Here is a 113,282-nt window from a genome sequence, read left to right on the forward strand (position 1 = left end):
GGGGACCGTTATCGGGATATTGGCGCCTTTGCTGAGTGTCGTCACGGCAGCCAGTGTGCCCGCCGACGGACCCGAAGTCTGCGGACTTCGCAGACTCCACCGCGCCGCCCGCGCCCCGCCGCAGTACCGTGGCGACATGGGTACATGTACAGATCTCGCCAACGCGACTACTGACGTGGCGCCCCTTTCGCCCACCGACGAATGCGTCGACTGCGTCGCCCTCGACCGTCGGGACTGGGTGCATCTGCGCCTCTGTCTCACCTGCGGCCACGTCGGATGCTGCGACAGCTCACCCCTGCGCCACGCGTCCGAGCACTTCGCACAGACCGGTCACCCCGTCATGCGCTCCCTGGAGCCGGGCGAGGACTGGCGCTGGTGCTTCACCCACCAACTGCTGGGCTGACCTGCTCGGACTCGGTCCTCTGCTCGGACTCGGTCTTCTACTCGGTCTCGGCCTTGTTGTCGGCCGCGGCCTGAGCCTCGGCGTCGCCCGCCGGCTCCGAGCCGGCCGCCTCCTCCTCGATCGGCAGACACACCTGGAAGCGGGTGTCACCGGGCTTCGACGTGACCCTGAGGTCACCGTGGTGCTTGTTGACCACGATGCGGTACGAGATGTCCAGGCCCAGCCCCGTGCCCTCACCGACCTGCTTGGTGGTGAAGAACGGCTCGAAGATCCGTGGCCGGACATCCTTCGCGATACCCACCCCCGTGTCCGCGATCTCGACCATCAGCCGCGCGTCCTCACGCCAGCTGCGCACCGTGAGCGTGCCACCGTCGGGCATCGCGTCCAAGGCGTTGACGATCAGATTCGTCCACACCTGGTTCAGCTCCGCGCCGTACGCCGGGATCGACGGCAGCTCCCGGTCGTACTCCCTGACCACCCGCACGTTCTGCGGGATCTTGGCCTGGAGCATGGTCAGCGTGGCGTCGAGCAACTCGTGCACGTCGACGATCTGCAGCGGCGTGCGGTCGAGCTGCGAGTACTGCCTGGCCGCCCCGACCAGCTCCGAGATCCGCTCCACGGAGTCGTCGATCTCGCCCATCATCAGCTCGGTGTCGATGTTGTACGTGATCCAGCGCACCGCCGCGTCGAAGTGCTCCGGGCCGATCGTCCGGGCCGCCCCGGCCAGCCACGGCACCCCGATGCCCCCGGCCACCAGCGACGGCGCCAGGTCCCACGCCCCGGTGACGCCCTGCTCGTCCAGCCAGTCGCTGACCGTGTCCTCGGCGTCGGCGGCCTCCATCGCGGTCATGTCGCCGGCACCCGCGGCCGCGTGCTTGACGGCGTCGTCCTGGAGCCCCACCAGACGGTGCAGATCCGCCCCGCCGAGCCGGCCGTCGGCGATCATGGCCAGCTTGTGCCGCATGCCCGTGACCCGCTCACGCAGCCCCGCCGTCGCCCGCAGAGCGGCCGCGGCCGGATTGTTCAGCTCGTGGGTGAGACCGGCGGACAGCGACGCCAGGGCCAGCAGCCGCTCCCGTTCGTTGACGATCGCGTTGGCCGCCCGCGTACCGAAGAACAGGCCCTCCAGCAGATGCAGCGCCATCGGGAACCAGGTGCGTACCGCGTACGCGAACTCGTCGGCCGGCAGCACGTAGAACTCCGCGTCACTGACCGCGCGCAGCGTGTGCGGATACAGCTGCTCGACCCGGTCGCCCAGATACGCGCGCGTGGCGCCGCTGTACACGCCCCGCTGGTCGGTCCTGTTGACCTCGACGTCGTCGCCGTGCAGGACCCGGTTGAGCGAGAGGGCGCCGCTGAGCAGGATGAAGAAGCAGGTGGCCGGCTCGCCCTCCTTGTAGACGACCTCACCGGCCTCCCGTCGCTCGACCCGGCCGCGCTCGGCCAGCCAGTCGAGCTGTTCGGGGCTGAGCGCCTCGAACAGGAAGAGTGTGCGCAGCTCGTCCGGTGTGAGCCGGTCCTCCGCGGGGATGGTCACTGTGCCTCCAGATAGCGGTGCACCAGGGAAACGGCCATGGCGCCCTCGCCGACGGCCGACGCGACGCGCTTGACCGAGGCCGCGCGCACGTCACCGGCGGCGAAGACGCCCGGGACGCTCGTCTCCAGGTGGTAAGGATCGCGTGGCAGCCGCCAGCCCGCCGGGCGCTGCCCGCTCGTCATCAGGTCCGTCCCGGTCAGGACGAATCCGCGGTCGTCGCGGGTGACGGCCCCGTCCAGCCAGTCCGTGTGCGGCTCGGCGCCGATGAAGACGAACAGCCACGACGTCGACACGTCTCTGCTCTCCCCGGACCGGCTGTCGCGCAGGGTCAGGCTCTGCAGATGCCCGTCGCCCTCCGCGCACGTCACCTCGGTCCACGGATGGATCTCGATGCCGGGGATGCCGTCGAGCTGGTCGATCAGATAGCTCGACATGGAACGCGACAGATCGCCCTGGCGGATCAGTACGTGGACGCGGCGGGCGTAGCGGGAGAAGTACACGGCCGCCTGCCCCGCGGAGTTGGCGCCGCCGACGATGTACACGTCCTGGTCGGAGCAGTTGACCGCTTCGGTGACGGTCGATCCGTAGAAGACACCCGTGCCGGTCAGTTCCTCCACGCCGACGGCGCCGAGGCGCCGGTAGTCGACCCCGGTGGCGAGGACCACGGTGTGAGCGGTGACGGAGTTCGCCTCGCCCAGGCGCAGCACCCGGCCGGAGCCCGCCGCGTCCAGGGCCACCGCCCGCTGGGTGCTGAGGATCTCCGCCCCGAACTTGAGCGCCTGGCGGCGGGCCCGCTCCGTCAGCTGCCGGCCCGAGACACCGTCGGGGAAGCCCAGATAGTTCTCGATCCTGCTGCTCTGGCCGGCCTGCCCGCCGGTGGCCTGCTGCTCCACCAGCAGCGTACGGAGCCCTTCGGACGCGCCGTAGACGGCAGCGCCGAGTCCGGCGGGGCCGCCGCCGACGACGATCAGGTCGTAGAAGTCGGCGGCCGGTACGGTGCTCAGCCCGACGTGCGCGGCCAGTTCCCGCTCGGAGGGGGACACCAGCGTCTTGCCGTCGGAAGTGACGACCATCGGCACGTCCGCCTGGGTGAGTCCGGCGGCGGTCAGCAGCCGGGTGCCCTCCGGTTCGTCGGAGAGCAGCCACCGGAACGGCACCAGGTTGCGGGCGAGGAAGTCCCGTACGGCGAAGGACGGCGCCGACCACCGGTGGCCGACCACACGGGTCTCGGTGGCGACCGGATCCGGGGTTTCCAGCCACAGCTCCAGGAGCGAGTCGATCACCGGGTAGAGGTTCTGCTCCGGGGGGCTCCACGGCTTGAGCAGATAGTGGTCGAGGTCCACGACGTTGATGGCGTCGATCGCGGCGTCGGTGTCCGCGTACGCGGTCAGCAGCACCCGGCGGGCGAGCGGGAAGAGATCCATCGCGGCCTCCAGGAACTCCAGGCCGTTCATACGGGGCATCCGGTAGTCCGCGAGCATGATCGCGAGCTGGTCCCCACGCAGCTTGATCTCCCGCAGGGCCTCCAGGGCCTCCTCGCCCGACACGGCGCGTACGACCCGGTAGCTCTCGCCGTAATGCCGCCGGATGTCACGGGCGACGGCCCGGGAGACGGCGGGGTCGTCGTCGACGGTCAGGATTGTCGGATTCGCCATACCTCCATCATCGCCCCGGACGGCGCGGGGTGCGGGGTCCTGTGGACAAGCGCGTGGTGGCGGGGAGAGCGGCGCCGGGCGGGCGGGTGCGGTGGACGGCGGTTGGGGGGCCGCCGTCCACCGCGGTCGGGAGGGCCCCGGGACACGCCCGGGGCCCGGTGACGGTCAGTGCGCGGTGTTGGTCTGCCAGACCACCGTGCCGTCGGCGGCGCGGATCACCACGTTCCCGTCCATGAGGATGATGAGCTTGGCGCGCGGATTCCCGGTCGTACGGGACTTCCACACCGGCCTGTCGCCGGCGTCGAGGATGACGACGTCGCCGTCCTCCTGGAAGACCGCCCTGAGTCCGCCGCTTCCCGTGGTGCCCGACTCCCAGACCTGCTGGTCGCGCTCGTTCAGGACGACCAGATTGCCGTCCTGCCGCATCACGAGCCGGGCCTTGGCCGTGCCGACGGACCCGTCCTCGGGGCGCAGGGTGTACGGAGCCTCGATGATCAGGTCACCGTCGGGGCCGCCGCCACCGTTCAGCTTCCCGTCCGCGAGGGCCTCGATCGTCGACAGCGAGGGGGAGAACGCGTACACCGCGCCCTCCGTCCTGACGAACTGCTCGAAGCGCACCTGACGGCCCTTGAAGCTGACATCCGTGGCGGTGGCGAGCAGCGGGTCCCGGCCGGGTGCCGGGTCGCGCTGCGGGAAGTTCGGCTCCTCGATCCAGTCCTTCTGGATGAACTCGAACTGCCTCACCAGGTCCGCCTGGTAGCAGACGAAGACCAGACCGCGCGGTGCGTCCGGGCCGTTGCCCGCACTGCCGGCGGGGTCGAACGGCTGGCCGTAGGGGATACCGCGCCGCATGATGCGCCGCCCGTCGAGGCCGCCCTTCTCCGGGATGGTCTGCGTGTCGCTCGGTCTGACCAGCAGGCCGTCGCGCGGGCTGGTCTTGCGCAGGTGCGAGAACAGCGGGGTGATCTCGCCCTCCAGGTCGTCGCGGTAGCTGATGTCGTTGTCCGACCAGGCCTCCGCGTCGCTCGGGCTGTCCGCGTGCGGGCACTTCGCCACCGGTGTCCCCGAGCGCCAGCGGCCGACCAGCCGGGCGGCCAGCCACTCCGTCGTGGCCTCGGGAGGCACCACCTCCTGGACCTTGAGCTCCTTCAGACGCGCCCCGACCTGGGCCCACCAGCCGGGGACGTCCTGCGCGAGGCGCCGCAGGACCTGGAAGGAACCGTTGCGTGCCCAGTCCGGGAGGTCGGTCTGCTTCCCGTCGTCCCGCTCGTAGCCGACGACGATCTCGCCTGCCGGGATGATCCGGGTGCCGGGGCTGCCCTTCTTGTGCTCGGGCCTGTTCGGGTCGGGCGCGTCGAAGCCCTTGACGGCCGGCTCGCTGATGCCGTCCTTGAAGCCGAAGTGCTCCTTGCCCCGGCGGCTTCCTTCGAGGGTCCCGCCGTCCTGCTCGAAGACGATCACGACCTTGTGCCGGGCGGCCTCCTCCCGCTCCTCGGTCAGCGCGACGCGCAGGTCCTGGGGACGGTCGGCGGCGACGGTGAGCACCGCGTGGACGGGCTGGCCCGTGCCGTTGCCGAACAGCCAGTGCTCCGGCGCGCACTGCCCGGTGTCGCCGAGCATCGCGGCGCGTGCGGCGGGGCCCTGCTTGAAGGCCTCCTGGGTGCTGCCCGGCGGGACGGACGGGAAGGGATCGCGCCCGGCCAGCAGCTTCAGCCCGGGGTAGGTGAAGCTGACGACCCGCCATACGGCGTTGAGCGCCTTGGGGTCGTCGCCGCCGGACTGCTTACGAGCCTTGCTGAACTCCGCGTTGAACGCCGCGACCTGCCGCGTCGTGGCGATCCGCGGCCGCAGCCGGCGCAGCCACATCCTGGCCTGGACGTCGTTCTCGAACTTCAGTAAGAGGAGCTGGACATGGTCCTTCTTGGCCCCGGCGATGATGTCGCCCTGGATCTCCCGGCTCCTGCGCAGCGGCAGATCGGCCTCGGCGGGCGGCTCGTACGTCTGCGGACGCTCCGTCGCGTAGGTCATGACCGCGCCCCGTCCGGTTCCAGGGAGATCCACTTGGCGATGCTCGGCACACCCTCCTCGTTGAGGAGGAAGAGCATGTACCAGCCGGGCGGGGCGGCCTCGGCGGTGGGCGGAGCCTGCAGCTCCAACTCCCCGTTGCCCTGCCGCTTGATCCGCAACTCCAGATGGCGCTGGCTGGTGTTGACCGAGTGGGTGGCGGTCGTGGGCGCGAGCAGCACGGCCCGCTTGACCTCGTCGGCGGTGGAGCTGGAGACGGTGAACCGCTGGTCGAACGCGAGCGGCCCGGACGGGGCGGAATCCAGCTCGGGACGCGGGCCGTTGTGGAGATACGGCGGCTCGTACATCTCGATGGTGCCGTCGATGTCGTCCTTGATGTCCCGGTCGTTGGCGATCTGCTGCGCCTCGTCGCCGGTGACCATGACGCGCCCGTCGGGCAGCACCACGGCGTTCGAGTGATACCCGCGCGGCAGCCGCTGGACGGGGCCGAGTCGCCAGTCGCCGTTCTCGTCCCGCAGCTCCGTGTGCCGGTACTTCAGGTCCGCGTTCGGGTTGTACTGCCCGTTGCCGTAGTCACGGATGTCGTAGGAGCCATTGACCGTGAGCAGATTCCCGGTGGGCAGCAGCAGGGTGTTGTCCTGCGTACGGCCGAAGGCCCGCGCCTCCTTCGTCTTCCACTTGCCCGCGGCGAGCTGATACGTGTTCGGGTCCGTACGGTCGCCGCCGAGGACCAGGACGGAGTCCGGGCCGCGGAAGCCGCCGGGGAGCGGAACGGCGGAGCCGTAACTACGGTCGACCGCGCCCGGCCGCTGCGCCAGATCGCTCCGGGTCTCTCTGACCGGGTCGAACAGCCACTGCTGGTCGTGGCTGCGGCCGAGGCCGTAGATCTTCCCGTCGCGCAGGCTGAACAGATGCGGATAGTCGAGCTTGTACGGGGCGTCCGCGCCGAAGCGGTCGACAGGCTGGAACCGGGGGATGTCGGTCTTGCGGTACGGAACGGGGTCCCGCAGCGCGGGGAAGCGCTCCACGATCGGGGTGGGCGTGCCCCAACCCAGCTCGGACTGGCCGGACATGATCAGCATCCGGCCGTCGGGGCCGGTGACGACGCTGGGATACCAGCGGCCCACGGACATGTCCTCGTTCATCGCCCAGGTCTCGCTCCACGGGTCGAAGACGAAGGACAGCTTGGCGCCGGAGCCGCCGTTGCCGCCGAGATTGCCGCCGAAGACACCGAGCATCCCGTTCGGCAGGAAGGCGTGGCCCGCGCAGAAGATGGGCGCGGGGCGGGAGACGCCCGTGCTGTCGGGCATCGTGACGGCGGGCGGGGTGACCTTCTTGAAGGCGTTGGCTCCGGTGCCCTTCTGGGGATCCCAGAGGAAGGCACGGCCCCGGTTGGCCGCCCCGACGACCTGGGTGGGGGCCGTCTCCTTGGTGGGGTCGGTCTCGATCCGCTCGAAGGAGAAGAGGAGCACCTTGCCGGTCGGCAACTGGGCGACGTGGACGCCGAAGTCCGGTGAGTCGAAGTACTCCTTGAAGGCGCCGAAGTCCGAGGCCTTGTACTCCCTGTTGGTCTTCTCCTGGCTCTCGGTCAGCGCCTTCAGCCGGGCGGTGCGGGTCGCCTGCGGATAGGTGCCGAGGTCAGCGGCGCCCTGCCGGGTGGTGGCGTGCTCCTCGGCGTGCTCACGGCCGAGCATCGCCACTTCGGCGGGATCGACCTCGGGAGCCTCCGTCTTCTTGGCGGGGTCGGCGCCCGCCCTGGTGGAGTGCTCGTGGTGGCCCTCGCCGCTGTGAGCGACAACGGGGGCGGCACCCACCAGAGTTGAGGCGGCGAGGGCGCTGACGACAGCACATGCCGCCAGTGTGTTGGACAGCCTCGTGCGGGAGCGGGGATTTCTCATGCGGCTCGGTCCAGGTCCTTTCCGGGGTGGTTGGAGCACGCGGTACGGCGATGCCGCACCCGGAGCGAATGACTACTCGCAGTAATCAATGCTGGCGGTGTTCGAGAGGAAAGGTCCAGAAAAACGAGCGATGTTGCCTCTATGGAGGTAACTGGCAGGTCATAAGGTTCGCTCTCGGCGTGCGCGCCCGGCGCGCGGCTCGATGCGCCGCCCGGCTGCGGCCCGGCCGTGGCGCAGCCGTGGCCCGGCCGTGGCGTGCCAAGTCGGCGTCTGACGCGAGCTGTTGACAAACCCGTGACATGCTTGAAAACTCTGACTGCCTGATCGCAGGACCTGAACGGTGAAGCTCAATTATTTGCGGTTCTCTTGCAAGATCGGGGCAGTCGTTCTGTCCCGTTTGATCGTGGTCCTGCCGTCCACCCCCACCACGGACCGGCATTGCTCACTCTGTCGACCCCACGGAAACAGAGGACACCATGAAGTCGAAGCACCTGAGGCGACGTCTGATCTCCGGTATGTCCATGACCGGCCTGCTCGTCGTCGGACTCCTGCCCGCCGCCTCCGCGTCGGCGGCCGGCGCGCCCACCAAGGCCGACGACACGTTGGCACGACCGGCCGCGGCCGAGCGCGGAGCCACCCTCCCGTACACCGAGTACGAGGCCGAAACCGCCGACTACGACGGCACGTTGCTGGAGGCGGACGCGAAGCGCACCTTCGGTCACACCAACTTCGCCAGCGAGTCGTCCGGCCGTAAATCGGTGCGGCTGGACAACTCCGGGGAGTTCGTGGAGTTCACCTCCACCAACGCGGCGAACTCGATCGTCGTACGCAACTCCATACCCGACGCGCCTGGCGGCGGCGGCATCGACGCCACCATCAGCCTCTACGCCGACGGCACCTTCGTACAGAAGCTGGATCTGTCGTCCAAGCACAGCTGGCTGTACGGCAACACCGACGACCCCGAGTCGCTGACCAACACGCCCCAGACGGACGCCCGCAGACTGTTCGACGAGTCGCACGCGCTGCTGGAGAAGAGCTATCCGGCGGGCACCAAGTTCAAGCTCCAGCGCGACGCGGACGACACCGCCCAGTTCTACATCGTCGACCTGGTCGACCTGGAGCAGGTGGCGCCCCCGGCGGCCAAGCCGGCGGAGTGCACCTCGATCACCGAGTACGGGGCCGTCCCCGACGACGGGAACGACGACACCAAGGCCATCCAGGACGCGGTGACCGCCGACCAGAACGGCGACATCGACTGCGTCTGGATCCCGGCCGGCCAGTGGCGTCAGGAGCAGAAGATCCTGACCGACGACCCGCAGAACCAGGGGCAGTACAACCAGATCGGGATCAGTGACGTCTCGGTCCGCGGCGCCGGTATGTGGCACTCGCAGCTCTACACGCTGACCGAGCCGCAGAACGCGGGCGGGATCAACCATCCGCACGAGGGCAACTTCGGCTTCGACATCGACGACAACACCCAGATCTCCGACATCGCGATCTTCGGCTCCGGCCGGATCCGCGGCGGCGGAGGTGCCGAGGGCGGAGTGGGCCTCAACGGCCGCTTCGGTCAGAACACCAAGATCTCCAACGTGTGGATCGAGCACGCCAACGTGGGTGTCTGGGTCGGCCGCGACTACGACAACATCCAGGCGCTCTGGGGCCCCGCCGACGGCCTCGAATTCAGCGGAATGCGGATTCGCAACACGTACGCCGACGGCATCAACTTCACCAACGGCACGCGGAATTCGCTGGTCGACAATTCGTCATTCCGCACCACGGGTGACGATTCGCTCGCCGTCTGGGCCAACCGGTACGTCAAGGACCCGGCGGTGGACATCGCGCACGACAACTCGTTCACCAACAACACCATTCAGCTGCCCTGGCGGGCGAACGGCGTCGCGATATACGGCGGTTACGGCAACAAGGTACAGAACAACCTGATCGCCGACACCGCCAACTATCCCGGCATCATGCTGGCGACCGACCATGACCCCCTGCCTTTCTCGGGCGAGACCCTGCTCACCGGAAACGCGCTCCACCGCACGGGTGGCGCCTTCTGGAACGAGGACCAGGAGTTCGGCGCGATCACCATCTTCCCGGCGAGCCGGGACATCACCGGAGTCAAGATCAGGGACACCGAGATCTCCGACTCCACCTATGACGGCATTCAGTTCAAGAACGGCGGCGGCAACGTACCCGACGTCGAGATCAGCAACGTCACGATCGACAAGTCCAACAACGGCTCCGGCATCCTGGCGATGGGCGGCGCCCGAGGCAACGCGACGCTCACGAACGTGACCATCTCGAACTCGGCCGAGGGCGATGTCCTCATCGAGCCGGGATCGAGCTTCGTGATCACCGGCGGCCCCGGCACGAAGCAGGCCGCCAACTAGAATCGGCCTACAAAAGGGTACTTTCCAGACAAATCCTCGGGGCGTGAGCCCGCTCGGCGCCTTCCGTGCCGCTCTGTGAGGGGAGCGACGGGAGGCGCCGAGTCGTTGACCGGACTCCCTGTAGTCGCGCCATGACGCCATGTGCCGAAGAGAACCCCCTTGGTGCGCATCCGCTGCCGACGTCGGCCGACCCACCCCCCGAACCCTCCGCCGGAGGGCGCCGCCGCATTCGCATGGCGAAGGGCCGGTTTCGAATTCAGGAGTGAACAAAGGCTGTTGGTATGCCGCCGACGGTGGATTCACCCAGGCGCGGGCCGCTCACCTCCACTTGGCTCCACTCGCCTCCCGGTCGCGGAAAGGAATCATTTGTCCGCTTTGCGGGTCTGGTCGTTATGGGTATTCCACGCCTAACTTGTCCGTTTCTGGGCGGTGTTGTGATTGCGTGGTTGCATGGAAAGCCCGTGATGTGTGTCACAGGGTCGACGGGCCGCGTGTTCCGCCCGCCCGCCCACCTCCCGCGCTGGAAAGGAAAGTTGAGACCTGAACCGCCGCGTGGGAATTCGAATTGATCGCCGCCCGATCCGCGAATGACCTGGCGCTGTGAATTCAGGACTTGTTCAGCCCGGACGTTCTCGCTTACGTTCTCGTCATTCCGGGCAGAACGCCGAATCCTGCCGCTGTCCGGAAACCGCATCCAACCATTCACGTACGGCAGGAGCGGGGGACCCAGGTAAGTCGCCGATCCGGTACACCGGACCGGCTTGGGGTGAAGCCGCGCCCACAGCGCGGCCGGGCATCTCCCGCCCGAACCCGACAGCTCACCTCGCAGGCGACGGAGAGGACCTCGTCATGCCCGCACAGGGTAAGCACCGCCGTTCCCGCACCATCCCGCTCGCCCACCGGCTCATCGCCGTCGGCACGGGCGGTGCCGCACTCGCCCTGCCCCTGCTGACCGCCACCACGGCCGGCGCCGCGCCCGCCCCGCAGCACGTCACGGCGGCCCCGTCGGCCGTCACCGCCGCCCAGAAGGTGACCCACACCGTCGTGAAGGGCGAGTCCCTCGCCAAGATCGCGGACGCCCGCTCCGTGAGCGGCGGCTGGAAGGCGCTCTACAAGACCAACCGCGACGCCATCGGCGACAACCCGTCGCTCATCCGCCCCGGCCTCAAGCTGAAGCTCTCCGGTGCGCCCAAGGCGGCGGCCGCCCCGACCGCCTCGACCGAGAACGCCTCGACGGCCAAGCCCGCCGAAGCCGTCCAGACCGCCGCCAAGTCCTACACCAACGACCTCGACGGCTGGATCCGGGAGGCGCTGGACGTCATGGCGCAGAACGGTATCCCCGGCTCGTACGACGGCATCCACCGCAACATCATGCGCGAGTCCGCAGGCAACCCCCAGGCCATCAACAACTGGGACTCCAACGCCGCGGCCGGCATACCGTCGAAGGGCCTGCTCCAGGTCATCGACCCGACGTTCGAGGCGTACCACGTGCCCGGCACGTCGACCGACAGCTACGACCCGGTCGCCAACATCACCGCGGCGTGCAACTACGCGGCCGACCGCTACGGCTCGATCGACAACGTCAACGGCCCCTACTGACAGACCCGACCACCACGTCGCGCGGCTCCCGAGCCGCGTCTGTCCGCCGATCGCCGGCCGGACCGCACCCGCGGCCCGCCCGGCGATCGGCCGTTGCCCGGCCGGGCGGGCGACGCCGGGCTCCTGCTGGCCAGCCCCGTTCGATCAGCTCGGGGGCTCCCGGCGGAGCCAGTGAGCTTCCGTGGTCCAGCCCAGGAGACGGCGTCCGCCGCCCGAGTCCGCCGTGCCGCCCGCCGCGACCTGGCGCAGGCCGGTCAGCGCCGGGGCGAGCCGGGCCGCGACATGGCCGGGATGACCGGCCGCCTCCTCGTCCAGCAGGGCGATCACCCGCGCCTGTGCGGCGGGATCGCAGAGCGACAGTTGGAACATCATCTGGCGCCACGCGTACGCCACGTCCTTGATGGTGGACAGCGGCCGCGGGTTGCCGTGTATCCGCGCCGTCAAGCGGCACACGACGGTGAAGCAGCGGCCCGCCAGATCCTCCCAGCCGGGCTCGGGGGCGATACCGACCCGGCTGACGAGGGTGGCCAGGTTGTGGGTGGTGAGGATCTGAGCCTGCTCGATGATCTTGCCGTTCGCGGCCACCGACCAGGATCCGCCCCGGACCTCGCCGGCCCGCTCGGCGCACAGCCTCGCGAACCCGGGAGACGCGTGCGTACGCGCTCCGTACGTGGAGGTCAGCGCCTCACCCACCTCGGTGATCGCGAGATTGCGGACCGCCGCGTAGTCGATGCCGTAGTAGCGCTCGTACAACGTGCCACGGAGAAGCTCGGCCGCGATCCGCGCGGCCGTCAGATACTTGGGCGTGAAAGTGCCCATGAAGATGTCCGACGCCAACTCCTCGACGAACGGCGCGCCGAGTTCGGCCTGCCTGCCCAGTACGCCGAACTCGCGCACCAGTGGGTTGGGCAGGAGCGTGCCGGGAAACGCCTGCACGGCCAGCTCGCCGAGTTGGCGCAGCGCGGTGAGCGTCGGCTCCTGGCTCGCCTTGTCGACGCGGTGCTCCACCGCCCGTACCCACGGCAGTTCCTCGACCCGCACCTGCCGCGCGAGATTGAGCAGGAGCAGCGAGCGGCGGTTGCGGAACGCGCGATAGTTCGCGGCCATCAGGGTGCGCAGCGCCTCGTCCGGGTAGCCGTGCGAGCCGGTCACCGCGACCAGTTGGGGCACCAGCTCGGCCAGTACCTCGGCCGACGGCACCACGCCACGCTCCACGAGCGTGCCGATCGGCGCGCTCAACGCACCCTCCACAACGCGCCGCACCCCCTCCGGGACCGCGACCCCCGCGTCCAGCCCCGTCTCGGCGGCCTCCCGCGCGGAGACGTCCGCGATGAGCGGTGCCACATCGGCGGCGCCCGCCTCCTGCGGGAGCACGGACAGTCGGCGCGCCACCAGTTGGGCCAGCGCGTGGTGCGAGGGTTGGGCCGCCTGCGCGGCCTGGCAGGCGCGCAGTTCCCTGTGCCGGGCGGACCCCGGCAGGCCCCGTCGGCGCACCATGGATTCCACCGCGTGCCGCAGGAGCCCGAGCCGCCGCGCGTCCAGCGGCCGGCCGGCGACCGTCTCCTCCAGGGCGCCGCGCAGGATGCCCAGGTTCTCCTTCGGGTCACGGTGCTTGGTGCAGCGTGTGTGGGCCTCGGCGAGATCCCGGTAGCGACGCAGAAGCACGGCGCCGCGCTCCCGCCAGGTGTCGTCGGGGACACGGTCCAGTACGCGGCCGAGGCCGGCGGTCTCCAGCCAGAGGGCGAGCAGTTCGTCGCCGAACGGCTGCCAGACGGTCAGCGCCTCACGCTGCGTCTCGACGGACGCGTTGGGCCGCCGACGGGCCAGGGAAGCACCGGCGTCACCGACCGTGCGCCGGTGGACCGCCCGTACGTCCGGCACGGGCAGGGCGGACGGGCGGGGCGTGAACCGCAGTTGGCCGGCGAACGGTTCCAGCACATCCACGAGCTCCAGCGCCCCGCCCACGTCGCCGGCCCGCACCAGCCAGGCCACGGTCAGCAGCGCGGCCTCCTCGGGCAGTGCGACGGTGTAGCGGCCACTGTCGAGCAGCGCGTACAGCAGGGCCAGGCCCAGTTCGGTGAGGCAGTACGCGAAGAGTGCCCGCCGATCGGCGGGCACGCCCGCCAGGCCGGCGGCCTCGGCCTCGTACGGCTGGAGCGGCCCCCCGGCGCTCGCGGCCGAGGTGGCGAATCCGCCCCGTACGACCTCCGGCGTCACCCAGGCGGGCAACCCGGCGACCGGGGTGCGCGAGCCGATGTCCAGCCGCCCGTCGGCCATCCCGTCGAGCACGGCCCGCCAGCGTTCGACACGGGTCGCGGCGCGGCGCCGGGTTTCGGCGTCACCATGGGTCAGCGAGGTCAGGAATGCCCGCGCCATCAGACCCTGCGGGTAGGACCCGGGTCCGCCGGACCCGGTGGAATGCTGCTGCTCAGCGTCGTCGTTCATAAGCCGACGTGGCAGGTACCGCCCCTGCGCCCTCCGGGTCCGAAGCCCGGCGCTCTACTACTGAGCTACACGTCGATGGACGCGACACTAGACGCCCGTTCGAAGCCGGACAACGCATTACCGCGCGGACGCGCCCCTTGGTCACGCGCCGAGTGGGCCGGCCGGACCACGTCGCGCAACTCGACTGTCAGTGGCGGTGGATACGGTCCAGGCATGACGGATCGATGGTGGGCGGGCGTACGCCAACGGGTCGAGGCGCTGGGTGCCCGGCCCACGGGCGGCGAGGTGTTCGGGGCGCCGAGCCACGGGTGGATCATGGAGGACCCTCTCACCCGGGGTGAACTGGCCGACCTCGAAGCGCAGATGGGCGTGCGGCTGCCGGAGGAGTACCGCACCTTCCTCCTCGACGTCGGCGCGGGTCGCGCGGGGCCCGCCCACGGTCTGTTCCCGGTACGGCGGGTGCAAGGGCGGTGGCGATGGGAGGGCGACGGCGCCGAACTGGCCGATCTGTCCAGACTCGCCGAGCCGTTTCCCGACCGGGGGCCGGACCCGAAGGTTCTCGCTGAACTGGTGGCCCAGCGTCCGGAGGAAGAGGACTTCGACGCCATCGAGGACTTCGATGACGCCATCGAGGCGTGGGACGAGCGCTGGGAGCCGGTGATGTTCGCCCCGGAGCGCACGGTCGGCGCCGTCGTGGTCTCTCACCAGGGCTGTGCCCAGAGGGAATGGCTGGTCATCAGCGGCATTCACCGCGGCACGATGTGGTCCGACGCGCGGGCGGACGACATCGACCTCGCCCCGCTTCTCGCCGACGACGGTACGCCGCTGACGTTCGCTCGCTGGTACACCGACTGGCTGGAGAAAGCCGAGCGCACAACACTGCCGGTGACGGTGCCCTGAGGGCCGTCCCGTGACCCGACCGACTGCGCGGGCACGCCCTGACTCCCGCTCCCGCCCCCGCCGTTGGCGCCGGGCGTCACCCCGTTGACGTGTCGAATGATGGCCGACTTCCGCGGCGAAGGGGAGGGCTCGCGTCAGGGAGGGCCCACGTTGGGGCTCACGTCAGGGAGGGCCGGATCATCGTGCCGTCGAAGCTCAGGCGTCGAGCAGCCCCGCCGCCAGTTCCGCCACCCGCACCCGCCACGCCGCCAGCGCGCCGTCCGTGTCGAAGTCGCCCGGCCCGGTCTGGGTGAGTACCAGGCGGGGTCCGTGGCCGGTCCCGGTGCGCAGTTCCCAGCGGACCTCGCCCTCGGGATGCCAGGTGTACGCGAGGAGTTCCGGCGCCCGCACGTCCGTCACCGGGCCCGCCGGGACCTTGTCCGCGGTGAAGCCCGCAGGTACCGGTGAGCCGACCAACGGCTCGACCCCGCGCGTCAGTTGGGCCCAGACCGTCTCGGCGGGCCGTACGAGCTGGCGCTCGAAGCGCACTCGTCGGCCGTCTCCTCGACCCGGCCCCGCGTCAGCTCGCCGAACCGCGCCAGATACGCCTCGTGCAGCGTGCCGCCCGTGTCCCGCTCGACATCGACGGGGCCGCCGGCCAGCAGTTGCCCCAGCGCGGTGACGCAGATCTGCCAGCCGGACGCGAAGCTCGCCGCCCCGAACCGGTCGCCGAAGGTGTGTACGAGGCTGAGCCGTGACCCGCCCTCCCCGTCCGGTGTGATCTCCCAGCGCAGATGGTCCTCGCCCCAGGTGAAGGCGAAGAGTCGCGGCTCGTCGGCGTCCGTCACCTTCCCGGTCATGCCGGGGCCGGGGCCGGGGTCGCCGGGGAAGTGGAAGCCGATCTCGCCGCCCGGCCGCAGGTCCACGCTCACCTCGGAGGGGAACCACCGTGCGAGGTGCGCGGGCTGCGTGATCGCGTCCCAGACCCGCTGCGGCGGATGCGCGAGCCGGCGCTCCATGCGCAGCGCCGTCCGTCCGCCGCTCTCGGGGGAGAGGGACGAGGAGAAGCCGTCGAAGTCGGGCTCGGGCTCGGGGTCGGGGTCAGGGCCAGGAGCAGAGTGCGGGTTCGGGTTCGGAGTCATGAGGAGTCGTCCTCCATCGCGTCGAGATGCCGTTCGAGCGCGTCGAGACTGCCGGTCCACAGATGCCGGTAGTGCGCGAGCCAGGCGTCGAGTTCGGCGAGCGGTTCCGGGTCCAGTTCGTACCAGCGGCGCTGGGCGTCCTGCCGGACCCGTACCAGTCCGGCGTCCCTGAGCACCCGCAGATGCTTGGAGGTTCCGGGCTGGCTCAGGCCGAGCCGGTCGGTCAGCTCTCCGACCAGGTGCGGGCGTTCCAGGAGCAGATCGAGGATTTTGCGCCTGCTCGGCTCCGCGAGCACGTCGAACGGTATGGGCATACCTCGACCATACCCACTCAGTTATATAACCGCAAAGCTATGTAAGAGTCTCGCCTCGCGTCTCACCCTGCGTCCCGCCCTGCGTCCCGCCCCTGCGTTTCGCCTTACTTCTCGTCCCGCGTCCCGCCCCGCGCCGCGAGCCAGTCCATCGCCGACGGACACACGTCGAGCACCGAGATGTGCCCGTCCTCGGGCCGTACCCACAGCTCCGCGTGGGGGAGCGCGGCGAGCATCCACCCGGCGTGCGCGGGTGGTACGACCCGGTCGAGACTGCCCTGCGCGAGCAGTACGGGCGCGGTCACCTCCGCCAGGTCGAAGCCCCACGCGGTGGCGAAGGCGACGTCGTCGTCGATCAGCCCGTCCGTCCCGGCCTGCCCCGCCTTCCCCGCGTCGGCCCCCAGCGACGCCCACTCGCCCGCCAGCGCCGCGAAGTCGGCGGAGGTGAAGCACGCGGGGTCGAACTCGTCCGTCGCCGCGAACAGTTCGCGCGCCTCGCGCCCGTCGGCGGCGGCCCGCAGGCCTCCGGGTGAGGTCATCCCCTCGTACCAGTCGAAGTCCTCCGTGTACGGCGCGATGCCCGCCAGACACACCACACCCGTCACCCGGTCCGGCAGCAGCGCGGCGCACGCCAGCGCGTGCGGCCCACCCCCGGACGCCCCCATCACCGCGAACGACCCGACGCCGAGAGCATCGGCGATCTGGGCCACGTCGTTCGCCGCCGCGGCCACGTTCCGGCCCGGCAGCGGGCTCGAACCCCCATAGCTGGGGCGGCCGTACGACACCAGCCGGATCCCGCGCGCCGCGGCGGCGGTGAGCAGCGGCTCCAGCGGGGCGCCCGTCTGCGGCGAGCCGTGATGCCACACGACGGTCAGCCCGTCCGTGTCGCGAGCCCCGCTGTCGTACGTCCGCAGTGTGCGCCCGTCGCTCAGCTTCACATCCTGTTCGATGACCATCGCCTCAGCGTACGGCGCGCCGGCCCGCCCGGTTCAGCAGATCCCGTCCCCCGGCTTGGGGTTGCCCAGCGCGAACAGCGGGCGCAGCCGTATCCCCGCCCATGTCCCGAGCAGCGCGGTCGCGCCCCAGATCCAGCCGTGCAGGCTGCCCGACGCGATGCCCGCGAGGTACGCGCCGATGTTGCAGCCGCCCGCCAGCCGCGCGCCGATCCCCATCAGTACGCCGCCGAGCACGGCGGCCACGGCGGTACGGCCGGGGATGCCCCGGTGCAGCGCCCAGGTCCCGCCCAGCGAGGCGGCGACCGCCGCGCCGATCATGATGCCGATGTCGGTCAGGCTGTTCTTGTCCTTCAGTACGGGCCCCGCGAACATCTCCGCGTTGCCCGGCTGCTGCCAGAACGACCAGTTCGCGGGATTGCCCCCGAGCGCGTCGACGACCCGCGAGCCCCACAGGCTGAACGCACTCGTGACACCCCAAGGCCCACCGGACACCAGCAGCACTCCGGCGCCGAGCACGGCCAGCGCCAGCGCGCCGGCGACCAGCGGCCACGAGCCGCGCAGCACGCGGGCCGCGCCCTTGGCACTGGGCGGGGTGCTGATCGGCGGCGGGTTACGGCGTGCCTGTACGCGGCGGCTCACCAGCACGATGAGTGCCAGTACGGCGATGGTCACCGCCCAGGAACCGAACCAGCCGACGTGGTCGGACAGCAGGACCGGGTCGAGCGCGGGCAGGTCCTTCCAGAGGTCGAACTGCCAGGCGGCGACGGTCGATCCGACGATGAAGCCGCCGAGTGTCAGCACGATGGACGACTGCCCGGACCCGACTGCGAACAGCGTGCCGGACGCACACGCGCCGCCGAGCTGCATACCGACGGCGAAGACGAACGCCCCGACGAGCAGCCCGACTCCGAGCGGCCCCGCCGACGGCGCGGGCACGGAGCCGAACAGTCCCGTGCCGCTGCCGATGATCAGCGCGAAGAGAGTGGCGGTGGTGCCGAGGAGCAGGGCGTGGGCGCGTAGCCCCTGCCCGTTGCCGACCGCCACCAACTGCCGCCAGGCGGAGGTGAATCCGAACCGCGAGTGGAAGAGCGCGACACCGAGCCCGAGCCCGAGGAGTAGGAGCGAGCCGGGCTTGCCGCCGTGCGTCGACCACACGTACGCGGTCAGCGCGACGGCCAGCAGCACGGATATGACGAGCGGTACACGCCGTACCGGAGGCGCCGGTTCTGCCTCGGGGGCGGGGGCGGGGGTGGAGGTCGGGGAGGGGACGAGCAGCGCGGCGGGGATTGTCCGGCGCGGGGGAGCGGTGGTGGTCACGACTGTTCTCCGAAGTCGGTGGTCGGTGGTCGCTGATCGGCGGGCGGTACTCGCCGGTCGGTGATCAGGGGGCGCTGATCGGGGGTGCTGATCAGCAGCGGGGCGCGGGGTCTCGACTCACGGACAACAGAGGTTGTCGTCGACGCACCACACCGAGTTCGCGAAGCACGCGAGACAGAGGAGGCGGGCGGGTGCGGACATGGCGGCGAGAATAGTGCCCATATTCGATTCAACGCACATGTATCTCACGGGCCGGACACCGGACACCTGAGACTGAGCGCTTCATCTGGCGGATGAGCGCTTGAGTTGGCGGGGCTGAGCATTTCAGTTGGCGGGTATCCGTCCGTCCGCCACGTCGCTTCGTCGCAGGTAAGCAGCTGCGGCGAAGGCCGCCCAGTCGTGGGCGGCCGATGTGATCCTTCCCGCGTTTGGGGGCGAGGTTCGGCCCCAACTCGCGCTTCTGGTCCGGCGGATGGGGGTCGGTGGGAGGTAACTGCCTTTACTCGCACATTACTTGCGCCTAGCGTCCTGTTCTCGTGACGTGCATTCGCACATGTGTCGCATTTCTCTGAAGGGAAGGAGACGCGCTTCCGTGTCTTTATACAGACCGCAAGTGCGACGGCGCCGGGCGCGCCTCGCGGCCGGGGCCGCTCTGCTCATGGTCGCCCAAGCCGTGCTCATAGCCGGGGCCTCGGTGCCGACCAGCGCGGCGCCCCCGACAGAACCCGGCGCCCCGAAGGCGGCTCAGCAGCCGTCCGAGGGCGAGATCCGCGCGTCGGACCTGTCCTGGGCGCAGAAGCACAGCAAGGGGGGTATTCCCTGGGCGCTCGCCGAGGTGGCCAAGTCAGGGAAGAGGGTGCTCGTCCCGGATGAGACCACGCCCACTAACCTCACCTACGCCAACACCGATGGCACGCTGACCTCCGAGTTCACCGCCGGGCCGGAGCGGATGGAGCGCGAGGGCAAGTGGGTCGATGTCGATGCCACCCTGGCGACCACTGCAGATGGCGGTGTGCGGGCCAAGGCGCATCCCGCGGGCCTGACCCTTGCCGCCGGTGGCGGGACCCCGGCCAAGTCTCTGAGGGCCGCGCAGGGCGACACGGGCCGTGACCTGGTCACCCTGGGTACGGGCGATGAGCAGGTGACGTTGCAGTGGAAGGGCGGCCTGCCCAAGCCTGTTCTCGACGGCACCATCGCAACGTACAAGGACGCCGTGCCCGGCGCCGATGTGATCGTCGAAGCCACCCGTACCGGCTTCGAGCAGTTCGTGGAAATCGGCGAGCGGCCCACCGGCGCCTACACCTACACGCTCCCGGTCAAGGCCAAGGGCCTCAAGGCGAAGGCGAACAAGGACGGTTCGGTCACCTTCACCGATGCCGGGACCGGCGCCGAGCGCGCCACGATGCCCGCCCCAGTGATGTGGGACTCGGCCGTCGACGAGCGCTCCGGAGAGCACACCAATCGCGCCCGCGTCGACATGAAGGTCCTCGACAGGGGCGCCGGCCAAGTGGACCTCGTCGTCACCCCGGACGCCGGCTTCCTCGCCGACCCGGACACCAAGTTCCCGGTCACGGTCGACCCTTCGACCTCCGCCCTGTCGAGCACCTTCGACACCTACGTGCAGCAGGGTGAGACGGTCGACTGGTCGAACGACGTCGAACTCGACCTCGGCAACCCCGGCACCACGAACCCCAACGGCACCCCGCGCACCGCGCGTTCCTTCATCACCTGGAACACCACCCCGATCCAGGACGCACTGATCGTCGACACCAACCTGGCGCTGTGGAACTTCCACTCCGGCAACACCGACTGCCTCAGCCAGGAGTGGACCGTCTGGGACACCACCGCGGCATCCACCGCCTCCCGCTGGACCGCCCAGCCCACCTGGAACCAGCAGTACCACTCCTCCACACAGACCAGGGGCAACACCGACTGCGCTGCCACCCAGCCCGACGGGTGGATCAACGCCGACGTCGACGCCCTCGTCCAGTCCTGGGCGTCCGCCAAGGCCACCCGCGGCCACATGGGCCTGCGCGCCGCCACCGACGACACCAAGGCGTGGAAGCGCGTCAACTCCGCCAACAACACGGCCAACCAGCCCAAGCTCAGCGTGACCTACAACTACCGTCCCGGCGACGGAACCGATCAGCAGGCCGGTGCTCCGTTCAAGTCCTATGCCGGTGTGTGGGGGGTCAATACACTCACCCCCACGCTGCGGGACAAGTTCACCGACGCCGACGGCGACAAGGTCAACGGCACCTTCCAGGTGTACGACGCCGCCACGAACACGCCCATCACCACCCCCGCCGGTGAAGGGCTGCTCGTGTCCGACTTCGTCAATCCCGGCGAGTGGGCGACCGTGCAGGTGCCGGCCGGGCAGCTCGTGGACGGCAAGACGTACAAATTCCGCACCAATGCGTACGACGGAACCCACTACAATCTGAATTTCTCACCGTGGCGCGAGTTCGTCGTCGAAACGGCTGCCGCCGGGCAGCCCACCTCGCTCCAGCCGGGCGATTCCTACACAATCACGGATCGTAAGATAATTTCCGACCCGGCCAAGGTGCAGGAAGTCTTCGCCAGGGACGGCAACCTCGAAGCCCTCGGCCTGAAGCCGAACCGCGGCCCCTCCGCCCCGGCGGCCAAGAACACCAGGGCTCCCTGGGAGCGCAGTTACACCACGCCCAGTACGAAGTTCATCGCAGGCAGGAAGCCTGCGGATCAGTATGAATACATCGCCGACGTCGACGAATGCTCCAACGCTGATGACTCGGACAACGCCGCCGGCTACATCAAGAACCGGTTCTCCTACTGCCAGGAGACGCTGACGCTCATGCCGGCCATCAAGTGCGGTCTGTGGCCGCCGGGCTGCTACCTGCAAGGAGAGTTCATCGCGACGAACACCCTGATCGGTAGGGGGAAGATCGGCAGTCTGGACGGCGGTGAATACACTCGCCACTCCGAATTCGATCTGAACATCGACGTCCACTGGTTGGGCGGGGAGTTCACGAAGCCCGGTGCCAAACTGAAGGCGACCTTGCCGTGCGAAGGGTCATGGAACGCCGGAAACGCGGACGCCAAAGAGGCCGAAGCCTGCTATTCCGGACTCTATGAGGAGCGTGAAGACTCTCCCGCTCAGTGGAAAATCAACGGTGACGCGCAATTCGACTTGTGGTCGTCAACGCCACACGTGCCCAGCGTGGAGGGCGGTGAGCAGGTAGCCGTAGGAAAGTTCACACCGACCTTCGAGTTCACCCTCCCCGGCTACGGCCAGTTCATTCCGACGGAGGGCGAAGAGGGAGAGATCCGCTTCGACAGCGCCGCCTACAACCCCTGGGCCAAGGTCGGTTCCGTCTTCCCCGACGCAACGCCTTCTCTCCGGTACGACAAGAGCGACACGAGCCACGCAGGTCCGCCGGTGGCATACACCGGAGTTGAGGCAGTGGCCAGGCATATCGACGAGGCACGCAAGGACCCGGACGCCAGCTACCCGACGAAGACCGGGAAGAACCTGCCTGGCGAGAGCCCGCTGCACCCGCTGCACCGAATCACCGAGTCCGCCGGAGCAGATTCCAAGGCGCGCTACGACGAGAACGAGAGGGTCCGCAAGCTCGACTGCAACGAGAGCACCCCCGGCGCCCCGGCGGCGGGCAAGGACTGCGACGAATACCCGTTCCGCTCATCCGCCGAAGGCGCCGCCCGCTACCTGTACGAAGGCACCGGCGACGAGTACAAGGACGACTTCTCCGTCCGCTACATCGACTCGGCGGAAAACCAGGAAGCAGGCCGCCGCCTGGGCGCCTGGTATCACAGTGACCGGATCCTCGACTGGGAAGCCTTCACCGTCAGCATCGGCGACTGACACTCCGGCAGTGATACTCCGGTAAACCAAAAGCGGGGCCGTCCCCATTCGGGGGCGGCCCTGCGATCCTTTCAACGCGGTTCAAGCGGTGGCGGTCCGCCAGATCTGCACCAGACAGAATTGATCCTCCCCGCCCAGAGCGGCTTCATGGCCGGCGGGCGTGGCCGGCACGTCGGAACAACCCTGGAGAGGAGAGGTGAAAGGCCCCTTGTCCGGGTTGAACACCCACTGCCACCGCATCCGGTACGTGCCCGGCGACGGCAGCACCAGCGGAATCTCCCTGAGCCCGCCGTCGACGGTCTGCAGACCGAGTTCGCCCTCGGGGAGGTCCACCTCGACCTCCTCATGTCCCGCCCACTGACCGGGCGGCAGCGCCGGTGAGGTGGTCCACGACTCCAGACGTATCGCCGTCCTACCCACCTCCGAGGGCACCTGCAGATACACCAGACCCGGGCCTGGAAGCAGCCACTTCGACCTGTCCGCATCGTCGTCGAACGTTTCCGCCCCCATGGTCGTGTCGACCAGTCCCAACAGGCGATAACTCGGGGAGACCGTCGTCTCGAAAACATCCAGCAACCTACTCAATGGGCACCTCTCTCACCGACAGCCGATAACGCGGGCCCATTGTGCCCCACTGATCATTCGAGGATGAGGTGGTGGAGGGCTCGGCTGTGAGGTCGGGCGGCTACCTCTTCGGACTGCTCGATCGAGTGGGTTGGCGGCCAACCCCATCTCCTCGACCGTGGATCGGGCTCCGATGCTGTCCACCCACCAACAAGTTCTCGCTTGGCCAACTCGGATGCCCACCCGCCAGTTGGAGCGCTCATTCTCAACACCTGAGACTGAGCGGTCGAGTCCGGCTGTTCGACGCGGCGTTGCGCGACTTCGACGCCTTGGGTTCCGGTCTTGCACGGTCTGGTGGAAGGCAGTTGGCGGACGGAGACTTGGGGGATGAACGCATCAGGGGCGGGCGAGGGGGGCGGGTCGGATCGTCGGACTGCCGGGAGGCCGGCCGGGCGGGCGCGGGGTGGACAGGCCAGTATCGACTGGGACCGCTGGTACCCCGAGCGGCCGGGCTACGACGAGTGGGCCCGCCAGTGGGTCCAGGAGATGCTTGACGAGGGCCGGATCGAGGAGCTGCGGTCGGCGGCCCGCACCGGCACTTCGCAGGCCCGCGTACGGCTGATGGAGCTCTACGCCGAGCAGGGCGATATCGAGGAGGTACGGGCACTTGTCCGCACCGAGAACAAGAACAGGAAGCTGGAACTCCTGCTGACCGACACACTGACCGACGCACTGGCCGGCACCACGGCCGGGCAGGACGGCCTGGAAGCGGCCGTCGCCGTGATGAAGGTGCGCCTGGACACGCTTGAGAAGGACGCCCGTGAGGAGCTGATCGAATTGCTCCGCGCACAGGACCGGATCGAGGAAACCATCGCCTTCCTCCAGGCGCGCCCACAGGAGACCGATTACATCGGATGGCACCTGCTGGCCCATCTGCTTCTCCTCCAGGGCCGTATCGAGGACGTGCGGACGATGGCGGCCGACAGCACGCGTCGCTACGCCCGCGACCTGGTGACGGGCGTATTCGTCGAGAAGGGCCGGATCGAGGAGCTGCGGGCACTCGGCGCTCATGGATTCGAGTTGTCCCGCGCGCTGGTCGTGCTGGGGCGCGTCGATGACGCAATCGTCGTGATGCAGGAATGCCTCGACGCCAACGAGCCGCACGCCTACGACTTCCTGATCAAACTGCTGGTGAAGTACGGGCGCGTCGATCAGGCCCTGGCCACCCTGGAGTCCGCGTCGCGCAACCCGTATGACGCGACCTCCACGGCCTCTGTCGAGGTGGCGCGGCTCCTGGACGAACACGGCCGCGCCGAGGACGCGATCAGAATCCTGCGGACCCGCGGCAGCGGCGCAGACGAGGAGCTTGCCGCGCTGCTGGCCGCGCAGGGCCGAATCGACGAAGCCGTCCGGGTCTTCGACCGCGCCATGGCCGACCACGATCGCCGCTTCGTCATCGGCAAATTGGCCGGCGCCCAGGCCGACCTGCTCATTGAATACGGCCGGATCGACGAGCTCCGCACCCGCGCCGAAACGGGACACCGCGAGTACGGCATCCGGCTGGCGGCGTATCTGGCGGAGCCCGACCGGACCAGCTGAACGCATGGCCGGCCGCCGAGGCGCTCGGCGGCCGTGACCCCTTGGCCTCGCCACGGGCCGGCCAATCCGCGCGCAGTACCGTCACCGGAAAGCGATCTCGGCCCGCGCGGAAGGCATGAACGGGCCTCGGCGCACGGCGACAAGCGCACGGAACGAGGTGTCGAGGCGTGACTGGGGTGGGCGAACGGCTGGAGCGGCAGAACGCCGCCGGCGATCCGTGGACCGGAGTGAACACGGACGCCCTGGCGCGAGCGACCCGAGAGCAGTCGGAACGGGCCGTACGCGGCGTGGCGGACATGGAGACGTACCTGGCGGCCCAGGTGTCCGACACCTCTCACCGTGAGGTCGTGGGCCCGCTGCTGGACGGCGGAGCCCCGAGCGGTGTCGCCCTGCGTCGCGGTGCGGTCATCGCCTCCTGGGGTGATCCGGCCCGCGTGGAGATGGCCTTCAGCGCGACCAAGAGCGTCCTGGCGCTGACCGCCGGACCGGCGTACGACGACGGACTGCTGCGACTCGACGAGCCGGTGCACCGCTCCGTGGACCTGCCGCAGTTCGCCGACTCCTACGGACGGGCCATCACCTGGCGGCACCTCCTGGACCAGACCAGCCGGTGGGAGGGCGAACTCTGGTCCAAACCCACCTCGGTCGACGCGCAGAGCACCCGGGAGGGCACCGAGTCGCCGGGCGGCGCGCCCGGCGAGGGCTGGGCGTACAACGACGTACGCGTGAACCTGGCCGCCCTGGCACTCACGGTGCTCCTCGGGGGCGCGCACTGGGGCGGCGGACTGTGGATCAACGCCCTCGACCTGGCCCGCATCGGCCAGCTCTGTCTGCGGGGCGGGAGTTGGGAAGGACGCCGGGTGGTCTCCCGGCGCTGGATCGAGGAACTGTGGACGCCCTGCCGGGTAAAGCCGAACTACGGCCTGTCCTGGTGGCTCAACGACGACCGCACCGTATGGCCCGACGACCCCTCGACCGGACGCTGCGCCCGGGGCAACGGCGGCGCCCACCTGCTCTGGGTCGACCCGGCCCGGGACCTGGTGATCAGCTCACGCTGGGGCGCCCGGCCCGAGGCACTGCTCCAAGCGGTGTCGGCGGCCGTGACGCCGAACGCCGGGTCGGCCGGGGGCTGAGGCGGGCCGACGGGCTACGGCCGGCGGGAGTCGCCGTCCCAGCAGTCCTAGGGGGTTACGGTCGGGGGAAGGTGCATGACCTGGTTCAGCCCGCCGTCGACCGTGATGGCCGCGCCGTTGACGTAGCTGGCTTCGGGGCTTGCCAGAAAGGCTACGACGGAGGCGATTTCCTCGGGTGTGCCCGTGCGGCGCATGGGCACGTGGGCCGAGTACGCGTCGAGGACGCCCGGGAAGTCAGCCAAGGCACCCGTCATGCCGGTCGGATAGATGACCCCGGGGTGCACCGTGTTCGAGCGGATACCATCCGCGCCGTATTCGATCGCGATGCTGGCGCTCAGGCTTTCCGCGGCGCTTTTGGCGGCACCGTAAGCGGGCTGGCCGTAGTTGTTGCGCAGCGCGTTGGACGAGCCGATGTTGACGATGTTGCCCTTGCTCTTCTTCAGGTGCGGGACAGCGGCCTTGGCAGCGTAGAAGATCGCGCTCGCGTTGACGGCGATGATGTCCTGCCAGGTCTGCGCATCCAGCCCTGCGAGCAGGCCGATGTCGCTGGCGCCCGCGCAGTTCACGAGGATGTCCAAGCGGTCGAACTCCGCGACGGTCCCGTCCACCAACTCGACAACAGCCGTCTCATCGCGGACGTCGACTGTTCGCTGGACGATCGTGCTGCCCTCAGGCGCCTGCTTGACGGTTCGGCTCAGCTTCTCCCCGTCGCGCCCGGCGATGACGACGGTCGCACCTTCCTCGGCGAATCGCAGAGCGATAGCGGCCCCCATACCGGACCCGCCCCCGGTGACCAGGGCGACGCGGCCGGAAAACCGATTGGATTCCATACTTGTATCTCCTTTGAGCATCTTCCACGTGGGACGTTGAGCCGACTACCGGCGCTCATCCCCGGAACGGTGATCGCCACTGGCGTCCGGGTTGTCAGGCGCGGTCGTGGAGGGTGATCTGGTAGCCGTCGGGGTCGGCGAAGGTGAATGTCCGGCCGAAGGGGCCGTCGATCGGTGCGGAGACGATGGTGTGACCGTCGGCGGCGAGAGCGTCGTGGATGGCCTGGACGTCGAAGGCGTGGAGCCAGATCGCGGCACCGATGCCGGGCTGGGCGACGGACGCGAGATCGGTGCCGGGAACGACGTCGCGGAGTGCGAACGCGATCGGCTTCGTCTCGAAGACGACGGCGTGCGGGGGTCCGGCCTGCGAGCGGACGAGGCCGAGGTACTGCTCGTAGAACGCCTGCGAAGCGTCGAGGTCGCGGGCCTGGAGCGAGATGAAGTCGGGGCCGGTGGCGGGCATGATGATGCTCCTTCTCTTCGTGTCAGATTCCTGACACAGACCAACGTATGTCAGAATACTGACATGAGTCAAAACGACACCGGCGTCGACCTGGACATATCACTGGGCTACCTGCTGAAACAGGCTTCGAGCGCCCTGCGCGCAGCCATGGAGGAGGTGCTACGGCCACTCGGGATGACCGTGACGCACTACTCCTGCCTCGAGCTGCTGGCCCAACGGCCGGGCCTGTCGAACTCCGAGCTCGCGCGGGGCGCGTTCGTGACACGGCAGTCGATGAACGTGCTGCTCCAGAACCTGGAACGGGACGGATACGTGACCAGGCCCGCGGAGGCACCCGTCGGGAAGGTCCTTCCCACGCGGCTCACACCTCGCGGCCGACGGAGCCTGGAGAAAGCGTCCGCGGCGGTCCGGTCCGTCGAGGTCAGAATGCTGGGAGGCATGACCGAGACCGAGCAGTCAGGCGCGTTCCGGATCCTGCAGAGCATGATCCAATCCCTGCGCGACGGCAACGACAGCACATAGCCCGCCCCTCGGCGCCCGCCTCGCCGCGCCCGGACAGGAGTGCGGCCGAGCGTGGAAATCCGTGCCGACGACCTCGAAAGCCGACATCACCCGACTACGCCCTCTTCTGCGATGAGCCCTCTTGGCTCCCAGAATTCGCCCAGCCGCCACCAGGAATACCGCTTCGGCACAGAAAGGCTCGTGCGGTACAAGGGTGCGGCGCAGTCGCTTCAGGGCTTTGACTGGCTTTGACGGTGCTGCGCGAATTACCGCTGTGGCCACAGGGGTTGTTGTGGCAGGGGCTGCGGCCACCTGTACCTGTCGCACGTAACGGAGTTCTCTCGCAGGTTCGCAGGTAGAGGCCGCCGAGGGCTGTTGTGGCACGTCGCGTACGAGCGCTGCCCTGCAGACAAACCGCCTCAATGTGCTGTGTGTCCAGATCGTGACAGGTGAAGCTCGCATTCATTATTCGTTTATCGCCGCCCAGGTATGTGCTGGCTACTGTCTGCTCTGCACAGCGCCCGCACGAATTCTCCATCACTCAACTCCACACTCACTCAAGGGAGTTTCATGTACTCACGTGTCAAGTACGGAGTCCTCGCGGCGGCGGCATTACTGGTGCTGCCGCTCGCCGCCCATCAGGCCTCGGCCGGCGAGTCCGGTGCCTACTCCGACAGCCGGATGGCCGCCATGACTCCCGAGGAGCAGGCGAAGATCCTCACCCCCCTCAGACAGGCGGCCCAGTCCGCGACCGCGGTCGGCCGTGAGCAGAGACAGGACGTCTTCACCGGCGCCGAGATAGCCCCCGGATACCAGGGCGTCAACGTGTACCTCACGGACCCGGCGGAAAAGGAATCGTTCCTTCAGGAGATGCGGCGAAGCGCCATAAAGCCCGGCTCGGCCCGCATCACCTTCAAGCAGGGGCTCCACACCCGCACCGAACTGCACAAAACGATCAAGTCTCTGCACAGCCAGACCTTGAAGCAGTCCTTCAGCATCGTCGGAGCCTCGGCGGCGGTGGACGGCAGCGGGATCACCGTACTCGCCGACGATCTCGGCGCCGCGGACACGTACTTCGGCGCCCGCAGGTCCGCCATCCCCGTAGAAGTGAAGCAGGGCTCCGCCGTCAAGCCCATGAGCAGAGAGGACGACTCCGCCCCGTACTACGCCGGAGCCGCCCTCAACGGATCGATCGGCGGACCGTCCTACTGCACCAGCGGGATTCCGGCGGTCAGTACGTGGGACGGCCGCCAGTGGCTGGTCACCGCCGGCCACTGCTACAACGTCAACGACGTCGTACGCACCAACGGCGGCAGAGTCGTGGGTTCGGTCTGGGCCAAGCTGCCCGAGTGGGACGCGGCGTTCATCGAAGCCCCGACCAACCGCAGGACCTGGGACGGCTACGACGCCACCGGCTACAGCCGCTACCTCAACGGCGTAGGCAGCACCGTCAACAACGACTGGACCTGCCAACTCGGCTACAACACCAAGGTCATGTGCAACCTGAAGGTGATCAACCACGAGCAGTTCTACACCCTCAGCGGGACGACCACCCAGATCAAGGGCGTCTACGCCCTCCAGCAGGACGGCGTGGACGCCGTCACACCGGGCGACAGCGGAGGCCCGGTGGTCACCATCAACAACCCCGATTCCCGGCAGATGAACGGCATCGTCAGCGCCGCGTCCTTCACCGACATACGAGCCATCTACTGGGTCGACGCGGTGGACATCTTCAACGCCTTCGCCATCAAGCTCAACCCGAGCTGACAGCCGGTCCGGCACCCGGTCCGACCCCCGGCGTACGCCTCGCCGTCCGCCGACTCGCAGACGTACGAGGGCGGGCCCGTCCTCGTACGTCTCGCGGCTCCTCCACGGCCTGGCCGGGAGTCAGGAGGACATCGCGGCACGGTCCGATTCGCTGCGCAGCACACAGAACTCGTTGCCTTCGGGATCGGCGAGGACGGCCCACCCCGCACCGTCAGCCTCCCGCAGGTCGGCGACCAAGGTGGCGCCCAGGCCCAGCAGCCGATCGACCTCCTCCTCACGGGAGGTCTCCGGACGCAGACACAGATGGATCCTGTTCTTGACGCTTTTCGATTCCGGCACCTGATTGAAGTACAGGATCGGACCGGTCGGCAGCATCACCGCGGTCTCCTCGGCGCCCGGCCCGTCCTCCGGATGGAGCGGACTGCCGGTCACCTCGCTCCAGAAGCGCGCCAGCGCATAGGCATCCGCACAATCGATCGCCACGTTCTGCAACACCGAGACCATGCGGCCCAGCCTGCCCGAGCACCCGCCCGCCCGCCAACCGATTCCCCCGGCCACGACCGCACAGTCACCGCCCCGGCCCACGGCGTGGGCGCAGCGACAGCCACCGCAGCGAGGCGAGGCCGAGCGCCGTCATCGCGTGCTCCAGCCTCGGATCCGTACGGGGGGCCGAGGCATCCATCGAACACGCCGCAGCCAGCAGAAACCCCGCCTGCGCCGAGATGAGCACATCCACCGCCACCGGATCGACACCCCGCAGGAGCGGATGCCGGGCGGCGTACGGCTCCGGGTCGATCCCGTCGAGCGCCACACTCCCGAGCAGCATCACCACATCCGCGTACGCGGGCCCCGTCCACGCGTGCGGCCAGTCCACGACCACGACGCGCTCGTCGGTGAGCAGGACGTTGAACGGATACAGATCCCCGTGCGCCAACGTCTCCCCGACGATCGCCTCCGGCAGCCGCGCCTCAAGCGCGAGATGCCGGTCCAACTCGCGCGCGGCACGCGGCGCGACCACGGCCAGCCTGGCGAGCGACCGGGGACTGTCCACCAGCCGCCCCCAACCGCCCAACCGGGGCGACGTGGCAGCGGAGTTGAGGCGCGGCGCCGGCGTCAGCCGCTCCGAAAGATCCGTCATCGCGTCCAGCACCCGCACCAACTCGCCCTCGCGCCATGGCTGTACGGGCAGAGCCCCGTCCACGTCCTCGAAGACGAGCGCCACCCAGCCGTTCGCGTCGTACGCCCCCAGAAGCCTCGGTACGGGAGCCCCGGGCGGCAGCCCGCCGTTCACCTCGACCTCACGCCGATGGTGCGCCGCGACGCCCGGCGCGGCGGCGGCGTCCACCGCCTTGGCGAACGCCCGTCGCCCATCGGCCAGTCGCAGCCGCGCCGCGAGCCCGTCGGAGAACCCGCCCTTCTGACTCGTGGCCCCCGCCACCGTCCCCCCGAGCACGTCCTCGATGCCCGTCCGTACGGACGACGGGAGTTCGTTCCACGGCCGTCGCCGGCTGCCGGTGAACGCGTCGTTGTCGGTCGTCATGTCTCTCCAGAGATCGAAAAGGAGCCGAGGCGGGAATTCCGTTTACCTGCCCGAAATTAAACTCGTGAAGTCGTGCAACCCTCGGGGAAGATCGCGTGTCTGCCTATGTGTTCGGATGAAATTCCAGCAGACAGCATCGGGCCCAATAGCCGAGCGGTAGCCGCCTTTGGCGGGCCCGTGGGTTTACTGCGCCCTTGTGCTCGGAGAAAGGTGTTCCTATGCGCTACACCAAGCGTGCGGTCGTGGCCACGGCCTGCGCATTCGCTCTGATCCCGGCGAGCGCGGCGTTCGCGGGCGACGGCCCGGCACCGGCCCCGTCGAAGTCCTCGAAGGCGCCCAAGTCGACCGCACCGACCGAGGCGGGAAACCCGTCGAGCGCGAAAGCGCGAGTGGCGGGAGTCTGTGCCGACGCGTACCAGGTCGGAAAGACAGCGTACATCGACAGGGCCGGCGCGCACGTCGCCTCGGTCAAGCAGTTCTACTCGAAGACGTGCAACGAGAATTACGGATATCTCTGGGTCTGGGATTCATTCCGTAAGACCAACAAGGATTACGACGTGAGCGTCGCCGTCTACAGCTACAGCCAGGACGACTTCTTCGGCGGGGTGGCGTGGACCGACCACAACGGCCAGGAGTTCTGGTCGGAGGGCGCGAACACGGTGAAGGACTGCACGTCGGCGGTCGGCGCCCTCCGCAGGGCGGGCGACCCGCTCGGGGGCGAGGCGGCCAGCGAGAAGGTGTGCTGACGCGGGACTGACGCGGGTGGGGTGGTCCGAGGGAACTCGGGCCACCCCGTCAGCGTGTCAGCGTTTCAGCGCGCTGCGAGGTGGGTGGTGAAGGCGGCCCAGGCGGCGGGGGTGAGGGTGAGCCGGCCGATGTGGGGGTCTTTGGAGTCCCGTACGAGGACGGTGTCTTCGCCTGCGGCGACCTCGACGCAGTTGTCGCCGGAGCTACCGCTGTAGGTGCTCTTCGACCAGGCGACTTCGATGCAGTTGTCGCCGCCGCTGCCGCTGTAGCTGCTCTTGAACCAGTTCAGTTCAGTGGTGCTCATTACGCTCCTCGCATCTGCTCCAGCAGGCTCGCGGTGGCCTGACAGCTCAGAGCCTGTGACCGCATCTTGCCATAGCGCTGGAGCATGGAACTCGCCAGTTTCGGACTCGTCAGCAGGGTGCTGCTGTCGTGTCCTTCGAAGTAGCCGATCCACTGGTGATCGGGTGTCTCGGCCAGGTACATCTGACCGTCTGAGCCGATGTGATCCTCCTGGCGCAGCGCCACGAGCTGGATCTCGATGTTGCGTTGTGCGCCCGCTTCCAGCAGTCGATCGACGACCGCTCTGGTCACGTGTTGTCCCCCCAATCCCCTTTCCAGGAGCGCCTGTTCGATGATGAAACTGAATGAGGTGTTGGGTCGCTCCGTCAGTAGTCGTTGACGCTCCAGCCGAGCGGCTACCTTCTGTTCAAGCTCGTCCTCAGCCAACGGCGGCAGCCTCCGCTCGAAGATCGCCCTGAGATAGGACTCCGGCTGCAACAACCCCGGAATCGCCCGGCACTCGTACGCGTACAACGAGATCGCCGTCTCCTCGATCAGCGCCCACTTGCGGAACCACGACGCCAGCCCCGCCCCCTTCGTGAGACTCCTCGCCCCCGCCGTCAGCACCCTCTCCGCGACCGGACCCAGCACCGCCCCCGCTCGCCCCGGCAGATCCTTCGGCGGGAACCGCTTCCCCTGCTCGATCTTGGCGATGTAGTGCACCGAGTACTGAACGCGTGGTGCGAACTCCTCCTGCGTGAGGCCCGCTTCCTCCCGCAGGGCCTTCAAGACCGCCCCAAAGGTCTTGAGACTGTCCGACGTCTCGGGTTCACTGCTCGTACTGCCGCCGCCACCACTGCCGTCCGCCGTCATCCCGTTCGCCTCTCCGTGGCCCTGCTCCGCTCGATGCGTAACCCGCACAACTGGTTAATCATCACTGGTAGTTACTCACCCAGTCCAGAGGGTGAACCAGTACAACGGCCAGGTGTACTGGCGTTGGCCCTGGTGACGCCCACAATCCGGCCCGGACGCTGGGCATATACCATCCCCTCAGGCCCAAGCGGCCGTCACCGTACGTGTGTTCACTCAGCGGTTCTCCGCCACCCGGCGCGGCGCGCGGCTCGCGCGGATGCTCGCCACTCAGCAGCTCGACGCGTGGGGCATTCCGTACGGCTCCGAGCCGTCCGACGGGGCCGCCCTCGTGGTCGCCGAGCTGGCCGCGAATGCTGTGCTCCACGGCCGGGTTCCGGGGCGGGACTTCGCGTTGCGGCTCGCGTACAACACCGGCAAGAACCTCGTACGGATCGAGGTGACCGACACCCACAACGCGATGCCCGCGCGTGCGCCGCGCGGCGCTGCCGCCGATGGCGAGACGGGCCGCGGGTTGGTGCTGGTGGACGCGATCGCCGTGCGGTGGGGGATCAGCGGGCGGTCGGGGCCGGGCAAGACCGTGTGGGCGTACGTGTCGACTTCACGCGAAGGGGTCTGAGGGCCGGCGTCAGTGCTGGTAGCGCAGACCGTCCAGCAGGAGATCGAGTGCGCGGCCCGCCTGCTCGCGCATGCCCGGCTCGCCCGCCGCGAGGCCGACGCCGCTGACGGCGATCAGGACGTCGTCGGCGTCGGCATCCTTACGGAAGACGCCGTCCGCCGCCCCGGCGTCGAGCAGCAGCTTGATCGCGGAGCCGAGCAGGTCGCGGCTCTGCGCGTAGGGGTTTCTGCCCGAGGCGATGACCGCGCGGAGTGCGTCGGCCATGCCGTACTTGGCGATCATGAAGTCTATGTAGCGGTCCATCCATGCCCGTGTCGCCCCGGCGGGGGCCAGTTCGGCGAGGAGCGCGGGCGCGGCGTCGCAGACGGCGGCCAGTTCGTTGCGGTAGACCGCCTCGACCAGGGCCTCGCGGGTGGGGAAGTGGCGGTAGAGCGTACCGATGCCGACCCCGGCGGCCTTGGCGATGGCGTCGAGGGTCGCGCTCCCGCCGGTTCCGTCGCCGTCGCCCTCGGAGAGCAGCCGCATCGCGGCGGCGAGGACGAGGTCGCGATTGCGCCGGGCGTCCGCGCGCAGCGGTCGGTCGCCGTTCGTTGCCACGCGCTCCTCCGTCCCTGGTGCTGGTCGTCGTCTTCGTGCTCCCGGCCAGAACGTAGCCCACGGCTGGACGTGCTTGCTAAACGGAGCCTCCTCCGATTAGCGTGGAGGCTGAGCGGAGGATCCTCCGTTTAAGTGTACGGCGGGGCCCGGCCCCGCCTCCTACGGAGCCGTACAGAAGAGGACCGTCATGAGCAGTCACGACCGGATCACCACCCCGTTCACCCGTGAATCCACCGCCGCCGAGGTCATCGACGGCATCGACCTGACCGGCAGGCGTGCAGTCGTCACCGGCGGCGCCTCCGGCATCGGCGTCGAGACCGCCCGCGCGCTGGCGTCGGCGGGGGCGGAGGTCACGCTCGCCGTACGCGACGTCGAGGCCGGGAAGCGTACGGCCGCCGACATCACCGCCACGACCGGCAACTCCCACATCTCGGTCGCCCCGATCGAACTGGCCGACCGCGCGTCGGTCGCGGCGTTCGTCGCGGCCTGGCAGGGGCCGCTGCACATCCTGGTCAACAACGCGGGTGTCATGGCGGAGCCGCTGAACCGTACGCAGGAGGGCTGGGAGCACCAGTTCGCCACGAACCACGTCGGTCACTTCGGGCTGGCGCTCGGCCTGCACGACGCGCTGGCCGAGGCGGGCAACGCCCGCGTCGTATCGGTGAGTTCGAGCGCGCACCTGCGCTCGCCCGTCGTCTTCGACGACATCCACTTCGAGAACAGGGAGTACGAGCCGTGGGCGGCGTACGGCCAGTCCAAGACGGCCAACGTCCTGTTCGCCGTCGAGGCGACCAAGCGGTGGGCCGCTGACGGGATCACCGCCAACGCGCTGATGCCGGGCGGCATCCGCACGAATCTGCAGCGCCACCAGAATGCGAACCCCGAGTTCCAGAAACTGATCGAGGGCGCCGCCTGGAAGACCACCGAGCAGGGCGCGGCCACCTCGATCCTGGTCGCCGTCTCACCGCTGCTGGAGGGCATCGGCGGCCGGTACTTCGAAGACGCCACGGAAGCCGGACCGAACGTGCCGCCGGCCGGCACCGGCGTCGCCGACTACGCGCTCGACCCCGAGGCGGCGGCCCGGCTGTGGGACGTGTCGCTGGAAATGCTCGCCCGCTGACCCGACCGCGCCGCCCCGCGTGCTGTCCAGGCCGATCAGGATCGGAGAAGCGTTGGCCACCTGGCCGCATTAGCGTGGCGGCCATGGACACCAGCGCCGGTCGGTCCGGACCGGGCGACCCGGCCGCACAGATGGAGACACGATGAGCAAGCCCACGAGAACGGGTACGAGGGCCGGAACGCGGGCGGGCTCGCAGGCGGGCGCGAAGCCGGGTACGTCGGCGGGGGACGGCGCCGGCATCCACGGCGTGATCCGGGTGCACGGCGCGCGCGTGAACAACCTCAGGGACGTCAGCGTCGAGATCCCGAAACGCCAGCTGACAGTCTTCACCGGCGTCTCCGGCTCGGGAAAAAGCTCACTGGTCTTCGGCACGGTCGCCGCCGAGTCGCAGCGCCTGATCAACGAGACGTACAGCACCTTCGTACAAGGCTTCATGCCGACGCTGGCGCGGCCCGAGGTCGACGTACTCGAAGGGCTGACCACCGCGATCATCGTCGACCAGCAGCGGATGGGCGCCGACCCCCGCTCCACGGTCGGCACCGCCACCGACGCCAACGCGATGCTGCGCATCCTCTTCAGCCGACTCGGCAAGCCGCACATCGGCTCGCCCGGCGCCTTCGCCTTCAACGTCGCGTCGGTGCGGGCGAGCGGTGCGATCACCGTCGAACGCGGCAACCGCAAGACCGTGAAGGCGACCTTCAGCCGTACCGGCGGCATGTGCACACGCTGCGAGGGCCGGGGCACGGTCTCCGACATCGACCTCACCCAGCTCTACGACGACTCCAAGTCGCTCGCCGACGGCGCGTTCACCATCCCCGGCTGGAAGTCGGACAGCTTCTTCACCGTGCGCGTCTACGCCGAGTCGGGCCTCCTCGACCCGCACAAGCCGATCCGCAGGTTCACGAAGAAGGAGATGGACGCCTTCCTCCACAGCGAGCCGACGAAAGTGAAGGTCGAGGGCGTGAACCTCACCTTCGAGGGACTGATCCCCAAGATCCAGAAGTCGTTCCTCTCCAAGGACCGGGAGGCGATGCAGCCGCACATCCGGGAGTTCGTGGACCGGGCGGTCACCTTCACCACCTGCCCCGAGTGCCACGGCACGCGGCTCAGCGAGGAGGCCAGATCCTCGAAGATCGGCGGCATCAGCATCGCCGACGCCTGCGCGATGCAGATCAGCGACCTCGCCGACTGGGTGCGCGCCCTGGACGAACCGTCGGTCGCGCCGCTGCTCCAAGCGCTGGGCGGGACCCTCGACTCCTTCGTGGAGATCGGACTCGGCTACCTCGGCCTCGACCGCGCGTCGGGCACGCTGTCGGGCGGCGAGGCGCAGCGCGTCAAGATGATCCGCCATCTCGGCTCCTCCCTCACCGACGTCACGTACGTCTTCGACGAGCCGACGATCGGCCTGCACCCCCACGACATCAGCCGCATGAACGACCTGCTGCTGAGGCTGCGCGACAAGGGCAACACGGTGCTCGTCGTGGAGCACAAGCCGGAGACGATCGCGATCGCCGACCACGTCGTCGACCTCGGCCCCGGCGCCGGTACGGCGGGCGGCACCGTCTGTTTCGAGGGCACCGTCGAGGGGCTGCGCACCGCCGGCACTGTCACCGGGCGGCACTTCGACGACCGGGCCGTTCTCAAGGAGACGGTGCGCGAACGCACCGGCACGCTGGAGATCCGCGGCGCGGCGACGCACAACCTGCGGGATGTCGACGTCGACATCCCGCTCGGCGTGCTCGCCGTCGTCACCGGGGTCGCGGGCTCCGGCAAGAGTTCGCTCGTGCACGGGTCGCTGGGCAAGGGTGCGGGCGGCGCCGGAGCGGATGTGGTGGCGATCGGACAGGGCGCGATCCGCGGCTCGCGCCGCAGCAACCCGGCGACGTACACCGGGCTCCTCGACCCGATCCGTAAGGCTTTCGCGAAGGCCAACGGCGTCAAGCCGGCGCTGTTCAGCTCCAACTCGGAGGGCGCCTGCCCCAACTGCAACGGCGCCGGCGTCATCTACACCGACCTGGCGATGATGGCCGGGGTCGCGACCGTCTGCGAGGAGTGCGAAGGCAAGCGGTTCCAGTCCTCGGTGCTGGACCACCACCTCGGCGGGCGCGACATCAGCGAGGTGCTCGCGATGTCGGTGGCCGAGGCCGAGGAGTTCTTCGGCGCGGGCGAGGCGCACACACCGGCCGCGCACCGCATCCTGCAACGGCTCGCCGACGTCGGGCTCGGCTACCTCACCATCGGCCAGCCCCTCACCACCCTGTCCGGCGGCGAGCGGCAGCGGCTCAAGCTGGCGACCCACATGGGGGAGAAGGGCGGCGTCTACGTCCTCGACGAGCCGACCGCCGGTCTGCACCTCGCCGATGTCGAGCAACTGCTCGGCCTGCTCGACCGGCTCGTCGATTCCGGCAAGTCGGTCATCGTGGTCGAGCACCACCAGGCGGTGATGGCGCATGCCGACTGGATCATCGACCTCGGCCCCGGCGCGGGACATGACGGCGGCCGGATCGTCTTCGAGGGGACACCCGCCGATCTCGTCGCGGACCGGTCCACGCTCACCGGCGAACACCTCGCGGCGTACGTGGGCGCCTGAGGCGGCCCCCCCCATCGAGTTCGGTCCGGACTGGCCCGTGTCGCTGTTGGGCCGAACGGGTGAGGAGCGGGAGGATGGCCGCATGCAGACACAGTGCGCGGGCGGGGTGATCCGGTGAGCAGGTACGGCGGTTACGACAGATACGACGCCACCGACGAGCAGTGGGAGGGCCTGGCTCAGGTCGTCCCGCTGCGGGGCCGCAACGAGTGGCCCTCGCGGGTCGACCACCGGGCGATCCCGGAGGACTACGCCGCCGAGCAGCGGCGATTCGTGGTCCTGCGGGTGCAGGTCTTCGCCGACGCGCGTGATGTCGCGGAGCATCTGATCGCGCAGATCCCGGTGCTGCTCGACCTGACCGGCGCCGACACGGACGTGGCCAAACGGATCCTGGACTTCAGCAGCGGCGTCGTCTTCGGGCTCGGCAGCGGCATGCACCGGGTCGACCGCAACGTCTTCCTCCTCGCGCCGGCCGGCACCGAGGTCGAGGGGATCGCCGCGGCGGCCGTCCAGCAGCCGTGACCTGGTACGGCCGCTACACCCGGCGTGCGCGACACTTCCGATGCAACTGATACATCTGGGTCCGTGACTGAACTTGATGTACAAGGATTGCAGCGCAGACTGGTGGAGTTCGCGGCGGCGCGGGAGTGGGAGCCGTACCACACACCGAAGAACCTGGCCGCGGCGCTGAGCGTCGAGGCGTCCGAACTGCTGGAGATCTTCCAGTGGTTGACGCCCGAGCAGTCGGCGCGGGTGATGGAAGCCCCCGGGTCGGCGCACCGCGTGCGGGACGAGGTCGCGGACGTGCTGGCGTATCTGCTGCAGTTCTGCGACGTGTTGGGGATCGACGCGCTGACCGCGCTCTCCGAGAAGATCGACCGGAACGAGCTGCGCTTCCCGCCGAGCGCCGACCGCTCCCAACCCCGGCAACCGCCGGCGCCGTCGGCGTCCACATCCGACTGATTCGTCACTCTGCGGAGTGAGCGAGTTATTCACAACCGGCTTCCTGTCCACAGATTTCCGAATTCCTCTGGTCTTTCTGTTGCCAACCCCTCACTCTGGGTAATGAGTAAGTGGGCAGGGTGTTCGACAGACGGGGACAGCCGGACAGATCGGACAGACGGAGACGGGGATGGCGAATGGACGCGGAAAGGCTCATCGGAGCCGGCCGGGTTGCCTTGGCCCGGAGCGGTGCGCCGCTGGAAATCGTGGCGGAGGCCTGGCAGGCGCAGGCGCTCGCCCAGGCGATCGGGGATCAACTGGCCCTGCACGGACCGCAGGAGCTGAGGACGGAGGCAAGAGGCCTCGCTGAGACGGGCGCGCGGGGCGGCGCGTCACCTGATCACCCTTCGCTGCGCGCCGGAGGGATACGGGCGGCACGGCTCTCGACGGTGATAGACCCGCGCAGTGCGTTGACCGGGCTCGGCGTGCTCCTCGGCGAGGTGGGGATCGCGCTGGTCTCGGTGGCCTGCGGGACGGACGAGGAAGGGCTGTACTGGCAGTGCATCGAGGCGATCGACGCGGCCGACGAATCGAACGACCGAGTGCTCGGCATGCTGCGCAAACTCACCGCGCAGGACGAGGTGCGGGAGCGGGATCGAGTGCGCGAGACGGAGAAGGAGAGGGGATGAGGCACCGGGCATGAACGGGCTGAGGATCGGCCCGACGATCGGGCTGACGTACGGGCCGACGATGGGGCCGACATTCGGCCCGGGGTGTGAAGGGCCGAGAGGGGAATGGGTGGGGCCCGGCGAGGAGGCGCGGCCGACGGGCGCTCGAAGGTGCAGGATGGATGCATGGATCTTCGAATCTTCACCGAGCCCCAGCAAGGGGCGAGCTACGAGACGCTGCTGATCGTCGCCAAGGCGACGGAAGACCTCGGCTTCGACGCCTTCTTCCGCTCCGACCACTATCTGCGGATGGGCTCCGCCGACGGCCTGCCCGGCCCCACCGACGCCTGGATCACACTGGCCGGTCTCGCGCGCGAGACCAAGCGGATCCGACTCGGCACCCTGATGACGGCAGGCACCTTCCGGCTGCCGGGCGTGCTCGCCATCCAGGTCGCGCAGGTCGACCAGATGTCGGGCGGCCGGGTCGAACTGGGCCTGGGCGCGGGCTGGTTCGAGGAGGAGCACAAGGCGTACGGAATCCCGTTCCCCAAGGAGAAGTTCGCCCGCCTCGAGGAGCAACTCGCCATCGTCACAGGGCTGTGGAGCACGCCGCCCGGCAAGACGTTCTCGTACGACGGGACGCACTACCAACTGGCCGACTCACCCGCGCTGCCCAAGCCGGCCCAGTCCAAGGTCCCGGTGCTGATCGGCGGCCACGGCGCGACGCGCACGCCGCGCCTCGCCGCGCAGTACGCGGACGAGTTCAACATCCCGTTCGCCTCGATCGAGGACAGCGAGAGGCAGTTCGGCCGCGTGCGGGACGCGGCGGTCAAGGCCGGACGGAAGGCCGACGACCTGGTGTATTCGACCGCGCTGGTCGCCTGCGTGGGCAGGACCGACGCGGAAGTGGCCCGCCGGGCCGCGTCCATCGGACGGGAGGTGGAGGAACTGAAGGCGAACGGACTCGCGGGCTCGCCCGCCGAGGTCGTCGACAAGATCGGTCGGTACGGAGCCATCGGCGCGTCCCGTATCTACTGCCAGATGCTGGACCTGGACGACCTCGACCACCTGGAACTGCTCTCCTCCCAGGTTCAGTCCCAGCTCGGCGCCGACCTGGTCGAGCAGTCCCCGCACTGAGCCGAGCTGTCCGCCGATCGAGGACAGGGAGGTGTCCGTGAAGCCCGTCCGCACACTCGCCGCCGCGCTCGCCCAGGGCAGCCTTGTCCTCGACGGCGGTCTCTCCGACCAACTGCGGGCGCAGGGCTGCGATCTGTCCGACGACCTGTGGTCGGCGCGGCTCCTGGACGACGGCCCGGAGCAGATCGAGGCGGCCCACGCCGCCTACGTACGGGCCGGCGCCCAGGTGCTGATCACCGCCAGCTATCAGGCGACGTACGAGGGCTTCGCCCGCCGGGGCGTCGGGCGGGACCGGGCGTCCGAGCTGCTGGCCGACAGCGTGGCTCTGGCCCGGCGGGCCGGGGCCGGGGTGGCGCGGGAGATCTGGGTCGCCGCGTCGGTCGGGCCGTACGGGGCGATGCTCGCGGACGGCGCCGAGTACCGGGGACGGTACGGGCTGTCGGTGCGGGAGTTGGAACGGTTCCACCGGCCGAGGATCGAGACGCTGGCCGCGGCCGGGCCGGACGTCCTGGCGCTGGAGACGGTGCCGGACACCGACGAGGCCGAGGCGCTGCTCAGGGCGGCCGAGGGATGCGGAGTGCCGGTCTGGCTCTCGTACACGATCGCGGGCGACCGTACGCGCGCCGGCCAGCCGCTGGCCGAAGCGTTCGCCCTGGCGGCGGAGGAGGATGACGTGATCGCGGTGGGCGTCAACTGCTGCGACCCGTCCGACGCGGACCGAGCCGTCCCGCTGGCGGCCTCGACCACACACAAACCGGTCGTGGTCTACCCGAACAGCGGCGAGACGTGGAACGCGACAACGAGGGGGTGGGTGGGGGAGGGGAGGGGGGAGGGGCCCCTCCCCTCGCCGTTCTCATCCGACCGCCTCCACGCCTGGCAGCGCGCCGGCGCCCGTCTCCTCGGCGGCTGCTGCCGCGTCGGCCCCACCCGGATCGCCGAGGTGGCGACCCTACTGGACGCGGAGAGGGCCGGTCCTTGACCGCCGTTGCCCGGGGGCGCTTCTCCGTTCGATCGGCCGGCTGTGGGATGACGGCCCGAACCACGCAGTCGTCTAGGTGCTTACAGAGTGCGCATGATGCGTAGCCACACTCCACAAGAACGACGGTCGGCCGGGATCACCCAGGGCACGGCGTGGCTGGCGTGACCCGTGAGGGTGTGGGTGCTGGTGTGAGCTGTGAGCCCGACCCCGCAGGCGCCCGACCCCGCAGGCGGCCGACCCCGCAGGCGGCCGAGCCCACGCCCGGCCGAGCCCACGCCCGGCCGGCCCCCACGCGCACCCCACCGAACACCGGGCGGTCCGCTGGGTGTGTCGCCGTAATCCGCTACCGGTACGGGCCGTCCGGCACACATACTCGGTCAGGTGTTCCTTACGATCAGTACGACCGGCACCCCTGAACGCCCCGCCACCGACCTCGGGTTTCTGCTGCACAAGCATCCCGACAAGGCGCAGACGTTCTCCACCTCCCACGGCACCGCGCATGTCCTCTACCCCGAGGCGTCCGCCGAGCGCTGTACGGCGGCGCTCCTGTTGGAGGTCGACGCGGTGGCCCTCGTCCGGCGCGGCAAGAACAAGGGGCGCGGGGGCGCGCCCGACGCGGCGCTCGCGCAGTACGTCAACGACCGTCCGTACGCCGCGTCGTCGCTGCTCGCCGTCGCCCTGAGCACCGTCTTCAAGAGCGCCCTGCGCGGTGTGTGCAAGGCGCTGCCCGAGCGTGCGGCCGAGCCGCTGCCGCTGCGGATCGAGGTGCCCGCCCTGCCCGCGCGCGGTGGCGCCGACCTGGTCCGCGGCCTGTTCGTGCCGCTGGGCTGGACGACGGTCGACGTGCGGCCGGTCGCGCTGGACGAGACGTTCCCCGCGTGGGGCGAGTCCCGCTACGTACAGCTCGTACTGGAGGGGGAGCTGCGACTCGCGGACGCGCTGCGGCAGTTGTACGTGCTCCTGCCGGTGCTCGACGACGCCAAGCACTACTGGGTCGCGCCCGACGAGGTGGAGAAACTGTTGCGGGCCGGTGAGGGCTGGCTGGCCGACCACCCGGAGCGGCAGCTCATCACCAGCCGTTATCTGAACCGCCGTTGGGGCCTGACCAGGGAGGCCACCGAACGGCTCGAACTGGTACGGCTCGCCGAGGCCGACGACATCGGCGTAGAGGCGATCGACAACGCCGTCGAGGACCCGGCACCGGAGGCCGATGACACCCCGGCGGAGAAGAAGACCGTCTCCCTCGCCGAGCAGCGCCGCGAGGCGATCCTCAGCGCCCTGCGCGACGCGGGCGCCGGCAGTGTGCTCGACCTCGGCTGCGGCCAGGGCCAGCTCGTTCAGGCGCTGTTGAAGGATGTGCGCTTCACAAAGGTGGTGGGTGTCGATGTGTCCGTACGCGCGCTCACCGTCGCCGCCCGCCGGCTCAAGGTGGAGCGGATGAGCGAGCGCCAGGCCGACCGCGTCGCGCTGATGCAGAGTTCGCTCACGTACACGGACAAGCGTCTCAAGGGGTACGACGCCGCCGTGCTCAGCGAGGTGATCGAGCATCTGGACCTGCCGAGGCTGCCCGCTCTGGAGTACGCGGTGTTCGGTACGGCGCGGCCCGCGACCGTCGTCGTGACGACGCCGAACGTCGAGTACAACGTCCGCTGGGAGACCCTGCCCGCCGGACATGTGCGCCACCGGGACCACCGCTTCGAGTGGACTCGCGCGCAGTTCCGCGCCTGGGCGGACAAGGTGGCGCTGCGCCACGGGTACGCCGTGCGGTATGTCCCGGTGGGGCCGGACGACCCCGAGGTGGGGCCGCCCACGCAGCTGGCCGTGTTCACCGTCGCCGCGACGGAGACGAAGAAGGAGGAGAAGGCCGCATGAGCAGCAACGAGACAGCGGACGAGACAGCGGACGAGACAGTGGAAGAGACCACTCCCGCCCGCGTCCTCCCCGTCACCGACCTCTCCCTCGTCGTCCTGATCGGCGCCACCGGCTCCGGCAAGTCGACCTTCGCGCGCACCCACTTCAAGCCCACCGAGGTCATCTCCTCGGACTTCTGCCGCGGCCTCGTCGCCGACGACGAGAACGACCAGGGCGCCAGCGGCGACGCCTTCGACGTGCTCCACTACATCGCGGGCAAGCGCCTCGCCGCCGGCCGGCGCACGGTCGTCGACGCCACCAACGTCCAGTTGGAGAGCCGCAGACAGCTCGTACGCCTCGCCCGGGAGCACGACGTGCTGCCCATCGCGATCGTCCTCGACCTGCCCGAGGCCGTCTGCGCCGAACGCAACGCCGCCCGCCCCGACCGGGCCGGCATGGCCCGCCATGTCATCAAACGCCACCAGCGGGAACTGCGCCGTTCGCTGCGCGGCCTCGAACGCGAGGGCTTCCGCAAGGTCCACGTCCTGCGAAGCGTCGAGGAGGTCGAGCGCGCCGAGGTCGTCACCGAGCGCCGCTACAACGACCTCACCCACCTCACCGGCCCGTTCGACATCATCGGCGACGTCCACGGCTGCCGCTCCGAGCTGGACACACTGCTGGCCGAGCTGGGTTACGCGGACGGCGACGGCGCCCACCCCGAGGGCCGCACGGCGGTCTTCGTCGGCGACCTCGTCGACCGCGGCCCCGACAGCCCCGGCGTGCTGCGCCGCGTGATGCGCATGGTCGGCGCGGGCAACGCGCTGTGCGTGCCGGGCAACCACGAGAACAAGCTCGGCCGCTGGCTCAAGGGCAGAAACGTCCAGGTCACCCATGGACTCGCGGAGACCGTCGAGCAGTTGGGGAAGGAGGACGACGCCTTCCGTGAGGAGGTGGGGACCTTCATCGACGGTCTCGTCAGCCACTACGTCCTGGACGGCGGCAAGCTTGTCGTCTGCCACGCCGGGCTGCCGGAGAAGTACCACGGCCGTACGTCGGGCCGGGTCCGTGCGCACGCGCTGTACGGCGACACGACGGGTGAGACCGACGAGTTCGGCCTGCCCGTCCGCTACCCGTGGGCCGAGGACTACCGGGGCCGGGCGGCCGTCGTGTACGGCCACACCCCCGTACCGAACACCTCCTGGATCAACAACACCATCTGCCTCGACACCGGCGCGGTCTTCGGCGGCAAGATGACGGCGCTGCGCTGGCCCGAGCGCGAGCTGGTCGACGTACCGGCGGAGCGTGTCTGGTACGAGCCGGCCAAGCCGCTCAACACGGAGGCGCCCGGCAGCCGCGAGGGCCGGCCGCTCGACCTCGCCGACGTGCACGGCCGGCGTGCCGTGGAGACCCGGCACATGGGCCGGCTCGCGGTGCGCGAGGAGAACGCGGCGGCGGCCCTGGAGGTCATGAGCCGCTTCGCGGTCGACCCGCGGCTCCTCGCGTATCTGCCGCCGACCATGGCACCGACCGCGACGTCCCGCGAGGAGGGCTATCTGGAGCACCCGGCCGAGGCCTTCGCGCAGTATCGCGACGACGGCGTGGCGCAGGTCGTGTGCGAGGAGAAGCACATGGGCTCGCGCGCGGTGGCGCTGGTCTGCCGCGACGCGTCCGTGGCGCGCGAGCGCTTCGGCATCGGCGACCCCGACGACCGCGGCGCACCGACGGGCGCGCTGCACACCCGTACCGGCCGCCCCTTCTTCGACGACCCGGCGGTCACCGAGGAGATCCTGGGCCGTCTCCGTACGGCCATCGGCGCCGCCGGTCTCTGGGACGAACTCGACACGGACTGGCTGCTGCTCGACGCCGAGCTGATGCCGTGGTCGCTGAAGGCCACCGGCCTTCTGCGCACCCAGTACGCGGCGGTCGGCGCGGCGGCGGGTGCCGTCTTCCCGGCCGTGACGGGCGCGCTCGAAGCGGCCGTCGGCCGGGGTGTCGACGTGGGCGCGCTGCTGGCCGTCCAGCGTGAACGGGCCACCGACGCGGCCGCGTTCACGGAGGCGTACCGCCGCTACTGCTGGGAGACGGACGGCCTTGAGGGCGTACGGCTCGCGCCGTTCCAGCTCCTCGCCGCGCGGGGCCGCAGCCTGGCCGCCGAACCGCACGACCGGCAGCTGGCCTGGATCGACCGGCTGACCGAGCACGACCCGACCGGTCTGCTCCAGGTCACCCGCCGCCTCGTCGTGGAGACGGGCGACGAGGAGTCGGTACGGGCCGGGGTCGACTGGTGGCTGGAGATGACCGGGCGCGGCGGCGAGGGCATGGTCGTCAAGCCGCTCCAGGCGCTCGTACGGAACGGCAGGAAGCTGGTCCAGCCGGGCATCAAGGTGCGCGGACGCGAGTACCTGCGGATCATCTACGGCCCCGAGTACACGCGGCCGGAGAATCTGGAGCGGCTGCGCGGCCGGTTCCTCGGTCACAAGCGGTCGTTGGCGCTGCGGGAGTACGCGCTGGGGCTCGAAGCGCTGGACCGGCTGGCGGACGACGAGCCGCTGTGGCGCGTGCACGAGGCGGTGTTCGCGGTGCTGGCGCTGGAGTCGGAGCCGGTGGACCCCCGGCTGTAGCCGCACGGGCGCCGGGGGTGGATCCGTGTTCGGTGCCTCGACGGGCGGTCAGTGGCTGCGCGCCGAGGCCCCGAACCGGGCCCGAAGATCCGCCGGCCAGGACCTGGCGTGCCGCCGGCCAGGACCTGGCATGCCGGCGGACACCCCCTAGCGTGCCAGGCCGGCCAGCTCCGTTCCCGCCAGGAGGAACGCCCCCACCCCGAAGTCCGCTGTCGAGTTGTACGTGATCGGCTGGCTCGACTCGGGCCGGTCTCCGACGTTCTGGACGTATCCGAGGAAACCGTCCGCGTGCACGGCCGTCGCCACCATCCCGTTCCAGGCGCGGGCGGCGACGGGCAGGTACGTCGCGGACGGTACGAGCCCTGCGGCAATCGCGTACGCGGCGCCGTAGGCGAAGAAGGACGTACCGCTGGTCTCCGGGCCGGGCAGATGCGCCGCGTCGCCGAGGTTGACGTTCCAGAAGCCGTCGGTGCGCTGGAGGGGCCCGAGTGTGGTGACGAGCCGGGTGAGGGTGTCGCGGTACTCGGGAACATTGGGCGCACCCGCGGGCAGTGCCTTGAGGACCTTGACATGGCCGGCCGCCACCCAGCCGTTGCCGCGTGACCACAGGACGGGCTTGCCGCTGGGGGAGAGGATCTTGCCGGGCAGGAAGCGGTCGTCGCGGTACCAGAGGCCACCGAGACCGGGGGCCCACAGTCCGGGGCCTCCTTGCACGCGCTTGGTGTGGTTGTAGAGGCGGTGGAGCTTGGTGGAGAAGGCGGTGTCGTTGCGCAGCTGGCCGAAACGGGCGAACGGCGGCATCGCCATGTGCAGCGCGTCGTCCCACCACCAGTCGTCGTTCTTGTTGGGCTGGTTGGTGATCATGCGGCGCAGCGTGTCCTCGGCCGCGGTGAGCTTGCGCGCCTCGGGCTCGACTTCGTGGAGGTCGAGATAGGTCTGGATGGCGTTGTGGTTGTCCGCGTGCCGGGTGGTGACGCCGCCGAGGATGCCGTAGTTGTGCTTCTCGGCCCAGGCGCGGGCGTAGTTGAGATAGCGGGCGTCGCGGGTGAGCCGGTACACGGCCATGAGCCCGCTGAAGAAGGTGGCACGGGCCCAGCCGTTGTTCCCCGAGTCGCCGTGCGTGCTGATCCAGTGATCGGTCACCCGGCGCAGCACAGCGATGATCTCGGCGCGGGAAGGCAACTGGGCGGAGGGCGGAGCGGCGTGCGCCGTGGGGGCGAGCAGGAGGGGCAGGGCGGGGGCGGCCAATGCCAGGGCGGCCCCCCGAACGATCAGTTGTCGTCTATCCATGTGAACAACCTCTCTCGGTCTTGGACTGAATATCGTGCAGGTCTAGACCTTGACGTGTCCATGGTGCGTAGTTGACTTTCCGAACGCGGCTCGGCATTCATATCCATACGAATCGTTCATTGGTATGAACTCGCCACCGGCCGAGAGGGACTTCCCTTTTCCCCGCGTGAACGGCGCCCGATCCGCGAGGATGGGGTCATGGGATTCCATGTCGACTCCGAGACCGGGCGGCTGCGCCGCGTCATACTGCACCGCCCAGACCTGGAGCTGAAGCGGCTCACCCCCAGCAACAAGGACGCGTTGCTCTTCGACGACGTGCTGTGGGTACGCCGCGCGCGCGAGGAGCACGACGGCTTCGCCGGCGTCCTGCGCGACCGGGGCGTGAAGGTCCATCTCTTCGGTGACCTGCTGCGCGAGTCGCTCGACATCCCGGTGGCGCGCGCGCTCGTCCTGGACCGTGTTTTCGACGAGAAGGAGTACGGCCCGCTCGCCACCGATCACCTCAGATCGGTCTTCGACGAGCTGCCGACCGGTGATCTGGTGGAGGCACTGGTCGGCGGGATGACCAAGCGGGAGTTCCTGGACAGCCACGCCGAGCCGACCTCCGTCCGCTTCCACGTCATGGACCTGGACGACTTCCTGCTCGACCCGCTGCCCAACCACCTCTTCACCCGCGACACCTCCGCCTGGATCTACGACGGCGTGTCCATCAACGCGATGCGCTGGCCGGCCCGGCAGCGCGAGACCGTCCACTTCGAGGCGATCTACCGGCACCACCCGCTCTTCACCGGCCCGGAGGCGGGGCCCTTCCATCACTGGTCGGAGGGGCAGGACGACTATCCCTCCACCATCGAGGGCGGTGACGTCCTGGTCATCGGTGAGGGCGCCGTGCTGATCGGGATGAGCGAGCGCACCACGCCGCAGGCCGTCGAGATGCTGGCGCGCGGAATGTTCGAGGCGGGCTCCGCCCGGACGATCGTGGCGCTCGACATGCCGAAGCGGCGCGCCTTCATGCACCTCGACACGGTGATGACGATGGTCGACCGCGACATCTTCACGCAGTACGCGGGCCTCGGCATGCTCCGCTCGTACACCATCGAGCCGGGCGCGGGCGGGAACGAGCTCAAGGTGACCGACCATCCGCCGGAGCACATGCACCGCGCGATCGCCGCCGCCCTGGGACTCGACGAGATCCGTGTCCTGACGGCGACGCAGGACGTGCACGCGGCCGCGCGTGAGCAGTGGGACGACGGCTGCAACGTGCTGGCCGTCGAGCCGGGGGTGGTCGTGGCGTACGAGCGCAACGCCACCACCAACACGTATCTGCGCAAGCAGGGGATCGAGGTGATCGAGATCCGGGGCAGTGAGCTGGGCCGGGGGCGGGGCGGGCCGCGCTGTATGAGCTGTCCGATCGAACGGGACGCGGTCTGACGGGAGTCGGTCTGACGGGACGCGGAGTCCTCCTTGGGCCGGGCCGCCCACGCCCCCTGTATATCAATACGGAAGGTCGTATATAGTTCCAAGGTCTCTGTATCGGTCCCCGTACAGGTCTCCGTATTCGCGACGCAGGAGCAGCCACATGGCGATACAACTCGCAGGCCGCCACTTCCTCAAGGAGCTCGACTTCACCGCCGAGGAGTTCCGGGGGCTGGTCGAGCTGGCCGCCGGGCTCAAGGCCGCGAAGAAGTCGGGCAACGAGGTGCAGCTCCTGCGCGGCAAGAACATCGCCCTGATCTTCGAGAAGGCGTCGACGCGTACGCGCTGCGCGTTCGAGGTGGCCGCCGCCGATCAGGGTGCCTCGACCACGTACATCGACCCGACCGGCTCGCACATCGGGAAGAAGGAGTCCGCCAAGGACACCGCGCGCGTGCTCGGCCGGATGTTCGACGGCATCGAGTTCCGTGGCGACGCGCAGGCGACCGTCGAGGAACTGGCCGCGTACGCCGGGGTGCCCGTCTTCAACGGGCTCACCGCCGACTGGCACCCGACGCAGATGCTCGCGGACGTGCTCACGATGACAGAGCACACCGACAAACAGCTGGAGCGGATCGCCTTCGCCTACCTCGGCGACGCCCGCTACAACATGGGCAACTCCTACCTGGTCACCGGTGCGCTGCTGGGCATGGACGTACGGATCGTCGCGCCCCGCGCCTACTGGCCGGCCGACGACGTCATCGCCCTCGCCCGCAAGTCCGCCGAGGTCAGCGGCGCCCGCATCACGCTCACCGAGTCGATCGCGGAGGGTGTCGGCGGCGCCGACTTCGTGGCCACCGACGTGTGGGTGTCGATGGGGGAGCCGCAGGAGATCTGGGACGAGCGCATCGCGGCCCTCGGGCCGTACAGCGTGACGATGGACGTGCTGAGCGCGACGGGGAATCCGGACGTGAAGTTCATGCACTGCCTCCCGGCCTTCCACGACCTGGGGACGGTCGTCGGGTGGGAGATCCACGAGCGCCACGGGCTCACGGAACTCGAAGTGACCGACGAGGTGTTCGAGTCCGCGCACTCCGTGGTCTTCGACGAGGCGGAGAACCGGCTGCACACGATCAAGGCCGTGCTCGTCGCGACGCTCGCCCCGGACCCGGTCACGCCGCGTGGTGCGGCGCGCTGACCTTCGCGGTGTCGGGCGCGTCATGGCCACGGTGTCGGGCGCGCTCGCGTCCACGGTGTCGGGCGTGCTCATGTCTACGGTGTCAGCGGGCTGACAGGGTGAACCAGACCGCCTTGCCCTGATCCGTCGGACGGTGACCGCAGTCGGCGCTCAGGGTACGTATCAGCAGCAGCCCCCGGCCGTGCTCCTGCCAGGGGTCGGGTACGCGGCCGGGCACCGGCGTCGACAGGTCGCCCGGCGGGCCCGGGTCGCCGTCGTGGACCTCGATCTGGCAGCCCGAGGGCAGCAGCTCGACCACCAGCTCGATGGGGACGTCCGGATTGGTGTGCTCGACGGCGTTGGCGACCAGCTCCGCCGTCAGCAGCTCCGCCGTGTCACTGTCCGCCGTCGGCCCGATGTCGGCCAGCGCCGCACGGATCAGGGCACGCGCCATCGGCACCGCAGCCGCGCTGTGCGGCAGTGTGATGCGCCAGGAGGCGGTGTCCGATGCTTTGTCGAGCAAGGCCGGGGATCCGTTCGGGACTGTGCGGGGGCCGTGAGGTCGCGAGCCGTAACGCGTGGGGTCTCGCGACACAGGTGGGCTTGAGCCCAACCTTACGGAGCGTGAGCGGCATGACAAGAGGCAGCGGACCGCCGGAAATGGGACCTCCGCCACTTATCGCCCGGGACCTTCGGCGGTGCCGGGCGGGATCTGGTGGGCCGGGCGTGGCCCACTCACGGGATCTGGTGGGCCGGGGGTGGCCCGCTCACGGCGTGGCGTACCGCATGGCGCACGGCATCGCGCACCGTATCGCGTACTCGTGACGGCAGTCACGGACGAGTGATACCTTTCTTGCGAAGGTCCGCCCAGCATCGAGCTGAAGGAGGCCGCACCCCATGAGCCCGTTCGCCGGTTCCACCCCCCGCACCGAGGAGTGGCGCCATCTGCGGCTGACGCGCGAGGACGGCGTCGCGACCGTCACCCTCGCCCGCCCCGACAAGCTCAACGCCCTCACCTTCGGCGCCTACGCCGACCTGCGCGATCTGCTCGCCGAGCTGTCCAGGGAGCGGTCCGTACGCGCCCTCGTCCTGGCGGGCGAGGGGCGCGGCTTCTGCTCGGGCGGCGACGTGGACGAGATCATCGGTGCCACGCTCTCCATGGACACCGCCCAGCTCCTCGACTTCAACCGGATGACCGGGCAGGTCGTCAGGGCCGTACGCGAATGCCCGTTCCCGGTGATCGCCGCCGTGCACGGGGTCGCCGCCGGTGCCGGCGCCGTCCTCGCGCTCGCCGCCGACTTCCGTATCGCCGACCCCACCGCGCGCTTCGCGTTCCTCTTCACCCGCGTCGGTCTCTCCGGCGGCGACATGGGCGCGGCGTATCTGCTGCCGCGCGTCGTCGGCCTCGGACACGCCACCCGGCTGCTGATGCTCGGCGAACCGGTGCGCGCGCCCGAGGCCGAACGCATCGGTCTCATCAGCGAGTTGACCGACGAGGGCGCCGCCGACACCCGCGCCGCCGAACTCGCCCGCCGGCTCGCCGACGGCCCGGCCCTCGCGTACGCGCAGACGAAGGCGCTGCTCACCGCCGAGCTGGACATGCCGCTCGCCGCGTCCGTCGAACTGGACGCCGCCACGCAGGCGTTGCTCATGAACGGCGAGGACTACGCCGAGTTCCACGCCGCCTTCACCGAGAAGCGGCCCCCCAAGTGGCAGGGCCGCTAGCCGTGTCGGGCGCGGGGACAGCCGCCGAGCCCCTGGCCGCCGAACCCCTGACTGCCGAGCCCCTGAAGGTCGCCGTCATCGGTGGCGGACCCGGCGGGCTGTACGCCGCCGTGCTGCTCAAGCGGCTCGACCCCCGGCGCGAGATAACCGTCTGGGAGCGCAACGCCCCCGACGACACCTTCGGCTTCGGGGTCGTCCTCTCCGACGAGACCCTGGGCGGCATCGAGCACGCCGACCCCGCCGTCCACGCCGCCCTGCGGGGCGAGTTCGTGCGCTGGGACGACATCGACATCGTCCACCGGGGCCGCACCCTGACCTCCGGCGGCCACGGCTTCGCCGCCCTCGGCCGCCGCCGGCTCCTGGAGATCCTGCACGAGCGCTGCGCGTCCTTGGGTGTACGGCTCCGCTTCCGCACCCAGGCACCGCCCGCCGCCGAACTCGCCGCCACCCACGACCTGGTGATCGCCGCCGACGGGGTGAACAGCCGCACCCGCGAGAGTCACGCCGATGTCTTCCGGCCCACCGTCACCACCGAGCGCTGCCGCTACATCTGGCTCGCCGCCGACTTCGCCTTCGACGCGTTCCGCTTCGAGATCGCCGAGACCGAACACGGTGTGATGCAGCTCCACGGCTACCCGTTCTCGGCAGACGCGAGCACCGTCATCGTCGAGATGCGCGAAGAGGTCTGGCGCGCGGCCGGGTTCGACACGCTCGACGAGCGGCAGTCCACCGAACAGTGCGCCAAGATCTTCGCCGACGCGCTCGGCGGGCGGGCGCTGCGGGCCAACAAGTCGTCCTGGACGGCGTTCCGCACGGTCGTCAACGAACACTGGAGCCACGGCAACACGGTCCTCATCGGCGACGCCGCCCACACCGCGCACTTCTCCATCGGCTCCGGCACGAAGCTCGCCGTCGAGGACGCACTGGCGCTCGCGGCATGCGTCGAGGAGCAGCCCGATCTGCCGGCCGCGCTCACCGCGTACGAGACCGAGCGGCGCCCCGTCGTGGAGTCGACGCAGCGCGCGGCGGCGGCGAGTCTGCGCTGGTTCGAGGAGCTGGCCACCTATGCCGACCAGCCGGCCCGGCAGTTCGCGTTCGGCCTTCTCACCCGCAGCCGCCGCGTCACCCACGACAATCTGCGGCTGCGCGACGCCGGGTTCACGGGGGCGGTGGAGGCGGACTTCGGCTGCGCGCCCGGTACGCCCCCGATGTTCACCCCCTTCCGGCTGCGCGGACTGACCTTGCGCAACCGGGTCGTGGTCTCGGCCATGGACATGTACGTCGCCGAGGACGGCGTTCCCGGCGACTTCCACCTCGTACACCTCGGGGCGCGCGCGCTCGGCGGGGCGGGGCTCGTGATGACGGAGATGGTGTGCGTCAGCCCGGAGGGCCGGATCACGCCGGGCTGCACCGGGCTCTGGACGGACGAACAGGGCGCGGCCTGGCGGCGGGTGACGGATTTCGTGCACAACGGCGCGCCCGCGGAGGCCGGTTCAGCTGAGGCCGGGGCCGGGGCCGGGGCCGGGGCCGCCATCGGTATCCAGCTCGGCCACTCGGGACGCAAGGGCTCCACCCGCCTCATGTGGGAGGGCATGGACCAGCCGCTGCCGGGCGCCAACTGGCCGCTGTCCGCCGCCTCGGCGCTGCCGTACCTAAGGGGCGTCAGCCAGGTCCCGCAGGCGCTCGACCGGGCCGGACTCACCGAGATACGCGAGCAGTTCGCCTCCGCGACCCGCCGGGCCGCCGACGCGGAGTTCGACCTGCTCGAACTCCACTGCGCCCACGGCTACTTGCTCTCCGGTTTCCTCTCCCCGCTGACCAACACCCGGACCGACACGTACGGCGGCGACCTCACAGGACGGCTCCGCTACCCGCTCGAAGTCTTCGACGCCGTACGGGAGTTGTGGCCGTCCGACCGGCCGATGACGGTCCGGATCTCCGCCACCGACTGGACCCCGGGCGGCAACACCGCCGAGGAGGCGATCGAGATCGCGCGCGCGTTCGCCGCGCACGGCGCCGACGCGATCGACGTGTCGACCGGGCAGGTGGTCCCCGAGGAACGCCCCGAGTTCGGCCGCTCCTACCAGACACCGTTCGCCGACCGGATCCGCAACACCCTCGGGGTCCCGGTGATCGCCGTCGGCGCCATCTCGTCCTGGGACGACGTCAACTCACTCCTGCTGGCGGGCCGCACGGACCTCTGCGCCCTGGCCCGCCCCCACCTCTACGACCCGCACTGGACCCTCCACGCGGCGGCCGACCAGGGCTACAGCGGCCCGGCCGCACCCTGGCCCCTGCCGTACCGCGCGGGCAGCCGCACACCCCCGACGGGCCGCACGGACGGTCCGAAGCCGAGGCTGACCCTCTCCTGACGTGAGTGGGCCCGAGTGGCCGGAGCGGGGTGTCAGGTCGACGTCAGGCACTCGTGGCACAGGCAGCCGCCCGGGTGCGGGACGCCCTCGTAGGTCTCCTGGCGGTAGAGCGCCGCGAGGCGTTCCAGGCCGGTCGCCCACTCCCGCGCCAGCTCCTCCGTGTGCCACTTGGTCCCGAGCTTGCCGGCCCGGCGCAGCACGGCCGGGGTGTGCACGAGCTTGGCCCGGAAGGTGTGCAGATGGCGGGTCGATGTGTCGATGGTGACCCAGTGGCCGGTGTTGCGGGCCTGGCCGACCGTGGTCAGCTCCATGTTGCCCATGCCGGCGTAGGTGGAGATCACGAACACGCGCGCGCCGCCCCGGTACGCCTTCGTGCCGGGGCGCAACTCCTGTCCGCCGTCGCCGTACCGCCGCCACCGCACGATGTTGGCGACGACCATCCACTGCGGTTCGGGTGCTTCTTCCATGCTCCGCATGATGACCGCGGACGGCCGGTCGAGTCATCCGATTTCAGGCTGGGTGTACGAACTCCGCCCCGGCGTCGCGCAGTTGGGTGTGCAGCGCCGTGAAGACCTCCGCCGAGCGTCCGCCCGGCCAGTCCGCCGGCAGCAGCTCCGTCGGCAACCCCGGGTCGGCGTAGGGAAGTTGGCGCCAGGAGTCGAGTGCCGGCAGATAGTCCCGGTAGGCGGACTCGGCCGCATCGGCGGCCGGGCCCTGTGTCTCCCAGCGCCGCAGCACCGGCTCGTGGGCGGCCAGGAACTCCTCATGCAGGGTGGCGATCTCCCCGAGGTCCCACCAGCGGCCCACCGCTTCCGCCGTCGCCGCGAAGCCCAGGTGTTCGCCGCGGAACAGGTCGACGTACGGGTCGAGTCGCAGCCGCTCCAGTGCGTGCCGCGTCTCCTCGTACAGATGGCCGGGTGCGATCCACACCCCCGGCGCGGCGGTACCGAAGCCCAGCCGGGCCAGCCGCGACCGCAGCAGATGGCGCTTGTGCCGCTCGGCCTCGGGGACGGAGAACACCGCGAGCACCCAGCCGTCCGACAGCCGGGGCGCGGGGCGGTCGTAGATGCGCCGGTCGCCGTCGTCGAGGAGTTGCCGCGCGTCGGCCGAGAGCGCGTACCCGGCCGCGCCCTCCGGTGTGCGCTCGGCGATCAGCAGCCCCCGGCGCTTGAGCCGCGACACCGACGACCGCACCGACGGCGCGTCGACCCCGAGCGCGCCGAGCAGCCGGACCAGCTCGGCCACGGCGAGCGGCGCGCCGTCCGGTGTCCGGCCGTACGCGCCGTAGAGGGTGACGATCAGGGATCGCGGGGTGTGCTGCTCGGCCACGTGATCACTCTAGGGCCTGTCCTCGAAGGCTAGGGCCTGTCCTCGAAGGGGCGCCGTCCGCCTGCGGGCGGGGTGCCTTCCGTGAGGACGAGTGCCAGCAGGCCCGGGAACCGCGCCTCGAATTCGGGCTGCCGCAGCCGGTTGAGCCTGCGTGCGCCCTTGTCCACCTGCTCCAGGAGCCCGGCGGCCCGCAGGACCGCGAAGTGGTGGCTTGCCGTCGCCTTCGAGACGGGCAGGTCGAACGTCCCGCATGCCCGGCTGAAATCCGGTTCACCGGCGCATTCGCGCAGGATCGAGCGCCGTACCGGATCGGCGAGGGCGTTGAGCGCGTCCTGCAGGGTCACGTCCTGCGGGTCGGCGTGGACCAGGTTTCTGGCACGGGGCGCGACCGGCTCGGCCATGGCGGAGCCCTCCTCGGCTTGACATGTTAGATCGCCATCGTACAGTGGCAAGTGTTCGATCGGAATCTAACTAAGGATCCAACCAAGTGGAGCGTGCCATGTCGGCGTCGATCAGCAGCGGGCCACGAGTGGCCGTGGTCACCGGAGCCAGCCGGGGAGCCGGCAAGGGCATCGCCCTCGCACTCGGGCAGTCGGGCGCGACCGTCTACGTGACGGGTCGCAGCCGGCAGTCGTCCGACTCGCCCTACGGCGGGACGGTCGCGGAGACCGCCGCGCTCATCGACGAAGCGGGCGGCCGAGGGGTCCCGGTGGCCGTCGACCACGCGGACGACGGCGCCGTGGCGGAACTGTTCGCCCGGATAGGGCGCGACCACGGCCGGCTCGACATCCTGGTCAACAACGCGGCCGCGGTGGTCAACACCATGTCCCCCGGCGGGTTCTGGGAGCAGCCGCTGGAGGCCGCCGATGTCATGGGGGTCGGCCTGCGGTCGCACTACGTCGCGAGCTTCCACGCCGCACCCCTGCTGATCGCCGGCGGCCGGGGCCTGATCGTGAACACCGGCCACTACGGCGCCGTGTCCTACCACCTCGGACCCGCCTACGGTGCCCAGAAGGCCGGCGCCGACAAGATGGCCGCCGACATGGCCAAGGACCTGCGCCCCCACCATGTCGCCGCCGTGTCGATTTGGATGGGCGGGCTGGACACCGAGCGCGCACGCGCGCACTTCGCGACACTGCCCCCTGAGGCCAGACCGACCACCAGGCGCGAGTCCCCGCAGTTCACCGGCCGGGTGATCGCGGCCCTCCACGCGTCCGACGACCTCATGCGGCTCTCCGGCAGGACGCTGATCGGCGCCGAACTGGGCGCGCACCTCGGTGTCACCGACATCGACGGCAGCGCCCCGCTGTCCCTGCGGTACACCCTGGGCGGACCACCCGAACTCCACCCCAGCCTGTACTGAGCCCCCGGCCCGCGCCGAGATCCCGCTCAGGCGACCGGCCGCAGCCGGAAACGCTGGAGTTTGCCCGTCGGGGTACGGGGGAGCGCGTCCAGGAACTCGAAGACGCGCGGGCATTTGTACGGCACCAGCCGGGACGTGACGAACGCGCGCAGCGCCTCCCGTGTCTCCTCGCCCGGCCGTACGCCCTCGCGCAGCACGACGTACGCCGCCACGATCTGGCCCCTCAGCTCGTCGGGGTGGCCCACGACCGCCGCCTCCGTCACATCGGGGTGGGCCAGCAGCGCCTCCTCGACCTGGGGGCCCGCGATGTTGTACCCGGCCGAGATGATCATGTCGTCGGCGCGCGCGACGTAGCGGAAGTAGCCGTCCGGCTCCCGTACATAGGTGTCGCCGGTGAGGTTCCAGCCGTCGCGTACGTAGACCGACTGGCGCGGATCGGAGAGATAGCGGCAGCCCACCGGGCCGCGTACGGCCAGCAGTCCCGCCTCCCCGTCGGGCAGCGGGTCGCCGGACTCGTCCACGACGCGCGCCTCCCAGCCGGGCACCGGCACGCCCGTCGTACCGGGCCGGACCGCCTCGTCGGCGGCCGAGATGAAGATGTGCAGCAGCTCCGTCGCGCCGATGCCGTTGATGACGCGGATCCCGGTCCGGTCGTACCAGTCCTGCCAGGTGGCGGCGGGCAGATTCTCCCCGGCGGACACGCAGCGGCGCAGACCGGAGATGTCATAGGTCCCCGCGCTCCCCGCGGCCTCCGCGGCGCCGAGTTCGTTCAGCATCACGCGGTACGCCGTCGGCGCCGTGAACAGCACCGACACCCCGCGCTCGGCGACAGCCGCCAACAGCTGCTTGGGACCCGCCTGTTCGAGCAGCAGCGTCGACGCGCCCGCCCGCATCGGGAAGACGACCAGGCCGCCGAGCCCGAAGGTGAAGCCGAGCGGCGGACTGCCGGCGAACACGTCGTCCGGCTCCGGGCGCAGCACATGGCGCGAGAACGTGTCTGCGATGGAGAGCACGTCGCGGTGGAAGTGCATACAGCCCTTGGGCCGCCCCGTGGTCCCCGAGGTGAACGCGATGAGCGCGACGTCGTCGGCCGCCGTCTCCACCGCCTCGTACCGCTCCGGCTTCCCCGCCGCCAGCCGCAGCAGGTCGTCCGGCGCGTCCCCTCCGTACGTCGCGACGCGCAGCCCCGGCACCTCCGCCGTGACCAGTTCGTCCACCGACCGGATGTCACAGAGCGCGTGCCCGACCCGCGCGATCTCGCACATCGTGGCCAGCTCCCGCGCCCGCTGCTGGGCGAGCACCGTCACCGCCACCCCGCCCGCCTTCAGCACGGCGAGCCAGCACGCGGCCAGCCATGGTGTCGTCGGGCCGCGCAGCAGGACCCGGTTGCCCGGCACCACGCCCAGGTCGGAGGTCAGGACGTGCGCGATCCGGTCGACGTGGGTGCGCAGTTGGCCGTACGACCAGCTGTCACCGGACGGGAGATGGAAGACGGGGCGGTCGGCGCCGAAGCGCTCCACCGTGCGGTCGAGCAGTTCGACGGCGCAGTTGAGCCGGTCGGGCCCGCGCAGTTCGGGCGGGTCGAAGACCAGCTCCGGCCACTGCTCGGCCGGCGGCAGATGGTCGCGCGGAAAAGTGTCGCGGTGCGCCGAGGGTGTGAGAACCGCCGGTGTCAGCTCCATCGTTCGCCCCCTTGTGGGGTGGCTTGGTGGCCTTGTGCATCGAGCGTATCGTGTAGGTGACGACAGTCAACAGTCCGCGATAGACGCGATTCAAGTGAGGGCCCGGATGCCCGTATTCTCGCTCGATCCGGCACAAAAGTCCTGGTGCGACGAGCTGCGCGCCGTCGCCGCCGACCGGCTGCGCCCACTCGCCGAGAAGGGCGAGCCGGGCCGGATCAACCGCCCGCTGGTCGCCGCCCTCGGTGAGCTGGGGCTCCTCGACCGCATGCTGACCGCCGGAGCGCTCGATCTCTGCCTGCTGCGCGAGTCCCTGGCCCACGGCAGTACGGAGGCGGAGACCGCGCTCGCCCTCCAGGGCCTCGGCAGCTACCCCGTCGTCCAGGCCGGCACCGAGGAACAACGGGCGCGCTGGCTGCCCGAGGTGGCGGCGGGCCGCGCCGTGGCCGCGTTCGCGCTCAGCGAGCCGGGCGCCGGATCCGACGCGGCGGCCCTCGCGCTCAGCGCCGTACCGGAGAAGGGCGCGGCCGGCGGGTGGCTGCTCACCGGCGAGAAGCGCTGGATCTCCAACGCGCCCGAGGCCGACTTCTACACCGTCTTCGCCCGGACGACCCCGGGCGCCGGCGCGCGCGGCGTCACCGCGTTCCTCGTCCCCGCCGACCGGCCGGGACTGACCGGCTCGCCGATCGAGATGCTCTCACCGCACCCCATCGGCGCCCTGGCCTTCGACTCCGTACCCGTGAGCGCCGCCGACGTCCTCGGCGAGGTGGACGCGGGCTTCCGCGTCGCCATGAACACCCTCAACCTCTTCCGCCCGAGCGTCGGAGCCTTCGCCGTCGGCATGGCGGGCGCCGCTCTCGAAGCGACCCTCCTGCACACCGCCGACCGCACGGCCTTCGGCGGCCCGCTCAAGGACCTCCAGTCCGTCGCCCACCAGGTGGCGGAGATGGCGACGCGTACGGAGGCGGCCCGGCTGCTGGTGTACGCGGCGGCCGAGGCGTACGACTCCGGGGCGCCGGACGTGCCGCGCCGCTCCGCGATGGCGAAGCTGTTCGCGACGGAGACCGCGCAGTACGTGGTCGACGCCGCCGTCCAACTGCACGGCGCCCGCGCCCTCCAACGCGGCCACCTGCTGGAGCACCTCTACCGCGAGGTCCGCGCGCCCCGTATCTACGAGGGCGCGACCGAGGTCCAACGCACCATCATCGCCAAGGAGTTGTACGGATGAGCCTGGAGCGGACCAACCCCGCGGAACTCGCCCCGCCCACCGGTTTCTCGCACGCGGTGAGCGTGACGGCGACGGAAGGCCGACTGGTGTTCCTGGCCGGCCAGACCGCGCTCGACCCGGCCGGCGAGGTCGTGGGGGAGACCCTGGTCGAGCAGTTCGAGACGGCGCTCGGCAACCTCCTCGCCGCGCTGGCGGCGACGGGCGGCACTCCGGACCATCTCGCGCGCGTCACCATCTACGCCACCGATGTCGCGGACTACCGGGCGCACGCCGCCGAACTGGGCCGGGTGTGGCGGCGGCTCGCCGGCCGCGACTACCCGGCGATGGCGCTGATCGGCGCGGTCAGACTCTGGGACGAGAGCGCGCTGGTGGAGCTGGACGGCATCGCGATGGTGCCCTGACGCACACAGGGAAGTTGAGTAAAGGTTCAGTAATCCGACGCCAACTCCCTTACCCACAGCCACGAAATATGCTTGACCGGTCTATGGACCGGACCACGTGACCGCCTCTACGTTGAGCGGCACGCCGTCCGAGATCGGAGCACGCCGCATGAAGGACGTCACCCCCCTGACCGAAGGCTGGACGCTGCGCCACGAGCGGACCGACGTACCGGCGGCGGTCCCCGGCTGCGTCCACACCGACCTGCTCGCCGCCGGGATCATCGAGGACCCCTTCCTCTCCCGGAACGAGACGGCGGTCGCCTGGGTCGGCCGAGAGGACTGGCGTTACGACACCGTCCTCGGCGCCCGCGACACCGCGCACGAGCGCACCGACCTCGTCTTCGAGGGACTCGACACCGTCGCCGCGATCAGCGTGGGCGGTGAACGCGTCGGCAACACCCGCAACATGCACCGGAGTTACCGCTTCGACGTGACGGACCGGCTGGACCCCGCCGGTCCCACGTCGCTCTCCGTGGAGTTCACCTCCGCCTACACCGAGGCCGAGGCCGTACGCGCCCTGGTGGGAGAGCGGCCCAACGCCTATCCCGAACCGTTCCAGTACATCCGCAAGATGGCCTGCTCCTTCGGCTGGGACTGGGGGCCGACCCTGGTCACCGCCGGAATGTGGAAGCCCGTCCGCCTGGAACACTGGTCCACCGCCCGGCTCGCCACCGTCCGCCCGCTCGTGACCGTGGACGGCTCGACCGGCCGCGCCGAACTGCGCGTCGACGTCGAGCGGACCCCCACGGCAGGGAGCCTCACCGTCCGCGCGCGCGTCGGCGACCACACCGCGTCCGCCGACTTCGACGACTCACACACCACCCTCACCGTCGAGGTCCCCGACGCCGCCCTCTGGTGGCCCCGCGGCTACGGCGAACAAGCGCTGTACGCAGCGGAGTTGGAGCTGCTGGACGCCGACGGCGCCGTCCTCGACCGCTGGGAGCGACGGCTCGGATTCCGTACCGTCACCCTCGACACCGGCGCCGACACGCACGGCACCGCGTTCACCCTGGCCGTCAACGGCGAGCCGGTCTTCGCGCGCGGCGTCAACTGGATCCCCGACGACGTCTTCCCCTCCCGTATCACCCCCGACCGCTACCGCACCCGCCTCACCCAGGCCGCCGACGCGCGCGTCAATCTCGTACGGGTCTGGGGCGGCGGCATCTACGAGAGCGACGACTTCTACGACGTCTGCGACGAACTCGGCCTGCTGGTCTGGCAGGACTTTCTCTTCGCGTGCGCCGCCTACCCCGAGGAGCAGCCGCTGCGCTCCGAGATCGAGGCCGAGGCCCGCGAGAACGTCACGCGCCTCATGCCGCACGCCTCCCTCGTCCTGTGGAACGGCAACAACGAGAACCTGTGGGGCTTCCGCGACTGGGATTGGGAGCCCGCGCTCGACGGCGACTCCTGGGGCGAGGGCTACTACCTGGGCCTGCTGCCCCGCGTCGTCGCCGAGACCGACCCCACCCGGCCCTACTGGGCGGGCAGCCCCTGGTCCGGCACCTGGGACCACCACCCCAACGACCCCGCGCACGGCACCGCGCACTCCTGGGACGTCTGGAACCGCACCGACCACACCGACTACCTCGACACCGTCCCCCGCTTCGTGGCCGAGTTCGGCTGGCAGGCACCGCCCGCCCACGCCACACTGCGGCGCGCCCTGCCGGGGGAGGAGCTGTCCGCCACCTCACCGGGCATGCTCCACCACCAGAAGGCGTACGACGGCAACGGCAAACTGGAGCGCGGCCTCGCCCACCACTTCGCACTGCCCGACGCCGGGCCGGCCGGCTTCGACCGCTGGCACTACCTCACCCAGCTCAACCAGGCACGCGCCATCGCCACCGGCATCGAACACTGGCGTTCCCACTGGCCGGTGTGCGCGGGCACCGTCCTGTGGCAGCTCAACGACTGCTGGCCGGTGACCTCCTGGGCCGCCATCGACGGCGACGCACGCCTCAAGCCGCTGTACTTCACGCTACGGCGGCTCTACGCGGACCGGCTGCTCACCGTGCAGAACCGCGACGGCCGGCCGACCGTCGTGGCCGACAACCAGTCCCCGGCGCCCTGGGACGCCGACGTGCGGCTGCGCCGTATGGCCGCCGACGGGCGGACCCTCGCCGAGACGACGGTGACGGCGCGCGCCGGGGCCCGCTCGGTCGCGCTCGCGCCGGTGCCGGACGACCTGCTGCCGGACGCCGGTTCGGCGAAGGAGTTCCTGGTCGCCGACGCGGGGGAGCTGCGGGCGCTGCACTTCCCCGTACGCGACCGGGAGTTCGCCTACCCGGCCCCCCGCTACGACGTGGAGACCGTGGACCGCGAGGGTGCCGTGGACGTCGTCGTCACCGCGCGTACGCTGCTGCGCGACCTGCTGCTCCAGGCCGACCGGCTCGCGCCGTCGGCCGTCGCCGACCAGGGGCCGCTGACGCTGCTGGCAGGCGAGAGCGTCACCGTCCGGGTACGCGGCTGGGACGGTGACGGGTCCGGCTCGCCCGACGCCGTCCGGGCCGCGCTGTTCATGGTGGAGCCCGCGTGAGCGCGGCCGGGCAGCGGCTGACCATCAGGGACGTCGCCGCCCGCGCCGGCGTCTCGCGCGCCGCCGTCTCCCTGGCCTTCAACGACAAGCCGGGCGTGTCCGAGACCACGCGCGCGCACATCCTTCGGACCGCCGAGGCCATGGGCTGGGAGCCCAACCGCTCGGCCCGCGCGCGGGGCGGCCGGAGCACCGGCGCCTTCGGGCTCGCGATCCGCCGCCCGGCCCGCCAACTGGGCCTGGAACCCTTCTACATGGACTTCATCTCCGGCATCGGAAGCGTCCTCACCGAACGCTCCAGTGCCCTGCTGCTGCGCCTGGTGCGCGACGTGGACGAGGAGATCGAACTCCAGCACCACTGGTGGCGGTCCGGCCAGGTCGCCGGGACCCTCCTGGTCGACCTCCAGCGCGACGACCCGCGCGTCCCCGCACTCGCGAAGCTCGGCATGCCCGTGATCGCCGTCGGCCATCCCTCACTCGCCGGACCGTTCACCGCCCTGTGGACGGACGACACCACGGCCGTCACGGAGGCCGTCCGCTATCTCGCGGCCCTCGGCCACCGCTCCGTCGCCCGCGTCGGCGGACCCGCCGAGCTGGGCCACAGCGCCCTGCGCCGCGAGGCGTTCACGGCGGCCATGGCCGAACTCGGCCTGGGGGAAGGGCGCCAGAGCGTCACCGACTACTCCGGCGGCGCCGGCGCGGCCGCCACCCGCTCGCTGCTCGCCACCGCCACGCGCCCCACGGCGATCATGTACGACAACGACCTCATGGCCGTCGCCGGGCTGTCCGTGGCCGCCGAGATGGGGCTCCGCGTCCCGGCGGACGTGTCCCTGCTGGCCTGGGACGACTCGCAGCTGTGCCGGCTCACGCACCCGTCGCTCTCCGCGATGAGCCACGACGTCCACGCGTTCGGCGCCGAGGTGGCAGGGGCGATGTACGCCCTCCTGGCCGGCAAGCGCGTCGCCGCCCGACAGGTACCCACCCCGACCCTGACCCCACGCGGCTCGACCGGGCCACCGCCGCCCCCGTAACCCCTCACCTCCACGATCAGCGCGACCCTCCGCACCCCCACCGAAGAGGAAGGCTCGCTTCGCCATGCGCGGAAACCGATCCCGATCCCACTTCCGATCCCACTCCCGATCCCGGCTTGTCGCCGTCGCCACGGCAGTACTCACCACGGCGGTCATGTCCCTCGCCGCCGCACCCGCCCCCGCCGAGGCGTTCCCCGCCACCCCCAAGCAGGACGTGCTCAACTACCTCAACTCCCTTGCCGGTTCGGGTGTCGTCTCCGGCCAGCACAACAAGGAACCCGCCTCCGCCCCCGGCCGCTACACCCAGCTCGTGAAGGACATCACCGGCCAGTACCCCGGCCTCTGGGGCGGCGACCTCATGTTCCGCGCCGAGGACGTCGCCAACCGGCAGCGCGTCGTCGACCAGGCGAAGACCGAATGGGCCAACGGCTCCCTCGTCTCGCTGACCTGGCACGTCTGCCCGCCGACCGTCGGCGGCTCGTGCGAGTTCGAGGGCGGCGTCAAGTCCAAGATCTCCCAGGAGGACTTCGACGCGACGATCACCGACGGCACGGCGCTCAACGCCGCGTGGAAGCGCCGTCTGGACGAGGTCGTCCCGTACCTCCGGCAGCTCAAGGACGCGGGCGTCCCCGTACTGTTCCGCCCGCTCCACGAGATGAACGAGTCCTGGAACTGGTGGGGCAACCGCCCCGGACCGAACGGTGGTGCACGGCTCTACCGGATCACCCGTGACCATCTCGCGGGCAAGGGCCTCGACAATCTGATCTGGGTGTGGAACGTCCAGGACAACCCGGCGGGCGGCTGGAGTTCGTACTACCCGGGCGACCAATACGTCGACGTGGTGTCGCTGGACGTCTGGTACAAGGGCCACCCGAGCGGGTCCGACTACCAGCAGCTCCGGTCCATCGCGGGCGCCAAGCCGATGGCCATCGCCGAGCTGGGCAAGATGCCCAACGCGGCACTGCTCGACAGCCAGACGCGCTGGGCGTACTTCATGCTCTGGTCGGAGCAGTTGCAGGGCAGCAACTCCAACGCCGAGATCCAGGCGGGCTACTTCCACCCGCGCGTCCTGAACCAGGGCGAGGTGGCCCTCCCTTGAGAGCCTGTCGGAGATCGCCGAGGCGACCGGGCTGAACCGCTCACTCAGCCTCTCGGCAAACCGGCAACGCACCAGGTCGGCCGCCGCCCCGTACACCAACGAGCCCCCTCCGAACGTCAGGTGAGGGCCCGGCGCATGCCGGTCAGGCCGTACTCGAAGGCGCGGTCGATGTCGCCCCCCAGCCGGAAGGCGCCGTTGATCTCCATCCCGATGAAGCCGGTGACCCAAGCGGTCAGCATGCGCGCGGCCTCGAGTGCCTCCTGCTCGCCGACGAGTTCCCGGGCGATGCGCAGTACCGGGCCGGCCAGGCGGGCGAGGGCCTCGGGGGGTGCGTGCGGCGAATGGATGAGCCGGAAGCCCTCGGGCCACTCCAGGGCGTGCCGCCGGTAGCAGCGTGCCAGGTCCTCAAGGGTGCCGTCGGTCGCCTCCAGGTGAGCGGTCATGTCGGCGACGGTGGCCTCGGCCACGGCGGCCAGGAGAGCGTCACGGTTGTCGACGTGCTTGTACAGCGAAGGGGCCCGCACGCCCACTCGCTTGGCGACGCTCTGCATGGTCAGTCCCTGCTGACCGCCCGTCTCCAGCAGCTCACGGCCGGCGGCGACGATCCGGCTGAGCGAGGTCTTCTCCGGAGTCGGCATGCTCCGCACTTCCTCTCTGATAGCTATTGACCGAAGCCATCATAGCTACGTAGGTTAGCCATCAGAACCCGCAGTCCTTATCCCAGAGAGAGTCTCCATGAAGCTCGCACCTCATTTGCACCGCCTCGGCAACGACGTGGTGGCGTGCTACCTCATCGACACGCCCGACGGCATCACGCTCATCGACGCGGGCCTGCCGGGCCACTGGCGTGATCTGCAGCGCGAACTGAGCTCCCTGGGCAAGTCCGTCGACGACATCCGCGGACTCGTCCTGACTCACGGCGACTCCGACCACATCGGCTTCGCCGAACGTCTCCGTAGCGAGCACGGCGTGCCGGTGTTCATCCACGCCGCCGATGCCGCCCGCGCGCGGACCGGAGACAAGCCCAAGAGCACGCTCGGCCCCCTGCGACCGGGCCCCACGCTGCGCTTCTTCGGCTACTTGTTGAGCAAGAACGGCCTCCGGACCCGGTACGTCGCAGCGGCCACCGAGGTCCACGACGGCGACGTCCTGGACCTGCCCGGCAACCCGTCGATCGTGGGCATGCCGGGACACTCCCCGGGGAGCGTAGCCGTACATGTCCCCCTCGTCGACGCGGTCTTCGTCGGGGACGCCCTGACCACCCGGCACGTCCTCACCGGCCGCACCGGACCGCAGCCGGCACCCTTCACGGACGACGAGGCCCAAGCGCTCGCCTCCCTCGACAAGATTGCCGCACTGCAGGCGTCCTGGGTGCTTCCCGGCCACGGCGCCCCCTGGCGCACCTCACCGGCACAGGTGGGCGAGACGATCAGGAAGATCTGACAGCCACGCCCCCCGGGGCCTGGACGGGACCCAGCCCTGATCGCCGAAACGCACGTCGCCGACGTACGGCCCGGGGACCCGGCACGCGGTCTCTAAGATCACCATGAATGACCGGAAGAGAACGGAATCCGATCGAAACGGTCACCGCACCCGAGGAGAGCGAGGCACGCCGATGTCCGACGACGAGCAGCAGATCCGGACCCTGATCGAGCGGTGGGCGGCGGCCGTGCGCACGGGTGACATGGACCGGGTGCTGGCCGACCACGCCGCGGACATCGTGATGTTCGACGTGCCACCACCCCAGGAGGGCGTACGCGGCATCGACGCCTACCGCGACACCTGGCCCGGCTTCTTCGAGTGGCAGGCGAACGGTGCCACGTTCGACATCCTGGAGCTGGACGTCACCGCGGGCGCCGAAGTCGCCTACGCGTACGCCCTCCTGCGCTGCGGTTCGCCGCGCGAGGTGGCCGAGCGCTCGGCGACCCGGCTGCGGCTGACCGTCGGGCTGCGCAAGGAGCGGGGGCGGTGGGTGGTCGCGCACGAGCACCACTCGTTCCCCGACACGTCGGGCGGCGACGCGTAGGGGCGGACGGCCACGGTCAGCCGTCCAGGTCGACCCGCACCGTCAGCAGGTTCGTGCCCATCAGCCGCACCATCGCGCTGTTGCCCGTCGGCAGGGTCCTGAGCCGCGCGCGGGAATCGTCCTCCGGCATCGGATGCGCGGTCCCGTGGTGCCAGCTGCCCTTGATCCGCACCCGGACCCTCGGATCGGCCCGGATGTTGCGTACGTACTGCGACTTGTCGCCGTACTCCGACACCAGCCAGAACTCCTGCCCGACCAGGCTTCCGCCGACCGGTGTCCGCCGGGGCAGTCCGGACGTGCGCCCCGTGGTCTCCAGCAGGATCTGCCCCGGCATCCGGGTCGACAGCGGATTGGCGACCCGCCGTTGGAACGTGGTGACGGCCCGGTGCTTGATCTCGTCGTAGCGCGACATCCATGACTCCCGTTCGCTGTGCTGACGGCTTCTCATCCTTCTCTTACCTTGCTCATACGCTGCCATCACGCACCGTGCATATTTTCACGCCATGTTCTTCACCTACCTCCGGCGCGAACTGCGCCGCCGCCGAAAGGCCGCGCTCGTCGTCGCCTCGGGGCTCGCACTCGGTATAGCGCTGGTCATTGTCGTCAACTCCGTCTCATCCGGCATGCAGAAGGCCCAGGGGAAGGTCCTGGAGTCGCTGTACGGACTCGGCACCGACATGACCGTCACCAAGGCCGCCCCGCCCGCCTCCGAGGGCGGCAGCGCACGGCCTCGCTTCAACTTCGACGCCCAGGACGGCGACGAGCAGCAGAGCAGCGACATGGTCATGCCGCAGGGCTTCCAGACCCTCGCGTCCAGCACCGTGGACAAGGTCGGCGGCCAGTCCGGCGTGGCCACCGCCGTGGGCGGCCTCAGCCTCACGGTCCTGAAGGTCGACGGGGAGTTCAAGCCCGGCGAGTTCCAGCCGAGGGAGGGCGGCACGACCGGCGGCGGAGGCGCGACCGGCGGTGGCGGCGGCGGTCCGCAGGGTGAAGTACGGGGCGGCGGAGCCAACTTCGGCGTCAACTCCTACACGGTCTACGGCACCGACACCGCCCACCAGGACCTCGGCCCGCTGACCTCCTCCAAGATCACCGACGGCCGCGCGTTCAAGACGACCGAGACCGACGCCAAGGTGGCCGTCGTCGACGCCGCCTACGCGAAGGAGAAGAAGTACAAGGTCGGCACCGAAGTCACCATCAAGGGAACGAAGTTCGAGATCGTCGGCGTATCCACCGCCGACAGCGGTGACGCCGCGGCCAATCTGTACATCCCGCTGAAGCAGGCGCAGACCCTGTCCGACTCCAAGGACAAGGTCACCACGGTCTACGTCCAGGCCGACGACTCGCAGCAGATCGGCGCCGTCAAGTCGGCCATCCAGAAGAACATCTCGGGCACCACCGTCACCACCTCCGCCGACCTCGCCGACACGGTCTCCGGCTCCCTCTCCACGGCGTCCGACCTCGCCACCAGCGTCGGCAAGTGGCTGTCCATCGCCGTCCTCATCGCCGCGTTCGTCGTCGCGGGTCTGCTCACCATGTCGGCCGTCAGCCGCCGCGTACAGGAATTCGGCACGCTCAAGGCCCTCGGCTGGAAGAGCGGGCGCGTCACCCGGCAGGTCGTCGGCGAGGCGATGGTCAACGGTCTGGTCGGCGGCGCGCTCGGTATAGCCGTCGGCGTGGCCGGCGCGTACGCGCTGACCGCGGTCAGCCCGTCCCTGACCGCCCAACTCGGCGCCGCGGCGGGCGGCCCCGGTGCCGGCGGCGCTCCGGGCGGCGGCATGGCCCGTGCGGGCGGCCCCGCCGGTCAGGCCGCCGACAAGGCCATCGAGATCGCCCTCACCGCACCCATCTCCGCCGCCACGATCGCCCTGGCGGTCGGCCTCGCGGTGACCGGCGGCCTGATCGCCGGCGCCTTCGGCGGCTGGCGCGCCTCGCGCCTCCGGCCCGCCGACGCGCTGCGCCGCGTCGAGTAACCCCTGGGCCGTACGACCACCCTCCACCCATCGCACAGCCCAGGAGTCGCACCATGTATGAACTCAGCGGCGTCACCAAGCAGTACCGCAGGGGCAAGGACACCGTCGACGCGCTCGCCGGGGTCGACCTGACCATCGGGGAGGGCGACCGGCTCGTCATCAAGGGCCCCACCGGCGGCGGCAAGTCCACCCTCCTCCAGATGCTCGGCGGCCTCGACCGGCCCACCGCGGGCAGCGTCCTGCTCGACGGCACCGACCTCGCCCGGCTCGGCGAGGCCAAACTCACCGATGTACGCGGCCGGTCCATCGGCTTCGTCTTCCAGAGCTTCAACCTCATCCCCACCCTCTCCGCGCAGGAGAACGTCGAGACCGCGCTCGTCCCGCTCGGCGTCAAGGCCAAGGAACGCCGCGACCGCGCCGCCGAGGCCCTGCGCTCCGTCGGCCTGGGGGAGCGCCTCAAGCACGTGCCCTCCGAGATGTCCGGCGGTCAGCAGCAGCGCGTCGCCATCGCGCGGGCGCTCGTCAAACAGCCCAAGGTGCTGCTCGCGGACGAGCCCACCGGCAACCTCGACGAGTCCATGCGCGACGAGATCATGGATCTGCTCGAAGGGCTCTGGAAGGAGCACGGGCTGACCTTCGTGATGGTCACCCACGACAGCGCCATCGCGCGCCGCGCGACCCGCCTCGCCACCATCAGACGCGGCAGGATCACCATCACCGAACGCCCGGAGTAGGCGGGACGGCGCGTGGCGGCGGGGCGGCTGGAACACGGCCCCGGGAGGCCCTGGACGGCGACTCAGCGCAGGCTCAGATCGTCACCCAGGGCCTCCGCGATCTCGGCGGCGCGTGAGAGGTCGGCCAGCCGGCGGGTCAGGAACGCGCAGGAGTGGCGGTGCTCGATCGACCACCACGCCGCCGAGCCGCCAAGCCCGCCCTTGGCGATCTTCCCGTCGTCGCGTATCAGACCCAGCGTCCACCCGACGGTGGTGGCGAAGACCTCGTCGTGCCGTCGGACCTGAGGCGCGAGATACGCGGCGTGCAGCTCGTCGCCGAGCAGCCGGCGGACCGGTCCGTCCGTGCGGGTGAGATCCGCGAAGAACTTCGCCACGGAGGTCGCGGTGGCGTGCAGGTTGGCGGCGCCGAAGACCGACCGCCGCCAGGCGGTGGAGTTCATCCGCGCCGCGTCCAGCACGCCCGCCGGAACGGTCAACCACGGTGCCTGCGGCTGCTGTTCGGGCCAATCGGGCGACGCGTGCTCCAGGTCGGCGACCCGGTGGAGTTCGCCCTCGGGTACGCCGAACCAGCCGTCCAGGCCCAGCGCGGGGCGTACGACGTCGGCGAACATCCGCTCCAGCGAGACGCCCGCCCCGGCCCGCAGGACCCCGTCGATCAGATGGCCGTACGTCAGCGCGTGCTCGCCCAGCGACGTGCCGGGGACATACTCCGGAGCCGACTCGGCCAGCAGCTCCCGCAGCCGCGCGTCGTCCAGCAGATCCGTCCCCGCGGCGGCCACCGGGAACCGGGCCTGGCCCGCCTGGTGCGTGAGGACGTGCCGCAGCGTGGTCCGCTCCTTGCCGGCCACCGCGTACGCCGGCCAGTACCGCCCGATCGGCTCGTCCAGTGTCAGCGCGCCGTCCCGGACCGCCACCAGGGCCGCGAGCGCGGCGAAAGGCTTCGACACGGAGTAGGGCTGGACCAGCGTGTCGGGACGCCAGGGCCGTCGCCGCGCGGTGTCGGCCCAGCCGCCGCTCAGCCGGACGACCTCGACACCGTCCCGCCACACCGACAGACCGGCTCCGGTCTCCCGGCCGTCGTCCACCATCGCCCGGAAGACCTGACGGACCGTCTCGTACCCCTCGGCCACATGCCCTTCGACGTGCATCGTGTTCCCCCTCGTGTGATGCGGCGGACGATCCCGGCCGCACCGGAAGTTTATACCGGTGGGGGGTATATGGCGGCCGGTCGTGCGGACGGAGGTCTCGTTCGCGGGGCGGGCGTGTCAGGCCGGAGTACGCGGCGTACGACCGTACGCTGAGCCGGTTCGCGGACCCTCCCCACCGCGTGCTCCCCCCGTTTTCCCCACTTCCCCCTGCGTCCCCCCACGTCGGCCCCGGAGGCGTTCTTGCCGTCCAGCTCACCTTCGCCGAATCTGTTCACCCGGATTCCGCTGGCCGGGAACTACCCGGCGGCTGTCACCCTGGCGCTCCTCGCGCTGAGCCCGTATCTGATCCTCACCACCGCCACCGCCCTGATGGAGCCGCAGATCATGCGGAGCATCGGCGCCACGCCATACGAACTCCAGCTCACCAGCGGTATGTCGAACGCCGCGTACGCCTTCGGCGCCGTCGCCTGCGCCGACCTCGTGCAGCGGGTGGCCCGGCGCCGGGTCTATCTCGTCTGCGAGACCGGATTCGTACTGAGCTCGGCGCTCGCGCTCAGCGCGCAGAACATCGGCATGTTCGCCGCCGGAGTCGTCCTCCAGGGGCTGTTCACCGGCATGCTGCTGGTCGCCGCGCTGCCGCCGCTGATCACCGGACACCCCATCACCAAGCTGCAGACCACCGCCGCCGTCGTCAGCCTCGGGCTGTTCGGCATGGTGGCCTTCGGGCCGCTGGTGGGCGGGCTCGTCGGCTCGTTCGGCGGCTGGCGCCCGCTGTTCGCGGGCATCGGCACCCTGGCGCTGATCGGACTGTTCGTCGGCTCACTGACCTTCGAGGGCAACGAGCCACCGGACCGCCGCGCCAAGTTCGACTGGTCCGCGATCCCGCTCGCGTTCGGCACCACGGCGCTGCCGTTCTTCGGCGTCTCGTGGCTGACCCGCGGCGACTTCAGCGACCCCGAGTTCTACGTACCGGTCTTCGTCGGGCTGGTCTGCGGCGTCGCCCTGGTGGGCGGTCAGTACCGGAAGGAGCGGCCGCTGATGCCGGTGCGGCCCATCAGCAACACCCTGCCGGTTGTCGGCACGCTCAACGCGATGCTCGTCGGGGCCTGCTTCACCACCCTGCTGGAGCTGATCGAGGTCTACTACACCAGGGAGGCGGTGTTCTCCGCCGTACGGATCGGGGCGCTCGTCACACCCCAGATCCTCGGCGTCCTGATCGCCGCCCTGCTGTTCCGCCGGCTGATGTCGACCCGCTGGACGCCGTATCTGGCCCTGTGCGGCACCATCAGCGTGGCCATCGGTGCCGCCGTCCTACTCGCGGCCTCCACGTCGAACGCGTCCACGACCGTCCCCGTCGCCTCGTTCTTCCTCGGCTTCGGCGCGGGCGCCGGCGTGACACCGGGACTCTTCCTGGCCGGCTTCTCCGTCCCCGCCCTGCAGATCGGTCCGACCTTCGCCCTGGTCGAACTGCTGCGCTCGGAGGCGGCGTTCCTGATCGGCCCCGTCCTGCTGCACTTCGCGCTGATCCAGGGACTCGCCGACGGGTTCCACCAGGCGGTGGGAATCACGCTGGGGATCACCGTGATCGGCGGGCTGAGCCTGGTGACCCTCTACATCCTCGGCGGCGCCCGGCCGGAGGCACCGGACCTCGTGTCCTGGCACGCGGGTACGTCCACGGCCTACCACTCACCGGCTCTGCTGGCCGCGGTCCGCAAGTCCTGACCTGCATGGGCACTGTCTGCCCGCGGTCGCCGGGGCGGCCCGGCGCGCCGTCACCGGCCCCGTCGACATGCGCGGGGCCGGTGGGGGCCGGATAGTGGACGGGTGGGGGCGGCTCTCGGGGTGGAGGCGCATCGATGACCAGGCGCGGCAGAAACTCCGGCGGTAGTCCGAGCGGGCACTCCGGCAGGCACTCCGGCGCGGGTACGCGGCGACCCCGGGCGGTCCACGCGTCCCCCGCGGAGCGGGCCGAGCGCGGGAAGGCGGCGCGCAAGATCGCGCCGAGGTCGAGCCACGCGGAGTTCGAGGCGGGCCGCGACCGGCCCGACCCGGTGTCGGTCGTCGACGCGCAGTCGCAGTCGCGGGTCGAGGAGCTGGTGCCCATCCGGTACGGCCGTATGACCGAGTCGCCGTTCCGTTTCTACCGGGGCGCCGCCGCGATCATGGCCGGCGATCTGGCGGGCACCCCGGTCTCCGGCATCAGGGCCCAGCTCTGCGGCGACGCGCATCTGCTGAACTTCCGGCTCCTCGGCTCGCCCGAACGACGGCTGGTGTTCGACATCAACGACTTCGACGAGACGCTGCCGGGCCCGTGGGAGTGGGACGTCAAGCGGCTGGCCGCGAGCCTGGTGATCGCCGGCCGGGAGAACGGCTACTCCGCCAAGGAGCGGTCCGTGATCGTACGGGCGGCCGTACGGTCCTACCGCGAGCGCATGCGCGCCTTCGCCGGGATGGGCAATCTCGACGTCTGGTACACCGTCGCCGACATGGCGGAACTTGAGCCGCTGGCGGACCGGCGGCTCGGCGCGAAGGGCCGGGAGCGGCTCTCGAAGTCGATGACGAAGGCGCGCACGCGCGACAGCCTCAAGGCGTTCGAGAAGCTGACCCGGCCGCGCGACGGCGAGCGCCGCTTCACGGCCGATCCGCCGCTGGTCGTGCCGATCGACGACCTGCTGCGGGGCGGGCAGCACGAGACGTTCGTGACCGAACTCCACAAGCTGGTCGACCGCTACGGCAGGAGCCTGTCCACCGAGCGGAGGCAACTGCTCCGGCAGTACCGCGTGGTCGACATCGCCCGCAAGGTCGTCGGCGTGGGCAGCGTGGGCACGCGCTGCTGGATCCTGCTCCTGCTGGGCAAGGACGACACGGATCCGCTGATCCTCCAGGCGAAGGAGGCGGACCACTCGGTGCTGGCCGAGCACGTGGGCGCGAGCGAGTACAACAACCAGGGGCAGCGCGTCGTCGCCGGGCAGCGGCTCATGCAGGCGGTGGGCGACGTCTTTCTGGGGTGGGACCGGGTACGGGGGCTGGACGGCCGCCAACGGGACTTCTACGTACGGCAGTTGCACGACTGGAAAGGCATCCTGGAACCTCAGGAGATGATCCCCAACGGGATGCGGGTGTTCGCCGAGATGTGCGGCGCGACACTCGCCCGCGCCCACGCCCGCTCGGGCGACCGGATCGCCATCGCCGCGTATCTGGGCGCCGGCCCCACGTTCGACAACGCGCTGGCCGACTTCGCGGAGAGCTACGCCGACCAGAACGAGCGCGACCACGCGGCCCTGGTGGCCGCGGTGAAGACGGGGCGGGTGCCGGCCGAGACGGAGTGACCCGCCGGCAGCCCCGCGTCATCCCGCAGATACGAGCCGATACGCCGTATCCGTCTCGGATGTACTGTCTGATGTCGACGTCGAAGGCCGCATCTGCGGACAGGGGGCGGGGCTGTGGCTGTGCTGGTGGTGGAGCACGTACCGGGGGAGGGGCCGTACGCGATCGGCGCCGCGCTCGACGCGGCCGGGCTGCGGACGCGGCTCTGCCGGGTGTGGGCGGGCGACCTACTGCCCGAAAGCCTGGCCGGGGTCGAGGCGTTGGTCGTGATGGGCGGCCCGATGGCCGCGTACAGCGACGACGGCTTCCCCACCCGTGGCGCCGAACTCGCCCTGCTGCGTGCGGCGTTGGCCGCCGAGGTGCCGGTACTGGGGGTGTGCCTGGGCGCGCAGCTGCTGGCGGTGGCGGCGGGCGGCTCCGCCCGTACGGGCTCGGGACTGCAGGTGGGATGGGGCGAGGTACGCACCGGTCCGCCGGCCGCCAAGGATCCGCTGCTGGCGGGGGCGCCCGAGCGGCTCGGGGTGCTGCACTGGCACGGCGACACCATGGACCTGCCGGACGGGGCGGTCCTGCTGGCGTCCTGCGACCGCTATCCCGTACAGGCGTTCCGGGTGGGCGGCGCCGCGTGGGGCCTGCAGTTCCATCTGGAGGCGGACGAGGAGACCACGGACACCTTCATGGCCGCGTTCCCGGCGGACGCCGCCACCGTCCCCGGCCTGCGGGAAGCCACCCCGGTCGCACTGGCCGCGCTGGCTCCGCACCGGGACCGCGTACTGGACCGGTTCGCCGCGCTGGTGGCCGACCGCGCCGAGCACACCGCGAGCCGTACGTTCTTCACCCCGAAGGCGGACCGCTGGGAGGCCCGCTTCGCCGCCGACACCCCGGCGTACGTGTCGGCCGTCGCCCGCATGGGACTGCGGCCGGGACAGACCGCGCTGGACCTGGGCTGCGGCACCGGACGCGTCCTGCCCGCGCTCTGCGCGGAGGTGGGCGACACGGGCACGGTCCTCGGAGTGGACGTCACCCCCGCCGCCGCCCTCCTGGACGCGGCCTTCGCGCATCTCGACCGGCCGGCCGCGTACCTGCTCACGGCCTCGGGCCGCACGGTCGCCGCGACGGCGGACGCCACGGCGCTCGCGGCCCGGGAGGCCGCCCGCCTGATGGCGGACGGCAGCGGGGTCACGGTGCCGGTGGAGGACGAGGGCGACGACGCGGGTCCGTTCTCGGGGCCGTACGGGCGCCTGCACGTGTACGTACCCGAGCCCGGCGGCGCCCCGCCACGTATGCTCCAGGAGATCGCCGCGGTCCTGGGCTCCTGGCAGCGGTCAGGCGCGGGGCGCCGGGCTGCCGCGTACGAGGCCGCGAGCACCCTCGGCGCACTGCTCACCGGCGGCGACGCCGACATCTTCACGGTCCGGGCGGCGCTGCGGGCGTGCGGGCTCCCGCCGCACGGCCCGTACCAGGTGATCACCGCGGCGCCCGACGGCTCGGCGCTGGCGGAGGCCGTGGCACATGTGCGGCCGGGCGGCGGAGCCGTGGGCGGGCTGCCCGACGGGACCGCGTTCGTGGTGCTGCCGGTCGATTCGCCCGCCGATTCGCCCGCCGAGCCCTTCGCCGCGATCTGGCCACTGATCGCCGCGTGCGACCCCTCCCGCCCCCTGCACGCCGGAGTGGGCCCCCGCGCCGACGGCCCGCAGGATCTCAACGGTGCGCTGTCCCAAGCCCGTTACGCCCTGGCCTCCGGCCGCAACACCGCCCCCGGCGCGTCGTCCGTCACCGACGCCGCGAGCTTCACCGGCCTTGAGGCGCTGCTGACCGGCATACCCGAAGAGGTCCGCGCCGCGTACAGCCACACCGTCCTGGCCTCCCTCCTCGACGCCGACAACGCCTCGTCCGCGGCCCTGCTCCAGACCCTGGAGACGTTCCTCGCCCGCGACGGATCATGGGCGCGCGCGGCCGAGGAACTGCATCTGCACGTCAACACCGTCCACTACCGCATCCGGCGGATCGAGCACGTCACCGGCCGCGACCTGTCCCGACTGGACGACCGCCTCGACCTGCGGGCGGCGTTGCTGTGCCGCGCCCGTTGACGCACTCTTGGCCAGTGGCTAGCCGGCCTGGCTCCCGCTGCCCTGCTCCGCCAGCTTGGCCGTCACGTCGACCGTGTCCTTGGCGGCCGGTGCGGTGACGTTCACGTCCGTACCGAAGTCGCTGAGCTTGAGCGTGGTGAGGACGGCGACCTGGGCGGGGCCCTCGGTCTCGCCCGCCGGGCGCTTGACCGTCAGCTCCATCTTCTGCTGCCGCAGCCGCCCGTCCCCGTCCAGCCAGATGTCCAGCGGGAGCGTGGCGCCGAGCTGTTCCTTCAGCTTCCGGGTCTGCTCGGTGTTGCCCTTCGCGAGGGCGTCGACGTCCACCGTCACCCGGTAGTGCGTGGTCTTCGCGCCGTCGACGGTCGCGGCGCCGACCTTCTTCACGTTCTTGTCCGAGATGCCCTTGGTGTACGAGAACGAGGCGGCCGGATCGCTGACCTCCCCGGCACCCGCCCCGGCGCCCTGCTGCTCGGCCAGCTTCTTCAGGTCGATCTTCATCCAGGACTTGCCGTCGGGCAGACCGCTCTCGGACCCGGCCGGCGGCTGCTGGTAGATCATCCCGTCCAGGGTGCGCTGCTGCAGCTCCTGCCCCTGGGAGGTGAGCGTGACGTCGCTGCTGCCGTCGGCCAGGTCGACCACTCCGGCACCGGTGGCGGCCGCCTGCTCGCCGGCGCCCTTGACCTCGGTGGCGAGCGTCAGCTTGGCGGTCTTGGCGCCGGTGGTCTTGTGATGCGTGGCCTGCACGGCCCGCGTCGACTGCTTGACGCCGTCCGGACCGCCGCCGCCCGCGGATTTCTTGCCGCTGTCGGAGCTGCCACCGCCGCAGCCCGCCAGGGTCACCGCCACCAGGCCACCTGCCACCGCTGTCGCTACGACGCGCTTACGATTGTTCGGCCTTTCCATCAGGATCTCCTCCATTGCGCAGTCTCGGTCAACCGTCGACCTTCATCTGATGAACCGTCTGCCCGTGGAAGGTACGCACACGCGTCAGACAAATGGAGGGCCCAACTCCGGTGCACCGTACGGCGCCGCCCCCGCCGGTACGGAACCCGGCGGGGGCGGCGGCCACCTGTGTGGAGCGGGTGACGGAGTGCCGGACAGGCCCTAGCGGACGTACAGGTAGTAGGAGAACTTGCCGGGGACGACCTCGCAGCTGTACTGGCTGAAGCCCTCACGCACGTACTGCTGCCCGGCGTCGACGCACGCGGACCTGCTGCTGTACGTGCCGATGTACAGCCAGCCGGCCGCGGCCTCGGCCGAGGCGCCGACGGATGTTCCCGGAGCCGCCGCCTGGGCGGGGGCGTTGATCCCGGCCAGGGCCAGGACGGCGATTCCGGCACTCACGAGTGCTGCGCGCTTGCGCATCTTGTTCTCTCCCCTGTGTGGTTGTCCGGCTCCCCGCCGGACGGAAGTAAGCGTTTACTGCAAGGAGATCTTCAACCATGGAACGCAGGACACACAAGAAGGACCGCAAAAAATTGTCATGCAAGCTCAATTCAACGACATAGGGAACGGCTGGGTCGCTCCGACCCCGCCTGTTAGGCTGTCTGGCAGCGAAGGGGAGTAGTCCCGAGAACCGCTGGTCGACACACTGGACGCCTTAGGGCGCCCCGGCCATCGGGCCACCGCATACTCTGCGGGGCGGACGAGACCTTCGGCCAAGGCATGATTCGGCCCGCACTTCTGTGGGGGCCGTCCGTCGTGCCGGGTCGAGTGGTTCTTCCCGTCGCCCTCTGGGTGCCGTACGAGCTGACGGCCCGGCCCCAGCAGAGAGCAAGAGAATGACCTTCGACCCCCTGGCGATTCTCACCGCCTTCGGGCTGATCTTCCTCGCGGAGCTCCCCGACAAGACCATGTTCGCCTCACTGGCCATGGGCACCCGGATGAGGCCGCTGTACGTGTGGTTCGGCACCTCCACGGCTTTCATCGTGCATGTCGCCATCGCCGTCGGCGCCGGCAGCCTGCTGGGGATGCTCCCGGAGATGGCCGTCAAGCTGGTCTCCGCGGCCCTGTTCGCGTTCGGCGCCGTCGTTCTGCTGCGCAGCGGGGACGATGACGACGAAGACGGCGCGGGCAAAACCGTCACCGGCTTCTGGCCCGTCTACACCACCGCGTTCATGGCCGTCTTCATCAGCGAATGGGGCGACCTCACCCAGATCACCACCGCCAACCTGGCCGCCAGCAACGGCTGGTTGCCCACCGCGATCGGCTCGGCCCTCGCGCTGATGTCGGTCTCCGCCCTCGCCCTGCTCGCGGGCCGCTTCATCGCCCAGCGCGTCCCCCTCAAGACGGTGCAGCGCATCGGCGCGGCCTGCATGGCCGGACTCGCGATCTGGACGCTCATCGAGGCCTTCACCGTCTGAGGCGTCCGAGGCGTCCGAGGCGTCTGCGTCGTCAGGAGCGTCGCAGGCGTCCGACCACCTGGACGGCTCAGCCGAAACGGTCGTGGTCCGCCAGGACTTCATCGATGACCCGGCGGTGGACGGCCGCCCCCGCCGGGTCGGTGTCGATGAGATCGACCAGGGTGATCAGGGCCTTCCACAGCGCCCAGCCGCGTGCTCTCGCCCAAGTGCCGTCGTCCTGCCGGACGGTGCGGCGGAACGCGGCACGGCTGTCGCCGGAGAACATCGTCCACGAGATCACCAGATCACACGCGGGGTCGCCGACACCCGACGTACCGAAGTCGATGACGGCGGCCAACTTCCCGTCCCGCGCGAGGAGGTTGCCGCTGCCGATGTCGCCGTGGAACCACACCGGTGGCTCCTGCCGGCTGGTGGTGAGGGCGGCCTCCCAGACGGCCGTCGCACGGCGCGTGTCGACGCGACCGCCGAGCGCGGCCAGGGACCGGCGCGTCTCGTCGTCGTAGTGGGCCGGCGGGGCGCCCCGGTAGAAGCTGTGCGCGCCCGCCGGGGGACCGTCAGCCGCGTCGACGCGCTGCAGGGCGAGGAGGAATTCGCCCACCGACGTCGCGAAGCTTGTGATGTCGTCGATGCGGTCGAGGGTCGCGGTCGAGCCGTCCAGCCAGCCACGCACCGACCAGTTGAACGGATATCCCTCCCCGGGTTGCCCCACGGCCAGGACCGGGGGGATGGGCACGGGCAGCGACGGCGCGAGCTTGGGCAGCCACCGGTTCTCCTTGTCGACCGCGGGGGCGTAACCCTCGGCGGTCGGAAGACGCACGGTCATCGCGTCGCCGAGCCGGTAGGTCCGGTTGTCCCAGCCGTCCACCTCGACCGGCGTGACGGACAGGCCGCTCCACTGCGGGAATTGGGCCGCGATCAGGCGTCCCACCAGCGCCGCGTCGATCCCCGCGCGGCCGTCGGTGTACGGGCTCTCAACCATCCAGGGATCATGGCTCCCGCCCGTCGGCCGTGCAACGCGGTTTTCGGGGCGGACCGAACACGAGCGGGCCGCAGCGAACACGAGCGGGGCCGGATCGAACAGGCGGCGGCCAAGCCCGTGTTCAAGGTCCTCGGCCTGCGCCGACCCCGTCGCCCACTAGAGTGAAGCGGTGACCCCCCTGCCGGAGAACCCGCAGCGACCGATCGGCGAAGACGACCGCGACACGGCCGTGCGGCGCCTCCAGGAGGCGTACGCCGAAGGGCACATCTCCCACGAGGAGATGGACGAACGCCTCCACACCGCGCTCACCGCCAAGACCCACGGCGATCTCGTGCCGGCACTGGCCTCGCTCCCGGCGGAGAAGGCGGCCACCACGTCCACGATCGCCGCGGCCGGCGGACGGATCCGGCGGCGCGGCGCATGGCGGGTACCCCGGAACCTCAAGGTCGAGTCCGCCTTCGGAAGGGTGCACCTGGACCTGTCCCGGGCGGTCGTCGAACACCCGGTCATCGACATCGAGTTGCAGCTCGGCACCGGCAGAGCCAAGATCACGGTGCCTCGCGACGCGATCGTCGACTTCGACAATCTGCACACCGGTTGGAAGGACACGCGCTACAAGCCCCCGAGGCGCTCCCGCGCCGGCGGTCCGACGATCCGGATCTCCGGGACGATGGGCTTCGGCCGCCTGAAGATCCGCCACGCGGGCCGCTGAGGCGGCACCCGTCTCCGTACGTCCCGTTCACCGGCGCAGGGCGAACAGATACAGCCCCCGCTCCCCGGCCGCCGCGACGACGCGGCTGTCGGACGCCCACAGACAGGAGTGCAGGGGGCCGTCGACACGCATCAGGGTGGCCACCCGCTCCGTGGCCCGGTCCCAGATCCGTAGCGTCCCCTGCGCGTCGGTGGTGGCGAGCCAGGCGCCGTCGGGTGCGACGGAGACCGACGTCGCTCCGTCGGTGTGAGCGGTGAGGACCGACGTACACGCCCCGCTGGTCCGGTCCCAGACGCGCACCGTCATGTCCTGGCCGACGGTGGCGAGCCAACTGCCGTCGGACGCGACGGTCACCGATCCCGCGCCGTACGCGGGCACGGTGCGCGTGCACGTCCCGCTCGCCCGGTCCCAGATCCGTAGCATCCCCTGCCCGTCGGCCGTGGCGAGCCAGGTCCCGTCCGGCGAGACCGTGACCGACCGCACCGAACCGGCGTGCCCGGCGAAAGTGCCGGTGCTCGTGCCGCTCGCCCGGTCCCACATTCGTAGTGTTCCCTCGTCGCCGGTGGTGGCGAGCCAGGTGCCGTCCGGCGCGATCGCCACCGGCTCCTCCCCGTCGGTCTCACCGGCCGGGATCGTCGTGCTTGTGCCGCTTGCGCGGTCCCAGATCCGCAGGGCGCGCTCCTCGCCCCTGGTGGCGATCCGGCCGCCGTCGGCCGAGACCGCCACCAGCTCCAGGTGCCGGACGGGGTCGTTCGGGGCGACCGGGGGCCCTCCGCCGCTACGGTTCCAGATCCGTACCGTCCTGTCGTCGCTGGTGGTGGCCAGCCACGTGCCGTCCGCCGCGAACGTCACCGACTCCACCCGCCCGGCGTGGCCGGTGAGTACGGCACCGCAGGAGCCGGTGCTCCGGTCCCACATCCGTACGGTCAGGTCGTCGCTCGCGGTGGCCACCCAGGCCCCGCTCGGCGAGATCGCGACCGAGCGCACCGGGCCGCTGTGGCCGGTGAGAACGGCGGTGCAGGTACCGCTGACGGGGTTCCAGATCCGTGCTGTTCCGTCGTCGCCGGCGGTGGCAATCCAGGTGCTGTTCGCCGAGATGGTCACCGATCGGATCGTGCCGGTGTGCCCGGTGAGGGTGGCGGTGAAGGTCTTCGTGCGACGGTTCCAGAGGCGTAGGGTGCCGTTGTCGCTCGCGATGGCGATCCAGGCCCCGTTCGGTGCGACCGCCACCGACTCCACCAGGCCCGCGGGATCGTCGAGAACCGCGGTGCACACGGGCTCGTCCTCGCACGCGATCCGCACCTTCCTGCCGTAGCTGGTGTAGGCGAGCCACGTCCCGTCGGTCGCCCTCATGCCCTGCCACACACCCCGGGTGCTGCCGGTCGTGAAAGTACTGGTGGCGGGTCCGCCCGCGGGGTTCCAGATGCTCGTCCGCTTGTCGCTGGTGACGGCGACCTGGCCCCCGTCCGGTGAGATCACCACCGACCTCACCGACTGCTGGCTGTCATCGATGTCGGGTGTGACGATCTTGCCGGTAAGCGTTCCGTCGACGGGGTTCCAGATCCGTACCTTGTCCGTGCCGTTGGAGGTGGCGATCCAGGTGCTGTCAGGGGCGATCGCGATCGACTCCACCGGGCTTCTCCTGCCCCTCGCTCGGGTGAGGGTGGCGGTGCAGGTGCCGGTGGCGGGGTCCCAGATCCGTACCTCGGTGGTCCCCTCGACGGTGGCGATCCAGGCCCCGTTCGGTGCGATCGCCAACTGGGTCACCTGGCCGGTGAATCCGGTGAGCGTACGCAGGAGTGCGGGGACCGGCAGGTCCGGCGGCGGCCACGCGTTGACCAACACAGGCCCCGGGGGCGGCGGTTGCAGCCGCGCGGCCAACTGGTCGGCCCAGAGCGGGAGACCTTCGAGGCGGCTGTGCAGAACCGACGTCAGCGCCCGGGCGGGGTCCGTGGGCGTGAGGAGATGGGCGGCCTGCGCGATGGTGTGGGCGCGTGCGGCGGCGGTGGGGCTGCCGATCCGGGTGAGATCACTCCAGGGGGCGGTTGGACCGCGCTGCGCCAGTCGGGTCTCCACCCAGCGCAGGTCGCTCGCCACGGCTTCGGCGAACTCGGCCGGACCGGCGGCCAGCAGATGCTCGATCAGGTGGTCTAGCAGATAGCCCTCGCGCAGCTCCCACCACGCCCTGCCCGGATCCGGCGCGGAGGCGGCCAGAGGTTCGGCGGCGGGAAGGCCGTCGGCGACGGCGTCGACCAGCCGGGCATGGACGGTGGCCAGTGCCGCCTCGCCCAGCTCACCGGCCAAGTAGTCGCGGATCACGTCGTGCAGGGTGATCCGGCCCTCGCTCTCGGCGGACAGCGACAGCAACGACAGCCGTTCCAGGTCCGCGCACAGGGCACGTGACCGCGACTCGGTCAGACCGCCGGTCATGCGCCACAACTGCGCGACGAGGGACAACGGCACCGCCTCGTCCTCCGCGAAGACCGCCAGCTCCGCGAAGCGATCGGCGCCACCCGGAGGCAGCAGCGTGGTGGCCGCTTCGACCGTGGCCCGCACCGCCCGGTTCCTGCGTTCGGGATCGTCCAGATCCAGGACGCCCGGCGTACGGTCCACGACCGCCGGTCCGTGTGCGGACAGCTCCCGCAGCATGTCGGTGGCGGTGGTGGTGACGTCGGCGCCGGTGGCGACCTGTTCCGCGATGAGCCGGTTCGCCAGGCGCAGCAGCAGGGCCCATCGGCCGGTGGCCCGCAGCAGAGCCTCCGTGATGTCGTCCGGCAGGGGCGGCAGTTGCCAGGTGAGGACGGCCCGCGCCTGGTCGGGCGACATCTCGTCGACCGGGATCGAGCGGGCGTCGGGCGGCAGCAGTGAGGGGATACGGGTCGTGACCAGACGTACGCAGCGCTTCCCACCGCGCAGGAAGGGGGCGAGCTGCTCGCTCTCCCACACGTCGTCCAGGACCAGCAGCGTGCGCGGGCGCTGGTTCAGCAGCCGGCCCAGATGGGCCCCGGCGAGAGCGGGGTCGTCGAACTCCTCGGTGTTCCCGGTGATGAAGCGGGTGGCCTCGGCCACCTTCGCGGCGATCGCGGCCCGGCCGCGTACGTCCCGGCCGATGGTGACGGTGTACACGCGGCCCCGGAACCGCCGCCGGACCTGGGGGTCGGCGCACACCACCCCGGCCAGCGTCGTCTTGCCGAAGCCGCCCGCGCCGGACAACGAGGTCGTGATCCCGACGGCCCCACCGCTGCCGCACACGGCCGCGACGACGTCGTCCCCCTGGCCCCGGTCGACCACCCAGTCGGCGACCGGTGGCGGCTCGGGCGGCGGCGGATCACCCGCGACGGCGGCGGGCTGCTCCTGCCGTACGGCCACGGCGGCGGCGACCAGGACCGCCAGCAGGGCCGTACCCGCGACGGACTCCCAGGAGTTCCGCCGTAACAGATCCAGGACGCCGGGCCAACGCGCGTCCGATGTCGCGGCGTTGGCGGCCAGCGCCCCCAACACGGCCAGAGCGACACCGGCACCGGCCAGCAGCACCATGCATGTGACGCGTCCTCGCACCCGTACTCCTGTGTACCCGTCGTCCGGTCGGCCCGACACTATCGGCGACGACGGGTCTTCGACGGCCAGTTGAGGCACACCGGCCCCGGACGGGGGCGGGTGATCGCGGTGCGCTCGCTCAGAGCGCGATGAGACCCGCGTTCGTCGGCTTGAAGCCACAGGCGTCGAAGTAGAACGCCCGCAGGTCGTCGTCGAAGTCGACGTGCAGCCATGCACACTTCGCCGCGCGGGCCTCTTCGGCGGCTGTGGCGACGAGTCCGGCCCCGATCCCCGAGCGACGGAGTTCACCGCTGACCACGGTGTCCAGGACGAACGCATGGACGCCGCCGTCCCATGCGACGTTGACGAAGCCGACGAGTTCTCCCTCGCGCCGTGCGCAGACCCAGCCGAGGCTGTGGCGGTGGACCCGCGTCAGCCAGTCGAGGTCCAGGGTCCGGTGGTTGAAGCCCTCCGCGTGCAACACGTTGACGGCCGTGTTCTCGAAGTCGCCCCGCCATTCGTAGGTGATCGTCATGCCGCGAGCGTAGACCGCCTATGGTTCTGGAGGGGAAAGTGACCGCGGTTCCGGTGATCGCGGCGGACGGTGCGACGGTCGCACTGGGCGATACGACGCTGCTCGCGCCCACGACGTTCGCGGTGATGCCGGGCGGTTCGGCGGCTGGTTGGCAGCGGTGTAGCCCCAACGACCTGGTAGCTCGCACTGACAGGCAGTGACGAGCTGGTGCTGGCACGAGCGACGAACAACGACGTCATTCGCACGCCGACCATCAGCGGAACCCCTCGGCCCGTCAGAAACCACGCCCGTTCGTCACTCACACGTGCGTTGCGGATGGCGAGGACGGCGAAGCCGAGCAGGGCGGGTTCAGTGAGGGGGGAGGCCATCTGCGGGAGTCGCTCGACGAACTCAAAGTGGTGATCGCGGGCGAGTGACCGCAAGTGGGGTCCATACCCTGTTACTTGGACTCCTCGCGGGCCCGCAGGAGCCTGGTGATCTGTCTGACGAGTTCGTCGTCGCTGGTCACCGTCTTGTCGGCGACCAAGGCACCGAGACGCTCGGCGGTCTGGAAGTCGTAAGCCCGCTCACGCTCCGTACCGGGAACGCTGTCGTACTCCTCCTTCGCGCGGAAACCGACAGTCGTTTCGACCGCCTTGGCGATGATCCAGGTGAGGACGAAGGAGAACGCGATCACGGCGAGAATGGCCACGACCTGCTTGCCGAGGAGACCCCAGCCGCCTCCGTAGAAGAGCCCCTTCTGGCCACTGATCCGTGCGGTGGCGAACAGACCGACCATGATCAGGCCGATCAGACCGCCGACACCGTGCACGCCCACCACGTCGAGCGTGTCGTCCACGTTGAAGCGGAACTTGAGCGTGATCGCGTACGCGCAGACCGCGCCGACGACGAGGCCGGTGACGACCGCGCCGAGCGTGTTGATCTCGCCACAGGCGGGGGTGATGGCGACCATGCCCGCGACGGCCGAGGAGACGACCCCGACGGTGGTGACCTTCCCGGTACGCCACTTCTCCACCAGCGGCCAGGTGACCATGGCGCCGGCCGCGCCGAGCTGGGTGTTGAGGAACGCCGCCGCCGCGGTCCCCTGATCGGTCAGCGCCGAACCGGAGTTGAAGCCGAACCAGCCGAACCAGAGCAGCCCGACACCGAGCACGACGAGCGGAATGTTGTTGGGCCGCTCCTCGCGGCGGGCGAAGTCGCGCGGGGCCCGTAGCACCAGGGCCACGGCGAGACCGGCGACTCCGGAGTTGAGTTCCACCGGCAGACCGCCGGCGAAATCGAGCGCGCCGAGGTGCTTGACGATCCAGCCGTCCGGGTCGAACACCCAGTGCGCGAGCGGGATGTAGACGATCAGCAGCCACAGCACGACGAAGACGAGCCAGCCCTTCATCGTGGCGCGGTCGGCGATCGAGCCGCTGATGAGCGCGACCGTGATGATCGCGAAGCCCATCTGGAACGTGCTGTAGAGGTATGTGGGGATATGGCCGGTCAGTGTGTTCAGCTCGATGCCGCGCATGAACGCGTGATCGAGGTTGCCGATGAGTCCGGCGCCGCCGACGTCGGGGCCGAACGCGAGCGTGTAGCCGATCACCCACCAGACGAGCGTGCCGAACGCGAGCGCGGCGAAGCTCATCTTGATCATCATCAGGATGTGCTGGGTGCGCACCATGCCGCCGTAGAAGAACGCCAGTCCCGGCGTCATCAGCAGCACCATGGCGGTGGAGGCGAGCAGCCAGGCGGTGTCACCGGAGTCGTACGCGGGTGGCATCGGCGCGGGGGCGATGTTCATCGGCGGGAACCTCGTGGTCGGTGTGGGGGGATGCCGGGGTGTGGGGTGTGCGAAGTCGGGGGTTCGGTGGTGACGCGTTACGTCTTGCGCGGTTACGTCTTACGCAGGTCGGGGGCCGGGTGGCCGGTGAGCAGTCGGCGTACGGCGTGCCAGGCGGCGGTGTGCGCGGCGGCGGCACGGACGGGGCTGTCGTCCAGGAACCGCAGCCAGGCACCGCACTCCCGCGGCAGCACGCTGACCCCGTACAGGACGCCGAGCCCGGCCAGCGCCTCGTGCATGGTGTCGGCGATCCCGGTGGCGGGGGCGCGGTCGGAGACGACGAAGAGCGACGCGACGTGGTCGTGTCCGGCGAACACGCCGGGGCCGACGACACCGTGGCCGGAGGCGCCCGTGCCCGGTGCCAGGCGCAGGGTGTCGATGGCCAGCAGGGTGCCGTCGGGCCGGCTGATGTGCAGATCGGTGGCGAGGACCCGGTAGTCGTGGCGCTCGCCGCGGGCGAGCCGCCCGGCGGTCAGGGTGTCCCCGATGACGACGGTGGCGTCGGGAGCGACCGTGACCTCGGTGCGCTGGTAGAACCGCGAGTCCTTGAACGGGATCAGCGGGTCCGGCAGATACTCCACGTACGCGCCCGGATCCGCCGTCAGATGCACGCGCTGGCTCGCGTAGTCGTGCTCCATCCGGAAGACCTTCGTGGCCGCCTGGGTGGTGAGATGCACCTGGGTGCCCGGCCCGCAGCGGAAGTCCATCCGGTAGCGGTCGGCCTGGGCGATGCCGCCGCCCGTCGCCATCAGATAGACGTAGCTCATGCCGGGCAACTCGGGGTCGATCCACAGCGGCCGCATGATCTGCAGCGGCGTCTTCTGGTAGCGCTCAACGAGTTCGGTACGCCCGCCCCGTACGGCGAAGGCCAGATCGAGGATACCGACCTTGGCCGGTGAGCCGGGCGCGAGCGTGTCGGGTACCGAGGCCAGGGCCGCCACCTCAGGGGGGACACGGACCGCCGTGTAGTGGCCGGGAGCGAGCCGGTCGGGACGGTCGGGCCGAGACAGAGCTGACGGCATGTCAGATCAGCGCCTTGCGGCGTGATTCGAGGTAGTCCGCGATGTCCTCGATGCCCACGCCGGTGAGGCAGTCGGTGAGGACGACGGGACGGTTCTCGCGCACCCGGTGGGCGTCGGACTCCATGACGTCGATGTCCGTGCGCACGTACTTCGCGATGTCGATCTTGTTGATGACGAGCAGATCGGAGTCGGTGATGCCGGGGCCGCGTTTGCGTGGCATCTTCTCGCCCTCGGCGGTGTCCAGGACGAAGAGGAACAGGTCGACCAGGGCGGGGCTGAAGGTGAGCGTGAGATTGTCGCCGCCGGACTCGTAGAGCAGCGTGTCGGTGTCGGGGAAGCGCTCCAGCATCTCGGCACCGGCCGCGAGATTCATCGTGGGGTCGTCGCGTACGGCGGTGTGCGGGCAGGCGCCCGTCTCGACGCCGACCACGCGCTCCGGTTCGAGAACACCGGCGAGTGTGCGGCGGATGTGCTGGGCGTCCTCCTGCGTGTAGATGTCATTGGTGATGACGGAGGGGCGGTGGCCGCGCTCGATCAGCACCGGTACGAGTGCTTCGATGAGCGCGGTCTTTCCGGATCCGACCGGCCCGCCGACGCCGACCCGCAGTACGTTGTCGTCCATGGTGCTCCCTGGCTTGTGTGGGGGGATCAACTGGCGAACAGCCTTGCCTCGGCGCGCTCATGACGGCCCGTCATGACATCCGCGGCGAAGACGGTGGCGCCGACATCGGCGAGTTCACGCCGCAGCGCGGCGTCGACGGCCACCTCGATGACGGGGGCCGCGCCGCGCAGCAGGGTCTGTGCCTTGCGGTGGTCGGTCAGCCGCAGTCGCAGCGCCGCGCCCGCGAAGCTCACACAGAAGGCGAAGAGGTCCGAGGCGACGGCCTGGCGGACCGGCACACCCGTCGCGGCGTAGATGACCCCGGCGGCCACCGCCTGGGTGCCGGGCGCCTCACCGCGTACGACACGGTCGAAGTAGTCACCGATCTCCGGCCGGTCGAACACCTCCCGGGCGAGGTCGAGGAGTTGGCGGCCGGTGCGGGTGGCGGCCTGGCGCATCTCCCGGCCCAGCTTGGTGGCGAACAGATACTCGTCGATTCCGGCGACGGCCGTTGTGTCGCCCGCCAGGGTCGCCCGGTGGGCGAGGGCGAGCGCGGTGGCGTCGGCCGGCCCGACGCCGTGCAGCAGCAGGTCTTCGAGCAGGAGCGGCAGGGTGACGGAGTCGACCGCCTTGGCCTGGGCGAAGCCCTCCAAGCTGTGGGACAGCGTGTAGAAGCCGCTCGGGAACGCCGAGTCGGTCAACTGGAGGCTGACCAGGAGGGGTTCGAGCGCGGGCTCAGGTGCGAATGCCGTGACCGTCGGGACGGGTTCCGGCGGGGTGTCACCCTCTTCGCGGTACATCGCCTAGACCAGGAAGAACAGGTGGTTGAGGGGCAGTTCGTCGGCCGGGTCGATGGTGGCGACCTTGCCGTTGAGCGTGACCTTGAACGTCTCCGGGTCGACCTTGATGTCCGGCAGCGCGTTGTTGCGGACCATGTTGTGCTTGCCGATGTTGCGGGTGCGGCGGACCGGCAACACCTTGCGTTCCAGGCCCAGTTCGGCCGGGACCCCGGCGGCGATTCCGGCCTGGGACATGAAGGTGGCGTGGGTCGCCTGCAATGCCTTGCCGTACTGCCCGAACATCGGCCGGTAGATGACCGGCTGCGGGGTCGGCAGCGAGGCGTTGGGGTCGCCCATCTGCGCCCACGAGATGATGCCCCCCTTGATCACCATCTTCGGCTTGGCTCCGAAGGAGTGGATGGGCCAGAGCACGATGTCGGCGAGCTTGCCCTTCTCGATGGAGCCCACGTGGTCGGCGATGCCGGTGGCGATGGCCGGGTTGATGGTGACCTTCGCGAGGTAACGCAGCACCCGCTGGTTGTCGTTGCGTGCGGAGTCGCCCTCCAGCGTGCCGAGCTTGTCCTTGCAGTGGTGGGCGGTCTGGAAGGCGCGGGTGACGGTCTCTCCCACCCGGCCCATGGCCTGCGAGTCGGAGGAGAACATGCTGATCACGCCGAGGTCGTGGAGCACCGACTCGGCGGCGATCGTCTCGGCGCGGACACGGCTGTCGGCGAAGGAGACGTCCTCGGGGATGTCATGGCTGAGGTGATGACAGACCATGACCATGTCGAGCAGTTCGTCCACCGAGTTCTTCGTGTACGGCAGAGTCGGGTTGGTGGACGACGGCAGTACGTTCGGCTCGCCCGCCACCCGCATGATGTCCGGTGCGTGACCGCCGCCCGCGCCCTCGCTGTGGAAGGTGTGGATGGTGCGGCCGTCGATCGCGGAGCGGGTGTCCTCGAAGAAGCCGCTCTCGTTGAGGCTGTCTGTGTGGATGGCCACCTGGATGTCGTACCGGTCCGCGACGCTCAGCGCGTTGTCGATCACGGCGGGGGTCGCGCCCCAGTCCTCATGGACCTTCAGGGCGCAGGCCCCGGCCTCGATCTGCTCGTTGAGCGCTTCCGGGAGGCTGCCGTTGCCCTTGCCCATGATGCCCAGATTGACCGGGAATGCCTCGGCCGCCTGGAGGAACCGGGCGATGTTGTACGGGCCGGGTGTGCAGGTGGTCCCGTTCGTACCGTCGGACGGGCCGGTGCCACCGCCGATGAGGGTGGTGATGCCGTTGGTGAGTGCCTGCTCGGCCTGCTGCGGCGAGATCAGATGGACGTGGCTGTCGATGGCGCCCGCGGTGGCGATGAGGTGTTCACCGGCGATGGCTTCCGTGCCGGGCCCGATGACCAGGTCCGGGTGGACGTTGTTCTGCGTCTGCGGGTTGCCCGACTTGCCGATGCCGGCGATGAAGCCGTCCTTGATGCCGATGTCGCACTTGACGACGCCGACGACCGGGTCGATGACCACGACGTTGGTGATCACGGTGTCGAGGGCGCCCTGGGCGCTCGTGGCCTGCGGGTCGGAGGCCATGCCGTCGCGCATGGTCTTGCCGCCGCCGTAGAGGACCTCGTCCCCGTACTGGCCCTCGCTGAAGTCCTTCTCGACCTCGACCACGAGGTTGGTGTCGGCGAGATGGAAGCGGTCGCCGACCGTCGGGCCGAACATGTCGGTGTACTGCTTGCGCGGCAGGATGGGCATCAGCGCGAACCCTTCTTCTTCCCCTTGGCGGTCTTGGCTGCCGTGGTGCGTTTGGTGGCTGTGGTGGTCTTGGCGGCGGTGGTGCGCTTATTGCTTCTGGTGCGTTCCACCGGTACGCCGGAGTCGTCGTCGGCGCTGTTCTGAGCGCCTTGGAAGCCCTGCTCGATCGCCTTGCGGACGGCTTCGACCTTGGCCGGGTTCGAGGCGAGGCTGCCGTTGAGCAGTCCGCTGAAGCCGACGAGGCGGCCGGTTCCGGCGTACGCGCAGAGCTCCACCTCGCGCGTACCGCCGGGCTCGACGCGTACCGATGTGCCGGCGGGAATGTTGAGGTGCATGCCGAGTGCCTTCCGACGATCGAACGACAGAGCCGAGTTGACCTCGAAGAAGTGGTAGTGCGAACCGACCTGGACCGCGCGGTCGCCGGTGTTGCTCACGGTCAGCTTGACCGTGCGGCGGCCGGCGTTGATCTCGATGGGTTCCTTGCCGTAGAGGTACTTCTGATGGAACGTCATGCGGTACTCCTGATGACTTGGCCCGCACCGTGCGGATGGGGATGCGGATGCGGCTGCGGATGGGTGTGGGAGTGGCCGTGGTTGTCGGCGGCCGTCAGGCCGGCCTCGATGCCGTCGTCACCGTGCTCGCGCCGGCGCCGGCGGGCGTCGGCCACGCGCTCCGCGAGCACCCGGGCCAGCGCCGCGGGCGGAATCGTCGGGCCCACGCTCTCCACCCGCGTACCGGGCACGTCCGGCACATCCGGCCGCGCGAACGCCGCCGGCAGCAGCACCACGTGCGACGCGCCGAGAAGCCCGCAGCGCCGGACCCCCTCGGCGAGGTCGGGATCCCCACCGGTGAAGGCGGCCTCGACCAGGGCGTGGTTGCCGTACCGGCGGACCAGACTCGCGACCCGGTACAGCTCGGCGTCCTCGAACGGCCCGCCGGCCGGCGCGGTGATCAGCAGGGCGGCGGTGTCCGGGGTACGGCCGGCCGCCGCGCGCAGCCAGCCGATCAGGTGCTGGGACGTACCGAACGGCTCGGCCAGCACGGTCCCCGAGCGTTCGGCGGCGGGCAGCGCGCGCAGGGTGCGGGCGGTGTCCGCGACGAGTTCCGGGTCGCGGCCGAGTGTCATCGGGACGACGCAGCTCTCCTGGCCCCGGCGGCTCAGGGCCGCGACGGTCCGGTACAGCTCGCGTCCGTTCGGCACGACGGTCACCGCCGGGTCCACCATGCCGCGCAACGCCTTTCCGTGCGCGGCCTCGTGGCCGCACACGGCGATCAACCGGCAGCCGTCGGACACCGGGCTCAGCCGCCGATGGGGTCGTGGCAGGACACCAGCTTGGTGCCGTCCACGAAGGACGCCTCGATCTGGAGCAGCCCGAGCATGTCCCGTACGCCCGGCATGGTGTCGTCCTCGCCGACGATCTGACGGCCGAGTTCCATGCAGTCGGCGACGCTCCTGCCGTCACGGGCGGCTTCCAGGATCGCCTCGCTGATCAGCGCGACGGACTCGCTGTAGTTGAGTTTGAGGCCTCGGCTGCGGCGTTTGCGGGCCAGGTCGGCCACGACGTACACCAGCAGTTTGTCGATCTCGCGCGGTGCGAGGTTCATCGTCGGTTCCTTCCTCGGGGAGGGGAGGGGAGGGGCGGGGTGGCTGGTGGTCAGCCGGTTCTGCTGAGGCGTGGCAGCAGCGGGACGGCCGCCATGAGCACCCAGGTCGTGAGAATGAACGGCCAGGTGAAGGTGTGGCCGCCGAAGGTGGTGAAGAACGAGGTCAGTGCGGCCGTCAGGCCGGTGGTGGCCGCGGCTCCGAAGAGGGCGTACGCGCCGTTCCACACCGTGCCGGTGAGGAAGACCGCGCCGACGGCGATGGCGACGAGGACGGCGTTGTATCCGTAGATGCCGTCGGCGATCAGCGCGGTGGGTGCGCCGAGCGCCCAGGCGGCGACGATCCCGACGACGCTGCCGGCCGCCGCGTACAGCACGACGCGCACCCCGGCGAAGGCCAGGCCGACGAGCATGATGAGTCCGACGTACCAGGTGTCCACCAGGAAGATCTGCGACACGTTGCTGAAGAAGGCGTGCCACAGGTCGTCCCAGGAGATGCCGGTGTCCCCGCGGGTGGCGCTGGACACGGCCTTCGGCGCGCCGTGCCAGATCCGGTCGAAGGACGGTGCGCCGAGCACCATCACGCCGGAGACCAGGCAGAACGGTGCGGTGAGCGCGGTGAGTCCGTAGGGCGTGAGCAGTGTGGTCAGCGCGGCCATCAGCAGCGTGCACATGATCGCGCCGACGACCGTGAGCACGTACGTCGCCGGATGGTGCCCCAGCGACGTGACGAGCGCGATGCCGGTGAGACAGCCGCAGTAACCCTGGATGCCGAGGGCGATGCCGGACCGGTCGACGCCCAGTGCGTAGGCGCTCGCCGTCGCGAAGAGGGTGCCGAGGGTGGCGAAGAGGCCGATCCGCCAGCCCGCCACCCACAGCCCGGCGAGGATGAACGCGCCCGTCCAGATGCTCGCCTGGAGGTCCACCTGCCCAAAGCCGCGCACCGACGCGAGGAGATACGCGGTCGGCTGCCGGCTCTCGAGGGTCCGGACGACGCCCGGCTCGGCGATGGACAAGGGGGGCTCCAACAGCTCGGCAGAGAAGGCCCGCTCTGATCACGGCATGGAGAAGGCAGAAAACCGCATATCGCCATCAATGCATGTGATGAGCTGTTTTTCGCGCTGCGTGGGGCTTCCTTGCGCCGTTCGGGTCGGGACCGACCGCGGCGGCGGGTAACGTCACGCCGCTCGACCCGACGGACGGGACCTGGGGCGCGTTTCGGAAGTTCAAGTTCCGCACGGGCCTGCCCCGGAGGGACCTGCCCGAGCGGTTCGGGCCATGGCAGACCGTGCACGGGCGTTTCGCCCGCTGGGCCGCCGACGGCACTTTCGACCGCCTCCTGGCCGCAGCCCGGAGCCGGGCGGAGGTGGACCGGCTGGTCGCGATCGATTCCACCATCGTGCGGGCCCACCAGCACACCGCGGCCAAAGGAGGCTCGAAGAGTGCGGACTCGGACGCTCCCGCTCCGGGCCCGGGACGCCCCCGGACCCGGCCCGACCACGTCCTCGCGGACAAGGGCTACTCCGCCCGTACCTTCCGGGCCTACCTCCGCCGGCGAGGCATCAAAGCCACGATCCCCGAACGCTCGGACCAACTCGCCGGCAGAGCATGCCGCCGTGAACGGCCCTGCCAGTTCGACAAGGCCGTCTACCGGCGCCGCAACGTCGTCGAACGCTGCTTCCACCGCCTCAAACAATGGCGGGGCATCGCCACCCGCTACGACAAACGCCCCGACCGCTACCTCGCCGCCATCACCCTCGCCAGCACCCTCATCCGGCTCGACCAATGATCGACAAGACACCCCCCAGGTCCGCAGGCCATCCCTTGGACTGATTCATCTAGCAGGGGCTGATCGAGCCGACCCACCCCCAGGGGGCCACATCGTCCCAGCTCTCCGCGCCGGGCGAGGTCCAGCCGAGATTGCCGTTGGTGTCGAAGAACTCCGCCCGTGTCCCCGCCGACTGGTTGTTGTGCCAGGACCCGTCGCCGTACCAAGGAATGCCGTAGCGAAGATTGCAGTAGTACATATTGATCTGGTCACCCGAGTAGCCCGTCCCCGCGTACGCGCACATCCAGTCGTACGGGCAGTAGGTGGCGGTCCGTGCACCGGGTTTCCCGGCGAGATCGCGCGCGTACTTCTCCCCGGGCAGGGAGAGGAGCAGGACTGCTCCGGCCTGCAACTCGATCTTGTTGACGGCGACCTGGGTGCCGCCCGTTCTCCCCAGATAGCCGTCGGCCCTGGCCTGGAGGGTCTCGGCCTGGGAACTGGTCAGTCCCAGCCCTTGTGCCTGCGCCGAGAAGTCAGGCCGGCCACGGTCGGCGGAAGCGCCGGCCGCACCGGTCGTGGCCACGGACGCGAAGAACGTCACCATCAACGCGACGACGATCCTTCCGGCCGCGCTGGATCTCGCTTTTCCTTGCACCGTCACTGTGTTGCCCCCTGGTTGAGGTCGCGTTCCACGTTGACCACAACCTTGCTGTGTACGACGGATCGAGTCATTAGCAGGAAGCGCAGCGTTCTTTCACAGGCGGCGCAGTCCGCATCACGCGGGCCGGCCGAGTTCCGCGCGCTGGTACTCACCGGGCGTCACCCCGTAGGTGGTGCGGAACAGACGGCTGAACGTGGCGGCGTTGACCAGGCCCCACCGCGCGCCGATGTCCTGCACGGGCAGAGCACGCAGCCGGGGGTCGGCGAGGTCCGCGCGGCAGCGTTCGAGCCGCAGGCGGCGGATGGTGGCCGCCACGGTCTCGTCGCGGCCACGGAAGAGCTGGTGCAGGAGCCGTACGGAGATGTGGTGCTGCGCGGCGACGGCATGGGGGGTGAGCCGGGTGTCCGACAGGTTGTCCCGGACGAACCTGTCGACCCGGGCCAGCAACATCTCGTGCCGCGCCTCCGGCGGCAGGTACTCCTGGGCGTCGAGGTGGTGGGCGAGGAACCCCGTCGCCAGGTCGAGGCTCGTCCCGCCGAGCCGCTCCCGTTCGGTCGCGTCCAGCACGGGCGCCTCCTGAACCACGGAGCTGAGGAACTGGGCCAGCACCCGGCCCGTCCCCGACCTGGCCGGGATGCCGACGGCGAGCAGCCGGTCGACCTTCGCCTCGGGCAGTGGCACCAGCGCGCGCGGCAGGTGCAGGATGATCGCCCGCGAGTCCCCGATCACGGGCCCGCTCTCGGCCTGGCCGCTGTAGGGGCGCGACGACGTCCACATCGCGAAGTCACCCGCGAACAGCCGGGTCTCGTTGCGCCCCTGGCCCACCCGCATCGCTCCGGCCAGGATCAGCGTCAGCTCGTACGTCTCCGGGTCTGCGCGGCGTATGAGCCCGGCGGTCCGCTCCGACCGGAGCCCGGGGAAGGACATCGTGGTGAACTGGAGCCGCCCCAGGTTCAGCAACCCCGCGCTGCCCGCGAAGTCTGCGGCGTGGTCGGTGGTGATCCGGGTCGGCGCCACCCCCCGGGCGACCACCTCGCGCCACCAGTCGAACCGGTACTCCGCCGGTAACTCCGCCGTGTCGAACTCCGTGAACGCCATCGGCCCCCCGTCTGCCGTGCGCCTACCGTGTATGTGGCGCTCAGTCACCTTCCCAGTGTCGGCACCCGTTGCGACCGGCGGGCAGCCGTCTGCCGCAACATGGCCGGGCCGGGCCCAGTAATGGCTGATGTGACCTGGGATACGGGGGACACCGCCCGGAGCGAGAGCCGGCGAGGGCCGCCGCTCAGGTCTCGAGGTCCTTCTCGTACGCGGTGTTGTCCGTGAGGACGTCCGTTGCGAGCGTGGATGCTGACACCACGCGCAGTCCCAGCCGTAGTGCCCGTTCGGCGAGGTCGGCAGCGTCCGAGTCCGCCAGGAGAAGGGCGAAGGCCTTGATCCGGTCGGCCTCCCTCGGCAGACGGCAGAAGACGGCCGGCTCAGCGACGGTTAGGGCTGTTGGACCTGACAGGGTCAAGCACGGCCGTCGCCGGGCAGGTCGGCGCCGTGGCGGGCGGTGTGCAGTTCTCCAGGAGCCCGAGGAACTCGTCGCGGGCTTCGGAGGCCGCGGTGCCGGCGGTCAGCTCGGCGCCGTAGACGTCGAGGACGAGGCGCAGCAAGCGCAGCGGGGCGGCGAGGGCCGGCCCGTCGAGCTCGCCTACCTGCTGTGCGCTTGCGCCCTGGGCGGGCTCAATCCGGTCCGCACCCAGGGCGCCGCCGTCGAAAGCCCCCTGACGGATCGTCAGGCGTCTCCGCCCCAGCCCTTGCCCGCCAGTTCCTTGGCCACCGTGGTCATGGCCCTGTTCACCGCTTCGCTGCCGGCGCGTGCCATGGCGGTGAGTTCCGGGCCCGCCGTCTCCGGGGTGCCGGCGTCGAAGGGCGGGGCCGGGGCGTATTCGAGCATCAGCTGGGTCATCTTGGCGGTGTCCTCGCCCAGCAGTTGCGCGAGTACGACAAGGGCGAAGTCGAGGCCCGCGGTGACGCCTCCGCCGGTGATCCGGTTGCGGTCGACGACGACCCGGCCTTCGGCGTACTCCGCGTCGAACAGGGCCAGTACGTCGATACCGCTCCAGTGCGTGGTCGCCCGGTAGCCGCGCAGCAGTCCGGCCGCGCCCAGGATCAGCGAGCCACCGCAGACAGAGGTGACGTACCGGGCTCGCGCGCCGCGGTCGGCGAGGAACTCCCGTACCTCTTCGTCCGCCGCGACCGGTGCCTGGTCCTGGCCGCCGGGGACGAACAGGACGTCGAGGTCGGCCGGGCAGTCGGCGAAAGTGGTCGTCGGGTGGACGACCACGCCGGAGTCTGACGTCACCGGGACGGTCGTCTTCCACACGAGGTGGACCTCCGTCGTGGGCGCGAACGCGGCGTGCGGTGCGATCAGGTCGAGCAGGGTGAGCCCGGGATACAGCAGCATCGCGACCTTCGGGCGGTCCGGAGTGGTCATCATGATTCCTCTGCGTTGTGGGTGGAGTAGGCCGGAGCAGGCGTCGCAGGGCCTTGTGAGTGGTCGGAAAAGTGCTGGTGGCCCTGGGGGACCGGGTGGCACGACACCGACGTTAACGATCAGTCGGCCACCCGGACAGTGGCATTAATGCCAGGGTTCACCGGGTTATCGCCAGTCAGCATTCCCGCAGTTCAGATCACCTGTGAGGCATTGGCGGCCCGCCCGTGGTGCCGTACGTTATTGCCATGCATACGGTGGCCGTACTCGCTCTCGACCAGGTCGTTCCGTTCGATCTGGGCACCCCGCTGGAGGTGTTCGGCCGGGTTCGCCTCCCGAGTGGGCGTCCCGGCTACCGCGTCCGTGTCTGCGCGGCCGACTCCCCGGTGGACGCCGGGCTGTTCCGTATCGACGCGCCCTGGAACCTGGACGCGCTCGCCGGCGCCGACACGATCATCGTGCCGGGCCGCTCCGTCCTGACGACCCCGGTCCCGGACGAGGTCCTGGCCGCGTTGCGTACGGCGGCCGCCGCGGGGACCCGGATCGCGTCGATCTGCAGTGGGACATTCACCCTCGCCGCCGCCGGGCTGCTCGACGGCCTGCGTGCGACCACGCACTGGGCGGCCGCCGCGGAACTCGCCGAGCGGTACCCGGCGGTCGAGGTCGACCCGGACGTGCTCTACGTCGACAACGGGCAGATCCTCACCTCGGCCGGTGCCGCCGCCGGCCTGGACCTGTGCCTGCACCTGATCCGCCGCGACCACGGCTCGGCCGTCGCCGCCGACGCCGCCCGCCTGTCCGTGATGCCGCTGGAACGCGAGGGCGGCCAGGCCCAGTTCATCGTTCACGAGCAACCGCCGACCCCCCAGGGTTCGGTGCTGGAACCGGTGCTGCGCTGGCTGGAGGAGAACGCCGCGCGCGACGTGTCCTTGGAGGAGATCGCCCGGCACAGCGGGATGAGCACACGCACACTGCTGCGCCGCTTCCGCGAACAGACCGGGACCACACCCCTGCAGTGGCTGCACCGCGCCCGGGTCCGCCAGGCGCAGTTCCTGCTCGAAACCACGGCACACCCGGTCGACCGGATCGCCGGGCAGGTCGGCTTCGGCTCGCCCACCACATTCCGCGACCGCTTCAAGCGGATCACCGGCGTGAGCCCGCAGACCTACCGGAACGCCTTTCAGTAGGCGGGGCCCCGCCCGCATTCCCACTACGACGTGGCCGTGGTCCTCTTCATGACGCGGCTCGCCATGGAGAGAAGCAGCGGCTCGGGCAGGCGGGAGCCGACCCGGGCCATGACGGTGTTGAGCCGGCCGTCCACGACGGAGGCCTTTCGTGAACTGAGCGCCTTGAGCGCGGTGTTGACCACCTGCTCAGGGGTACGCATCGTGCCCGGGTAGTTCTGACCACTCGTCATGGGTGTGTCCGTCAGCCCGGGGCACAGAGCGAACACGCGGACGCCGGTGTCGGCGTTCTCAGCACTCACGGCCTGGGTGAACGACAGGACGAAAGCCGCGCTCGCGGTGCGTGCCGCCATGTACGGGGCGGGTTGGAACGCACCGGTGCCCGCGATATTGATGATCACCCCGCCGCCCCGGGAAACCATGCCGGGCAGAAAGCGGACGGTGTTCTCCAGAACCGTCTTGACGTTGAGGTTGACGACCGGGCCCGCTTGTTCCGGGTCCATGTCCGCGACCGGTCCCAGGGAGCTGAAGCCCGCGTTGTTCACGAGGAGGTCGACGGAGAGGCCGAGTTCGGTGACGCGTCCGAAAAGCCGTTCCGGCGCGTCGGCCGTGGACAGGTCGATTCCCTCGGTGAACACGTCGACACGATGCTCGGCGCGAAGCGAGGCGGCCAGGGCGTCGAGCTTGTCGATCGACCGTGCCACGAGGACCAGGTTCGCGCCGCGCGCCGCGAGTTGACGGGCGAACTCCTCGCCGATGCCGGAGGACGCCCCGGTGATCAGGGCTGTTCGGCCGGAGATGGCGGACGGGTCGTACATGATGGCTCCTCACAATGCGGTCGGGTTCGGTGCGACAGGTGGGCGGACGCCCGCCAGGCGCCGGCTCATCCCCGCGCTGTGATGTCGCTCGGGAACGCGACCTCGGTCAGCTGCTCGGACATCGCCCATAGCCGCCGCGCCGCCTCCGGATCGCTGGCCGCCGTCGTCCGGCCCACCAGCGTCGGGCCGCCGCGCATCTCGCGGAGGCCGTCGGGACCCAGATAGCTCGCACCGGGAAGGTCCTGGGTGGCCGCGTACAGCGTGGGCAGGGAGCCTGCCGTGCTGTCCTGTGCGACAGACCGGTTGGCGATCGCGATGAGCACACGAACCAGACGGCTGGCGTTGTGGTCCTGAAGATTCGTGGCGGCCAGTCCGGGGTGTGCCGCAAGCGCGCGTACGGGAGAGCCGGCGTCGGTGAGCCGGCGCTGGAGCTCCAGGGTGAACAGCAGGTTGGCCAGTTTGGACTGGGAGTAGGCGCGGTTGGGGGTGTACTCGCCGTCGAGGTTCGGATTGTCGAAGCGGATTCCCTTGCTGAACCGGTGTGCTCCGGAGGACACGTTCACCACGCGCCCGGTGACATGCGGCAGCAGCAGGTTGGTCAGCGCGAAGTGGCCCAAGTGGTTGGTACCGAGCTGCGTCTCGAAGCCGTCCTTCGTCCGGCTCTCCGGGACAGCCATCACCCCGGCGTTGTTGATCAGCAGATCCACCGGGCCGTCCCAGGATCCGGCGAACTCGCGCACCGATGAGAGGTCGGCGAGGTCGAGCCGCAACACCTCGGTGCTTCCCCGGACGGTCCGCGCCGCGGCCTGACCGCGTACGGGATCGCGCACAGCCAGCACCACGTGCGCACCGGCCCGCGCGAGCGCGGCGGTCGTGGCGATGCCCAGCCCGCTGTTGGCGCCGGTGACGATCGCCGTGCGGCCGGTCAGGTCCGGGATGTCGGTCACGTTCCAAGTACCCATGACACCCAATGTAGGCACCGGCAACAATGATGTCAATGACAACAATGGTGACAGTGACTACATGCGGATATGCTCATTGACATGCCCGATCGTCGTTACCACCACGGAGACCTGCGCGCCGCCCTGCTGGCCCGCGCCGAACAGACGCTGCGCGAGAAGGGCGTCGACGCGCTGTCGTTGCGTGAGCTGGCCCGTGACATCGGGGTCAGCCACGCCGCGCCGAGCCGGCACTTCCGGGACAAGCGGGCGCTGCTGGACGCGCTCGCGCTGACCGGAATGAACCGACTGCTCGCCGAACTGGAACGTGTGGGCAGCGCCTGTGACACCTTCGGTGCTCGGATCACCGCGCTGGCCAGGACCTACGTCGACTTCTCGGTGGGCGAGCCGGAACTGCACGACGTGATGTTCGCCGGCAAGCACGACCCGGACGCCTCGGAGGAAATGCGGGCCGCCGCGCAACGGCTCGGTGCTCTGATCTTCGAGGTGATCACCGAGGGTCAGCGCGCCGGCGAGATCCGTCCTGACGATCCGGCGCGGATCGAACTGCTGATGTTCTCCACGCTCCACGGCTTCGCCGCTCTCGCGGCGAGCGAGGTGGTTCCGGTGAGTGCGGGCCCTGGCGCGGTGGACGCGATCGTCGAAGACCTCATGCGCGGCCTGCGGCCCCGATGAGCCTGAGCTCGACGAGCCTCGACCCGATGAGCCTCAGCTCGACGAACCTCGACCCAACGAGCCTCAGCTCGACGAACCTCGACCCGGTGGGTGAAGGGCCCCGTCGAGCAGGGCGTTGAGGTAGCGATCGGTCAGGCCGGGATCGTCGCGGTCGGGAGCGTGACGTATGGCGAATCCGATGCCGCACAGCAGGAGCATCATGTCGGCGGCGTCGAGGGACGGGCGCAGCGCTTCGTCGGCGGCCGACCGCGCGAGGAGGTTGTGGGTCTTCTCCTGGAGCCGGTGACGCAGATGGCGCATGTCCGGCGTCGCCGGATTCGGGTCGGTCGCCGCGGCGGCGAAGGCGTCGTCCTGCAGGTAGGCGGTGAGGGCTGACCTGAGGAAGGTGCGCAGCGCCTGGTGGGGGTCGGCCGCCGCGGCCGCCTGCTCGGCCTGTTCGATCAGCGCGGTGAACTGATCGGTGGCCAGGGCCTCAAGCAGGGTTTCCGGTGTCGGAAAGTGCCGGTAGACGGTGCCGACGCCGACGTCCGCCGCCTGCGCGACGGCGTTGAGCTGGACCGGGTTCCCCGCCCGCGCCAAGGACCGCGCGGCGTCCATGATGCGCCGGCGGTTGCGCGCGGCGTCCTTGCGCAGCACGGGCTGCGGTGCGGGCTGCTGAGGGGAGGCCGTGTCCGTCATGGGGCAGATACTACCCGCGAGGCGGATGAACCCTCCATTCGGATTACTCATCGATTCGGATATCTGATCCGGTTGTGATTACAGTGGAAACACAGGCGCGGGGCGAGCCCTCGCCCACGCCACCCTCTGAAGGACGGGATCTTCGATGAGTACGGTGCCCGAGGCCGTCGTTTCGCCCGAGTCGCTGGACGTGGCGGGCCGGCGCCGCACACTGACCGTCGTGCGCCACCCGCAGCCGAACGCGGGCAAGGTCCCCGTGGTGCTCGTCCTGCACGGCTCCATGCAGACCGCCGCCGCGATCCGCTCAATGACCGCGAACACCTTCGACCACATCGGGGTGGAGTCCGGCAGTGTCGTCGCGTACCTCGACGGCTACAAGAAGCACTGGAACGACGCCCGGATCAGGAATACCTCGGCAGCCCGGGCCGACGGCGTGGACGATGTCGCCTTCGTCCGGGCCGCCATCGACCTCATGGTGCGGAGCTACGGAGGCGACGACTCCCGGGTCTACGCCGTCGGCTTCTCCAACGGCGGGCAACTGGTGATGCGCCTGATCCACGAGACGCCGTCCGCCCTGGCCGGAGCGGCCGTCCTCTCCGCGACGCAGAGCGTCCCCGAGGAATTCGCCCCGGAGTCCCCGCAGGAGCGACCGGTCCCCGTCATGTTCGTTCACGGAACCAAGGACCCCATCACCCCTTACGAGGGAGGGATGGCCAAGATGTTCCGGATCAGCCCCCGGGGCATGGGCCTGTCCGCCCAGGACACCGCCGCCTACTACGCGCGCCGTAACGGCATCACCGCCGCCGCGACCACCACGGCTCTGGACACGACGGCCGGGGCGGGCCCGACGCGGGTCGAACGAACCGACTACCGCCGGCCGGGCCACCCGCCGGTGACCCTCTACACCGTGCACGAAGGCGGCCACACGATCCCGGTGCCGGAGAAGGGCCGCCCCGCTCCCGCCACCCGCCTCCTCATGGGCCGTACCGACCACACCCTCGACACCGCCCGAGCCATCAGCGAATTCTTCGGCCTGACGGCACACGCCGAGCACGCCTGAACAGCACCGACCGGCGCCGATCAGCACCGAGCGACACCCGAGCAGCACCGAGCAACATCCGAACATTCCGCGAAGGAGTGCGTTGTGACTCGACAAGAAGCCGCCGCTTTGGTGACCGACCGGCGCGATCTGCGCTGCCCGTTCGCGCCCGACGTGGAACTGGCCGCGATCCGCGACACCGTGGACGACCTGCCCACCGTCCACCTGGCCTTCGGACCGGGCGCCGAGTTCGACGCCCTCGCCATCACCCGTTACGCCGACGTACGGCAGGTACTCGCCGACGAACGGTTCCGGACGGGTTTCGCGTTCGACCCCGACCAGCCGCGAACTCTGGCCAACCAGCCCGGATTCCTCCTCAACTACAACGGCCCGGAACATGCCCGGCTGCGCCGTATGCTCACCGGCGCGTTCACCGTCAGACGCGTTCAGCTACTCCGGCCGCAGGTCGAAGAGATCGTCACCGCCCAGCTGGACGAGTTGGCCAAGGCCGGACCGGGCGCCGACCTGGTCACCGACTTCGCCTTCCCGGTGCCCTCCCAGGTGATCTGCGCTCTGCTCGGCGTGCCGTACGCGGAACGCGCGGAGTTCCAGCAGCGCACCGAGAGCATCCTCGAAGGCCGTGGAAGTACCGAGCGGGCGGTCGACGCCGTAACCGAATTCCGCGCCTACGTCGCCGGAATCGTCGGCGCCCGCCGTGCCGACCCCGACGACAGCCTGCTCGGGAACCTGATCCGCGAGCGCGGGGACGAGCTGACCGACGACGAACTGATCGGCATCAGCATCCTGTTGCTGATCGCCGGGCACGAGACGACCTCGAACATGATCGCGCTCAGCACCTTGGCGTTGCTGCGCCATCCCGAGCAGCACGCCCTGGTCCGCGACGACGACGGGGTGACCGGTTCGGCGGTGGAGGAGCTGTTGCGGCAGCTCAGCATCGCCTCGCCCCTGGTGCGGAAAGCGACCGAGGACGTCGCGGTCGGCGACCACCGCGTCAGGGCCGGGCAGTACGTCGTCGTCTCCGCGTTGGCCGCGAACTGGGATCCCCAACTCGTGGGCGATGCGCCCGAGTTGGATGTGCGGCGTAAGCCGTTGCCCCATCTGGCGTTCGGGCACGGGCGCCATCAGTGTCTCGGCCAGCAACTCGCCCGGCTGGAACTGCGGATCGCCATCCCCGCGCTCCTGCGGCGCTTTCCCGGACTGCGGCTGGCGGTTCCCGAGGCGGACCTGCGGTTCCGGGTCAACTCCTCGGTCTACGCGCTGCGCGCCCTGCCCATCTCCTGGTGAGAGGACCTGCGATGAACGTCGTCATCGACGAGGAGAAGTGCGTCGGCAGCGGCCAGTGCGTGCTGACGGCACCGGACGTGTTCGACCAGCGTGACGCCGACGGCGTCGTGGTCCTTCTCCAGGACACACCACCGGAGACCGAGCTGACGAATGTGCGCGAGGCCGCCGACCTCTGCCCGGCCGCCGCCATCCGGGTCCGGCAGCGGACGGCCTCGTGATCAGCGATGTACCCGCCGACCTCGAAGCGCCGAATACGGACCACCGGCCAGGCCGGAATCATCTCAGGCCGAGATCATCTGAGGAGCTGTCATGCGCAACGTGCCTTCCGTCTCCGGTCGGACCGCGCTCATCACCGGGGCATCGAGCGGCATAGGTGAGGAGTTCGCGCGACAGCTTGCCGCGCGAGGCGCGAACCTCGTACTCGTCGCACGGTCCCTCGACAGGCTTGACGCACTGGCCGAGTCACTGCGAACCACCCACCGAGTCGATGTGGTCACCGAGAAGCTCGACCTCTCCGCGCCCGACGCGTCGGATCAGCTTTTCCGGCGCACCACCCAGCTCGGCATCTCCGTGGACATCCTCGTCAACAACGCGGGTCTTGATTTCCTCGGACCGGCTACGGAACTCCCCGTACCGAAACTGGCCGCTCTCATCGACCTCAACGTCAGGACCGTCCTGGAGAACACGGTCCGGTTCCTGCCCGCGATGACCGCTCAAGGTGACGGGGTGATCATCAACGTCGCCAGCACGGCGGCGTTCGGACCGGCTCCCTACATGGCCGCGTACGGTGCGAGCAAGGCCTGCGTCCTGTCGTTCACACAAGCCGTGAGCGCCGAGAACGCCGGCACCGGTGTACGGATACTCGCCCTGTGCCCCGGACCGACCGAAACCCCCATGATGAGCGGCCGGGACTCCCCACTGGGAAAGAAGCGGACCCCTGAGCACGTGGTCGACACGGCACTCAAAGCGCTCAGCACGCGGAAGACCTCCGTGGTCGACGGCCCGCTCAACGCCTTCTTCGCCCGGGTCGTCGCCCGTCTGCCGGCGTCGGTGCTCCTCACCATGGCGACCCGGACGATGAAGGGACGCGCGACCGCGTCCACGACAGGCTGAGCTACCCCTCGCGCACCGGGGCCGTGGTCGACCGGATGACCAGTTCGGGGTCGAACAGCAGCTCGCCCGTCGGTACGTCGCGGTTGCTGACCAGGGCCAGCACCCCCCGGCCGACCTCCAGGGCGAGCCCGGACGCGGGCTGGCGGACCGTGGTGAGCGGCGGGTCGGTGAACTCCGTGATCATCGAGCCGTCGTAGCCCACCACCGAGACATCGTCCGGCACCGAGCGCCCCAGCCGCCGGATGCCGCGGATCGCGCCGAGCGCCATGTAGTCGCTGGCGGCGACGATCGCCGTGGCGCCGAGCTGGAGCAGCGCCCCGGCCGCCGCCTGGCCGCCCTCGACCGTGTACGACTGCCGGATCACCCAGCGCCCGGGATTCTCGATGCCGCGCTTGGCCATGGAACTGAGGAAGCCCTGGACGCGCTGGTCGGCGGGGTGGTTGCCGGCCGGGCCCGACGCCATGCCGATGTTGCGGTGGCCGAGGCGGTAGAGGTGGTCGACGGCCAGCTCGGCGGCGAGCCTGTCGTCGGTGGAGTAGACCGGGGCCGGGACGCCGTCCGCGAAGACACCGTTGATCCCGACGTAGGGGATGCGCCGGGCGCGCAGTATTTCGTACGTCTCCGTGTCCGCGCCCTCGACGGTGTTGGACGCCGACAGGAAGACCACGGCCGCCACCCCCTTGTCCGCCAGCGCGGTGATGAACTCACGCTCCTGCACTCCACCGGGGAAGGCCGGGCACAGGACGGTCTTCAGCCCGTGCGGCGCGAGGGCCGACTCCAGCCGCTCGGCGACGTCGGCGAAGAACGGGTTGGACACGAACTCCGTGACGACCGCGACCAGTTGGCCCTGGGTGGGCCGCTCGTAGCCCAGCTCGGCCATGGCCTGCTCGACCGCGTCCCTGGTCTTCTTCGCGACACCCTGCCGCCGGTTGATCACCCGGCTGACGGTCGCCTCGCTGACCTGGGCACGGGCTGCGATCTCGGTGATCCCGACCTTCATCCCGCGCCTTCCGTGATGTGGAGTTTGGCCAGTCCCATCCGAGGGACCGGCAGAGTGTGCGGGCCGGTCGCGAGGCTCGTCCGGCTCCGGTCGATCATACGGCCGGAGGCGTGATGGACGGTCAGTTCCACGGCGACGCGCGGGCCGGTGTTCTCCAACCGGAGTTGGTCCGCCGGCGCGCCGTTGACCAGGACCAACTCGCCGTACGCCGACAGATCCACGGGCACGACACGCGTGCTGTGCACGTCCACGACACGTATCCCGTCGCCGGTCGCGTCCACGAGTGTGTAGAGATCGTCGGGGCGTCCCGGCTCGACCGTCCCGTCCAGCAGCGTGCCGCGCAGCCGGCGCCACTCGGCGAGCCAGAAGGCCACCGACGCGCGCTGCTCGCCGGAGATCCGGTCGAGGCGCACGGAGATCTGCGGCACCGAGTGCAGGGCGCCGATCAACTGCCGGGCGGCGGCCTCGACGGGGGCGTCCCGGTGCCACATCAGCATGTCGGACTGGACGGCGCCGCCGACGGCGAGCAGTGAGGTGTCCAGGGTGCGGACCCGGTTGGCCGTGGCGTCGGCCGGGCAGTCGAAGGAGCGCAGCATGTTGCCGAAGGGAGCCATGCCGGGTCCGGTGTACGGCTGGCGCAGCTCGATGAGCAGATCGGGGCGCAACTCCTGCAGGGCCGCCCGGACTTCGGTGAGCAGCGCGGTCATGGCCACGCCCACGTCGGGTGTGTCGGCCGTGTCCGGGCAGGGGTGGCCGCCACCGGCCGCGTACACCATGGCCTCGTCGAGAAAGTCGATCTTGAGTCCGTCGAGTCCGTGGTCGGCGACGACACGCGTGCACAACTGGACGACGTGGCGCCGGACTTCGGGCACGCGCGGGTCCAGGACATAGGCGCCGGGTGTGCTGCCGGGCGCGGGCGCGTGGGGCGCCCACCGGTCGAAGCAGTCGGCGTTCGGGCCGAGCAGCAGCGGCGCGAGCCACACCATGTAGCGCAGCCCGCCGGCCCGGACGCGGGCCACATGGCCGGCGAAGTCGGGGAACTTGGCGCGGTCCGGCCGCCAGTCGCCGCACCCCGCGTAACCGCGTCCGCTGCCCAGTTCCTGCCAGCCGTCGTCGAGGATCAGTACCCCGCAGCCGAGTTCGGCCGCGAGCGCGGCCTGGGTCTCGACGGACTCGGCGTCGACGTCCTGGTTGAAGGCGTACCAGGTTGAATACACGGGCGTACGGGCCGAGTCGGGCACGGGCATCGGGGTGATCTCGGCGGCGAACCAGCCCCGCAGGGCCCGCATCGCGGTCGCCACCGATGCGGCCCTCGGCACGAACAGCAGCCGGTGCGCCTCGTCCGAGGCGGGCAGGCTGAGATGGACGACATGGGTGTCGTGCTCCTCGGAGACCCCGAACCGCAGCGCCAGCTCCGGCACCGGATCGGCTGCCGCGAAGGCCAGCATGGTGGCGCCCTCGTGGTCGTACAGACAGCCCGCGGCGTGTCCGCTGACGAGTGACACCCGCGTCCGGCCCGCCCAGTCGGCGAGCAGGGTACGCCGCCAGCCGCCGTCCGGATGCCAGTATCCGGCGGCGTCGCCGAGGGGCACGGAGAGCCGGATCTCGACCGGTGCGCCGTCGGCGCGTACGGACAACATCCGCAGGCCGTCCGGGAGTTCGGTCAGCTCCCAGGTGGGGTCCGGGCCGGACGGGCCGTGGGCGTCGGGGCCGTGGACGTCCCGGCCGTGTGCGTCCGGGCCCTCGGCGTCCCGGGTGAGGACGGCGATCCGTACGTCGTCGAGGAGCGGCCGGTACGGCGCGGGCGCCAGCTCGGCGGTGGTGACGGCCCCGGCGTCCCGCACCGTGCGGACGGGCCGGGTCAGGGGCTCCCGCGAACCGGAGGTCGGGACGGACTGGAGGGGCTGGGCGGACTGCACACTTACTCCTTCACGGCGCCGGCGAGGAGGCCGGAGACGAAGTGGCGCTGCAGCGCCAGAAAGACGATGGCCATGGGGATCGCGGCGACGGACGTACCGGCGAGGATCGCGCCGTAGTCCGTGTTGTCGATCCCCTGCAGGGAGGCGAGGGCGACGGGGATGGTGAAGGACGCGCCGTCCCGCAGCACGATCAGCGGCCAGACGAAGTCGTTCCACTGGTAGAGGAAGAGGAAGATCGCCAGCGCCGCGAGGCCGGGCTTCATCGGCGGGAGGACCACTTTCCAGAAGAGCCGCAGTTCACCGCAGCCGTCCATCCGGCCCGAGTCGAGGAGTTCGTCGGGCAGCGCCGCCATCGACTGGCGCATCAGGAAGATCCCGAAGGGCAGCGCGAGGTTGGGCATGATCACGGCCTGGTAGGTGTCCAGCCACTGGAACTGCGCCATCATCTTGAACAGCGGGACGAGGGTGACCTGGCTGGGGATGACGAGGCCGAGCATGAGGAGCCCGAACAGCGCCTCGCGGCCCTTGAAGCGGTACTTGGCGAAGGCGTAGCCGGCCAGTGTGCAGACCGCCGCCGCGCACACCGTGTAAATCGTGGCGATCAGCAGGGAGTTGAGGACGACCCGGCCGAACTGCGCGGACTCCTGGAGTGTGGAGAGGTTGTCCCCGAGGTGTCCGCCGGGCAGCAGGGGCGGCGGGCTGTCGAAGATGTCGTCGGAGCTGTGGGTGGCGGCGATCATCAGCCAGTAGAAGGGGATCGCGACGGCGGCGAGGACGATCGCGAGCGCGGAGGTCAGCATGATGCTTCTGCCGCAGGTCCGGTTTCTGGCCGCGCGGGCCGCTCCGGCTGATCCGGCTGATCCGGCTGATCCGGCTGCTCCGGCTGTCTTCGGCGCGGTCGTCGTCACGACTTGTCTCCCAGCACGCGGAACTGGATCACGCCGAGGATTCCGATCAGTACGGCGAGCGCGTAGGCGATGGCCGACGCGTAGCCGAAGTCGAAGTAGGTGAAGGCGTTCTGGTACAGGTACACACCGATGGTGAGGGTGGCGTTGTCGGGCCCGCCGCCGGTGAGGATGTAGGGCTCGTCGAAGATCTGGAGGGTGCCGATCGTGGACAGCACCGTGGTGAGCAGGAGCGCCGGCCGCAGCCCCGGCAGCGTCACATGCCGGAAGGACGCCCACGCCCCGGCCCCGTCGACGGACGCGGCGTCGTACAGCTCACCGGGGATCGTCTGGAGCCTGGCCAGCAGGATCACCGCGTTGTAACCGGTGTAGTGCCAGGTCAGCGCGAGACCGAGGGAGAGCTTCGCCCACAGCGGGTCGGTCAGCCACGGTACGGCGTCGAGGCCGATCCCGGAGAGCAGCCAGTTGACCAGCCCGTACTCCTTGTTGAGGAGCACGGAGAAGATGATTCCGTACGCCACCAGGCCGGTGACCATGGGCATGAAGAAGCCCAGCCGGAAGACGGAACGTCCGTGCAGCAGCGTCGAGTTGAGGGCGACGGCGAGCCCGGTGGCGAGCGCCAGCATCAGGGGGACCTGGACGACGAGGATGATCGCGGTGTTCTTCAGCGCGGTCCAGAAGAGCGGATCGTCCAGCAGCCGGGTGTAGTTGTCGGCGCCGACGAAGGTGTCGACCCCGTCGACCGTCTTGTGGAGGCTGAGGACGAAGGACCAGCCGATGGGGTACAGCTTGAACGTCGCGAACAGCGCGACCGCCGGGAGTACGAAGAGGTACGGGGCGAGTCGCCGCCCCTGCCACGTACGGCGCGCGGCCCTCGGAGGACCGGCGGTCGGGCGGCCCTTGTCCACCTCGGTGAGCGTGGCGGTCATCGCACGACCTTGCGCCCGGTCTGCTTGGCCAGTTGGTCGGCGGCGGCCTTCAGTACCGCGGCCGGGTCCGCGCCCCTGAGCAGCACCTTGGTCTGGGCGTCGGTGACGACCTTGAGCGCGCGGGCGTAGTCGGCCGTGTAGTTGAAGGCCGGTGACGGGGCGCGCAGGGCCTCGTAGAAGATCTCGCCCTTCTTCTGGCCGCTGAAGAACGTCGAGGGGGCGTGGAAGACCTCGTCCTCGTACGCCTTCATCAGGGCGGGCGCGATGCCCTGGTTTTTGTAGATCCTGACCTGCGAGGCGGGGCGCGTCAGTACGTACTCGATGAAGGTCCAGGCGGCGGCCTGGTTCTTGCTGCTGCCCGCGACGGCGAGGTGGGTGGAGTTGACGGTGGCGGCGTTGGTGCCGCCCTGGCGTACGGCCGGCGGAAGGCGGACCTTCCACTTGCCGGACTCCTCGGGCACCAGGTCCTCGATGACCCCGCCGAACCAGGTGGGCCAGGGCAGCACGGCGGCGGTGCCCTTCTTGATCGAGGTCTCCAGCGCCGTCCAGCCGCCGGCCAGATCGCTGACCAGGCCCGCGTCGTTCATCGTCTTGATGATCGTCATGGCCCGGACGGCCTCGGGGGAGTCGAGGGTGATGTCCCCTGCGGAGTCGAAGTAGAACTTCCCCTGGAGCTGGAGCAGCAACTGGAAGAAGTTGGCCGCGTCCGCCTCGGAGGCGGGCTTGTCGATGCCCAGCAGATGGGTGCCGGTCTTCGCCTTGATCTTCTTCCCGGCCTCGATGGCGTCGTCCCAGGTACCCAGGGCGTCGGCGTCGACCCCGGCCTCCTCGAAGATGTCGGCGCGGTAGTAGAAGCCGGCCGAGTTGGCCTCCCAGGGCAGGGCGCTGACCTTGCCGTCCTTGCCGGAGACGGTCTCCCACAGGCCCTGCGCGAAGGCGTCCTTGTAGGTGTCGGCGCCCAGCTTGCCCAGGTCCGCCAGGCCGCCCGGGAACTTCTCGACGTAGCCCGGGAGGTAGTCGACGCCGATGTGCAGGACATCGGCGAGGCCGCTGCCGCCGGCCCCCATCGCGGTGGTGATCTTGTCCCAGATCGCCGGGTTGCCGATGTCCTGGACGGTGACCTCGATGCCCGGGAACTTCTTGTTGAACTCCGGGACCAGCGCCTTCAGCTGCGCGGCGGGCCCCTGCCAACTCCACACCGTGATCGCGCCCTTGTCCTTGGCACCGGCGGATCCCGTGGCGCCGGTGTCACCCGAGCCCGAGCAGGCGGTCAGGCCGGTGAGACCGGCACCGGCGGCCAGCGCGCCGCCTATTCGCAGCACTCTGCGACGTTCCATGTCCATGGCTGGCCCACCCCTGCTCACACACCGTTGAGGAAGCTGACAGGCCCGGACGCTAGCAAGACGATCGCTCGACTTGCAATGGTGCGATGAAAACTTTCTGTCGAGTCGAACAATCCGCTACGTCAGATTCATTGCAAGTCTTCAGCAGCCATTGCTAGCGTGCCGCCCGCCACGTCAACGAAGACCGGGAGTTCAGCCGATGAGACCTGCCCGCCTGTCGCTTCTGTCCGCGCTCGCCCTGCTGGCGTCGCTGACGCCGCTCACCCTGGGGCAGGCCTCGGCCACTCCCGCCGCCGAAGCGGGCCCGTCGCCGGCCGAACCTCCCGCCCTGCTGGAGATCGCCAACCCCGGCCTCGAACTGGGCGCCGAGGGCTGGGAGTTCACCGCAGGCACGGGCATCGCCACCAACAACCCGCACGGCGGCTCGCGGCTCCTCTACCTCGACGCGAGGGCGGGGGCCGGGGCGGGGGCGGGAGCGGACAAGAAGGTTTCCCAGACGGTGACGGCCGACGGACGCGGGACGTACGACATATCGGCCTGGATCGCGACGGGCGGACCGGGCGGCCGGTACGTCGCACGCGTCAACGGCACCGAGGTCGCGTCCAGGACCCTGCCCGGCGCCTCCTCCTACCGCCGCCACACCCTCAGCCGGATCGCCCTCGACCGGGGCGACAGGCTGGAGATCGCCTTCGAGTCCGGCGCCGGCTGGATCAACGCCGACGACCTGATGGTGTCCCCCTCGTCGCCCGCCGACCCGCACGTCAGCTCCTCCGACCCGAAGATCGTCGAGATGTTCGACTGGTCGAAGCGCAAGGCCAACAGCTGGGTCCAACTGCCCGGCACCGAGGGCCCGCTCAACGTGGACGAGAACAACCTGCACGGCACCGGCTCCGGCGTCTACGCCCCGTCCTACTGGGCGGGCTACGCCAACCGCAGCGGCTACTACTCCCGCGACATGGCCCACCAACTGGCGGGCGCGAGCGTGCTGGGCCTCGGCGCCGAGAACAAGGCGATGCTGCGCTCGTACGCCGAGTCCGCCACCGCCGAGCACAAGTACTACCCGGTGTGGGCGCTCAATTTCGATGCCACGACGTACCTGTCCATCGACTACAAGGCACCCGACGACTTCGTACGCGAGGTGCCCGCCACCTTCGAACTCGTACAGAAGGCCGCCGAGGCCTACCGCTGGAGCGGCGACCGCGCCTACGTGGACGACCCGGCCCTCTGGAACTTCTACCGGCACGCCACGAACGAGTTCGTCGATCTGCACGACGGCCTGAAGGACAACGGGTCCGTGCAGGTCGCCGAGGGCACCGGGAAGGGCATCTTCGAGGGCGCGGCCAGCTACAACGAGCAGAGCGACGAGCCGCTGGCCGAGGCGGGCGACGCGATCGGCTCCCAGTACCAGGCGTATCTGGCGATGGCCTCACTCGCCCGCGGCAAGGGCGACCGCGCGCTGGCCACCGCGTACGACAAGAAGGCCAAGGCTCTCAAGACGTACTTCAACTCGACCTGGAGCGGGACGGGTTCGGGCGCGGACATGGTGCGCGGCTACACCACCGACGGAGCGCCGCTGACCGGCTGGGGCAAGGAGAACAGCTGGTTCATGCCGATGAAGAAGATCATTGAGCCGGGGGCCCGCAACGACGCGTATCTCGACTACATCGACGAGCAGGCGTCGGGCGCGGGCAGGCCCGCCAACATCGAGGCGATCTCGTATCTGCCCGACACCTTCTTCCGGAACAACCGTCAGGACACCGCCTGGAAGTGGATGACCTACGTCTACGACCAGAAGGACATCCAGCACGTCAACGCCAAGCAGGGCACCAACGGCGACTATCCCGAGATCTCCTTCACCCTGCTCGGCCAGACGGTGGAGGGCCTGATGGGCATCACGCCGAACGCGCCGGAGCACACCCTCACGACCGAGTCGAGGCTGCCCTCGGGCATGGACTGGCTGAAGATCGACGATCTGGCCGTCGGCGGCAACACCTTCGGGGTGCGGCACGACGGGGCGACGAAGTCCACCCTCACCAACTCGACCGGCCGGTCGGCCTATTCGTGGGAGGCGCGCTTTCCCGGCTCGTACTCCACGGTGAAGGTGAACGGCCAGGCGCGGAAGGCGCGGACCAAGGTCGTGGACGGGGTGACGTACACCTGTGCCACCGTGTCGGTGGGCCGGGGGAGGACCGTGACGGTCGAGGTCCGCTGAGTCGGTCCGCTGAGTCGGTCCGCCGAGTTGGTCCGCCGAGTTGGTCCGCGAGGGGTGTCGGCGAGGGGCCGGGCGCACCGCCCCTCGCGGGCGCGTCACTCCGCTGCGTGACTTCATCACGCTTACGGGTGACTGCGCTCGGTCCGTGTACGGGGCCAAGATCGCTTACATGAAATCCTCCTTGATCCGCCGCGCGTGTGCCGCCGCCCTGGTGCTGGCCACGACGATGGCCCCCGCGGTGGCGGCCCAGTCGGACGGCACCACCCCGAGGTCCGGCACCGCCGCGAAGCCCGCCGCCGGCACGAAAGCCGCCATCGGGGCGAAGGCGCGGTTGCTGGGCGAGAAGATCGTTCCGCGCAAACTCGCCTTCCAGGGCACGACCGTTGGCGGGCTGTCCGGCATCGACCGCAATCCGTGCACGGACGAGTACGTCATGATCAGCGACGACCGCTCGGTGCTGCAGCCCGCCCGCTTCTACACCGCGAGGATCGCGGTGGACGGCGCCGGGGTGCACTCCGTCGACTTCACCGGCACCCACCCGTTCCTCCAGCCGGACGGCTCGGTCTACCCGCCGGCGAGCGCCGGCGACGGCAAGGTCGTGGACCCCGAAGAGGTACGGGTGGATCCGCGGAGCTGCCGCTACTGGTGGGCGCAGGAGGGCGACCGGCCGAGATCGGCGAGCGCCCCGGTGATCCAGCCGTCGATCCAGTTCGCCGGCCGCTCCGGCGCCTACCGCGGCCAACTGCCGCTGCCGCCCAACTACGAGGTCACCAGGGGC

101 protein-coding genes, 1 tRNA gene, 1 pseudogene and 1 riboswitch (2 of these 104 running past the window's edge) are annotated in these 113,282 nt (G+C 70.2%); of the genes and pseudogenes, 48 read left to right on the forward strand and 55 right to left on the reverse strand.

Translation table 11 applies throughout. The annotated features are described in order from the left end of the window. Positions 1-45, reverse strand: partial view of a VWA domain-containing protein gene (locus ACFT9I_RS11280; RefSeq protein ID WP_382563000.1) — the beginning only. Its footprint begins 1,353 nt before the window's first position; the window shows 45 of its 1,398 coding nt (coding positions 1-45); its start codon is at positions 43-45; its stop codon lies beyond the left edge, outside the window. Between the two features lie 91 nt (positions 46-136). Here ACFT9I_RS11280 and ACFT9I_RS11285 point away from each other — a divergent pair, with 91 nt between their 5' ends. Then, the gene (locus tag ACFT9I_RS11285) at positions 137-403 is read left to right on the forward strand and encodes a UBP-type zinc finger domain-containing protein (protein ID WP_382563002.1); all 267 of its coding nucleotides are present in this window, start codon (positions 137-139) and stop codon (positions 401-403) included. 37 nt (positions 404-440) lie between these two features. Here the strand turns inward: ACFT9I_RS11285 and ACFT9I_RS11290 are convergent, their stop codons facing one another. From ACFT9I_RS11290 to ACFT9I_RS11305, 4 genes are all read right to left on the reverse strand, one after another. Next, positions 441-1,934, reverse strand: a complete 1,494-nt coding sequence (locus tag ACFT9I_RS11290) for an ATP-binding protein (RefSeq protein WP_382563229.1) — start codon at positions 1,932-1,934, stop codon at positions 441-443. A 2-nt stretch (positions 1,935-1,936) separates the two neighbouring features. Further along, on the reverse strand, positions 1,937-3,595 hold the full coding sequence (locus tag ACFT9I_RS11295) for an FAD-dependent oxidoreductase (protein ID WP_382563004.1): 1,659 nt from the start codon (positions 3,593-3,595) through the stop codon (positions 1,937-1,939). Between the two features lie 165 nt (positions 3,596-3,760). After that, positions 3,761-5,623 (reverse strand): Dyp-type peroxidase, encoded by a 1,863-nt coding sequence (locus ACFT9I_RS11300; RefSeq protein WP_382563006.1) that lies wholly within the window; start codon positions 5,621-5,623, stop codon positions 3,761-3,763. Then, complete coding sequence (locus tag ACFT9I_RS11305) at positions 5,620-7,518, reverse strand: galactose oxidase-like domain-containing protein (protein WP_382563008.1); 1,899 nt, start codon at positions 7,516-7,518, stop codon at positions 5,620-5,622. Before ACFT9I_RS11305 ends, ACFT9I_RS11300 begins: the two co-directional genes overlap by 4 nt. 476 nt (positions 7,519-7,994) lie before the next feature. Here ACFT9I_RS11305 and ACFT9I_RS11310 point away from each other — a divergent pair, with 476 nt between their 5' ends. Further along, a complete protein-coding gene (locus tag ACFT9I_RS11310) occupies positions 7,995-9,911 on the forward strand; it encodes a right-handed parallel beta-helix repeat-containing protein (protein WP_382563010.1) in 1,917 nt (638 codons plus the stop codon). A 652-nt stretch (positions 9,912-10,563) separates the two neighbouring features. Beyond that, positions 10,564-10,756, forward strand: a riboswitch (cyclic di-AMP (ydaO/yuaA leader). Positions 10,757-10,760: 4 nt separating this feature from the next. Then, the gene (locus ACFT9I_RS11315; protein ID WP_382563011.1) at positions 10,761-11,510 is read left to right on the forward strand and encodes a transglycosylase SLT domain-containing protein; all 750 of its coding nucleotides are present in this window, start codon (positions 10,761-10,763) and stop codon (positions 11,508-11,510) included. Between the two features lie 144 nt (positions 11,511-11,654). Here the strand turns inward: ACFT9I_RS11315 and ACFT9I_RS11320 are convergent, their stop codons facing one another. Together ACFT9I_RS11320 and ACFT9I_RS11325 are read right to left on the reverse strand one after the other, a co-directional pair. Further along, a complete protein-coding gene (locus ACFT9I_RS11320) occupies positions 11,655-13,955 on the reverse strand; it encodes a hypothetical protein (protein ID WP_382563013.1) in 2,301 nt (766 codons plus the stop codon). Between the two features lie 3 nt (positions 13,956-13,958). Then, a tRNA-Arg gene (locus ACFT9I_RS11325) sits at positions 13,959-14,030 on the reverse strand. A gap of 138 nt (positions 14,031-14,168) precedes the next feature. On the opposite strand from ACFT9I_RS11325, the gene ACFT9I_RS11330 reads away from it, so the two are divergent. Next, on the forward strand, positions 14,169-14,855 hold the full coding sequence (locus ACFT9I_RS11330; RefSeq protein ID WP_382563015.1) for an SMI1/KNR4 family protein: 687 nt from the start codon (positions 14,169-14,171) through the stop codon (positions 14,853-14,855). Between the two features lie 195 nt (positions 14,856-15,050). Here the strand turns inward: ACFT9I_RS11330 and ACFT9I_RS11335 are convergent, their stop codons facing one another. The 5 genes from ACFT9I_RS11335 to ACFT9I_RS11355 form a co-directional block, all read right to left on the reverse strand. Then, entirely contained in the window at positions 15,051-15,383 is a 333-nt protein-coding gene (locus ACFT9I_RS11335; RefSeq protein WP_382563017.1) for a hypothetical protein, read from the reverse strand. After that, positions 15,329-15,976 carry an SRPBCC family protein gene (locus ACFT9I_RS11340; protein ID WP_382563019.1) on the reverse strand — a complete coding sequence of 216 codons (648 nt, stop codon included), beginning with the start codon at positions 15,974-15,976 and terminating at the stop codon, positions 15,329-15,331. The genes ACFT9I_RS11335 and ACFT9I_RS11340 overlap by 55 nt, the downstream gene beginning before the upstream one ends. Next, positions 15,973-16,290, reverse strand: a complete 318-nt coding sequence (locus tag ACFT9I_RS11345) for a metalloregulator ArsR/SmtB family transcription factor (protein WP_363241460.1) — start codon at positions 16,288-16,290, stop codon at positions 15,973-15,975. The genes ACFT9I_RS11340 and ACFT9I_RS11345 overlap by 4 nt, the downstream gene beginning before the upstream one ends. 104 nt (positions 16,291-16,394) lie before the next feature. After that, complete coding sequence (locus ACFT9I_RS11350; RefSeq protein WP_382563021.1) at positions 16,395-17,243, reverse strand: alpha/beta fold hydrolase; 849 nt, start codon at positions 17,241-17,243, stop codon at positions 16,395-16,397. 33 nt (positions 17,244-17,276) lie between these two features. Further along, on the reverse strand, positions 17,277-18,560 hold the full coding sequence (locus tag ACFT9I_RS11355) for a YeeE/YedE family protein (RefSeq protein WP_382563023.1): 1,284 nt from the start codon (positions 18,558-18,560) through the stop codon (positions 17,277-17,279). Between the two features lie 658 nt (positions 18,561-19,218). On the opposite strand from ACFT9I_RS11355, the gene ACFT9I_RS11360 reads away from it, so the two are divergent. After that, the gene (locus tag ACFT9I_RS11360) at positions 19,219-22,422 is read left to right on the forward strand and encodes a DNRLRE domain-containing protein (protein ID WP_382563025.1); all 3,204 of its coding nucleotides are present in this window, start codon (positions 19,219-19,221) and stop codon (positions 22,420-22,422) included. Between the two features lie 81 nt (positions 22,423-22,503). On the opposite strand, the gene ACFT9I_RS11365 is transcribed toward ACFT9I_RS11360, so the two are convergent. Further along, positions 22,504-23,007 (reverse strand): hypothetical protein, encoded by a 504-nt coding sequence (locus ACFT9I_RS11365; RefSeq protein ID WP_382563027.1) that lies wholly within the window; start codon positions 23,005-23,007, stop codon positions 22,504-22,506. A gap of 366 nt (positions 23,008-23,373) precedes the next feature. Between ACFT9I_RS11365 and ACFT9I_RS11370 the strand changes: the two genes are divergently transcribed. Both ACFT9I_RS11370 and ACFT9I_RS11375 read left to right on the forward strand, forming a co-directional pair. Beyond that, positions 23,374-24,585: a hypothetical protein gene (locus ACFT9I_RS11370; protein ID WP_382563029.1), complete on the forward strand. Its 1,212-nt coding sequence runs from the start codon at positions 23,374-23,376 to the stop codon at positions 24,583-24,585. 167 nt (positions 24,586-24,752) lie between these two features. Further along, positions 24,753-25,718 (forward strand): serine hydrolase domain-containing protein, encoded by a 966-nt coding sequence (locus ACFT9I_RS11375; protein ID WP_382563031.1) that lies wholly within the window; start codon positions 24,753-24,755, stop codon positions 25,716-25,718. A 47-nt stretch (positions 25,719-25,765) separates the two neighbouring features. Here the strand turns inward: ACFT9I_RS11375 and ACFT9I_RS11380 are convergent, their stop codons facing one another. Next, on the reverse strand, positions 25,766-26,548 hold the full coding sequence (locus tag ACFT9I_RS11380; protein WP_382563033.1) for an SDR family NAD(P)-dependent oxidoreductase: 783 nt from the start codon (positions 26,546-26,548) through the stop codon (positions 25,766-25,768). A gap of 94 nt (positions 26,549-26,642) precedes the next feature. After that, positions 26,643-27,011: a VOC family protein gene (locus ACFT9I_RS11385; RefSeq protein WP_382563034.1), complete on the reverse strand. Its 369-nt coding sequence runs from the start codon at positions 27,009-27,011 to the stop codon at positions 26,643-26,645. Between the two features lie 63 nt (positions 27,012-27,074). Here ACFT9I_RS11385 and ACFT9I_RS11390 point away from each other — a divergent pair, with 63 nt between their 5' ends. Next, positions 27,075-27,533 (forward strand): MarR family winged helix-turn-helix transcriptional regulator, encoded by a 459-nt coding sequence (locus ACFT9I_RS11390; protein ID WP_382563036.1) that lies wholly within the window; start codon positions 27,075-27,077, stop codon positions 27,531-27,533. Positions 27,534-28,082: 549 nt separating this feature from the next. Further along, positions 28,083-29,279, forward strand: coding sequence for a hypothetical protein (locus ACFT9I_RS11395; RefSeq protein ID WP_382563038.1), 1,197 nt, complete (start codon positions 28,083-28,085; stop codon positions 29,277-29,279). Positions 29,280-29,399: 120 nt separating this feature from the next. On the opposite strand, the gene ACFT9I_RS11400 is transcribed toward ACFT9I_RS11395, so the two are convergent. Both ACFT9I_RS11400 and ACFT9I_RS11405 read right to left on the reverse strand, forming a co-directional pair. Next, positions 29,400-29,783: a VOC family protein gene (locus ACFT9I_RS11400; protein ID WP_382563040.1), complete on the reverse strand. Its 384-nt coding sequence runs from the start codon at positions 29,781-29,783 to the stop codon at positions 29,400-29,402. 64 nt (positions 29,784-29,847) lie between these two features. Next, a complete protein-coding gene (locus tag ACFT9I_RS11405; RefSeq protein WP_382563042.1) occupies positions 29,848-30,819 on the reverse strand; it encodes a phosphotransferase in 972 nt (323 codons plus the stop codon). Between the two features lie 218 nt (positions 30,820-31,037). On the opposite strand from ACFT9I_RS11405, the gene ACFT9I_RS11410 reads away from it, so the two are divergent. Continuing rightward, positions 31,038-31,565, forward strand: coding sequence for a hypothetical protein (locus ACFT9I_RS11410; RefSeq protein ID WP_382563044.1), 528 nt, complete (start codon positions 31,038-31,040; stop codon positions 31,563-31,565). A 65-nt stretch (positions 31,566-31,630) separates the two neighbouring features. Here ACFT9I_RS11410 and ACFT9I_RS11415 read toward each other — a convergent pair whose 3' ends face one another. Then, a complete protein-coding gene (locus ACFT9I_RS11415; RefSeq protein ID WP_382563046.1) occupies positions 31,631-31,870 on the reverse strand; it encodes a DUF397 domain-containing protein in 240 nt (79 codons plus the stop codon). Then, a complete protein-coding gene (locus ACFT9I_RS11420) occupies positions 31,870-32,721 on the reverse strand; it encodes a Scr1 family TA system antitoxin-like transcriptional regulator (RefSeq protein WP_382563047.1) in 852 nt (283 codons plus the stop codon). The genes ACFT9I_RS11415 and ACFT9I_RS11420 overlap by 1 nt, the downstream gene beginning before the upstream one ends. Positions 32,722-32,926: 205 nt before the next feature. Here ACFT9I_RS11420 and ACFT9I_RS11425 point away from each other — a divergent pair, with 205 nt between their 5' ends. Further along, positions 32,927-33,337, forward strand: coding sequence for an ATP-binding protein (locus ACFT9I_RS11425; protein WP_382563048.1), 411 nt, complete (start codon positions 32,927-32,929; stop codon positions 33,335-33,337). 9 nt (positions 33,338-33,346) lie between these two features. Here ACFT9I_RS11425 and ACFT9I_RS11430 read toward each other — a convergent pair whose 3' ends face one another. After that, positions 33,347-33,934, reverse strand: a complete 588-nt coding sequence (locus tag ACFT9I_RS11430) for a TetR/AcrR family transcriptional regulator (protein ID WP_382563050.1) — start codon at positions 33,932-33,934, stop codon at positions 33,347-33,349. A gap of 187 nt (positions 33,935-34,121) precedes the next feature. Between ACFT9I_RS11430 and ACFT9I_RS11435 the strand changes: the two genes are divergently transcribed. The 9 genes from ACFT9I_RS11435 (at position 34,122) to ACFT9I_RS11475 (ending at position 45,839) form a co-directional block, all read left to right on the forward strand. Further along, a complete protein-coding gene (locus tag ACFT9I_RS11435; RefSeq protein WP_382563052.1) occupies positions 34,122-35,054 on the forward strand; it encodes an SDR family NAD(P)-dependent oxidoreductase in 933 nt (310 codons plus the stop codon). Positions 35,055-35,196: 142 nt separating this feature from the next. Then, complete coding sequence (locus ACFT9I_RS11440) at positions 35,197-37,644, forward strand: ATP-binding cassette domain-containing protein (protein WP_382563054.1); 2,448 nt, start codon at positions 35,197-35,199, stop codon at positions 37,642-37,644. 114 nt (positions 37,645-37,758) lie between these two features. After that, positions 37,759-38,163, forward strand: coding sequence for a cell division protein SepF (locus tag ACFT9I_RS11445; protein ID WP_382563056.1), 405 nt, complete (start codon positions 37,759-37,761; stop codon positions 38,161-38,163). A gap of 63 nt (positions 38,164-38,226) precedes the next feature. Beyond that, entirely contained in the window at positions 38,227-38,604 is a 378-nt protein-coding gene (locus ACFT9I_RS11450; RefSeq protein ID WP_382563057.1) for a nucleotide pyrophosphohydrolase, read from the forward strand. 176 nt (positions 38,605-38,780) lie between these two features. Continuing rightward, positions 38,781-39,272 (forward strand): DUF6099 family protein, encoded by a 492-nt coding sequence (locus ACFT9I_RS11455; protein WP_382563059.1) that lies wholly within the window; start codon positions 38,781-38,783, stop codon positions 39,270-39,272. Positions 39,273-39,437: 165 nt separating this feature from the next. Then, a complete protein-coding gene (locus tag ACFT9I_RS11460) occupies positions 39,438-40,388 on the forward strand; it encodes an LLM class F420-dependent oxidoreductase (RefSeq protein ID WP_382563060.1) in 951 nt (316 codons plus the stop codon). A 37-nt stretch (positions 40,389-40,425) separates the two neighbouring features. Further along, positions 40,426-41,367: a homocysteine S-methyltransferase gene (gene mmuM, locus ACFT9I_RS11465; protein ID WP_382563062.1), complete on the forward strand. Its 942-nt coding sequence runs from the start codon at positions 40,426-40,428 to the stop codon at positions 41,365-41,367. Between the two features lie 381 nt (positions 41,368-41,748). Further along, complete coding sequence (locus ACFT9I_RS11470) at positions 41,749-43,239, forward strand: 3' terminal RNA ribose 2'-O-methyltransferase Hen1 (RefSeq protein WP_382563064.1); 1,491 nt, start codon at positions 41,749-41,751, stop codon at positions 43,237-43,239. Then, positions 43,236-45,839 (forward strand): polynucleotide kinase-phosphatase, encoded by a 2,604-nt coding sequence (locus ACFT9I_RS11475; RefSeq protein ID WP_382563065.1) that lies wholly within the window; start codon positions 43,236-43,238, stop codon positions 45,837-45,839. Before ACFT9I_RS11470 ends, ACFT9I_RS11475 begins: the two co-directional genes overlap by 4 nt. 147 nt (positions 45,840-45,986) lie before the next feature. On the opposite strand, the gene ACFT9I_RS11480 is transcribed toward ACFT9I_RS11475, so the two are convergent. After that, positions 45,987-47,129, reverse strand: coding sequence for a glycoside hydrolase family 88 protein (locus tag ACFT9I_RS11480; RefSeq protein WP_382563066.1), 1,143 nt, complete (start codon positions 47,127-47,129; stop codon positions 45,987-45,989). Between the two features lie 198 nt (positions 47,130-47,327). Here ACFT9I_RS11480 and ACFT9I_RS11485 point away from each other — a divergent pair, with 198 nt between their 5' ends. Together ACFT9I_RS11485 and argF are read left to right on the forward strand one after the other, a co-directional pair. Then, complete coding sequence (locus ACFT9I_RS11485) at positions 47,328-48,560, forward strand: arginine deiminase (protein WP_382563067.1); 1,233 nt, start codon at positions 47,328-47,330, stop codon at positions 48,558-48,560. 148 nt (positions 48,561-48,708) lie between these two features. Further along, positions 48,709-49,740 carry an ornithine carbamoyltransferase gene (argF, locus tag ACFT9I_RS11490; RefSeq protein ID WP_382563069.1) on the forward strand — a complete coding sequence of 344 codons (1,032 nt, stop codon included), beginning with the start codon at positions 48,709-48,711 and terminating at the stop codon, positions 49,738-49,740. 82 nt (positions 49,741-49,822) lie between these two features. Here argF and ACFT9I_RS11495 read toward each other — a convergent pair whose 3' ends face one another. Continuing rightward, positions 49,823-50,242, reverse strand: coding sequence for an ATP-binding protein (locus tag ACFT9I_RS11495; protein ID WP_382563070.1), 420 nt, complete (start codon positions 50,240-50,242; stop codon positions 49,823-49,825). A gap of 374 nt (positions 50,243-50,616) precedes the next feature. Here ACFT9I_RS11495 and ACFT9I_RS11500 point away from each other — a divergent pair, with 374 nt between their 5' ends. Both ACFT9I_RS11500 and ACFT9I_RS11505 read left to right on the forward strand, forming a co-directional pair. Then, a complete protein-coding gene (locus ACFT9I_RS11500; protein ID WP_382563072.1) occupies positions 50,617-51,444 on the forward strand; it encodes an enoyl-CoA hydratase family protein in 828 nt (275 codons plus the stop codon). 32 nt (positions 51,445-51,476) lie between these two features. Then, entirely contained in the window at positions 51,477-53,816 is a 2,340-nt protein-coding gene (locus tag ACFT9I_RS11505; RefSeq protein WP_382563231.1) for a bifunctional salicylyl-CoA 5-hydroxylase/oxidoreductase, read from the forward strand. 32 nt (positions 53,817-53,848) lie between these two features. Here the strand turns inward: ACFT9I_RS11505 and ACFT9I_RS11510 are convergent, their stop codons facing one another. Genes ACFT9I_RS11510 through ACFT9I_RS11520 form a run of 3 tightly spaced genes read right to left on the reverse strand, consistent with a single transcriptional unit; the run spans position 53,849 to position 55,546 of the window. Then, positions 53,849-54,283: a hypothetical protein gene (locus ACFT9I_RS11510; protein WP_382563074.1), complete on the reverse strand. Its 435-nt coding sequence runs from the start codon at positions 54,281-54,283 to the stop codon at positions 53,849-53,851. A gap of 43 nt (positions 54,284-54,326) precedes the next feature. Further along, positions 54,327-55,145, reverse strand: a complete 819-nt coding sequence (locus ACFT9I_RS11515; RefSeq protein ID WP_382563076.1) for a PaaX family transcriptional regulator C-terminal domain-containing protein — start codon at positions 55,143-55,145, stop codon at positions 54,327-54,329. Positions 55,146-55,174: 29 nt separating this feature from the next. Continuing rightward, positions 55,175-55,546: an ArsR/SmtB family transcription factor gene (locus tag ACFT9I_RS11520; RefSeq protein WP_382563077.1), complete on the reverse strand. Its 372-nt coding sequence runs from the start codon at positions 55,544-55,546 to the stop codon at positions 55,175-55,177. Between the two features lie 86 nt (positions 55,547-55,632). On the opposite strand from ACFT9I_RS11520, the gene ACFT9I_RS11525 reads away from it, so the two are divergent. Beyond that, positions 55,633-56,508: an SDR family NAD(P)-dependent oxidoreductase gene (locus ACFT9I_RS11525; RefSeq protein ID WP_382563079.1), complete on the forward strand. Its 876-nt coding sequence runs from the start codon at positions 55,633-55,635 to the stop codon at positions 56,506-56,508. A 26-nt stretch (positions 56,509-56,534) separates the two neighbouring features. Here the strand turns inward: ACFT9I_RS11525 and ACFT9I_RS11530 are convergent, their stop codons facing one another. Continuing rightward, positions 56,535-58,190 (reverse strand): AMP-binding protein, encoded by a 1,656-nt coding sequence (locus ACFT9I_RS11530; RefSeq protein WP_382563081.1) that lies wholly within the window; start codon positions 58,188-58,190, stop codon positions 56,535-56,537. A 106-nt stretch (positions 58,191-58,296) separates the two neighbouring features. Here ACFT9I_RS11530 and ACFT9I_RS11535 point away from each other — a divergent pair, with 106 nt between their 5' ends. The 5 genes from ACFT9I_RS11535 to ACFT9I_RS11555 all read left to right on the forward strand — a co-directional run bounded on the left by ACFT9I_RS11535 (position 58,297) and on the right by ACFT9I_RS11555 (position 64,515). Next, positions 58,297-59,415 carry an acyl-CoA dehydrogenase family protein gene (locus ACFT9I_RS11535; RefSeq protein ID WP_382563083.1) on the forward strand — a complete coding sequence of 373 codons (1,119 nt, stop codon included), beginning with the start codon at positions 58,297-58,299 and terminating at the stop codon, positions 59,413-59,415. Then, positions 59,412-59,816 (forward strand): RidA family protein, encoded by a 405-nt coding sequence (locus ACFT9I_RS11540; RefSeq protein WP_382563084.1) that lies wholly within the window; start codon positions 59,412-59,414, stop codon positions 59,814-59,816. Before ACFT9I_RS11535 ends, ACFT9I_RS11540 begins: the two co-directional genes overlap by 4 nt. A gap of 148 nt (positions 59,817-59,964) precedes the next feature. After that, on the forward strand, positions 59,965-62,388 hold the full coding sequence (locus tag ACFT9I_RS11545) for a glycoside hydrolase family 2 protein (RefSeq protein ID WP_382563086.1): 2,424 nt from the start codon (positions 59,965-59,967) through the stop codon (positions 62,386-62,388). Next, complete coding sequence (locus tag ACFT9I_RS11550; protein WP_382563088.1) at positions 62,385-63,416, forward strand: LacI family DNA-binding transcriptional regulator; 1,032 nt, start codon at positions 62,385-62,387, stop codon at positions 63,414-63,416. Before ACFT9I_RS11545 ends, ACFT9I_RS11550 begins: the two co-directional genes overlap by 4 nt. Positions 63,417-63,570: 154 nt before the next feature. Next, positions 63,571-64,515 carry a glycoside hydrolase family 26 protein gene (locus tag ACFT9I_RS11555; RefSeq protein ID WP_382563090.1) on the forward strand — a complete coding sequence of 315 codons (945 nt, stop codon included), beginning with the start codon at positions 63,571-63,573 and terminating at the stop codon, positions 64,513-64,515. 116 nt (positions 64,516-64,631) lie between these two features. On the opposite strand, the gene ACFT9I_RS11560 is transcribed toward ACFT9I_RS11555, so the two are convergent. Beyond that, a complete protein-coding gene (locus ACFT9I_RS11560) occupies positions 64,632-65,153 on the reverse strand; it encodes a TetR/AcrR family transcriptional regulator (protein WP_382563092.1) in 522 nt (173 codons plus the stop codon). Positions 65,154-65,250: 97 nt separating this feature from the next. Between ACFT9I_RS11560 and ACFT9I_RS11565 the strand changes: the two genes are divergently transcribed. Both ACFT9I_RS11565 and ACFT9I_RS11570 read left to right on the forward strand, forming a co-directional pair. After that, complete coding sequence (locus tag ACFT9I_RS11565) at positions 65,251-65,958, forward strand: MBL fold metallo-hydrolase (RefSeq protein WP_382563094.1); 708 nt, start codon at positions 65,251-65,253, stop codon at positions 65,956-65,958. Positions 65,959-66,130: 172 nt separating this feature from the next. Then, positions 66,131-66,541, forward strand: coding sequence for a YybH family protein (locus ACFT9I_RS11570; protein ID WP_382563095.1), 411 nt, complete (start codon positions 66,131-66,133; stop codon positions 66,539-66,541). A 16-nt stretch (positions 66,542-66,557) separates the two neighbouring features. Here the strand turns inward: ACFT9I_RS11570 and ACFT9I_RS11575 are convergent, their stop codons facing one another. Continuing rightward, positions 66,558-66,953, reverse strand: coding sequence for a nitroreductase/quinone reductase family protein (locus tag ACFT9I_RS11575; RefSeq protein WP_382563097.1), 396 nt, complete (start codon positions 66,951-66,953; stop codon positions 66,558-66,560). 91 nt (positions 66,954-67,044) lie between these two features. Here ACFT9I_RS11575 and ACFT9I_RS11580 point away from each other — a divergent pair, with 91 nt between their 5' ends. Both ACFT9I_RS11580 and ACFT9I_RS11585 read left to right on the forward strand, forming a co-directional pair. Then, positions 67,045-68,514: an ABC transporter permease gene (locus ACFT9I_RS11580; RefSeq protein WP_382563099.1), complete on the forward strand. Its 1,470-nt coding sequence runs from the start codon at positions 67,045-67,047 to the stop codon at positions 68,512-68,514. Between the two features lie 53 nt (positions 68,515-68,567). Further along, positions 68,568-69,248, forward strand: coding sequence for an ABC transporter ATP-binding protein (locus tag ACFT9I_RS11585; RefSeq protein ID WP_382563101.1), 681 nt, complete (start codon positions 68,568-68,570; stop codon positions 69,246-69,248). Between the two features lie 62 nt (positions 69,249-69,310). Here the strand turns inward: ACFT9I_RS11585 and ACFT9I_RS11590 are convergent, their stop codons facing one another. Continuing rightward, the gene (locus ACFT9I_RS11590) at positions 69,311-70,396 is read right to left on the reverse strand and encodes a serine hydrolase domain-containing protein (RefSeq protein ID WP_382563103.1); all 1,086 of its coding nucleotides are present in this window, start codon (positions 70,394-70,396) and stop codon (positions 69,311-69,313) included. Positions 70,397-70,636: 240 nt separating this feature from the next. Here ACFT9I_RS11590 and ACFT9I_RS11595 point away from each other — a divergent pair, with 240 nt between their 5' ends. The 3 genes from ACFT9I_RS11595 (at position 70,637) to ACFT9I_RS11605 (ending at position 75,813) form a co-directional block, all read left to right on the forward strand. Then, on the forward strand, positions 70,637-72,118 hold the full coding sequence (locus ACFT9I_RS11595) for an MFS transporter (protein ID WP_382563104.1): 1,482 nt from the start codon (positions 70,637-70,639) through the stop codon (positions 72,116-72,118). Positions 72,119-72,252: 134 nt separating this feature from the next. Next, on the forward strand, positions 72,253-73,725 hold the full coding sequence (locus tag ACFT9I_RS11600) for a DUF2252 domain-containing protein (RefSeq protein WP_382563106.1): 1,473 nt from the start codon (positions 72,253-72,255) through the stop codon (positions 73,723-73,725). Positions 73,726-73,839: 114 nt separating this feature from the next. After that, positions 73,840-75,813: a helix-turn-helix domain-containing protein gene (locus ACFT9I_RS11605; RefSeq protein WP_382563107.1), complete on the forward strand. Its 1,974-nt coding sequence runs from the start codon at positions 73,840-73,842 to the stop codon at positions 75,811-75,813. Positions 75,814-75,831: 18 nt separating this feature from the next. On the opposite strand, the gene ACFT9I_RS11610 is transcribed toward ACFT9I_RS11605, so the two are convergent. Beyond that, complete coding sequence (locus tag ACFT9I_RS11610) at positions 75,832-76,716, reverse strand: hypothetical protein (RefSeq protein ID WP_382563109.1); 885 nt, start codon at positions 76,714-76,716, stop codon at positions 75,832-75,834. Between the two features lie 201 nt (positions 76,717-76,917). Continuing rightward, on the reverse strand, positions 76,918-77,178 hold the full coding sequence (locus tag ACFT9I_RS11615; RefSeq protein WP_382563111.1) for a hypothetical protein: 261 nt from the start codon (positions 77,176-77,178) through the stop codon (positions 76,918-76,920). A gap of 416 nt (positions 77,179-77,594) precedes the next feature. Between ACFT9I_RS11615 and ACFT9I_RS11620 the strand changes: the two genes are divergently transcribed. Beyond that, positions 77,595-78,176: a TMEM165/GDT1 family protein gene (locus ACFT9I_RS11620; RefSeq protein ID WP_382563113.1), complete on the forward strand. Its 582-nt coding sequence runs from the start codon at positions 77,595-77,597 to the stop codon at positions 78,174-78,176. Positions 78,177-78,243: 67 nt separating this feature from the next. Here ACFT9I_RS11620 and ACFT9I_RS11625 read toward each other — a convergent pair whose 3' ends face one another. Further along, complete coding sequence (locus ACFT9I_RS11625) at positions 78,244-79,155, reverse strand: aminoglycoside phosphotransferase family protein (RefSeq protein ID WP_382563116.1); 912 nt, start codon at positions 79,153-79,155, stop codon at positions 78,244-78,246. Positions 79,156-79,324: 169 nt separating this feature from the next. Between ACFT9I_RS11625 and ACFT9I_RS11630 the strand changes: the two genes are divergently transcribed. After that, on the forward strand, positions 79,325-79,867 hold the full coding sequence (locus ACFT9I_RS11630; RefSeq protein ID WP_382563118.1) for a DUF1707 domain-containing protein: 543 nt from the start codon (positions 79,325-79,327) through the stop codon (positions 79,865-79,867). A 27-nt stretch (positions 79,868-79,894) separates the two neighbouring features. On the opposite strand, the gene ACFT9I_RS11635 is transcribed toward ACFT9I_RS11630, so the two are convergent. From ACFT9I_RS11635 to ACFT9I_RS11685, 11 genes are all read right to left on the reverse strand, one after another. Beyond that, positions 79,895-83,425 (reverse strand): NB-ARC domain-containing protein, encoded by a 3,531-nt coding sequence (locus tag ACFT9I_RS11635; protein WP_382563120.1) that lies wholly within the window; start codon positions 83,423-83,425, stop codon positions 79,895-79,897. A gap of 118 nt (positions 83,426-83,543) precedes the next feature. Beyond that, positions 83,544-83,939, reverse strand: coding sequence for a GNAT family N-acetyltransferase (locus tag ACFT9I_RS11640; RefSeq protein ID WP_382563122.1), 396 nt, complete (start codon positions 83,937-83,939; stop codon positions 83,544-83,546). A gap of 439 nt (positions 83,940-84,378) precedes the next feature. Further along, positions 84,379-85,728 carry an ammonium transporter gene (locus tag ACFT9I_RS11645; RefSeq protein WP_382563124.1) on the reverse strand — a complete coding sequence of 450 codons (1,350 nt, stop codon included), beginning with the start codon at positions 85,726-85,728 and terminating at the stop codon, positions 84,379-84,381. Positions 85,729-85,820: 92 nt separating this feature from the next. Then, entirely contained in the window at positions 85,821-86,789 is a 969-nt protein-coding gene (locus ACFT9I_RS11650; protein ID WP_382563126.1) for an urease accessory protein UreD, read from the reverse strand. A gap of 1 nt (position 86,790) precedes the next feature. Continuing rightward, positions 86,791-87,411 carry an urease accessory protein UreG gene (gene ureG / locus ACFT9I_RS11655; RefSeq protein WP_382563128.1) on the reverse strand — a complete coding sequence of 207 codons (621 nt, stop codon included), beginning with the start codon at positions 87,409-87,411 and terminating at the stop codon, positions 86,791-86,793. 26 nt (positions 87,412-87,437) lie between these two features. Beyond that, complete coding sequence (locus tag ACFT9I_RS11660) at positions 87,438-88,190, reverse strand: urease accessory protein UreF (protein ID WP_382563131.1); 753 nt, start codon at positions 88,188-88,190, stop codon at positions 87,438-87,440. A gap of 3 nt (positions 88,191-88,193) precedes the next feature. Continuing rightward, complete coding sequence (ureC, locus tag ACFT9I_RS11665) at positions 88,194-89,918, reverse strand: urease subunit alpha (RefSeq protein ID WP_382563133.1); 1,725 nt, start codon at positions 89,916-89,918, stop codon at positions 88,194-88,196. Then, positions 89,918-90,430: an urease subunit beta gene (locus tag ACFT9I_RS11670; RefSeq protein WP_382563135.1), complete on the reverse strand. Its 513-nt coding sequence runs from the start codon at positions 90,428-90,430 to the stop codon at positions 89,918-89,920. Before ACFT9I_RS11670 ends, ureC begins: the two co-directional genes overlap by 1 nt. Next, positions 90,427-91,212 carry a sirohydrochlorin chelatase gene (locus tag ACFT9I_RS11675; protein WP_382563137.1) on the reverse strand — a complete coding sequence of 262 codons (786 nt, stop codon included), beginning with the start codon at positions 91,210-91,212 and terminating at the stop codon, positions 90,427-90,429. The genes ACFT9I_RS11670 and ACFT9I_RS11675 overlap by 4 nt, the downstream gene beginning before the upstream one ends. A 5-nt stretch (positions 91,213-91,217) precedes the next feature. Then, positions 91,218-91,523: an urease subunit gamma gene (locus ACFT9I_RS11680; RefSeq protein WP_382563138.1), complete on the reverse strand. Its 306-nt coding sequence runs from the start codon at positions 91,521-91,523 to the stop codon at positions 91,218-91,220. A gap of 50 nt (positions 91,524-91,573) precedes the next feature. After that, positions 91,574-92,536 carry an urea transporter gene (locus tag ACFT9I_RS11685; protein WP_382563140.1) on the reverse strand — a complete coding sequence of 321 codons (963 nt, stop codon included), beginning with the start codon at positions 92,534-92,536 and terminating at the stop codon, positions 91,574-91,576. A gap of 161 nt (positions 92,537-92,697) precedes the next feature. Between ACFT9I_RS11685 and ACFT9I_RS11690 the strand changes: the two are divergent. Further along, a pseudogene (locus tag ACFT9I_RS11690) lies at positions 92,698-93,309 on the forward strand (transposase); the annotation flags it as partial. A 49-nt stretch (positions 93,310-93,358) separates the two neighbouring features. On the opposite strand, the gene ACFT9I_RS11695 reads toward ACFT9I_RS11690, so the two are convergent. From ACFT9I_RS11695 to ACFT9I_RS11710, 4 genes are all read right to left on the reverse strand, one after another. Continuing rightward, the gene (locus ACFT9I_RS11695) at positions 93,359-93,892 is read right to left on the reverse strand and encodes a hypothetical protein (RefSeq protein WP_382563141.1); all 534 of its coding nucleotides are present in this window, start codon (positions 93,890-93,892) and stop codon (positions 93,359-93,361) included. 171 nt (positions 93,893-94,063) lie between these two features. After that, complete coding sequence (locus ACFT9I_RS11700) at positions 94,064-95,047, reverse strand: helix-turn-helix domain-containing protein (RefSeq protein ID WP_382563143.1); 984 nt, start codon at positions 95,045-95,047, stop codon at positions 94,064-94,066. A 377-nt stretch (positions 95,048-95,424) separates the two neighbouring features. Beyond that, positions 95,425-95,604, reverse strand: coding sequence for a hypothetical protein (locus ACFT9I_RS11705; RefSeq protein WP_382563145.1), 180 nt, complete (start codon positions 95,602-95,604; stop codon positions 95,425-95,427). 122 nt (positions 95,605-95,726) lie between these two features. Further along, complete coding sequence (locus tag ACFT9I_RS11710) at positions 95,727-96,428, reverse strand: DJ-1/PfpI family protein (protein ID WP_382563147.1); 702 nt, start codon at positions 96,426-96,428, stop codon at positions 95,727-95,729. 245 nt (positions 96,429-96,673) lie between these two features. Here ACFT9I_RS11710 and ACFT9I_RS11715 point away from each other — a divergent pair, with 245 nt between their 5' ends. Further along, complete coding sequence (locus tag ACFT9I_RS11715; protein ID WP_382563149.1) at positions 96,674-97,612, forward strand: GlxA family transcriptional regulator; 939 nt, start codon at positions 96,674-96,676, stop codon at positions 97,610-97,612. 23 nt (positions 97,613-97,635) lie between these two features. On the opposite strand, the gene ACFT9I_RS11720 is transcribed toward ACFT9I_RS11715, so the two are convergent. Both ACFT9I_RS11720 and ACFT9I_RS11725 read right to left on the reverse strand, forming a co-directional pair. Continuing rightward, a complete protein-coding gene (locus ACFT9I_RS11720) occupies positions 97,636-98,427 on the reverse strand; it encodes an SDR family NAD(P)-dependent oxidoreductase (protein ID WP_382563151.1) in 792 nt (263 codons plus the stop codon). A 65-nt stretch (positions 98,428-98,492) separates the two neighbouring features. Then, a complete protein-coding gene (locus tag ACFT9I_RS11725; protein ID WP_382563152.1) occupies positions 98,493-99,389 on the reverse strand; it encodes an oxidoreductase in 897 nt (298 codons plus the stop codon). Positions 99,390-99,470: 81 nt separating this feature from the next. Here ACFT9I_RS11725 and ACFT9I_RS11730 point away from each other — a divergent pair, with 81 nt between their 5' ends. Then, the gene (locus ACFT9I_RS11730) at positions 99,471-100,061 is read left to right on the forward strand and encodes a TetR/AcrR family transcriptional regulator (RefSeq protein WP_382563154.1); all 591 of its coding nucleotides are present in this window, start codon (positions 99,471-99,473) and stop codon (positions 100,059-100,061) included. A 63-nt stretch (positions 100,062-100,124) separates the two neighbouring features. On the opposite strand, the gene ACFT9I_RS11735 is transcribed toward ACFT9I_RS11730, so the two are convergent. After that, a complete protein-coding gene (locus tag ACFT9I_RS11735; protein WP_382563156.1) occupies positions 100,125-100,739 on the reverse strand; it encodes a TetR/AcrR family transcriptional regulator in 615 nt (204 codons plus the stop codon). Positions 100,740-100,884: 145 nt separating this feature from the next. Here ACFT9I_RS11735 and ACFT9I_RS11740 point away from each other — a divergent pair, with 145 nt between their 5' ends. The 4 genes from ACFT9I_RS11740 (at position 100,885) to ACFT9I_RS11755 (ending at position 104,196) form a co-directional block, all read left to right on the forward strand. Next, positions 100,885-101,799: an alpha/beta hydrolase family esterase gene (locus ACFT9I_RS11740; protein ID WP_382563158.1), complete on the forward strand. Its 915-nt coding sequence runs from the start codon at positions 100,885-100,887 to the stop codon at positions 101,797-101,799. A gap of 84 nt (positions 101,800-101,883) precedes the next feature. After that, entirely contained in the window at positions 101,884-103,083 is a 1,200-nt protein-coding gene (locus ACFT9I_RS11745) for a cytochrome P450 (RefSeq protein ID WP_382563160.1), read from the forward strand. Positions 103,084-103,094: 11 nt separating this feature from the next. Continuing rightward, positions 103,095-103,301 carry a ferredoxin gene (locus ACFT9I_RS11750; protein ID WP_382563162.1) on the forward strand — a complete coding sequence of 69 codons (207 nt, stop codon included), beginning with the start codon at positions 103,095-103,097 and terminating at the stop codon, positions 103,299-103,301. Between the two features lie 91 nt (positions 103,302-103,392). Beyond that, the gene (locus ACFT9I_RS11755) at positions 103,393-104,196 is read left to right on the forward strand and encodes an SDR family NAD(P)-dependent oxidoreductase (protein ID WP_382563164.1); all 804 of its coding nucleotides are present in this window, start codon (positions 103,393-103,395) and stop codon (positions 104,194-104,196) included. A 1-nt stretch (position 104,197) separates the two neighbouring features. On the opposite strand, the gene ACFT9I_RS11760 is transcribed toward ACFT9I_RS11755, so the two are convergent. The 5 genes from ACFT9I_RS11760 to ACFT9I_RS11780 form a co-directional block, all read right to left on the reverse strand. Beyond that, positions 104,198-105,196: a LacI family DNA-binding transcriptional regulator gene (locus ACFT9I_RS11760; protein WP_382563166.1), complete on the reverse strand. Its 999-nt coding sequence runs from the start codon at positions 105,194-105,196 to the stop codon at positions 104,198-104,200. Continuing rightward, positions 105,193-107,115, reverse strand: coding sequence for a glycoside hydrolase family 36 protein (locus ACFT9I_RS11765; RefSeq protein ID WP_382563168.1), 1,923 nt, complete (start codon positions 107,113-107,115; stop codon positions 105,193-105,195). The genes ACFT9I_RS11760 and ACFT9I_RS11765 overlap by 4 nt, the downstream gene beginning before the upstream one ends. Before the next feature lie 2 nt (positions 107,116-107,117). Continuing rightward, the gene (locus ACFT9I_RS11770; RefSeq protein WP_382563170.1) at positions 107,118-107,915 is read right to left on the reverse strand and encodes a carbohydrate ABC transporter permease; all 798 of its coding nucleotides are present in this window, start codon (positions 107,913-107,915) and stop codon (positions 107,118-107,120) included. A 104-nt stretch (positions 107,916-108,019) separates the two neighbouring features. Then, complete coding sequence (locus tag ACFT9I_RS11775; RefSeq protein ID WP_382563172.1) at positions 108,020-108,949, reverse strand: carbohydrate ABC transporter permease; 930 nt, start codon at positions 108,947-108,949, stop codon at positions 108,020-108,022. Next, positions 108,946-110,292 (reverse strand): ABC transporter substrate-binding protein, encoded by a 1,347-nt coding sequence (locus tag ACFT9I_RS11780; protein WP_382563174.1) that lies wholly within the window; start codon positions 110,290-110,292, stop codon positions 108,946-108,948. Before ACFT9I_RS11780 ends, ACFT9I_RS11775 begins: the two co-directional genes overlap by 4 nt. Before the next feature lie 199 nt (positions 110,293-110,491). On the opposite strand from ACFT9I_RS11780, the gene ACFT9I_RS11785 reads away from it, so the two are divergent. Continuing rightward, positions 110,492-112,504 (forward strand): hypothetical protein, encoded by a 2,013-nt coding sequence (locus ACFT9I_RS11785; protein WP_382563176.1) that lies wholly within the window; start codon positions 110,492-110,494, stop codon positions 112,502-112,504. 169 nt (positions 112,505-112,673) lie between these two features. Beyond that, on the forward strand, positions 112,674-113,282 hold the 5' portion of the coding sequence (locus tag ACFT9I_RS11790; RefSeq protein ID WP_382563178.1) for an esterase-like activity of phytase family protein. It continues 594 nt past the right edge of the window; 609 of the gene's 1,203 nt are visible here — the first part of the coding sequence; the start codon lies at positions 112,674-112,676; its stop codon lies beyond the right edge, outside the window.

The organism is Streptomyces sp. NPDC057137 (assembly GCF_042670825.1).
Taxonomy (GTDB): Bacteria; Actinomycetota; Actinomycetes; order Streptomycetales; family Streptomycetaceae; genus Streptomyces.

Coding starts and splice junctions, on each gene's coding strand:
- ACFT9I_RS11370 (WP_382563029.1), top strand. CDS start 23,374: ATGAACGCATCAGGGGCGGGCGAGGGGGGCGGGTCGGATCGTCGGACT.
- ACFT9I_RS11760 (WP_382563166.1), bottom strand. CDS start 105,196: ATGAAGGTCGGGATCACCGAGATCGCAGCCCGTGCCCAGGTCAGCGAG.
- ACFT9I_RS11385 (WP_382563034.1), bottom strand. CDS start 27,011: ATGCCCGCCACCGGCCCCGACTTCATCTCGCTCCAGGCCCGCGACCTC.
- ACFT9I_RS11455 (WP_382563059.1), top strand. CDS start 38,781: ATGGACGCGGAAAGGCTCATCGGAGCCGGCCGGGTTGCCTTGGCCCGG.
- ACFT9I_RS11580 (WP_382563099.1), top strand. CDS start 67,045: ATGTTCTTCACCTACCTCCGGCGCGAACTGCGCCGCCGCCGAAAGGCC.
- ACFT9I_RS11565 (WP_382563094.1), top strand. CDS start 65,251: ATGAAGCTCGCACCTCATTTGCACCGCCTCGGCAACGACGTGGTGGCG.
- ACFT9I_RS11350 (WP_382563021.1), bottom strand. CDS start 17,243: ATGGTCATCGAACAGGATGTGAAGCTGAGCGACGGGCGCACACTGCGG.
- ACFT9I_RS11285 (WP_382563002.1), top strand. CDS start 137: ATGGGTACATGTACAGATCTCGCCAACGCGACTACTGACGTGGCGCCC.
- ACFT9I_RS11775 (WP_382563172.1), bottom strand. CDS start 108,949: ATGACCGCCACGCTCACCGAGGTGGACAAGGGCCGCCCGACCGCCGGT.
- ACFT9I_RS11480 (WP_382563066.1), bottom strand. CDS start 47,129: ATGGATAGACGACAACTGATCGTTCGGGGGGCCGCCCTGGCATTGGCC.
- ACFT9I_RS11755 (WP_382563164.1), top strand. CDS start 103,393: ATGCGCAACGTGCCTTCCGTCTCCGGTCGGACCGCGCTCATCACCGGG.
- ACFT9I_RS11730 (WP_382563154.1), top strand. CDS start 99,471: ATGCCCGATCGTCGTTACCACCACGGAGACCTGCGCGCCGCCCTGCTG.
- ACFT9I_RS11475 (WP_382563065.1), top strand. CDS start 43,236: ATGAGCAGCAACGAGACAGCGGACGAGACAGCGGACGAGACAGTGGAA.
- ACFT9I_RS11725 (WP_382563152.1), bottom strand. CDS start 99,389: ATGGGTACTTGGAACGTGACCGACATCCCGGACCTGACCGGCCGCACG.
- ACFT9I_RS11535 (WP_382563083.1), top strand. CDS start 58,297: ATGCCCGTATTCTCGCTCGATCCGGCACAAAAGTCCTGGTGCGACGAG.
- ACFT9I_RS11715 (WP_382563149.1), top strand. CDS start 96,674: ATGCATACGGTGGCCGTACTCGCTCTCGACCAGGTCGTTCCGTTCGAT.
- ACFT9I_RS11330 (WP_382563015.1), top strand. CDS start 14,169: ATGACGGATCGATGGTGGGCGGGCGTACGCCAACGGGTCGAGGCGCTG.
- ACFT9I_RS11660 (WP_382563131.1), bottom strand. CDS start 88,190: ATGTACCGCGAAGAGGGTGACACCCCGCCGGAACCCGTCCCGACGGTC.
- ureC (WP_382563133.1), bottom strand. CDS start 89,918: ATGCCCATCCTGCCGCGCAAGCAGTACACCGACATGTTCGGCCCGACG.
- ACFT9I_RS11575 (WP_382563097.1), bottom strand. CDS start 66,953: ATGTCGCGCTACGACGAGATCAAGCACCGGGCCGTCACCACGTTCCAA.
- ACFT9I_RS11600 (WP_382563106.1), top strand. CDS start 72,253: ATGACCAGGCGCGGCAGAAACTCCGGCGGTAGTCCGAGCGGGCACTCC.
- ACFT9I_RS11460 (WP_382563060.1), top strand. CDS start 39,438: ATGGATCTTCGAATCTTCACCGAGCCCCAGCAAGGGGCGAGCTACGAG.
- ACFT9I_RS11615 (WP_382563111.1), bottom strand. CDS start 77,178: ATGCGCAAGCGCGCAGCACTCGTGAGTGCCGGAATCGCCGTCCTGGCC.
- ACFT9I_RS11420 (WP_382563047.1), bottom strand. CDS start 32,721: ATGACGGCGGACGGCAGTGGTGGCGGCGGCAGTACGAGCAGTGAACCC.
- ACFT9I_RS11645 (WP_382563124.1), bottom strand. CDS start 85,728: ATGAACATCGCCCCCGCGCCGATGCCACCCGCGTACGACTCCGGTGAC.
- ACFT9I_RS11735 (WP_382563156.1), bottom strand. CDS start 100,739: ATGACGGACACGGCCTCCCCTCAGCAGCCCGCACCGCAGCCCGTGCTG.
- ACFT9I_RS11720 (WP_382563151.1), bottom strand. CDS start 98,427: ATGTACGACCCGTCCGCCATCTCCGGCCGAACAGCCCTGATCACCGGG.
- ACFT9I_RS11700 (WP_382563143.1), bottom strand. CDS start 95,047: ATGGCGTTCACGGAGTTCGACACGGCGGAGTTACCGGCGGAGTACCGG.
- ACFT9I_RS11695 (WP_382563141.1), bottom strand. CDS start 93,892: ATGGTGACGTTCTTCGCGTCCGTGGCCACGACCGGTGCGGCCGGCGCT.
- ACFT9I_RS11410 (WP_382563044.1), top strand. CDS start 31,038: ATGCGCTACACCAAGCGTGCGGTCGTGGCCACGGCCTGCGCATTCGCT.
- ACFT9I_RS11345 (WP_363241460.1), bottom strand. CDS start 16,290: ATGCCCATACCGTTCGACGTGCTCGCGGAGCCGAGCAGGCGCAAAATC.
- ACFT9I_RS11400 (WP_382563040.1), bottom strand. CDS start 29,783: ATGGTCTCGGTGTTGCAGAACGTGGCGATCGATTGTGCGGATGCCTAT.
- ACFT9I_RS11360 (WP_382563025.1), top strand. CDS start 19,219: ATGGTCGCCCAAGCCGTGCTCATAGCCGGGGCCTCGGTGCCGACCAGC.
- ACFT9I_RS11560 (WP_382563092.1), bottom strand. CDS start 65,153: ATGCCGACTCCGGAGAAGACCTCGCTCAGCCGGATCGTCGCCGCCGGC.
- ACFT9I_RS11415 (WP_382563046.1), bottom strand. CDS start 31,870: ATGAGCACCACTGAACTGAACTGGTTCAAGAGCAGCTACAGCGGCAGC.
- ureG (WP_382563128.1), bottom strand. CDS start 87,411: ATGGACGACAACGTACTGCGGGTCGGCGTCGGCGGGCCGGTCGGATCC.
- ACFT9I_RS11785 (WP_382563176.1), top strand. CDS start 110,492: ATGAGACCTGCCCGCCTGTCGCTTCTGTCCGCGCTCGCCCTGCTGGCG.
- ACFT9I_RS11530 (WP_382563081.1), bottom strand. CDS start 58,190: ATGGAGCTGACACCGGCGGTTCTCACACCCTCGGCGCACCGCGACACT.
- ACFT9I_RS11710 (WP_382563147.1), bottom strand. CDS start 96,428: ATGACCACTCCGGACCGCCCGAAGGTCGCGATGCTGCTGTATCCCGGG.
- ACFT9I_RS11640 (WP_382563122.1), bottom strand. CDS start 83,939: ATGACGATCACCTACGAATGGCGGGGCGACTTCGAGAACACGGCCGTC.
- ACFT9I_RS11440 (WP_382563054.1), top strand. CDS start 35,197: ATGAGCAAGCCCACGAGAACGGGTACGAGGGCCGGAACGCGGGCGGGC.
- ACFT9I_RS11300 (WP_382563006.1), bottom strand. CDS start 5,623: ATGACCTACGCGACGGAGCGTCCGCAGACGTACGAGCCGCCCGCCGAG.
- ACFT9I_RS11390 (WP_382563036.1), top strand. CDS start 27,075: ATGAGTCAAAACGACACCGGCGTCGACCTGGACATATCACTGGGCTAC.
- ACFT9I_RS11650 (WP_382563126.1), bottom strand. CDS start 86,789: ATGCCGTCAGCTCTGTCTCGGCCCGACCGTCCCGACCGGCTCGCTCCC.
- ACFT9I_RS11405 (WP_382563042.1), bottom strand. CDS start 30,819: ATGACGACCGACAACGACGCGTTCACCGGCAGCCGGCGACGGCCGTGG.
- ACFT9I_RS11340 (WP_382563019.1), bottom strand. CDS start 15,976: ATGACTCCGAACCCGAACCCGCACTCTGCTCCTGGCCCTGACCCCGAC.
- ACFT9I_RS11395 (WP_382563038.1), top strand. CDS start 28,083: ATGTACTCACGTGTCAAGTACGGAGTCCTCGCGGCGGCGGCATTACTG.
- ACFT9I_RS11510 (WP_382563074.1), bottom strand. CDS start 54,283: ATGGAAGAAGCACCCGAACCGCAGTGGATGGTCGTCGCCAACATCGTG.
- ACFT9I_RS11545 (WP_382563086.1), top strand. CDS start 59,965: ATGAAGGACGTCACCCCCCTGACCGAAGGCTGGACGCTGCGCCACGAG.
- ACFT9I_RS11305 (WP_382563008.1), bottom strand. CDS start 7,518: ATGAGAAATCCCCGCTCCCGCACGAGGCTGTCCAACACACTGGCGGCA.
- ACFT9I_RS11590 (WP_382563103.1), bottom strand. CDS start 70,396: ATGCACGTCGAAGGGCATGTGGCCGAGGGGTACGAGACGGTCCGTCAG.
- ACFT9I_RS11570 (WP_382563095.1), top strand. CDS start 66,131: ATGTCCGACGACGAGCAGCAGATCCGGACCCTGATCGAGCGGTGGGCG.
- ACFT9I_RS11670 (WP_382563135.1), bottom strand. CDS start 90,430: ATGACGTTCCATCAGAAGTACCTCTACGGCAAGGAACCCATCGAGATC.
- ACFT9I_RS11625 (WP_382563116.1), bottom strand. CDS start 79,155: ATGGTTGAGAGCCCGTACACCGACGGCCGCGCGGGGATCGACGCGGCG.
- ACFT9I_RS11750 (WP_382563162.1), top strand. CDS start 103,095: ATGAACGTCGTCATCGACGAGGAGAAGTGCGTCGGCAGCGGCCAGTGC.
- ACFT9I_RS11295 (WP_382563004.1), bottom strand. CDS start 3,595: ATGGCGAATCCGACAATCCTGACCGTCGACGACGACCCCGCCGTCTCC.
- ACFT9I_RS11310 (WP_382563010.1), top strand. CDS start 7,995: ATGAAGTCGAAGCACCTGAGGCGACGTCTGATCTCCGGTATGTCCATG.
- ACFT9I_RS11485 (WP_382563067.1), top strand. CDS start 47,328: ATGGGATTCCATGTCGACTCCGAGACCGGGCGGCTGCGCCGCGTCATA.
- ACFT9I_RS11380 (WP_382563033.1), bottom strand. CDS start 26,548: ATGGAATCCAATCGGTTTTCCGGCCGCGTCGCCCTGGTCACCGGGGGC.
- ACFT9I_RS11540 (WP_382563084.1), top strand. CDS start 59,412: ATGAGCCTGGAGCGGACCAACCCCGCGGAACTCGCCCCGCCCACCGGT.
- ACFT9I_RS11620 (WP_382563113.1), top strand. CDS start 77,595: ATGACCTTCGACCCCCTGGCGATTCTCACCGCCTTCGGGCTGATCTTC.
- ACFT9I_RS11315 (WP_382563011.1), top strand. CDS start 10,761: ATGCCCGCACAGGGTAAGCACCGCCGTTCCCGCACCATCCCGCTCGCC.
- argF (WP_382563069.1), top strand. CDS start 48,709: ATGGCGATACAACTCGCAGGCCGCCACTTCCTCAAGGAGCTCGACTTC.
- ACFT9I_RS11740 (WP_382563158.1), top strand. CDS start 100,885: ATGAGTACGGTGCCCGAGGCCGTCGTTTCGCCCGAGTCGCTGGACGTG.
- ACFT9I_RS11520 (WP_382563077.1), bottom strand. CDS start 55,546: ATGGCCGAGCCGGTCGCGCCCCGTGCCAGAAACCTGGTCCACGCCGAC.
- ACFT9I_RS11435 (WP_382563052.1), top strand. CDS start 34,122: ATGAGCAGTCACGACCGGATCACCACCCCGTTCACCCGTGAATCCACC.
- ACFT9I_RS11555 (WP_382563090.1), top strand. CDS start 63,571: ATGTCCCTCGCCGCCGCACCCGCCCCCGCCGAGGCGTTCCCCGCCACC.
- ACFT9I_RS11585 (WP_382563101.1), top strand. CDS start 68,568: ATGTATGAACTCAGCGGCGTCACCAAGCAGTACCGCAGGGGCAAGGAC.
- ACFT9I_RS11770 (WP_382563170.1), bottom strand. CDS start 107,915: ATGCTGACCTCCGCGCTCGCGATCGTCCTCGCCGCCGTCGCGATCCCC.
- ACFT9I_RS11680 (WP_382563138.1), bottom strand. CDS start 91,523: ATGAACCTCGCACCGCGCGAGATCGACAAACTGCTGGTGTACGTCGTG.
- ACFT9I_RS11610 (WP_382563109.1), bottom strand. CDS start 76,716: ATGGAAAGGCCGAACAATCGTAAGCGCGTCGTAGCGACAGCGGTGGCA.
- ACFT9I_RS11320 (WP_382563013.1), bottom strand. CDS start 13,955: ATGAACGACGACGCTGAGCAGCAGCATTCCACCGGGTCCGGCGGACCC.
- ACFT9I_RS11500 (WP_382563072.1), top strand. CDS start 50,617: ATGAGCCCGTTCGCCGGTTCCACCCCCCGCACCGAGGAGTGGCGCCAT.
- ACFT9I_RS11780 (WP_382563174.1), bottom strand. CDS start 110,292: ATGGACATGGAACGTCGCAGAGTGCTGCGAATAGGCGGCGCGCTGGCC.